General features: G+C 70.7%; 73 protein-coding genes, 2 tRNA genes, 2 rRNA genes, 4 pseudogenes, 2 riboswitches and 1 other annotated feature (2 of these 84 cut by a window edge). Of the genes and pseudogenes, 34 read left to right on the top strand and 47 right to left on the bottom strand.

Translation table 11 applies throughout. The annotated features are described in order from the left end of the window. The 5 genes from ACF3NH_RS04135 to gyrB all read left to right on the top strand — a co-directional run. Nucleotides 1-1,513, top strand: a 23S ribosomal RNA gene (locus ACF3NH_RS04135); it begins 1,235 nt to the left of the window's first position. Nucleotides 1,514-1,625: 112 nt separating this feature from the next. After that, nucleotides 1,626-1,740: ribosomal RNA gene (rrf, locus tag ACF3NH_RS04130) — 5S ribosomal RNA — on the top strand. A 39-nt stretch (nucleotides 1,741-1,779) separates the two neighbouring features. After that, nucleotides 1,780-1,856, top strand: a tRNA-Met gene (locus tag ACF3NH_RS04125). Between the two features lie 110 nt (nucleotides 1,857-1,966). Beyond that, nucleotides 1,967-3,091, top strand: coding sequence for a DNA replication/repair protein RecF (recF, locus tag ACF3NH_RS04120; RefSeq protein ID WP_422924718.1), 1,125 nt, complete (start codon nucleotides 1,967-1,969; stop codon nucleotides 3,089-3,091). Nucleotides 3,092-3,145: 54 nt separating this feature from the next. Continuing rightward, complete coding sequence (gene gyrB, locus ACF3NH_RS04115) at nucleotides 3,146-5,602, top strand: DNA topoisomerase (ATP-hydrolyzing) subunit B (protein ID WP_198365604.1); 2,457 nt, start codon at nucleotides 3,146-3,148, stop codon at nucleotides 5,600-5,602. A gap of 111 nt (nucleotides 5,603-5,713) precedes the next feature. On the opposite strand, the pseudogene ACF3NH_RS04110 reads toward gyrB, so the two are convergent. The 7 genes and pseudogenes from ACF3NH_RS04110 to nikA form a co-directional block, all read right to left on the bottom strand. Next, nucleotides 5,714-6,251: pseudogene (locus ACF3NH_RS04110) on the bottom strand (transposase). A 140-nt stretch (nucleotides 6,252-6,391) separates the two neighbouring features. Further along, on the bottom strand, nucleotides 6,392-7,189 hold the full coding sequence (locus tag ACF3NH_RS04105; protein WP_422921950.1) for a phosphodiesterase: 798 nt from the start codon (nucleotides 7,187-7,189) through the stop codon (nucleotides 6,392-6,394). Nucleotides 7,190-7,244: 55 nt separating this feature from the next. Continuing rightward, nucleotides 7,245-8,066 (bottom strand): ABC transporter ATP-binding protein, encoded by an 822-nt coding sequence (locus ACF3NH_RS04100; protein WP_422921949.1) that lies wholly within the window; start codon nucleotides 8,064-8,066, stop codon nucleotides 7,245-7,247. After that, entirely contained in the window at nucleotides 8,063-8,824 is a 762-nt protein-coding gene (locus tag ACF3NH_RS04095; protein WP_422921948.1) for an ATP-binding cassette domain-containing protein, read from the bottom strand. Before ACF3NH_RS04095 ends, ACF3NH_RS04100 begins: the two co-directional genes overlap by 4 nt. Then, on the bottom strand, nucleotides 8,821-9,636 hold the full coding sequence (gene nikC / locus ACF3NH_RS04090) for a nickel ABC transporter permease subunit NikC (protein ID WP_422921947.1): 816 nt from the start codon (nucleotides 9,634-9,636) through the stop codon (nucleotides 8,821-8,823). The genes ACF3NH_RS04095 and nikC overlap by 4 nt, the downstream gene beginning before the upstream one ends. Continuing rightward, entirely contained in the window at nucleotides 9,633-10,571 is a 939-nt protein-coding gene (locus tag ACF3NH_RS04085) for an ABC transporter permease subunit (RefSeq protein WP_422921946.1), read from the bottom strand. The genes nikC and ACF3NH_RS04085 overlap by 4 nt, the downstream gene beginning before the upstream one ends. A 2-nt stretch (nucleotides 10,572-10,573) precedes the next feature. Continuing rightward, a complete protein-coding gene (gene nikA, locus ACF3NH_RS04080; protein ID WP_422921945.1) occupies nucleotides 10,574-12,139 on the bottom strand; it encodes a nickel ABC transporter substrate-binding protein in 1,566 nt (521 codons plus the stop codon). A 78-nt stretch (nucleotides 12,140-12,217) separates the two neighbouring features. On the opposite strand from nikA, the gene nikR reads away from it, so the two are divergent. After that, complete coding sequence (gene nikR, locus ACF3NH_RS04075; protein WP_422921944.1) at nucleotides 12,218-12,643, top strand: nickel-responsive transcriptional regulator NikR; 426 nt, start codon at nucleotides 12,218-12,220, stop codon at nucleotides 12,641-12,643. Nucleotides 12,644-12,731: 88 nt separating this feature from the next. On the opposite strand, the pseudogene zigA reads toward nikR, so the two are convergent. Both zigA and ACF3NH_RS04065 read right to left on the bottom strand, forming a co-directional pair. Beyond that, nucleotides 12,732-13,947: pseudogene (gene zigA, locus ACF3NH_RS04070) on the bottom strand (zinc metallochaperone GTPase ZigA). 5 nt (nucleotides 13,948-13,952) lie between these two features. Beyond that, nucleotides 13,953-14,453, bottom strand: a complete 501-nt coding sequence (locus ACF3NH_RS04065; protein WP_422921943.1) for a DUF1826 domain-containing protein — start codon at nucleotides 14,451-14,453, stop codon at nucleotides 13,953-13,955. Between the two features lie 287 nt (nucleotides 14,454-14,740). Next, a riboswitch (cobalamin riboswitch) is annotated at nucleotides 14,741-14,957 on the top strand. A gap of 38 nt (nucleotides 14,958-14,995) precedes the next feature. Between ACF3NH_RS04065 and ACF3NH_RS04060 the strand changes: the two genes are divergently transcribed. Next, nucleotides 14,996-15,184, top strand: coding sequence for a CbtB domain-containing protein (locus tag ACF3NH_RS04060; protein WP_198365614.1), 189 nt, complete (start codon nucleotides 14,996-14,998; stop codon nucleotides 15,182-15,184). An 8-nt stretch (nucleotides 15,185-15,192) separates the two neighbouring features. Further along, entirely contained in the window at nucleotides 15,193-15,900 is a 708-nt protein-coding gene (locus ACF3NH_RS04055; protein ID WP_422921942.1) for a CbtA family protein, read from the top strand. 50 nt (nucleotides 15,901-15,950) lie between these two features. Here ACF3NH_RS04055 and ACF3NH_RS04050 read toward each other — a convergent pair whose 3' ends face one another. The 5 genes and pseudogenes from ACF3NH_RS04050 to ACF3NH_RS04030 all read right to left on the bottom strand — a co-directional run bounded on the left by ACF3NH_RS04050 (nucleotide 15,951) and on the right by ACF3NH_RS04030 (nucleotide 21,542). Then, nucleotides 15,951-16,727 carry a class I SAM-dependent methyltransferase gene (locus tag ACF3NH_RS04050; RefSeq protein WP_422921941.1) on the bottom strand — a complete coding sequence of 259 codons (777 nt, stop codon included), beginning with the start codon at nucleotides 16,725-16,727 and terminating at the stop codon, nucleotides 15,951-15,953. A gap of 288 nt (nucleotides 16,728-17,015) precedes the next feature. After that, nucleotides 17,016-18,023, bottom strand: a pseudogene (locus ACF3NH_RS04045) (methionine synthase); the annotation flags it as partial. Nucleotides 18,024-18,059: 36 nt separating this feature from the next. Then, nucleotides 18,060-19,288 (bottom strand): IS3 family transposase gene (locus ACF3NH_RS04040; RefSeq protein ID WP_422921654.1). Its coding sequence is split into 2 segments (ribosomal slippage): nucleotides 18,060-18,991 and nucleotides 18,991-19,288, totalling 1,230 coding nucleotides; the frame shifts between segments, so codons are not numbered across the junction. Continuing rightward, nucleotides 18,888-19,004 (bottom strand) — a sequence feature (AL1L pseudoknot). (Overlaps the previous gene by 117 nt.) A 107-nt stretch (nucleotides 19,289-19,395) precedes the next feature. Next, nucleotides 19,396-20,361, bottom strand: coding sequence for a DUF1852 domain-containing protein (locus ACF3NH_RS04035; RefSeq protein WP_422921940.1), 966 nt, complete (start codon nucleotides 20,359-20,361; stop codon nucleotides 19,396-19,398). A 308-nt stretch (nucleotides 20,362-20,669) separates the two neighbouring features. Continuing rightward, nucleotides 20,670-21,542, bottom strand: coding sequence for a LysR family transcriptional regulator (locus tag ACF3NH_RS04030; protein ID WP_422921939.1), 873 nt, complete (start codon nucleotides 21,540-21,542; stop codon nucleotides 20,670-20,672). A gap of 611 nt (nucleotides 21,543-22,153) precedes the next feature. On the opposite strand from ACF3NH_RS04030, the gene ACF3NH_RS04025 reads away from it, so the two are divergent. Both ACF3NH_RS04025 and yddG read left to right on the top strand, forming a co-directional pair. After that, nucleotides 22,154-24,199 carry an AAA family ATPase gene (locus tag ACF3NH_RS04025; protein WP_422921938.1) on the top strand — a complete coding sequence of 682 codons (2,046 nt, stop codon included), beginning with the start codon at nucleotides 22,154-22,156 and terminating at the stop codon, nucleotides 24,197-24,199. A 131-nt stretch (nucleotides 24,200-24,330) separates the two neighbouring features. Further along, nucleotides 24,331-25,233 (top strand): aromatic amino acid DMT transporter YddG, encoded by a 903-nt coding sequence (yddG, locus tag ACF3NH_RS04020; RefSeq protein WP_422921937.1) that lies wholly within the window; start codon nucleotides 24,331-24,333, stop codon nucleotides 25,231-25,233. A gap of 314 nt (nucleotides 25,234-25,547) precedes the next feature. Here yddG and ACF3NH_RS04015 read toward each other — a convergent pair whose 3' ends face one another. Next, nucleotides 25,548-26,048 carry an Lrp/AsnC family transcriptional regulator gene (locus ACF3NH_RS04015; RefSeq protein ID WP_198366160.1) on the bottom strand — a complete coding sequence of 167 codons (501 nt, stop codon included), beginning with the start codon at nucleotides 26,046-26,048 and terminating at the stop codon, nucleotides 25,548-25,550. 90 nt (nucleotides 26,049-26,138) lie between these two features. Between ACF3NH_RS04015 and ACF3NH_RS04010 the strand changes: the two genes are divergently transcribed. The 4 genes from ACF3NH_RS04010 to mtgA all read left to right on the top strand — a co-directional run bounded on the left by ACF3NH_RS04010 (nucleotide 26,139) and on the right by mtgA (nucleotide 29,735). Continuing rightward, on the top strand, nucleotides 26,139-27,311 hold the full coding sequence (locus ACF3NH_RS04010; protein WP_422921936.1) for an MFS transporter: 1,173 nt from the start codon (nucleotides 26,139-26,141) through the stop codon (nucleotides 27,309-27,311). 127 nt (nucleotides 27,312-27,438) lie between these two features. After that, nucleotides 27,439-28,368 (top strand): YihY/virulence factor BrkB family protein, encoded by a 930-nt coding sequence (locus ACF3NH_RS04005; RefSeq protein WP_198365623.1) that lies wholly within the window; start codon nucleotides 27,439-27,441, stop codon nucleotides 28,366-28,368. Between the two features lie 78 nt (nucleotides 28,369-28,446). After that, nucleotides 28,447-29,058, top strand: a complete 612-nt coding sequence (locus ACF3NH_RS04000) for a thermonuclease family protein (protein WP_198365624.1) — start codon at nucleotides 28,447-28,449, stop codon at nucleotides 29,056-29,058. Between the two features lie 5 nt (nucleotides 29,059-29,063). Beyond that, nucleotides 29,064-29,735 (top strand): monofunctional biosynthetic peptidoglycan transglycosylase, encoded by a 672-nt coding sequence (mtgA, locus tag ACF3NH_RS03995; protein ID WP_422921935.1) that lies wholly within the window; start codon nucleotides 29,064-29,066, stop codon nucleotides 29,733-29,735. A 75-nt stretch (nucleotides 29,736-29,810) separates the two neighbouring features. Here the strand turns inward: mtgA and ACF3NH_RS03990 are convergent, their stop codons facing one another. The 4 genes from ACF3NH_RS03990 to tsaE all read right to left on the bottom strand — a co-directional run bounded on the left by ACF3NH_RS03990 (nucleotide 29,811) and on the right by tsaE (nucleotide 33,418). Continuing rightward, nucleotides 29,811-31,061 carry a M20/M25/M40 family metallo-hydrolase gene (locus ACF3NH_RS03990; protein WP_422921934.1) on the bottom strand — a complete coding sequence of 417 codons (1,251 nt, stop codon included), beginning with the start codon at nucleotides 31,059-31,061 and terminating at the stop codon, nucleotides 29,811-29,813. A gap of 54 nt (nucleotides 31,062-31,115) precedes the next feature. Then, a complete protein-coding gene (locus ACF3NH_RS03985; protein ID WP_198365627.1) occupies nucleotides 31,116-31,841 on the bottom strand; it encodes a nucleotidyltransferase family protein in 726 nt (241 codons plus the stop codon). Then, on the bottom strand, nucleotides 31,838-32,863 hold the full coding sequence (locus ACF3NH_RS03980) for an aminoglycoside phosphotransferase family protein (protein WP_422921933.1): 1,026 nt from the start codon (nucleotides 32,861-32,863) through the stop codon (nucleotides 31,838-31,840). The genes ACF3NH_RS03985 and ACF3NH_RS03980 overlap by 4 nt, the downstream gene beginning before the upstream one ends. Before the next feature lie 93 nt (nucleotides 32,864-32,956). Then, on the bottom strand, nucleotides 32,957-33,418 hold the full coding sequence (gene tsaE / locus ACF3NH_RS03975) for a tRNA (adenosine(37)-N6)-threonylcarbamoyltransferase complex ATPase subunit type 1 TsaE (protein ID WP_198365629.1): 462 nt from the start codon (nucleotides 33,416-33,418) through the stop codon (nucleotides 32,957-32,959). A 119-nt stretch (nucleotides 33,419-33,537) separates the two neighbouring features. Between tsaE and ACF3NH_RS03970 the strand changes: the two genes are divergently transcribed. Genes ACF3NH_RS03970 through ACF3NH_RS03950 form a run of 5 tightly spaced genes read left to right on the top strand, consistent with a single transcriptional unit; the run spans nucleotide 33,538 to nucleotide 37,984 of the window. Continuing rightward, a complete protein-coding gene (locus ACF3NH_RS03970; RefSeq protein ID WP_198365630.1) occupies nucleotides 33,538-34,578 on the top strand; it encodes an NAD(P)/FAD-dependent oxidoreductase in 1,041 nt (346 codons plus the stop codon). A 30-nt stretch (nucleotides 34,579-34,608) separates the two neighbouring features. After that, complete coding sequence (locus tag ACF3NH_RS03965; RefSeq protein WP_198365631.1) at nucleotides 34,609-35,265, top strand: glutathione S-transferase; 657 nt, start codon at nucleotides 34,609-34,611, stop codon at nucleotides 35,263-35,265. Further along, entirely contained in the window at nucleotides 35,262-36,110 is an 849-nt protein-coding gene (locus ACF3NH_RS03960; protein ID WP_422921932.1) for a VOC family protein, read from the top strand. The genes ACF3NH_RS03965 and ACF3NH_RS03960 overlap by 4 nt, the downstream gene beginning before the upstream one ends. Then, nucleotides 36,107-36,871, top strand: coding sequence for an FkbM family methyltransferase (locus ACF3NH_RS03955; RefSeq protein WP_422921931.1), 765 nt, complete (start codon nucleotides 36,107-36,109; stop codon nucleotides 36,869-36,871). Before ACF3NH_RS03960 ends, ACF3NH_RS03955 begins: the two co-directional genes overlap by 4 nt. 54 nt (nucleotides 36,872-36,925) lie before the next feature. Then, nucleotides 36,926-37,984, top strand: a complete 1,059-nt coding sequence (locus tag ACF3NH_RS03950; protein ID WP_198365634.1) for a glycosyltransferase family 4 protein — start codon at nucleotides 36,926-36,928, stop codon at nucleotides 37,982-37,984. On the opposite strand, the gene ACF3NH_RS03945 is transcribed toward ACF3NH_RS03950, so the two are convergent. Beyond that, nucleotides 37,965-38,618 (bottom strand): YjbF family lipoprotein, encoded by a 654-nt coding sequence (locus ACF3NH_RS03945; RefSeq protein ID WP_422921930.1) that lies wholly within the window; start codon nucleotides 38,616-38,618, stop codon nucleotides 37,965-37,967. The two genes, ACF3NH_RS03950 and ACF3NH_RS03945, sit on opposite strands and share 20 nt — an antisense overlap. Before the next feature lie 131 nt (nucleotides 38,619-38,749). On the opposite strand from ACF3NH_RS03945, the gene ACF3NH_RS03940 reads away from it, so the two are divergent. Next, nucleotides 38,750-40,027, top strand: coding sequence for an NAD(P)/FAD-dependent oxidoreductase (locus tag ACF3NH_RS03940; protein ID WP_422921929.1), 1,278 nt, complete (start codon nucleotides 38,750-38,752; stop codon nucleotides 40,025-40,027). Between the two features lie 57 nt (nucleotides 40,028-40,084). On the opposite strand, the gene ACF3NH_RS03935 is transcribed toward ACF3NH_RS03940, so the two are convergent. The 3 genes from ACF3NH_RS03935 to ACF3NH_RS03925 all read right to left on the bottom strand — a co-directional run bounded on the left by ACF3NH_RS03935 (nucleotide 40,085) and on the right by ACF3NH_RS03925 (nucleotide 44,675). Next, nucleotides 40,085-41,395, bottom strand: coding sequence for a calcium-binding protein (locus ACF3NH_RS03935; RefSeq protein WP_422921928.1), 1,311 nt, complete (start codon nucleotides 41,393-41,395; stop codon nucleotides 40,085-40,087). A gap of 260 nt (nucleotides 41,396-41,655) precedes the next feature. Beyond that, nucleotides 41,656-43,680, bottom strand: coding sequence for a TRAP transporter permease (locus ACF3NH_RS03930; RefSeq protein ID WP_422921927.1), 2,025 nt, complete (start codon nucleotides 43,678-43,680; stop codon nucleotides 41,656-41,658). A gap of 11 nt (nucleotides 43,681-43,691) precedes the next feature. Then, on the bottom strand, nucleotides 43,692-44,675 hold the full coding sequence (locus ACF3NH_RS03925; RefSeq protein WP_422921926.1) for a TAXI family TRAP transporter solute-binding subunit: 984 nt from the start codon (nucleotides 44,673-44,675) through the stop codon (nucleotides 43,692-43,694). A gap of 213 nt (nucleotides 44,676-44,888) precedes the next feature. On the opposite strand from ACF3NH_RS03925, the gene ACF3NH_RS03920 reads away from it, so the two are divergent. Beyond that, complete coding sequence (locus ACF3NH_RS03920) at nucleotides 44,889-45,587, top strand: CBS domain-containing protein (protein WP_232476994.1); 699 nt, start codon at nucleotides 44,889-44,891, stop codon at nucleotides 45,585-45,587. 80 nt (nucleotides 45,588-45,667) lie between these two features. On the opposite strand, the gene ACF3NH_RS03915 is transcribed toward ACF3NH_RS03920, so the two are convergent. Beyond that, nucleotides 45,668-46,450: an enoyl-CoA hydratase/isomerase family protein gene (locus ACF3NH_RS03915; protein WP_422921925.1), complete on the bottom strand. Its 783-nt coding sequence runs from the start codon at nucleotides 46,448-46,450 to the stop codon at nucleotides 45,668-45,670. Nucleotides 46,451-46,562: 112 nt separating this feature from the next. On the opposite strand from ACF3NH_RS03915, the gene ACF3NH_RS03910 reads away from it, so the two are divergent. Together ACF3NH_RS03910 and radC are read left to right on the top strand one after the other, a co-directional pair. Beyond that, nucleotides 46,563-47,072: a pyridoxamine 5'-phosphate oxidase family protein gene (locus ACF3NH_RS03910; RefSeq protein ID WP_422921924.1), complete on the top strand. Its 510-nt coding sequence runs from the start codon at nucleotides 46,563-46,565 to the stop codon at nucleotides 47,070-47,072. A 49-nt stretch (nucleotides 47,073-47,121) separates the two neighbouring features. Beyond that, the gene (radC, locus tag ACF3NH_RS03905; RefSeq protein WP_422921922.1) at nucleotides 47,122-48,144 is read left to right on the top strand and encodes a RadC family protein; all 1,023 of its coding nucleotides are present in this window, start codon (nucleotides 47,122-47,124) and stop codon (nucleotides 48,142-48,144) included. 16 nt (nucleotides 48,145-48,160) lie between these two features. Here radC and ACF3NH_RS03900 read toward each other — a convergent pair whose 3' ends face one another. The 5 genes from ACF3NH_RS03900 to ACF3NH_RS03880 form a co-directional block, all read right to left on the bottom strand. Further along, nucleotides 48,161-49,630, bottom strand: coding sequence for a fused MFS/spermidine synthase (locus ACF3NH_RS03900; RefSeq protein ID WP_422921921.1), 1,470 nt, complete (start codon nucleotides 49,628-49,630; stop codon nucleotides 48,161-48,163). A gap of 7 nt (nucleotides 49,631-49,637) precedes the next feature. Continuing rightward, nucleotides 49,638-50,522, bottom strand: coding sequence for a 3-hydroxybutyryl-CoA dehydrogenase (locus tag ACF3NH_RS03895; RefSeq protein ID WP_232477001.1), 885 nt, complete (start codon nucleotides 50,520-50,522; stop codon nucleotides 49,638-49,640). A gap of 3 nt (nucleotides 50,523-50,525) precedes the next feature. Continuing rightward, a complete protein-coding gene (locus ACF3NH_RS03890) occupies nucleotides 50,526-51,449 on the bottom strand; it encodes an electron transfer flavoprotein subunit alpha/FixB family protein (protein WP_198365668.1) in 924 nt (307 codons plus the stop codon). A 2-nt stretch (nucleotides 51,450-51,451) separates the two neighbouring features. Continuing rightward, nucleotides 51,452-52,198, bottom strand: a complete 747-nt coding sequence (locus ACF3NH_RS03885) for an electron transfer flavoprotein subunit beta/FixA family protein (RefSeq protein ID WP_198365669.1) — start codon at nucleotides 52,196-52,198, stop codon at nucleotides 51,452-51,454. A 252-nt stretch (nucleotides 52,199-52,450) separates the two neighbouring features. Next, nucleotides 52,451-52,651, bottom strand: a complete 201-nt coding sequence (locus tag ACF3NH_RS03880) for a twin transmembrane helix small protein (RefSeq protein WP_198365670.1) — start codon at nucleotides 52,649-52,651, stop codon at nucleotides 52,451-52,453. Nucleotides 52,652-52,746: 95 nt separating this feature from the next. On the opposite strand from ACF3NH_RS03880, the gene ACF3NH_RS03875 reads away from it, so the two are divergent. From ACF3NH_RS03875 to ACF3NH_RS03860, 4 genes are all read left to right on the top strand, one after another. Further along, the gene (locus ACF3NH_RS03875; protein ID WP_422921920.1) at nucleotides 52,747-55,116 is read left to right on the top strand and encodes a mechanosensitive ion channel family protein; all 2,370 of its coding nucleotides are present in this window, start codon (nucleotides 52,747-52,749) and stop codon (nucleotides 55,114-55,116) included. A 217-nt stretch (nucleotides 55,117-55,333) separates the two neighbouring features. Beyond that, complete coding sequence (locus ACF3NH_RS03870) at nucleotides 55,334-55,612, top strand: hypothetical protein (RefSeq protein WP_198365672.1); 279 nt, start codon at nucleotides 55,334-55,336, stop codon at nucleotides 55,610-55,612. Nucleotides 55,613-55,689: 77 nt separating this feature from the next. Then, nucleotides 55,690-57,060, top strand: coding sequence for a diaminopimelate decarboxylase (gene lysA, locus ACF3NH_RS03865; protein ID WP_198365673.1), 1,371 nt, complete (start codon nucleotides 55,690-55,692; stop codon nucleotides 57,058-57,060). Further along, complete coding sequence (locus ACF3NH_RS03860; protein WP_422921919.1) at nucleotides 57,057-59,639, top strand: TIGR02302 family protein; 2,583 nt, start codon at nucleotides 57,057-57,059, stop codon at nucleotides 59,637-59,639. Before lysA ends, ACF3NH_RS03860 begins: the two co-directional genes overlap by 4 nt. 21 nt (nucleotides 59,640-59,660) lie before the next feature. Here the strand turns inward: ACF3NH_RS03860 and ACF3NH_RS03855 are convergent, their stop codons facing one another. The 5 genes from ACF3NH_RS03855 to ACF3NH_RS03835 all read right to left on the bottom strand — a co-directional run bounded on the left by ACF3NH_RS03855 (nucleotide 59,661) and on the right by ACF3NH_RS03835 (nucleotide 63,991). Further along, on the bottom strand, nucleotides 59,661-60,716 hold the full coding sequence (locus ACF3NH_RS03855; RefSeq protein ID WP_422921918.1) for a DUF2125 domain-containing protein: 1,056 nt from the start codon (nucleotides 60,714-60,716) through the stop codon (nucleotides 59,661-59,663). A 339-nt stretch (nucleotides 60,717-61,055) separates the two neighbouring features. Then, nucleotides 61,056-61,808 carry a lysophospholipid acyltransferase family protein gene (locus ACF3NH_RS03850; RefSeq protein ID WP_198365676.1) on the bottom strand — a complete coding sequence of 251 codons (753 nt, stop codon included), beginning with the start codon at nucleotides 61,806-61,808 and terminating at the stop codon, nucleotides 61,056-61,058. Nucleotides 61,809-61,861: 53 nt separating this feature from the next. Next, complete coding sequence (locus ACF3NH_RS03845) at nucleotides 61,862-62,464, bottom strand: YdcF family protein (RefSeq protein WP_198365677.1); 603 nt, start codon at nucleotides 62,462-62,464, stop codon at nucleotides 61,862-61,864. Continuing rightward, the gene (locus tag ACF3NH_RS03840) at nucleotides 62,461-63,324 is read right to left on the bottom strand and encodes a cell division protein FtsX (RefSeq protein ID WP_198365678.1); all 864 of its coding nucleotides are present in this window, start codon (nucleotides 63,322-63,324) and stop codon (nucleotides 62,461-62,463) included. The genes ACF3NH_RS03845 and ACF3NH_RS03840 overlap by 4 nt, the downstream gene beginning before the upstream one ends. After that, nucleotides 63,317-63,991 carry a cell division ATP-binding protein FtsE gene (locus ACF3NH_RS03835; RefSeq protein WP_422924716.1) on the bottom strand — a complete coding sequence of 225 codons (675 nt, stop codon included), beginning with the start codon at nucleotides 63,989-63,991 and terminating at the stop codon, nucleotides 63,317-63,319. Before ACF3NH_RS03835 ends, ACF3NH_RS03840 begins: the two co-directional genes overlap by 8 nt. A 93-nt stretch (nucleotides 63,992-64,084) precedes the next feature. Here ACF3NH_RS03835 and ACF3NH_RS03830 point away from each other — a divergent pair, with 93 nt between their 5' ends. Further along, nucleotides 64,085-64,465, top strand: coding sequence for a zinc-ribbon domain-containing protein (locus ACF3NH_RS03830; RefSeq protein ID WP_422921917.1), 381 nt, complete (start codon nucleotides 64,085-64,087; stop codon nucleotides 64,463-64,465). A gap of 24 nt (nucleotides 64,466-64,489) precedes the next feature. On the opposite strand, the gene ACF3NH_RS03825 is transcribed toward ACF3NH_RS03830, so the two are convergent. From ACF3NH_RS03825 to ACF3NH_RS03800, 6 genes are all read right to left on the bottom strand, one after another. After that, nucleotides 64,490-66,556 (bottom strand): glycoside hydrolase family 5 protein, encoded by a 2,067-nt coding sequence (locus tag ACF3NH_RS03825; RefSeq protein WP_422921916.1) that lies wholly within the window; start codon nucleotides 66,554-66,556, stop codon nucleotides 64,490-64,492. Between the two features lie 154 nt (nucleotides 66,557-66,710). After that, complete coding sequence (locus ACF3NH_RS03820) at nucleotides 66,711-67,811, bottom strand: glycosyl hydrolase (RefSeq protein WP_198365681.1); 1,101 nt, start codon at nucleotides 67,809-67,811, stop codon at nucleotides 66,711-66,713. Between the two features lie 342 nt (nucleotides 67,812-68,153). Then, a complete protein-coding gene (locus ACF3NH_RS03815) occupies nucleotides 68,154-68,462 on the bottom strand; it encodes an AzlD family protein (RefSeq protein ID WP_198365682.1) in 309 nt (102 codons plus the stop codon). Continuing rightward, complete coding sequence (locus ACF3NH_RS03810; protein WP_422921915.1) at nucleotides 68,459-69,208, bottom strand: AzlC family ABC transporter permease; 750 nt, start codon at nucleotides 69,206-69,208, stop codon at nucleotides 68,459-68,461. The genes ACF3NH_RS03815 and ACF3NH_RS03810 overlap by 4 nt, the downstream gene beginning before the upstream one ends. Then, a complete protein-coding gene (locus ACF3NH_RS03805) occupies nucleotides 69,201-69,797 on the bottom strand; it encodes a RecX family transcriptional regulator (RefSeq protein WP_422921914.1) in 597 nt (198 codons plus the stop codon). The genes ACF3NH_RS03810 and ACF3NH_RS03805 overlap by 8 nt, the downstream gene beginning before the upstream one ends. A gap of 61 nt (nucleotides 69,798-69,858) precedes the next feature. Continuing rightward, nucleotides 69,859-70,416, bottom strand: a complete 558-nt coding sequence (locus ACF3NH_RS03800) for a hypothetical protein (protein ID WP_198366205.1) — start codon at nucleotides 70,414-70,416, stop codon at nucleotides 69,859-69,861. A gap of 198 nt (nucleotides 70,417-70,614) precedes the next feature. Here ACF3NH_RS03800 and ACF3NH_RS03795 point away from each other — a divergent pair, with 198 nt between their 5' ends. The 5 genes from ACF3NH_RS03795 to ACF3NH_RS03775 all read left to right on the top strand — a co-directional run bounded on the left by ACF3NH_RS03795 (nucleotide 70,615) and on the right by ACF3NH_RS03775 (nucleotide 75,771). Then, on the top strand, nucleotides 70,615-71,808 hold the full coding sequence (locus tag ACF3NH_RS03795) for an aspartate aminotransferase family protein (RefSeq protein ID WP_198365684.1): 1,194 nt from the start codon (nucleotides 70,615-70,617) through the stop codon (nucleotides 71,806-71,808). Then, complete coding sequence (gene argF, locus ACF3NH_RS03790) at nucleotides 71,805-72,749, top strand: ornithine carbamoyltransferase (RefSeq protein WP_422921913.1); 945 nt, start codon at nucleotides 71,805-71,807, stop codon at nucleotides 72,747-72,749. The genes ACF3NH_RS03795 and argF overlap by 4 nt, the downstream gene beginning before the upstream one ends. A 114-nt stretch (nucleotides 72,750-72,863) precedes the next feature. Then, entirely contained in the window at nucleotides 72,864-74,042 is a 1,179-nt protein-coding gene (gene ubiM, locus ACF3NH_RS03785) for a 5-demethoxyubiquinol-8 5-hydroxylase UbiM (RefSeq protein ID WP_422921912.1), read from the top strand. A 96-nt stretch (nucleotides 74,043-74,138) separates the two neighbouring features. Next, nucleotides 74,139-75,098, top strand: a complete 960-nt coding sequence (hslO, locus tag ACF3NH_RS03780) for an Hsp33 family molecular chaperone HslO (RefSeq protein ID WP_422924714.1) — start codon at nucleotides 74,139-74,141, stop codon at nucleotides 75,096-75,098. A gap of 37 nt (nucleotides 75,099-75,135) precedes the next feature. After that, nucleotides 75,136-75,771 carry a hypothetical protein gene (locus ACF3NH_RS03775; protein WP_422921911.1) on the top strand — a complete coding sequence of 212 codons (636 nt, stop codon included), beginning with the start codon at nucleotides 75,136-75,138 and terminating at the stop codon, nucleotides 75,769-75,771. Nucleotides 75,772-75,788: 17 nt separating this feature from the next. Here ACF3NH_RS03775 and folE read toward each other — a convergent pair whose 3' ends face one another. The 3 genes and pseudogenes from folE to metZ all read right to left on the bottom strand — a co-directional run. After that, entirely contained in the window at nucleotides 75,789-76,391 is a 603-nt protein-coding gene (gene folE / locus ACF3NH_RS03770) for a GTP cyclohydrolase I FolE (protein WP_422924712.1), read from the bottom strand. Between the two features lie 210 nt (nucleotides 76,392-76,601). After that, nucleotides 76,602-77,012, bottom strand: coding sequence for a Co2+/Mg2+ efflux protein ApaG (gene apaG, locus ACF3NH_RS03765; RefSeq protein ID WP_198365690.1), 411 nt, complete (start codon nucleotides 77,010-77,012; stop codon nucleotides 76,602-76,604). Between the two features lie 398 nt (nucleotides 77,013-77,410). Then, nucleotides 77,411-78,598: pseudogene (gene metZ, locus ACF3NH_RS03760) on the bottom strand (O-succinylhomoserine sulfhydrylase); the annotation flags it as partial. A gap of 55 nt (nucleotides 78,599-78,653) precedes the next feature. Beyond that, nucleotides 78,654-78,732, bottom strand: a riboswitch (SAM riboswitch). A gap of 66 nt (nucleotides 78,733-78,798) precedes the next feature. Here metZ and ACF3NH_RS03755 point away from each other — a divergent pair. Next, nucleotides 78,799-78,873: transfer RNA gene (locus ACF3NH_RS03755), tRNA-Gly, on the top strand. Nucleotides 78,874-78,886: 13 nt separating this feature from the next. Here the strand turns inward: ACF3NH_RS03755 and ACF3NH_RS03750 are convergent. The 4 genes from ACF3NH_RS03750 to ACF3NH_RS03735 form a co-directional block, all read right to left on the bottom strand. Beyond that, complete coding sequence (locus ACF3NH_RS03750; protein ID WP_422921910.1) at nucleotides 78,887-79,354, bottom strand: LysR substrate-binding domain-containing protein; 468 nt, start codon at nucleotides 79,352-79,354, stop codon at nucleotides 78,887-78,889. Between the two features lie 687 nt (nucleotides 79,355-80,041). Beyond that, on the bottom strand, nucleotides 80,042-81,625 hold the full coding sequence (locus ACF3NH_RS03745; protein ID WP_422921908.1) for an ABC transporter substrate-binding protein: 1,584 nt from the start codon (nucleotides 81,623-81,625) through the stop codon (nucleotides 80,042-80,044). Between the two features lie 30 nt (nucleotides 81,626-81,655). Further along, entirely contained in the window at nucleotides 81,656-83,308 is a 1,653-nt protein-coding gene (locus tag ACF3NH_RS03740) for a hydantoinase B/oxoprolinase family protein (protein ID WP_198365693.1), read from the bottom strand. Between the two features lies 1 nt (nucleotide 83,309). After that, on the bottom strand, nucleotides 83,310-83,459 hold the 3' portion of the coding sequence (locus tag ACF3NH_RS03735) for a hydantoinase/oxoprolinase family protein (protein ID WP_422921907.1). 1,866 nt of this gene lie beyond the right edge of the window; only the last 150 of its 2,016 coding nucleotides appear in the window; its start codon lies beyond the right edge, outside the window — the gene reads right to left on this strand; the stop codon is at nucleotides 83,310-83,312.

Below are 83,459 nucleotides of genomic sequence, written 5' to 3'. Positions count from 1 at the left end.
GAAGTGCGAATGCGGACATGAGTAGCGACAAGGAGAGTGAGAACCTCTCCCGCCGAAAGTCCAAGGGTTCCTGCGCAAGGCCAATCCGCGCAGGGTGAGCCGGCCCCTAAGGCGAGGGCGACAGCCGTAGCCGATGGAAACCAGGTGAATATTCCTGGGCCTGTCAGAAGTGACGAGTGTGAAACGTTGTTCGTCCTTATCGGATTGGACGGGCTGCTGGATCACTCCAGGAAATAGCTCTGACATATAGACCGTACCCGAAACCGACACAGGTGGACTGGTTGAGTATACCGAGGCGCTTGAGAGAACCATGCTGAAGGAACTAGGCAAATTGCTCGCGTAACTTCGGGATAAGCGAGACCCCTCATTGGGCAACCAGTGTGGGGTGGCACAGACCAGGGGGTGGCGACTGTTTAGTAAAAACACAGGGCTCTGCGAAATCGAAAGATGACGTATAGGGTCTGACGCCTGCCCGGTGCCGGAAGGTTAAGAGGAGAGGTGCAAGCCTTGAATCGAAGCCCCGGTAAACGGCGGCCGTAACTATAACGGTCCTAAGGTAGCGAAATTCCTTGTCGGGTAAGTTCCGACCTGCACGAATGGCGTAACGACCTCCCCACTGTCTCCAGCATGGGCTCAGCGAAATTGAATTCCCCGTGAAGATGCGGGGTACCCGTGGTCAGACGGAAAGACCCTATGAACCTTTACTGCAACTTCGCAGTGGCACCAGGAAGGGGCTGTGTAGGATAGGTGGGAGGCTATGAAACCGGGGCGCCAGCTTCGGCGGAGCCATCCTTGAAATACCACCCTGCGCCTTTCTGGTGTCTAACCGAGCCCCATTAGCTGGGGCCGGGACCCTGCGTGGTGGGCAGTTTGACTGGGGCGGTCGCCTCCCAAATGGTAACGGAGGCGCGCGATGGTGGGCTCAAGCCGGTCGGACATCGGCTGTTGAGTGCAAAGGCATAAGCCCGCCTGACTGTGAGCGCGACAGCGCGAACAGAGACGAAAGTCGGCCTTAGTGATCCGGTGGTCCCGCGTGGAAGGGCCATCGCTCAACGGATAAAAGGTACTCTAGGGATAACAGGCTGATCTCCCCCAAGAGTCCACATCGACGGGGAGGTTTGGCACCTCGATGTCGGCTCATCGCATCCCGGGGCTGGAGCAGGTCCCAAGGGTTCGGCTGTTCGCCGATTAAAGCGGTACGTGAGCTGGGTTTAGAACGTCGTGAGACAGTTCGGTCCCTATCTGCCATGGGTGTTGGAGACTTGCGAGGATCTGTCCCTAGTACGAGAGGACCGGGATGGACGTACCTCTGGTGTACCAGTTGTTCCGCCAGGAGCATCGCTGGGTAGCTAAGTACGGAACGGATAACCGCTGAAGGCATCTAAGCGGGAAACCAGCCTCTAAACGAGGTCTCCCCAAGGGTCGTGGAAGACCACCACGTCGATAGGCCGCAAGTGGAAGCCTGGTAACAGGCGCAGCTGAGCGGTCCTAATCACCCGAACGATCTCATCCCATCACACGCAGTGTGCACAACACACCGCACGCAGCACCAATCCGCACTCACACACCCGATATCACCAATCAGTCTCACCACACCATCCGTGATGACAGTTCTGGCTCGGTGGCCCGGTGGCTATCGCGGGGTTGATACACCCGATCCCATCCCGAACTCGGCCGTGAAACACCCCAGCGCCCATGGTACTGCGCCTCAAGGCGCGGGAGAGTAGGTCGCCGCCGGGCCACCCAGCCAGAACTCATCACTCGACACACACACACCACCGCGGGGTGGAGCAGCCCGGTAGCTCGTCAGGCTCATAACCTGAAGGTCACAGGTTCAAATCCTGTCCCCGCATCCATCATCCCTTGAATCAGAAACAGAACATCGTGCGCAGCACTCCCTTCCTCTGGAAGCGGGTGCTAAAAGCCGTTTGTGCATTCCTCTCCGCCGCTGCGCCTGTCGCGCCTGATGCTGCATGATTTCCGCAGCTACGCCGAACTCGATCAGCGCTTCTCCGATCCCATCGTCGTTGTCACGGGCGCCAATGGCGTGGGCAAGACCAACCTGCTGGAAGCGATCAGCCTCCTTGCCCCCGGTCGCGGCCTGCGCCAGGCGAGGGCAGCGGAGCTTCCGCGACGGTCTGCCGATGCCGGGGGCGGCTGGTCTGTCGCGGGCCACTTCGAGGGATTCGCGGGGCCCCTGGTGGTCGGGACCGGCTGCGAGGCCGGCCAGGATCGCCGCAGCTTTCGGCTGGACGGAAACACGCTGCGCAATCAGGCCGAACTGTCCGCGCATATCGCCGCGCTCTGGCTGACGCCGCAGATGGACCGACTGTTCCAGGAAGGCGCCAGTGGCCGTCGCCGCTTTCTCGACCGTCTGGTCTGGGCGTTGGAGCCAAGCCATGCACGGGACGTCGCCGCCCATGATACCGCCATGAGCCAACGCAATCGTCTCCTGAGCGAGGGGGGGCGGGACAGGCGCTGGCTCGCCGCGCTGGAGGACGGCATGGCGCGCCACGCCGTCGCCGCCGTGGCCGCCCGGCGGGCCACCCTTTTTCGGCTGAATGAGGCCCTGAGGGGCGGCATCGCCGGCGGCTTTCCCGCAGCCCGTCTCGAACTGCTCTGCCCCATTGCCGAGGCCCTGGACCGCGAGCCCGCCCTGGCTGTGGAAGATGCCTTGCGGGAGGGTCTGGCGGCCGACAGGCCGCGCGATGCCGCGGCCGGCGGCGCGCGTCAGGGGGCGCACCGCACCGACCTTCACATGCTGCTGCAGCCCGGAGGCCTGCCTGCGGAGATCTGTTCCACCGGAGAGCAGAAAGCGCTGCTGGTCAGCGTCGTGCTGGCCCAGGCGGCCCTGGTGGCGGCGCATCGCGGCTTCGCGCCGCTTCTGCTGCTCGACGAGGTGGCGGCGCATCTGGATCCGTCGCGGCGACAGGCGCTGTTCGAAGCCCTGGTGGACCTGCCGGCGCAATGCTTCCTCACCGGCACCGAGCCCGCCCCCTTCGCCAGCCTGGCGGGGCGGGCGCAGATGCTGGAGGCCATGCCGGACGGGCTCCGGCCGGCCGCCGATTTACCCGTGCCGGCCCGGGCGTAAGGTGCTATAAAATCCTGTCTTTCAGCCTGCCAGATTCAGGAGTTTTCCGCCGGCATGAGTGAGTCTGCGCGCGCGCCGTCCCCCGCCTCCGAGCCGGCGGATTCCTATGACAGCGCCTCCATCACCGTGCTTCGCGGACTGGAGGCGGTCCGCAAGCGCCCCGGCATGTATATCGGCGACACCGATGACGGCTCCGGCCTGCATCACATGGCTTTCGAGATCATCGACAACGCCGTGGACGAGGCGCAGGCCGGCTACGCCACCACCTGCACGGTGGTGCTGAACGCCGACGGCTCCGTCACCGTCGTCGATGACGGCCGCGGCATTCCCACCGACATCCATGCCGAGGAGGGCGTCTCGGCAGCCGAGGTGGTGCTGACCCGCCTGCATGCCGGGGGCAAGTTCAACCAGAATTCCTACAAGGTTTCCGGCGGCCTGCACGGCGTCGGCGCCGCTGTCGTGAACGCCCTGTCCGAATGGATGGATGTCACGATCTGGCGCGACGGGCAGGAGCACTTCATCCGCTTCGAGCATGGCGACACGGTGCAGCCGCTGAAGGTTGTGGGCCCGGCCAGTCGCGGCAATGGCACGCGCGTCACCTTCAAGCCTTCGGCCGGGACCTTCACCCGCACGGAATACGATTATGCCGTGCTGGAAAAGCGCCTTCGTGAACTGGCCTTCCTGAATTCCGGCCTCGGCATCACGCTGCGGGACGAGCGCCTGGTCGATGCCGGCGAGGCGCCGCGCGAGACGGTGTTCCGCTTCGATGGCGGGCTCGTGGCTTTCGTCGAATGGCTCGACCGCAGCAAGGAGCCGCTGTTCCGCCCACCGGTCAGCCTCCGGGCCAAGGAGGGCGGCGGCATCCAGGTCGAGATGGCCTTGTGGTGGAACAGCAGCCCGCACGAGGTGGCGCTGTGCTTCACCAACAATATCCCGCAGCGTGACGGCGGAACGCATCAGGCCGGCTTCCGTCAGGCCCTGACCCGCGTGGTCATGAAGTACGCGGAGGAACTGGCCAGGAAGGAGAAGGTCGAGCTGTCCGGCGAGGACATGCGTGAGGGGCTGACCGCGGTCATCTCGGTCAAGGTGCCGGACCCGAAGTTCTCCTCGCAGACCAAGGACAAGCTGGTCTCCTCCGAGGTGCAGCCGGTGGTGCATGCCGCCGTCGCCGATGCCCTCTCGCACTGGTTCGAGACGCATCCCAAGGAAGCGCGGCAGGTGCTCGACCAGGTCGTGCTGGCCGCCGCCGCGCGCAAGGCGGCGCAGCTCGCGCGCGAGAAGGTCGGCCGCAAGAACGCGCTCGATATCTCGACCCTGCCCGGCAAGCTGGCCGATTGCCAGGAGAAGGACCCGACGAAGTGCGAGATCTTCCTCGTCGAGGGTGATTCCGCCGGCGGTTCCGCTAAGCAGGGCCGCGACCGGCGCTTCCAGGCGATCCTGCCCCTGAAAGGCAAGATCCTGAATGTCGAGCGCGCGCGCATCGACAAGATGCTGTCCTCCGCCGAGATCGGCACGCTGATCACCGCGCTCGGCACCGGCATCGGCACCGGGCCGGTGGAACGGGGCGGCTTCTCGGCCGACAAGCTGCGCTACCACCGCATCGTCATCATGACCGACGCCGATGTGGACGGCTCGCATATCCGCACCCTGCTGCTGACCTTCTTCTTCCGGCAGATGCCGGAACTGTTGGCCCGCGGCCATCTCTACATCGCCCAGCCGCCGCTCTACCGCGCCAAGCGCGGCCAGGAGGAGCGCTACCTCAAGGACGACCGGGCGCTGGAGGACTACCTGCTCGAGAAGGCGCTGCACGGCGCCAGCCTGCGCTTCGCCGATGGCCGCGAGGCGCGCGAGGACGAGCTGCGCGAGGTGGTCGAGAGCATGCGCCAGATCGCCAGCCGCATCCGGCGGCTGGCCGGCAGCCAGCCGGTGGAGCTGATCGAGCAGGCCGCCATCGCCGGCGCCCTGACCACGGATGCCGCCAGCGCGCTGGCCGCCGCCCCCGGCCTGGCGGCGCGCCTCGACACCCTGGCCTTGCCGAATGAACGCGGCTGGAAGGTCGCCACCGGCGCCGAGGGGCTGGTCATGGGCCGGACTGTGCGCGGTGTCGCGGAGCGGCACCGGCTGGATGCCGTCGCCCTCCGCTCGCCCGAGGCGCGCTGGCTGGCGGAACGGCACGGCGCGCTGGCCAGCGCCTGGAGCCAGCCGGTCAGCCTGGTGCTGGAATCCGGCGCGCCCATCGAGGTGCGCGGCCCCCTGGCCGGGTTGGACCGCATCCTGGCCCAGGGCCGCAAGGGCCTGGCCATCCAGCGCTTCAAGGGACTGGGCGAGATGAATCCGGACCAGCTCTGGAGCACCACCCTCGACCCCGCGGCGCGCACCCTGCTGCAGGTCAGGATCGAGGATGTGGAGGATGCCGAGCAGGTCTTCTCCACCCTGATGGGCGATGTCGTCGAGCCGCGCCGCGAGTTCATCGTTGGCAATGCGCTGAAGGTGGCGAATCTCGACGTGTAGCGAAGTTGTTGTCGCGGTCCAGCAATACCTGCACAAAGTGACTATTGCTCGCACTAAATGGGTGCCAAGTGGTTGATTTTGCTTCTTGGCCTCCGTCCTCTTTAGAGGCTGTTATGGACCTGCGGCGAGTTGAGCGGCCTGCTTGAGCATGATGCAGGCGAAGGCGACGAGGTGGAGATCGGCAAGAGTGCTGGCGTAGCGCTCGTAGTCCCTTACCAAGCGCCGCCCAACCTCGGCCCGGTCGTCGACACTGGCGGGCGTGACGTGCAACGCCAGCAGATGCCCCAGCGTGTCGACCGCCAGGTGCAGCTTGGAGCCCTTCTTGCGCTTGGCACCGTCGTACCCGGCGCGGGTTCCGCTTTCGGGTGAGGAGCGCAGCGTCCGGCTGTCCAGAATGGCAGCACTGGGCTGCGCCTTTCTCCCCGCGGCGAGCCATAGCACCGTGCGCAGATCCTCAGCCAGCGCCTCGAAACACCCCGCCGCCCACCAGCGCTGGGCCTGCTGGTACACCGCGGCCCAGACCGTTGAACACCTCGCGCAAGCCGTGCTCACGCTGTTGAGCATCCTCGGACAGCAATGTCAGGTAGGGCGCCACCAACGCCCATTCGTCGTCGGAAACGTCAGAGGGGTAGGGCTTGCGGGCACTCATGCCGCGCAGCCTGATCGTTACCCAGCCGCAGGTCCATAACAGACTCTAGGCATCTCATTGATGCCTCATGAGGTTGTCCCAGGGGACCATTGATGGCGGAGCTGGCCTGTGTCCCGACTCGGACATCGTTCAGGGTACCCTCAAAAGAAAGGCCACGGCCCTGAGAATGCGCCGATCGGCGAAACGTGGGTGATCAGCCCACGGCCTTCCTTCCACTGGTGTAGCAGCAGCGCTGGAGGCTCAAGGAAGGAGCCAGGTGCGGCGTCGGGCGAAAGGCGCAACGCGATCGCCGTCGTCGTGCTCGGGGCCGTCGCGAGCATCGTTCCCGCGAAACGGCACTGCATCGCTCGATGGATGTGCCCGCAGAGGATGCGTTCCACGTTCGGGTAGCGCGCGATGATGTCGGCGAGGCGTTCGCCGCCTCGGCAGTTGTATTTGTCGATGTAAGGGATGCCGCTCTCGACGGGCGGCTGGTGCATCATCACCAGGGTTGGCCGTGACGGTTCCTCGGCGAGCCTTGCGGCAAGCCAGGCGCATGCCTCGTCGGTCATATCGCCGTGGTGCTCGCCGGGCACGGTAATGTCGAGGCCCAGGATGCGCACCGGCCCGAAGGCGCCCTGCGCGAAGTGCAGCGGTCCCTCGGATGGCAGATACCCTCGGTCGCGAAAGCAGCATCGGAAGCGTTCGCGGTGGTCGTGGTTGCCAGGGATGGCAAGCAGTGGCTTCCGGATGGCGGAGAGGGCCTGACGGGCGGCGGCGTATTCCTCGGCCGTTCCCTCATCGACCAGGTCACCGCTGAGCAGCACGAGGTCCGGAGCCGGATCAAGGGCGTTCAGGTGGCGGACTGCCGCGTCAAACATCGCGTTGGAGTCCACCAGGCCCTGGTAGAGGATCCCGGGCGGCCGCAGGTGAGGATCGGATATCTGGGCGATCAGCATCCTTGCCCCCAGTGTAGGCTGCCGTCTCCGAACCCTCTCAGCCGATACCAAGCTGTCACGAGATGACAGCCGCGGTGGTTGCACGCTGCCGGGACGATCGGGGATTGGGCCAGGCCGGCAGGATCGCCGCCCGCAACGCTGCCATGGCAGGCGGTACCGGCCCGGGGCCGAAGGGATCCGCCACCTCCAGCGACTGGCCGTCCTGCATGACGTAGCAGCGGTCGGCGAAGCCTTTCACCAGCCGCAGGTCGTGCGTGACAAACAGGTAGGCCATCCCGGTTCGCCGCCGCAGGCTCCGCAGCAGCTCCAGCACGCGCGCCTGGGTTTCCAGGTCCAGGCTGTTCACCGCCTCGTCCAGCAGTACCAGGCGCGGCGCGGGCGCCAGGGCGCGGGCGATGCAGAGGCGCTGCAACTGCCCGCCGCTCAGGCGATGCGCCAGCCGGTCCATGGCCGCCGGGTCGAGGCCGACATCCTCCAGCAGCGCGGCCACCCGGTCGCGCAGGGTGGACCGATCCAGCCCCTCGGCAAACAGCGGCTCCGCCACCACCTCGAAGGCCGTCAGGCGCGGGCTGGTGGCGCCGTGCGGGTCCTGGAACACCGCCTGGATGGCGCGGCGGGTGCCGGGCGCCATGCGGCCGCGCCGGTTCAGCAGCGGCGCGCCGTCGAACAGCACCTCGCCCGCCCAGGGCCGCTCCAGCCCCAGCGCCAGACGGCCCAGCGTGCTCTTGCCCGAGCCGGTCGGGCCCAGCAGCGCGACGCACTCGCCGGGCGCGACGCGCAGGGAGGCCTCCCGCAACACCGGCTTCGCCCCGCGCCGCGAGAGCAGCCCGCCCTGGCGGTAGCCGTGGGAGACGGCGCGGAGGTCCAGCAGGCTCATGCGTAGAGCGCCAGATGCGCGGCCATCAGGGCCTGGGTGCGCGGATGGGCCGGGTCCTCGAAGAGGCGGTGCACGGGTTGCTGCTCCACGATGCGCCCGGCATCCATCACCACGACCTGGTCCGCCAGCCGGGCGATGACGGAGAAGTCGTGCGTCACCAGCAGCAGCCCCAGGCCGCGCCGCACCACCAGCCGTTCCATCAGGTCCAGCAGCTGCGCCTGCACCACGAGGTCGAGGTCGGTGGTCGGCTCGTCGGCCAGCAGGAAGTCGGGGTCGCGGCAGAGCGCCAGGGCCAGCATCACCCGCTGCAACATGCCGCCGCTGAGTTGCGAAGGGTACAGGCCGGTGACCGAGGCCGGATCATCGAACCCGACTTCTCGCAGCAGGCCCTGCATGGCGTCGCGCGCCGCGGCGCCGCGGACGCCGTCGCAGGCCAGGGTCTCCGCGAAGTGGCGGCCAATTGTCACCAGCGGGTTGAAGCCGCCGCGCGGCGCCTGCTGCACCAGCCCGACGGTCCGGCCGCGCAGCGCCGCGCGGTCGGCCGGCGCATTGTCCAGCGCCACCATGCCCGCCACCTGCCGTACACCGGGCGGCAGCAGGTCGAGCATGGCCATGGTCGTCAGGCTCTTGCCGCTGCCGCTGGTGCCGACCAGCCCCAGCACGCGGCCGCGCCGCAGCGTGAAGGACGCGCCCCGCACCAGCAGGCGCCCTTCGGCGGCCAAGTGCAGGCCGCCCACTGACAGGCTGCGCGCGCTCAATGCACGTGGTCCGGCATGGCGGGGTCCAGCCTGTCCCGCACGGCGTCGCCCAGCAGATTGAAGCCCACCACGGTCAACAGGATGGCGGCGCCGGGCAGCAGCACCAGCATGGGCGCGGTGCGGAAGAAGGGCCGGGCGTCGTTGATCATGATGCCCCATTCGGCGGCCGGCGGCGCCAGCCCCAGGCCGAGGAAGGACAGGCCCGCCACATGCAGCATCCAGTGCCCGAGGTCGAGGCTGGCCAGCACCGCCAGCGGCCCGGCGAGTGCCGGAAGCAGGTGCCGCCGCATGATCGCCAGGCGCGACAGGCCCGCCACTTGCGCCGCGGTGACGTAATCCCTGCCGCGCAGCGACAGCGTGATGCCGCGCACCAGCCGCGCGTACCAGGCCCAGTGCGACAGCGCGATGGTCACCACCACATTGGTCAGCCCGGTGCCCAGCGCGCCGATCATGAACAGCGCCAGCACCAGTGTGGGCACGGTCATGAAGGCGTCGCAGATGCGCATCAGCACGGCGTCCACCGCGCCGCCCAGCAGCCCCGCGACCATGCCGACCGTGCAGCCCAGTGTCAGCACCAGCAGCAGGATGGCCGCCACGGCGGCGAAGGAGGCGCGCGCGCCCCAGAGCAGCCGCGATAGAAGGTCGCGCCCCAGATGATCGGTGCCCAGCCAGTGCTCGGCGGAAGGCGGCCGCAGGCGCTGCGACAGGTCGGTCATCGCGGGGTCGTGGGGCGCGAGCCAGGGCGCCAGGAGGGCGGCGCCCAGCATCAACGCCACCAGCGCTATAGCCAGGGGGACAAAGACCCGCTTCATGCCGCACGCTCCAGCCGGATGCGCGGGTCCAGCCAGGCATAGGTCAGGTCCACCAGCAGGTTGCACAGCACGAACACCGTGGTCATCACCACCACGAAGCCTTGCAGCACCGGGTAGTCGCGGTTGGAGATGGCCAGCAAGGCCCAGCGGCCCAGGCCCGGCCAACCGAACACGGTTTCCACCACCATGGCGCCGCCCATCAACTCGCCCAGATGCAGGCCGATCGCGGTTAATGGCGGCACCATGGCGTTGAGCACGATGTGACGACCCAGCAGGGTGCGGGCTGGCAGGCCACGGGCGCGGGCGAAGCGCAGGTGAGGCTCCCCCAGCACGCCCAGCACCGAGGCGCGCACCAGCCGCAGCATGACGCTGGCCGACATGGCCGCCGTGGCCAGCGCGGGAAGGATGATGCTGGAAGGGCCGTCCCGGCCGACGGCAGGCAGCCAGCCCAGTGTCACGGCGAAGAGCAGCACCAGCAGGAAGCCCAGCCAGAAGTTCGGCACCGACACGCCGAGGAAGGTGATGGCCCGTGTCAGGTGGTCCGGCCAGCGGTCGCGGTTCATCGCCGCCCAGATGCCCAGCGGCACCCCGGCCAGGATGGTGACCAGCATGGCCGTGCCCGCCAATTGCAGGGTGGCGGGCAGGAAGAGCGCGATCTCCTCCGTCACCGGCCGCCCGGTGAACCAGGAGGCGCCAAGGTCGCCGCGCAGCGCGTCGCCCAGCCAGTGGAGGAACTGCAGCGGCACTGGACGGTCCAGGCCGAGTTCCTGCCGCGCCAGGGCGAGCGCCGCATCGGTGGGCGGGATCTGCGCCAGCCGCAGGTAGTCCAGCGCCGGGTCGCCGCGCCCCAGTCGTAGCATGGCAAAGAAGCCGAAGGAGACGATCAGCAGCAGCGGCAGCAGCGTGGCCAGCCGCCGCAGGGCGAAGCCGAGCACGCTCAGCCCCGGCCGATGCGGTCGAAGGGGATGTCCGTGCGCATGTCGCCGAACGGCACCCGGCCGAGCGCGGGGCGGTGGACGACCTTGTTGGTGAAGAAGGAGACCGGGAAGTAGACGGCCTGCTCGTGCAGCGTGGTCAGCAGCCAGCGGTACTCCTCCGCGCGCCGGGCCTCCTCGGTGATGGACAGGACGGCGCCGATGCGGCGGTCGATCTCGGACTTCATCGGCAGGCCGCGCTGCGCCTGGTAATCGGCGTGCGACGGCGCGCGCATGGAGCTCATGAAGGCATGCGGGTCGTAGGGCGCGCCCCAGCTGTCGCCGAAGATCATGCCGAACTCGCCGGAGCGCTGGCGGCCGTAATAGGTGCTGGCATCCTCCCCCACCAGCCGCACCGCGATGCCGATGCGGGCGAGATCGCCCTGTACGGCCTCACCGATGGCCTTCTGCAAGGCATCCGCGCCGATGAAGCAGAGATCCAGCGCCAGTTCCTTGCCACCCTTGCTTCTGACGCGCCCACCCGCGGGCAGGCGCCAGCCCGCAGCGTCCAACCGGGCCGTCGCCGCCGCGCGGTCGAAGGCGGGCGCGCGCAGGCCGAGGTCGGTATAGAGGAAGTTCCTGGCGAAGAGGGTCTCGGCCGCGGGCTCGGTGTCCAGCAGGATGTGGCGGACCAGTGCAGCACGGTCGATGCCCTGGGCAATGGCTTCCCGCACCGCCAGCTCATCCGTAGGAAAACGCGCCGAGTTCAGCGCCAGCATCCGCGTGCCGATCGGCGGCGAGATGGCGGTGGTGAAGCGGGGGTCGGCGGCGAAACGGCGGAAGGTGTCGGCGTCGAGCTGGTCGGTGCCATAGGTCAGGTCGATCTCGCCGCTCTCCAGTGCCAATGCCCGGGCGTTGCTGTCGCCCAGCACGCGCACCAGCACCTCCTCCAGCACTGGCTTCTCGCCCCAGTACTGCTCGTTGCGGCGGAACCGGTCGTGTTGCCCGCGCGCGGTCTCGGCCAGCACCCAGGGACCGGTGCCCACCGGCGCGGCGATGCTGCCATCCGGTCGCAGCGCCGCCGGAGAGACAAAGCGCAGGGGGCGCGGGAGGGCGAGCTCCAGCAAGGCGGGATAGTAAGGCCCCTTCAGCCGCAGGCGGACCGTGCCCGGATCGATGGCTTCGGCCCCCTCGATCTGGTTCACCAGCTCCAGCCAGGCATGGCGCGCCCGGTTGCCCAGCACCGCGTTGACGTTGGCGACCACGGCGGCAGCGTCGAAGGGGGTGCCGTCCGTGAAGCGGACATCAGGCCTTAGGGTGAAGCGCCAGGCGCGGCCGTCTTCCTCCATCTCCCAGGCGGTGGCCAATGCCGGGAGGATCTTGCCGCCCTCGACGTAGCGCACCAGGGGCTCGTAGAGCATGGACTGGGCGTACATCTGGTTGGGCGAGTAGAGATGCGGGTGCAGCGGCCCGGCATTGGTGGGCCAGGAGAAGGTCAGCCTGCGCCGCACGTTCTGGGCAAATGCGGGGGGCAGGGCCGCCAGCGCCGCGAACCCGGACATGGCGTGCAGCATCGAGCGGCGCAGCATGGTAATTCTCGTCCTCGCAGAGAGCGCGGTATGCTAATTTCCATGAATTCGCATATCAACCCCAGCCCGAGAGGCGGCATGCAGCGCATCACCATCACCCTCGACGACGACCTGCTGCAGGAGGTTGATGGCCTGGGTTACGACAACCGCTCGGAAGCGATACGCGACCTCGTTCGCGCGGGTCTCCAGCAGGCGGCGGAGACACGGCAGGCGGCGGGTCCCTCTGTCGGCGCGCTGGCCTATGTCTACGACCACCATCGCCGCGACCTGCCGGAGCGCCTGACGAACTCCTTCCACGACCACCATGACCTTTCGGTGGCCACCCTGCATGTCCACCTGGACCACCACGCCTGCCTGGAGGTGGCGGTGCTGAAGGGCGACGCGGCCCTGGTCCGGCGCTTCGCCGATGCCGTCAGCGCGGAGCGCGGGGTGCAGCATGGCAAGCTGCTGCTGCTCTCCCCCGCTGAGGTCAAGGCATCCACCAAGCGGCAGGCGGCCGAATGAACGTGCTCACGGGCAAGCGCCCGGCCGACCTCAAGGCAATGGGATGTGACCCGACGACCCTGATGACGCCGGACGCGGAACCGTAGCCTTAGGCTTGGCGCCACTCAGGGAACGGGTCCGGTAGCCTTGCCCAAGCCTTCGGCCCGCCCCGCATCTCGACATCTGTCAGTAGGCAGGCATCCAATGCATGGCGCAGCGCAGCCTCGTTCATCTCGACGCCGATGAAGACGATCTCCTGCCGCCGGTCGCCATGAGGCTCTACCCAATTGCGCAGCACGCCCTCACGCCATTCCGGGTCGGTCGGCCAGCGGCTCTCAGGCACGGCAGCGAACCAGAAGCCTGCGGCCTCATGCCGCCCTACCGCCCCGGCCAGTTGCCATGATCCCGCCCAGGCCATACGGCTGGCCAGCCAGAAGAAGCCCTTGGCGCGCACCACCCCGGGCATCTCGGATTGCAGGAAGCGATGGAAGCGCGCCGGATGCAGCGCCGCCGCGCGCGCCGGACGAAGCTGCGGATGCCGAACTCCTCCGACTCCGGCGGGTGGTGGCCCGCCAGCGCCTGGCTCCACCCCGCCGCCTGCTGGGCGCGGGCGAAGTCGAAACGGCCGGTCTCCAACACCGCCGCCAGCGGCACTTGGCCCAGCGTGGCCGGGATGATGGCCGCTTGCGGGTTGAAGGTGGCCAGGATGCTGGAGAGGCGCTGCAACTCCTCCGCGTTCACCAGGTCCGCCTTGTTCACCACGATGACGTCGGCGAACTCCACCTGCTCCACCAGCAGGTCCACCAGCAGCCGGGTGTCGCCTTCGCCCGCCGTCTCGCCGCACGTGGCCAGGGTGTCGGCGGAGCCGTAGTCACGCAGGAAGGCCTGGGCATCCACCACCGTCACCATGGTGTCGAGGCGGGCGATATCGTCAAGCGACTGCCCGTTCTCGTCGCGGAAGTCGAAGGTGGCGGCCACCGGCATGGGCTCGCTGATGCCCGTGCTCTCGATCAGAAGCGCGTCGAAGCGGCCTTCCTCGGCCAGGCGCCGCACCTCCTGCATCAGGTCGTCCCGCAGGGTGCAGCAGATGCAGCCATTCGACATCTCCACCAGCTTCTCCTCGGTACGCGATAGGCCGCCGCCCTGCTCGACCAGGGCAGCGTCGATGTTCACCTCCGACATGTCGTTGACGATGACAGCGACACGCCGTCCTTCGCGGTTCGCCGGGACTTGGTTCAGCAAGGTGGCCTTCCCGGCGCCGAGGAAGCGGACAGCTCGGTGACAGGCAGCCGAGGGTCGGTCGGGGATTGCGCTTGGCTCGCCATGGCGGTCAGTCCTCTTCGGCCGGGTCGATGCAGAGCAGCAGGCGCGGGTGCAAGGCGCGGCCGGTCGCGTCGCGTGGCATGGGTGGGGATTGGTGGATGCAGCCGTGGTCAGGCATCCCGGCTTCACCACACAGGATGGCGGCGGCGCCGATGGGCAGATGCTGAATGCTGGCGCGGTCGGGCAGGGCGTCCCCGTCGCGCAAGCGCCGGGCTTCCGCCGCCCCGCCCGCCCGCGCCAGCCATTCGGTCCCATCGCCGCAATAGGTGCAGAGAAGGCGCAGGCGCACCGCATCGGCATGGAACAGCGCGCAGCTATCGTCCGAAACGGCTTCCAAACGCAGGCGGACTTGCTGACTGTCCGACACCTCGGCGAACAAGTTGGCGAGGAACAGCATGTCGGCCAGCAGCGCCGGGTGCAGCGGAGGCTCAAAACCCGCGAGCGCCTGCATCACCGCGATATCTGGCTCACCTATCCCGGAACACACGAACGGCGCCTGCTGGGCCAAGCGCTGCGCATCCCGCAGAAGCGGCCTGGGCAGGTTGCGCCCTCAGACCGCGAGCGACACGGTGGGAGCGAGAATGCTGGCGAGGATGATCGGTTCGGCAGCGGCCAGCATGCGCGGCGCCTGCGAATCAGCCGACGTCAAGGCTTCTGATACCAAGGTCATTTAGTAGTTATGTGATAACATATCATTTTTTTGCAAGACGGCATGGTGCTGCGGACTGGCGTAACTTCTTGAGTGGGCTGCCGGACAAGGGCTGTCAGAACTTGTACCTGCCAAGCGCCACACGATAGCCTAGGCGCCGCACCGGTCTCGCGCGAGCGAGTGAAAAGGGAACGTCGTGCGGCTCCGATCGGAGTTCAGTCGGCGGCTGCCCCCGCAACTGTTGGCGGATCACCGATGCGCCGTCTGCCCGTTGGGCAGGCCACTGGCACCCCGGTGCCGGGAAGGCAGGCGCATCGGTCAGGATTCGCGAGCCAGGAGACCTGCCGGGGCGTGGTCAACCTTCTGGACCGGCGCGGGGCGCGTCGGCGGAGCGCCTCCTCATGCAGATCCCAGCCACATCGGCTTCCATCCATCAGGCCGCGGCCAGCAGCACTGGCCGCGTGCTGGCCAGCGTCCTCGCCCTGGCCTTCGGCACCCTGCTGCTCTGGGGCGTCGGCTTCGCGCACAACGACCTGCTGCACAACGCCGCGCATGACACCCGCCACTCCAACGGCTTCCCCTGCCACTGAGCCGGACCATGATGGACCATCTCAGGCGGCTTCTGGCCGTGGCGCTGTTCGCGGGCATCCTGGCGGGCGCCGTGGCCAGCCTCGGGCACCAGTGGAACACGGTGCCCACCATCCTCGTGGCCGAGACCTACGAGCACCAGGACAGCGCCGCGCCGGGGCACGCCGACCACGCTGCCGAGGCGCACGAGCATGGCGCCGAAGCCTGGGCGCCGGAGGACGGGCTGGAGCGGACGCTCTATACCGTGCTGGCCGACATGCTGACCGGCATCGCCTACGCGCTGCTGCTGGGGGCGGCCATGTCCCTGCGCGGCGCCGTGGCGGACTGGCGGCAGGGCCTGCTCTGGGGGCTGGCGGGCTTCGCGGTCTTCACCCTGGCCCCGTCAATCGGCCTGCCACCCAAGCTCCCCGGCACGCCGGTGGCAGAACTCGCCGACCGTCAGGTCTGGTGGGTGGCGACGGCGCTGCTGACGGCGGGCGGCCTGGCGCTGATCGCCTTCACCCGGCGGCTGCCCTGGGCCGTGCTGGCCGTCATCGTCATCGCTCTCCCGCACCTCTGGGGCGCCCCGGCGGCGCCTGCCGAGGCATCGGCCGTGCCGGACGCCTTAACCCAGCGCTTCATCGCGGGGGTGACCGCAGTGAGCCTGCTGTTCTGGGCCACGCTGGGACTGGCGACCGGCTGGCTCCAGGCGCGCCTGAGCCGCGCCTCGCACGGCTGACGTCCCTACCGGCCTGATGCAGCAAGAACCTGCGTCAGGCCAACCAACCTTCAGTTCCCACCCGGCTTGCCACAGGACAGCACGAAGCTGTTCCAGATGCCAATGCGCAGCTTCTGCCGCAGCGGCGCACCCCGGCGCTGCGCCGCGTGCGGGCCGCGCGGGCGCTCCAGCCGGAAGTCGGTGAAGCCCGCCTCCTCCAGCATGGCCCGCAGCGGCTCCGGCCGCAGGCCCTGGCGAAAGAACACCTGCCGCTGGATGGCCTCGTGTGCGGCGTAGTCCACCGCCGGGCCGACGACGCCCTGGCGCTGGTTCAGCCAGTCGGACAGCCGCAGACGGAGCTGCCCGATGCGGGACAGGCGCACGTAGTCGCCGTCGGCGATGACCACCCGCCCGCCCGGTCGCAGCACCCGGAACCAGTCGCGAAAGGCCGCCGCCGGGTCCACCAGCGTCCAGACCAGGTGACGGCTGACCACGGCGTCGTAGCGGCCGTCCGGCTCGCGCGTGTCCTCGGCATCGCCCAGGAACAGGCGCAGGTCCTGGGTGCCCGCATGCTTGGCCCGGGCGCGCAGCAGCATGGCCTCGGTCAGGTCCAGCCCCGTCACCTCGCACCCCATGCCCAGCAGCACGCGGGTGACCTCGCCGGTGCCGAAGGCCAGTTCCAGCACGCGACGTGCTTCGGCACCCATGTGGCGGCGGAGCAGCGCCGCCCAGGCGTCGCGCTCCTCCAGGCTCTTCATGCCGTGGCCGGGCGACAGGTCGAAGGTCTCGGCGCGCCGGGTCCAGTATTCCCGGATCTCGTCCTTCAAGGCGTAGTTGGCACCGTGCATGCCATGGGGTTCCCTGGTGCGAGGCACCTGTCTATGCGACCTGCGGCCGGACGCCCAGGATGGAGGCGATGACATCGATCAGTTCCGGGCGGTCCGGCGTCTCCTCCAACGACATCGTCTCCGTGCACGGTCTCGGATCGCGCAATGCCGATCTCCGCGGCCGCTGGCGGGAGCGGTTCGAGGTGTCCCGCCGATCCGTATCGGTGAGAATCGCCTTGGAACACCGAGGGGCGATCTTCAGCCGGATCTGCGGTTCAGCGACTCACCCCGCCCACCATGGACCAGTGTTCAGGCCGCGAGTTCCCGCCTGATGATGTCCGCACCTGCGCTGAGTGCCTGGAGCTTGCCTCGGGCAACGCGGCGCGAGAGCGGCGCCATGCCGCAGTTGGTGCAGGGACAGAGCTTGTCCGCGTCCACGAACTGGAGCGCCTTGCGCAGGGTCGCGGCGACTTCCTCCGGGGTCTCGATGGTGTCGGTCGCCACGTCGATGGCCCCGACCATCACCTTCTTGCCGCGTACGAGCTCCAGAAGCTCCATCGGAACATGCGAGTTGTGGCACTCCAGGGAAATCAGATCGATATTGGACGCCTGGAGCTTGGGGAAGGTGGCTTCATACTGGCGCCACTCCGAGCCCAGGGTCTTCTTCCAGTCCGTGTTGGCCTTGATGCCATAGCCATAGCAGATATGGACCGCCGTCTCGCACTTCAGGCCCTCGATCGCCCTTTCCAGGGTCGCGATGCCCCAATCATTCACCTCATCGAAGAACACATTGAAGGCTGGCTCGTCGAACTGGATGATATCGACCCCGGCGGCTTCGAGCTCGCGGGCCTCCCGATTGAGGATCGTCGCGAACTCCCAGGCAAGCTTCTCGCGGCTTCTGTAATGGGCATCGCAGAGCGTATCGATCATCGTCATCGGTCCGGGCAGAGCCCATTTGATGCGCTCCTTGGTCTGCTGCCGCAAAAATTTGGCGTCCTCGACGAAAACAGGCTTCTCGCGGGACACGGCACCAACGACGGTCGGCACGCTGGCGTCATAGCGATCGCGGATCCTCACGGTCTCGCGCTTCTGGAAATCGACGCCGTTGAGGTGCTCGATGAAGGTCGTGACGAAATGCTGGCGGGTTTGTTCGCCATCGCTGACGATGTCGATGCCCGCGCGCTCCTGCTCGGCCAGAGCCAACTGGAGAGCGTCCCGTTTTCCAGCCATCAGCTCCTCGCCTTCAAGCTTCCAGGGCGACCAGAGCTTCTCGGGCTCTGCGAGCCAGGAGGGCTTGGGGAGACTGCCAGCAGTTGAACCGCCCCGGGTTTGCCGGAGGCTGGTTGGTTTGGGTTAAGCGGCCAGGGCTGGTGCATCCCCCGCAGCATAGTAACGCGCCTCGGCTTCGGCGGGAGGGACGTTTCCGATCGGCTCGAGGAGGCGGTGGATGTTGAACCAGGCCACCCACTCGAGGGTGGCGTATTCGACGGCTTCCAGCGACCGCCACGGGCCGCGGCGGCGGATGACCTCGGTCTTGAACAGTCCGATCACCGTCTCGGCCAGTGCGTTGTCGTAGGAATCACCAACGCTCCCGACGGACGGCTCGATCCCGGCGTCGAGCAGCCGTTCCGTGTACCGAATGCTGACATATTGCGACCCGCGGTCGCTGTGGTGGGTCAGGCCGCCCTTCACGGGACGCCGGTCGTGGATGGCCTGCTCCAGTGCGTCGAGGACGAAGCCTGCACTGGCCGCCCGTGACACCCGCCAGCCGACGATGCGGCGGGCAAAGGCGTCGATGACGAAGGCGACGTAGACGAACCCTTGCCACGTCGCGACGTAGGTGAAATCCGACAGCCACAGCACGTTCGGCGCCGACGCCCGGAACTGCCGGTTCACCTTATCCAGCGGACACGGCGTGGCCGGGTTAGAGACGGTGGTCCTCATCTCCCTCCCGCGCACCGCACCCCGTAGGCCCATGGCACGCATCAGCCGCTCCACCGTGCAGCGGGCCACCACGATGCCCTCGCGGCCGAGCTGCCGCCAGACCTTGCGGGCGCCATAGACCCCGAAATTGGCCGCATGCACCTGTCGGATGCTCTCCATGAGCACCCGATCCTGCCGGGTGCGGGGCGAGGCCTTGGCCGGATCAGTGCGCCGGGCGACATGGGCGTGGTAAGTCGACGGGGCGACCGGCAGCACCCTGCAGATCGGCTCGACACCGTAGACCTCGCGATGATCGTCGATGAAGGCGATCATGGCTTCGAGCGGCGGTCGAGCTCCGCCAACGCGAAATATGCCGACGCCTTGCGCAGGATCTCATTGGCCTGCCGCAACTCGCGGACCTCGCGTTCCAGAGCCTTGATCCGCTCCCCCTCCGCGCTGGTTGGGCCAGGCCGCAGCCCCTGGTCGCGCTCGGCCTGCCTCACCCAGCCGCGCAGCGTCTCCGCCGTGCAGCCGATCTTGGGCGCGATCGAGCCAATCGCCGCCCATTGCGAGGCATGGTCGCCTCCATGCTCCAGCACCATCCGTACCGCCCGCTGCCGGACCTCAGGCGAATATCGGTTCGAAGTCTTCTTCGTCATGGCTCCACCTTCTCAAGAGTTGGAGCCTCCGGGGAACCCGGGGCGGTTCAAGTGGATGTGGGCAAAAGCTTTGTCATGAGAAGCGGCCTCGTCAGGTGTGGCATCACTCAAGCTGCGTATCGGGCGGACCATTCATCCAGAACGGCGCGATACGGCTTGATGAAGTGATCTTCCGTGAACTTGCCTTGTTCGACAGCCAGTTGGCTGCGCTCGTCCCGGTCATAGACGATCCGTGTCAGGGAATGATCCTGGTGTTGCAGGCTGGGCCGATAGCACGCGCCCGCGGCGGAATTGGCGTTGTAGATCTCCGGCCGGTAGATCTTCTGGAATGTCTCCATCGTGCTGATGGTGCCGATCAGCTCGAGATTGGTGTAGTCATCCAGCAGATCACCGAAGAAATAGAATGCCAGCGGTGCCACGCCGTTCGGCGGCATGAAGTACCGGACCTGCAAGCCCATCTTCCCGAAATACAGATCGGTCAGGGAGGTCTCGTCCGTTTGATATTCAGTTCCCAGAGCGGGGTGTTGATTTGTCGTCCGCCGATAGGTCTTGTTGTGCGAGACGCTGAGGCAGATTACCGGCATCTTCCGGAAATGCTCTTTGTAGGTGTCGGAGTACACGAAACTCTTGAAGAGCTTCCCGTGCAGATCACCGAAATCGTCCGGGATGCTGATCCCCGCACGGCCTTTGTTGTGCTCGGGAAGGCGGACGCTGAAATCGTAGTCCCGTACATAGGAGGAAAAGTTGTTCCCAACGATTCCGTCAATCCGCGCACCGGTCTTGCGATCGAGGATGGTCGTTCCCAGAACCTCGATGGCCGGAAAGGCGTTGCCATCCTGGCCGATCTCCAGCTCGACGGAGATGATGTCCAGTTCGATTCCGTATCGATTGCCATCAGGATTGTCCCACTGCGCCAGGCTGTTGCAGCGGTTGTCGATCATCTGCAACGCGTTGCGCAGATTCTGCTGACGACGATCGCCTCTCGCGAGGTTCGCGAAGTTCGTGGTGATCCGCGTACTCTCGGATGGCTTGTAGTCTTCGCCGAAACGAATGCTCTTGATGGTGAAGGTCAAGTCTCTGGTCATCGTGATGGTCTCCGGACTTCCGAGACAATGCCCGAGGCCGTTTCGCGCTCGTTCAGGTGGTGCCTGAGCTGGCTGTCAAACAAGCTCAGTCATGGGTCTTCCGCGCCGTCAGCTTGGAGCGACACCTGTCGTATGCCCGAGCGCAAACATGAAGAAAAATGGTATTCCTTCATACAAACATGAATCGGTGTCATGTCGGGGCGGTGCTGGCATCAGTGCTGAGCCGCACGATGCCCTCAGCGCGGGCGTCGGCCCGGGACGAGGTGGGCGGCTTCTCTCAGCCCTGCGGCAACACGTTAGATCTGGACGCTCCTGGCCAGATCGATGAAGCCGTCCAGATAGCTGGCAGTCTTGCCGGTGCGGTGGCCGAGATGAATGGACTTGGCGATCCCCTCGCCGATCCGCACGCCCCTTACCCCTTTGACCCCGCGCAGCAGCCAATCGGGGGTTGCACTGACGGCGCGGCCCGAGGCTACCAGCCGCAACATCAGATCGGTCGTCTCCACCGTGCGGTGACGACGTGGCAGGGCATGGGACGGGACGAGGAACTGCGTATAGATATCCAGTCTCTCACGGGGGACGGGATATGTAATCAGGGTCTCGCTCGCCAGATCCTCGGGTACGATCCGCTGTTTCTGTGCCAACGGATGGCTGTCGGCCACCGCCAGAACCAGCTCGTAATCGAAGACAGGTTTGTATTCGACCCCTGGACGCTCGGTCGGATCCGGGGTGACCAGAATGTCGATCTCGTGGCCCAGCAGAGCGGACATGCCGCCGAACTGGAAGGCCGTGGTCACGTCGAGGTCGACATCAGGCCAGTCCGCCAGAAACGGGTCCACCACCCGCATCAGCCAATCCTGGCAGGGGTGGCACTCCATTCCCACCCGGATCGCGCCACGCCGCCCGCGGGCATAATCCTCCAGGACGACCGCACCGTTTTCGAGCTGTGGAAGAACCCGCATCGCCAGCGCCAGGAGATAGTCCCCCGCCAGCGTCAGCCGCAGCTTGTGTCCCTCGCGCTCCCAAAGTTTGACGCGGTAACGTTCCTCGAAGCGGCGAATCGCATGGCTGACCGCCGACTGTGTCAAATTCAGCCGATCAGCGGCCTGAGTCAGGCTACCGGTCCGGTCGATCTCGCGCAGGATGGCCAGGGGTTGGATATCGATCATAGGACATGAACCGTTGTCATAGACATCCTTCGTAGACTCACTTGGATGTCATACCAACTGTATCCTGTACCTCTCCGGAAAGAGGCTTTGCAGCGATGGAGCCTGGTCGCTTGGTCGAAGAATAATTACCCTCATTGACGACCACCGAACTGCTCATGAGGTCGATGCGATCTGCCGCAAGGACGGAAGCAAAACGGCTACGCCTGGAGTGTGAGTGTTTCCCCAGATGCAGATTGATGCACCTGATGTCCGCTTCCAGGATCTCAGCTCGCTGTCTTCGACGTCCGAGAAGGGCGCTGAGGGGAATGTGCGAGGCTGGCCATCCGGTGAAAAGCGGGCGCTGTGTTGATCCGGTGTGGACTGATCCAGGATCGCATGCTGCTTGACACGATCGCCACGGGCCATCCATAAGCGCCCCGCCTCAACGATCCTGACCACCCACCCTCATCGCTGGTGTACCATGCCCCGCCGACCGGCCCTGGTCGCGCGGAGCTTTCTGCTGGCGACTGCTCTGAAGTCCGCGCGGGCGCGGATCGGGGCCAACGGGCTGGCACCTGTGGGCAGGGACCCGGAGGCCCTCCTTCCCACCGGCCCCCGGAGAGTCTTCCCCCATGACTCGTCACCGTAGCCCGCGCGCCGGTCGGCGCGTGGCCGAGCACCGTGCCGCCCTGCTCGACTATGCCGCCAACGCCATCGCCGCCGCGACGCCGCTGTCGCCCGAGACCCTGAAGCTGCTGACCCATCTGGAGGCCTCCGCTCCCGAACTGGGTTTGGTCGGGCTGCTGCCCGCCGCCAGCACCCTCTCGACAGGCATGCTGACGACGGGACTGCTCGACGATCTGTCCCGCCGCATGCGCACGCGGTCACGAGGCCGGCGGCCGCGTCACGGCTTTGAACGGCGCCTGAAGGGATTGGCCGAGCTGGCGGGTCTAGATGCGTCCTCGCGTGCCATCCTTGGCCTGTTCCTGCGGGACGCCATGCTGCCGTCCCTCTCGAGGCTGGCGCAGTGCGTGGCCGAGACGTGGGGCAACCGGCATGCCTATAACCTCTGCCCTGACCTCGTGGCGGTCCTGACCGGCTTCGACCGTGAAACCGTCCATCACGCGCTGCGGCGCCAGGCGCCCCTGGTCTTCACCGGTCTGCTGCGAATGGACGATGAGCACGACACCCTGTTCGTTCCGCCTCTGATCCTCCGCTATGCCAGCGACGAGTTTTCCGACGCGGATGCCCGCGCCGCCCTGCTGGGGAAGCCCGCCGCGGCCTCCCTCGACTGGTCCGACTACGCCCATCTGGGCGAGGAGGCCGGGATGGTTGCGGCCGTGCTGGCCGGCGCGCTCCGGAGCCGCGAGGCGGGGGTGCATGTCCTGCTGTATGGCCCTCCCGGCACGGGAAAGACTGAATTCGCCAAGACCCTCGCCCGGCAGCTGGACGTGCCCTTGCACCCCGTGGCCGAGGCCGACGAGGAGGGTGACGAGCCGAACCGCAACGAGCGCCTGGCCGGCTGGCGCCTGGCGCAACGCCTGACGGCCACGACGCCCGCTCTGCTGCTGCTCGACGAGGCCGAGGATCTGTTCGCCGATCCGAAGCATGCGTCGCGCGTCTTCCTGCATCGCCTGCTGGAGAGCACGCCGACGCCGACGATCTGGACGGTGAACGACCTGGACGCGCTGAGCCCGGCGGTGCGCCGGCGCATGACCTGCTGCCTGGAAGTGAAGGTGCCGCCCGTGCCAGTGCGCGCCGCCCTCTGGCAGCGCCTCGCCGCCGCGGAGCGGGTGCTGCTGCCGGAGGCCGATGCCGAGGCGCTGGCCCGTGAGATCGCGGCCCCTCCGGCCCTGGCCCGCTCCGCCCTGCGCGCGGCCCGGCTCGCGGGCGGTGATCCCGCCCAGGTCCGCCGCGCGCTGCTCGGCACGGCGCGGGCGCTGTTCGGTGAGTCGGGCCGCGCAGGCGCGCCCCCTCCCGCAGCGCCGTGCGATCCGGCCTTGCTCAATGCCGATCTCGACCTGGCCTCCCTGGCCGGTCGGCTGGCCCGGCCCGGGGCGCCGTGCGCGGTGTCGCTGCTGCTGTCCGGCCCACCCGGCTCCGGCAAGAGCCTCTATGCCCGTCACCTCGCGGCCGGGATGGGGCTGGAGGTGATGGAGCGCCGCGCCTCCGACCTGCTGTCCATGTGGGTCGGCGGTTCGGAGAAGGCGATCGCCGGGGCCTTCGCCGAGGCCAGGGAACGCGAGGCCTTCCTGATCCTCGACGAAGCGGACGGGCTGCTGTGCGACCGGGCGGGGGCGGTGCGGTCCTGGGAGGTGACGCAGGTGAACGAGATGCTGACCTGGATGGAGTCGCATCCGCTGCCCTTCGCCTGCACCACCAACCGTTCCGACCATCTCGATCCCGCCAGCCTGCGGCGCTTCCTGGTCAAGGCGCGCTTCGACTACCTGTCCCCCGCCCAGGTGACATTGGCCTTCGAGCGGTTCTTCGGCCTGGCGATGCCGGCAGGACAGGGCGTGTCCGGCTGCCTGACACCGGCGGACTTCGCCCTGGTGCGCCGCAAGGCCGAACTGATGGGGCAGCAGGGCGACGCCGCGGCGCTGTGCGACCTCCTGGCGGCCGAGGCGGCCGGGCGCCGTGGACCCGCAAGGCGGATCGGCTATGTCGCCGCGGCCTGACAGCAGGGCGGGCGCGCCGCCTTCGCCTGCGGCATGCCCGGGTTGCCGGCAGATCCTGCCCTTGGCAGGCGGAGGCCGGCATGGCCCTTATGGAACAAGCTCCTTCCGACCAGACCAGACTCAAGATTGACATGGCATCGCTTCAGATTTCCGCGAACAGGACCAGGGCCACCGCGATCGGGCTGCTGGCGATCCTGCTGTGGGGTTCCATCGTCGGGCTGATCCGCGGCGTCAGCGAGAGCTTCGGCCCGACCGGCGGCGCCGCCATGATCTACACGGTGGCCTCGGCGATCCTGGCCTTCACGGTCGGCTTCCCCCGGCTGGCGGAATTCCCCCGCCGCTATCTCATCTGGGGCAGCACCCTCTTCGTCGCGTACGAACTCTGCCTAGCCCTGTCGATCGGCTACGCCAACACCGGGCGGCAGGCCATCGAGGTCGGCATGGTGAACTACCTGTGGCCGACCTTCACGATGATGGCCGCGATCCTCTTCAACAACCAGCGGGCGAACCTCCTGATCCTCCCCGGCGTGGCGATGTCGCTGACGGGCATCGGCTGGGTTCTGGGCGGCGACCAGGGGCTGGACGTCCCCGCCATGGCGGAGAACATCCGCGACAATCCCCTGAGCTACGGGCTGGCCTTCACCGGCGCCCTGCTCTGGGCGGCGTATTCCATCCTCACGGTGCGGATCGCCCGGGGCCGGAACGGCATCACGCTCTTCTTCATGCTGACCGCGGCCGTTCTCTGGGCCAAGTACCTGCTGATGGGCGGCGGCGCGATGGAGTTCAGCCCCCGCTCGGTCGTCATCCTGCTCATGGCCGCCTCGGCGATGGGCTTCGGCTACGCCGCCTGGAACGTCGGCATCCTGCATGGGAACGTGACTGTCCTGGCAGGGGCCTCCTATTTCACCCCGGTCCTCTCGGCGGCCCTCGCGGCGCTGGTCCTGCGAACCAGCCTCCCGCTGTCCTTCTGGCAGGGCGCGGCCATGGTCTGCGCGGGGTCGATCCTGTGCTGGGTGGCCACGCGCGGGCGCTGAGGGACGCCCGTTTCCCGGAAGGGCGCCCATGGCCGTGGAATTGCCGGAACGGGCGCGAGGCTCGCCGGTTCCGAGGATTGATGCTGTGATCCCGCAGACGGGCGCCCATATTCGGGTCCGCTGCTCCGCCCTGTGCGACAGTGTCCGCGCCGCCGGCATCTCGGCGCTGATTCATCAAGGGGGCCGCATTGTCGGCTTGCGGTTCCGGGGTCCGCTCCCGGACGGATGGCTGCGTTCCTTGCTTGACCGGGTTTCGGCTCCGCAGATCAACCACAACCATTTGCGCTGGTGCGGCCGGCCGGTCGTCCCGCCCATCAACCCGGCGATGGCCCCCGCTCCAGGAAGGTGGAGAGGGCGATATAGCTTCGCACCGAGCGGACACCCTCCAGGCTCTGGATTTCCATCAGGAAGGTCTCGAGGGATTCGGTGTCGGCCGCCCGCACCTTCACGAGGACGCAGCCATCCCCGGCGACGGTGTGAAGCTCCTCGACCTCGGGCCGGTTGGCGAACTTCAGCAATTCGCGCGTGGCGCTGTAGCTGCTGGCGTCGATGACGAGGAAAGTCAGCAGCGTCCGGCCGAGCCTGCAGCCGTCGAGGAGAGCGACGGTCCCCTTGATGACGCCGTCGCGTTTCAGGCGCTTCACCCGGTCATGCACGGCGGGTGCGGAGAGGTTCACGAGCCTGCTGAGCTCGGCGTAGCTCCGGGAGGCATCCTCGGCGAGCGCGCCTAACAGCTTTCGGTCAATCGGGTCGAGGTCGGCGGGATGGTGCCGCGTCTGCCGAACGGCATCTGTTTCTTTCTGTGATCCGGCCATTTGCGCTTCATCTCCGAACTTCGTCCAGGATATCACGATTATCGCTGAATACCATTCGGTATTCCGTCGCTATTTCCGGAGCTTTCCCAAATGCCTCCCGCACTCTTCGCCCTGGCGGTCGGCGCCTTCGGCATCGGCCTGACCGAATTCGTCGTCGCTGGAATCCTGCCGCAGATCGCCCAGGATTTCGGCATCGAGATCCCGGCGGCCGGGCTGATGGCCACGACCTATGCGCTCGGTGTCTTCGTCGGTGCGCCGATCCTGACGGTTCTCGGCGCCCGGGTTCCGCGCAAGACCATGCTGATCGGCCTTGCCGCCCTCTTCACGCTAGGCAATCTCCTCACCGCACTGGCGCCGAGCCTGCCGCTTGCCCTGGCCGGCCGGATCCTGACCGCCTTCAACCACGGCACCTTCTTCGGCATCGGCTCCATCCTCGCCGCCTCGCTGGTCGCGAAGGACCGGCAGGCGAGTGCCATCGCCTTCATGTTCTCGGGCCTGACCCTGGCGAACCTGCTCGGCGTGCCCTTCGGCACCTGGCTGGCGCAGGCCTATGGCTGGCGGCTGGTGTTCTGGCTGATCGCCGGCATCGGCCTCGCCACCATGCTGAGCGTCGCGCTGCTCGTGCCCCGCACCGAGGCGGGCCGGGCCATCGCGCTGAAGGCGGAACTGCGCGCCTTCGTCGATCCGCAGGTCCTGCTCGCCATGGGCATCACCGTCTTCGGCCCGGCGGCCTTCTTCACCTCCATCACCTACATCGCCCCGATGATGGTGGAGGAGGCCGGCTTTTCCGGCGCCGGTGTCGCCGGGCTGATGGTGCTCTTCGGCCTCGGCCTGGCGGTCGGCAACGCGCTGGGCGGCCGCTTCGCGGACCGCTCCCTCTTCGGCACGCTGTTCGTGACGCTGGCGGCGCAGGCCGTGGTGCTGCTGGTCTTCTGGATGGGCGTCGGCAGCGGCGCCGTGGCCGCGCCCGCGGTCTTCCTGATGGCCGCCTTCGGCTTCGCCACGGTCTCGCCGATCCAGAAGCTGGTGATGGACCGCGCCAGCCGTGCCGGCGCGCCGACCATGGCCGCCTCGGTGAATATCGGCATGTTCAACCTGGGCAACGCCATCGGCGCCTGGCTGGGCGGCGCGACGATCGCGGCCGGCTTCGGCCTCGCCTCCCCGAACTGGGCGGGCGCGCTCCTCTCGCTCCTGGCGCTGGGCCTGGCCACGGCCGCCTGGGCGAGCGCCGGGCGGGCGGCGCCGGCGATGCCGGCGGAATGAGACGGCGGTCCGGGGAGTTCCCTCCGCGGACCTTACCCCGCTATGGCTCATCGGGCGGGGCAGGGGCCGGATCCCGATTCGGCCCCGGGCCCCGCAACGGGCCGGAGCGGCTGGGGAGCGGCGGGTCATGCCGGAGGCGACAGCGAGGCGCGGCGCGTGGTGGCTGATCCGGCAGAGCGTGCTCGGCTTCATCGAGGACGAGGCGCTGAGCCGGGGCGCCGCCATCGCGTTCTACACCGTCATCTCCCTGGCGCCGGTGCTGCTGATCGCCATCGGCATCGCCGGCATGGCCTTCGGCGAGGAGGCGGCGCGCGGTGCCATCCTCGACCAGCTCGGCGGGCTGATGGGCCAGTCCGGGGCGGAGCTGGTGCAGAGCATCCTTCGCAGCGCCGCCAACCCGACCTCCGGCCTGCTGGCCAGCGCCTTCGGCTTCGCCACGCTGCTGGTCACGGCGAGCGGCGTCTTCGGGGAGATCCAGGCGGCGCTGAACGTCATCTGGCACGCCCAGCCCAGCCCGCGGGAGAAGGTCAGCGAGACGGTGTCGCGCCTGCTGCGGGCCCGCGCCCTCAGCCTCAGCCTGGTGGCCGCGCTGGGCTTCCTGCTGCTGGTCTCGCTGGTCGTCAGCGCCGGGCTGCAGGCGCTGGGCGGCCGGCTGGACATGACGATGCCGGGCCTCGCGCCGCTGATCCGCCTGGCCCATGCGGTGCTGTCCTTCCTGCTCATCGCCGTGCTCTTCGCGGCCATCTACAAGATCCTGCCGGATCGCCGGCTGGAATGGCGCGACGTGGCGGTCGGCGCCCTCGTCACCGCCCTGCTGTTCAATCTCGGCAAGGCGGTGATCGGCGCCTGGCTCGGCAACAGCACGATCGGCAGCGTCTACGGCGCCGCCGGCTCGGTCATCATCCTGCTGCTCTGGATCTACTATTCGGCGCAGATCTTCCTGCTGGGGGCCGAGTTCACCAAGGCCTATGCGATCCGGCGCGATGCCGAGAGCTGGCAGCGGCGCGGGCCGGAGTCGCCGGAACGCGCCGCCATCGGCCTGCCGCCGCAGGCGTGACGGCACGCGACAGCCCTTCCCATGGCGCGGCCGGGCCGATAGGCCATTGGCCATGTCCAACCCGCCGATTCCCGCCGCATGAGCCGGGGCCGCCCCTCCACCACCGCCTGGGCGGCCGTCGCCGCCGCCCTCCTCGGCCTGCTCGGCACCGCGCAGCTCACCGAGACCGATCTGCTGCGCCTCGGCCGTGCCGCCTTGCGGGCGGTGCTGCAGGACACCTCCCCCGACCGCGCCGCACCGCCCGGCAGGGACGCCCTGACCGGCCACCCCCGCATCGCCGATGGCGACACGCTCACCCTGAACGGCACCCGCATCCGCATGCAGGGCATCGACGCCCTGGAATACGATCAGAACTGCACCGGACCCCAGGGCCGCTTCGCCTGCGGCGCCGAGGGGCGCGCCGCGCTGGAGCGGCTGATCGGCGGGCGCCCCGTGACCTGCACGCCGGACGGCTCCACCTCGCATGACCGCATCGTCGCCACCTGCACCGTCCGGCGCGAGGACGGCTCGGTGCTGGACCTGAACGGCGCCATGGTGCGCTCGGGCTATGCCTTCGACTGCCCGAAATTCTCCCGCGGCCGGTACGCGCCGGAGGAGCGCGCCGCGCGGGCCGCGAAGGATGGCGCCTGGGCCGGGCGCTTCGACTATCCCTGGTCGCACCGCGACCGCGCCGGCGCCTGCGGGCGCTGAGGCCGATGCGACGCTTCCCCTGGCTGCGGCGCCTGCTCCTGCTGCTGCTGGCGGGGCCGCCGCTGCTGATCCTGCTGTTCCGCTTCCTGCCGGTGCCGGTGACGCCGCTGATGCTGCTGCGCGCGGCGCAGGGCCATGGTTTCGAGAAGGCGTGGGTCGCCTATCCGCGCATCGATCCGCAGCTGGCCCGCTCGGTCATCGCCGCCGAGGACAACCGCTTCTGCGAGCAGTGGCTGGGCTTCGACGTCCAGGAGCTGCGCGGCCAGGTGGCGGCGCTGATGGCGGGCGAGCGGCCGCGCGGCGCCAGCACCATCACCATGCAGGTGGCCAAGAACCTCTTTCTCTGGCCCGGGCGCGACCCGGTGCGCAAGCTGCTGGAAGCCTGGCTGACGCCGCAGATCGCCCTGCTCTGGCCACGGCGGCGGGTGCTGGAGGTCTATCTCAACATCGTCGAGTTCGGCCCGGGGGTCTATGGCGCCGAGGCGGCGTCGCGCCGCTTCTTCGGCCGCTCCGCCGCCACGCTGACCGATGCCCAGGCGGCGCTGCTGGCCTCGGTGCTGCCGGCCCCGCTGCAATGGTCGGTGGCGCAGCCGGGGCCCTATGTGCGGGAGCGCGCCGGGATCATCCGGCGCCGCGTCGGGCAGCTGGGCGGGCTGACGGACTGCGCCGCGCCGTAAGGCCGGCGGCCGGGAGTCCTTGCTGTCGCGGGCGTCCTCGCCCGATCAGGCGATGCCGCCCGATCGGGAGCCGCTCTATCGCTTCGCCAGCATCTCCGCCAGCGTCAGCGCCACCACCTCGGTCGCCTTGTACAGATCGTCGAGCGGCAGGCGCTCGTCGGCGCGGTGGGCGTTGGCCTCCTGGATGCTGCGCGGCCCGGCCCCGTAGAGCACGATTGGCACGCCGGCGGCGGCATAGTGCCGCGCGTCGGTGTAGAGCGGCACGCCCTTCGCCACCACCGGCTCCCCCATCACCGCGCTGGCATGGCGGCAGAGCGCCTCGGTCAGCGCCGCGCCGCCGGGCAGCGGCACCAGCGGCTCGGCCAGCAGGATGCGGCGGATGGTCAGGCGCGCCTCCGGGAAGCCGGCGGCGGCGCGCTCGATCACGCCGCGCAGTTCGGCCTCCACCTCTGCCGGCTTCTCCTCCGGGATCATGCGGCGGTCGAGCCGCAGCGTGACGCGGTCCGGCACGACATTGGTGTTGATGCCGCCCTTGATCAGCCCGACGGTGAGCTGCGGGCTGCCGATGCCCTCCACCGCCGAGACCCGCTCCGCCAGGCCCTTGCGCCAGTCATAGAGGGCGGTGAGCACGCCATTCGCCGCCTCCAGCGCGTCGATGCCGGTGAAGGGCATGGCGGCATGGGCGGAGCGGCCGTCGAGCTGCACCTCGAGGTGCAGGCAGCCATTGTGCGCGGTGGTGACGCCGTAGGAGAAGCCGGCGCCGAGGGCGAGGTCGGGCCTGCTGATGCCCTCCGACAGCAGCCAGGCCGGGCCGATCTCGCCGCCGGTCTCCTCGTCGTAGGTGAGATGCAGCTCGACCGTGCCGGAGAGCCGCCCCGCCAGCGGCTCGAGCGCCAGCAGGGCGTAGGTGTAGGTGGCGAAGTCGGACTTCGAGACGGCGGCGCCGCGCCCGTACATCCAGCCATCGACCACCGCGGCGCCATAGGGGTCCTGCGTCCAGCCCTCGCCGGGGGGCACCACGTCGCCATGCGCGTTCAGCGCGATGACCGGCCCGCCTTCGCCGAAGCGGCGGCGCACCACGAGGTTGGTGGCGCTGACCATGCCGTGCGCCCGCGCCAGGTCCTCGGGCACCCTGTGCCGCTCGACCTCCAGGCCGAGCCCCTCCATCAGCCCGGCGGCGAGTTCCGCATGGCGGTCGCAGTCGCCCGGCGGATTGTCGGACGGGCAGCGCACCAGCGCCGCGAGGAAGCGTGTCTCGGCCTCCCGCTGGCCGGCGAGCCAGGCGCGGATGGCGGCGGCGTCGGACTCGGGCAGGGTCTGGGTCATGGGTCGCTCCGTCGCGGCGCTCGGAAGGGGGCAGGGGATCAGGGGCGGGGGGGATCAGAAGAGGGGGCGGGTGAGGCCAGTGGCCAGCGCCGCCTCGGCCCGGCGGAGGTCCATCGGGGTGGAGAGATGGAACCAGGCGCCGTCATGCACCTGTCCGAAGGCGCGGCCGTTCTCGATGGCGCGGTTCCACAGCAGGTTGGTGCTGAAGGCGCCGTCCGGCGCGCCCGCGAAGAGGCGCGGATGCAGGATCTGCAGGCCGCCATAGAGGTAGGGCGCGATCTCCCGCTCCTTCGGGCGCCGCGCGCGGCCGAGCGGGTCGAGCAGGAAGTCGCCGCGGCCGGTCTCGCCCTGGACGGCGGCGGTGCGCACCATCAGCAGCAGGGCATCCATCGTCTCCGGATCGAAGCGCGCGGCGAGGCGCTCGATGGTCGGCACCGGCCCGTCGAGCCAGAAGGCATCGCCGTTCACCACCAGGAAGGGGGCCTGGCCCAGCAGCGGCAGGGCGTTGCGCACGCCGCCCCCGGTCTCCAGGACCGTCTCCTCATGCACCACGGTGGGCGGCCGGGGGCGGCTGGCGCAGGTCGCCTCCACCTGCTCGGCGAACCAGTGGGCGTTCACCACCACCGTATCGATGCCGGCCTCGTCGATGCGGTCCAGCGCGTGGTCGAGCAGGCTGCGTCCGGCGAGCTTCAGCAGCGGCTTGGGGGTCGCCTCGGTCAGCGGCCGCATGCGGGTGCCGAGGCCGGCCGCCAGCACCATGGCGGAGGAGAGGGTGATCACGCGGCGGGATCCTTGCTCGGGCGGAGGCTCTCCGGATTGCGGCGGAGGGCGGGAGGGACGTGGCGATCGAGGAAGGCGGCGAGCGGCGCCGCGGCGGGGTGGCGCAGCGCCTGGGCTAGGAGCGCCCAGCAGCGCGGGCCATGCGCCAGGTAGCGCGGCTTGCCGTCGCGCCGGGCGAGGCGCACCCAGAGGGCGGCGACGCGCAGGTGACGCTGCGCCGCCTGGGCGGCGAAGGCGGCGCGGAAGCCCTCGGCCTCCAGCTCCGGCCGGGCGGCGAGGTAGCGGGCGATGGTTGCCTCCCGGACATCCGGCCGCACGTCGCGCCGGGCATCCTCCACCAGGCTCACCAGATCGTAGGCGGGATGGCCGAGGCCGGCATCCTGGAAGTCGAGGATGCCGGTGCGGCGCGGCCCGGCGCGGTCCGGCAGGTCGATGAGATTGGCCGGGAAGTAGTCCCGGTGCACCAGGCAGCCGGCGCCGCGGAACGGATCGAGCATGGTGCGCAGCGCGTCGTGGAAGGCCGCGCGGATGGCGGGGGAGGGCGGTTCGCCGAAGCTCTCCGGCCACCACCAGTCGAGGAAGGTCAGACCCGCCGTCTCGGCCATGCGGGGCGCCTCCCAGGCCGGCAGGCCGGGCGGCGGTGGCGCGGCGTGCAGCGCCGCCAGGGCCTCGGCGGCGGCGGTGTAGAGCGGCAGCGGATCGGCCCCCGCGTCGAGCAGGGCGGCATGGGTCGCCTCGCCCAGATCCTCGACCAGCAGCAGGCCCCGGGCCGGGTCCTCGCCCAGCACCTCGGGGGCGGAGAGGCCGAGGCCGCGGATGTGCCGGGCGAGCCTCAGGAAGGGGATCAGGTCCTCCTCCGGCGTCAGCCCGACCCTGGCGGCGTCGCCGCAATCCATCAACAGGGCCGGGCGCGGGCCGCCGATGAGGCGGGTGTAGCGCCGGTGGCCGGCATCCTGGGGCAGCGGCCGGCGGGCGGCGCCGGCATAGCCCTGGGCGGCGAGGAAGGAATCCACGGGGTTCATCGCGCCGGGTGGTGACGCAGGCTGCGCCGCTTGCCAAGCGCGGATTTCGGGCGGCGGGGCGGCGCGCCCCTGGACGCCCCCCTCAAGCCGGCCTCACAGGCCGGCCAGCGCGGGCAGCCGCGCCTCCCAGCCGCTGAGCCGGACATGCCGGGCCTCGCTCTCGGGGTCCGGGCGCAGCGTGAGGCGCAGCGCGTCCCGCGGCGTCAGCCAGCCCAGGCGGTCCGGCCATTCCACCAGCACGATGCCCTCCCGCGCCTCCTCCCAGCCCAGCTCCTCGAGCTCCTCCGGCCCGGCCAGGCGGTAGAGGTCGAAATGATGCGCCGCGCCGCCCGGCAGGTCGTAGCCCTGCACCAGGGTGAAGCTGGGCGAGGGCACCTCCAGCGCCGGGTCGCCGGCGGCGGCGCGCAGGAAGGCGCGGCAGAAGGCGGACTTGCCGGCGCCGAGCGGCCCTTCCAGCAGCAGCGCGTCGCCGGGCCGCGCGAGGCGGGCGGCGCGGGCGGCGAGCGCCTCGGTGGCGGCGAGGTCGGGCAGCAGGAGGGAGAGGGTTTCGGGCATGGCGCGCGTCAATCTGCCCGCAGCCCGGCCCGGCTTACAAGCCGGGGTTCGGGGCAGGCCCTTTGCCGCTGCCCCGCAAAGCCTCTATGCACGGCGGCCAGACGCGGAGGTGCAGCACCATGTCCGATCCAGAGACCGCGCCGCATGTGGCGGTGGAGACCGATGTCGCCGTCATCGGCGCGGGGCCGACCGGCCTGTTCGCCGTCTTCGAATGCGGCATGCTGCGGATGAAATGCGTGGTGATCGACACGCTGGAGGCGATCGGCGGGCAATGCGCCGCCCTCTATCCGGAGAAGCCGATCTACGACATCCCGGCGCACCCGGCGATCGCCGGCGGCACGCTGATCGAACGGCTGGAGGAGCAGGCGGCGCCCTTCTCGCCGATCTACCTGCTCGGCCGCCGGGTCGAGGGCCTGGCCAGCGAGGCCGATGGCCGCTTCGCGCTGACCACCAGCAAGGGCGAGCGGGTGCGCGCCCGGGCGGTGATCATCGCCGCCGGGGCCGGCGCCTTCGGGCCCAACCGTCCGCCGCTGAACGGCCTGCATGAGTACGAGGCGAGCGGCGCCGTGCGCTACATGGTGGCGCGGCGCGAGGAGCTGCGCGGCAAGCGGGTGGTCATCGCCGGCGGCGGCGATTCGGCGGTGGACTGGGCGCTCAGCCTCAAGGACATCGCCAAGCGCGTGACGGTGGTGCACCGCCGGCCGAAGTTCCGCGCGGCGCCCGAGAGCGTGGCGCAGATGGAGGCGGCGGCGGAGAAGGGCGAGATCGAGCTGGCCATCCCCTACCAGCTGCACGGGCTCCGGGGACAGGACGGCGTGCTGGACCATGTCGTGCTGGCGACGCTGAAGGGCGAGGAGCGGGCGGTGGCGGCGGACCACCTGCTGGCCTTCTTCGGCCTGTCGATGGAGCTGGGCCCGATCGCCGAATGGGGGCTCGGGCTCGAGAAGAGCCACATCGCCGTCAACCCGGCGACGCTCGAGACCAATGTCCCCGGCATCCATGCCATCGGCGACATCGCCACCTATCCGGGCAAGCTGAAGCTGATCCTGCAGGGCTTCTCGGAGGCGGCGATGGCCGCGCACGCCATCCATCCGCGCGTCTTCCCCGGCGAGGCGCTGCACTTCGAATACAGCACCTCGAAGGGCGTGCCGGCGGAGTAAGGTTCCATCCCAGACCAGAGGAGCGAAGTCATGGCGGAAGGACGTCTCGTCATCGGCACCAGGATGTACTCCTCCTGGTCGCTGCGCGGCTGGCTGGCGGTGCAGCTGGCCGGGCTGAAGGTGGAGGAGGTGGTGATCCCGCTGGCGGGGGGCAGCACGCCCGCGGTGAAGGAGGCGACGCCCTCCGGCACCGTGCCCTACCTGGAGCACCGCGGTGCCCGGGTCTGGGAGAGTCTCGCCATCCTGGAATACTGCGCCGGCCTGGCGCCGCGGCTCTGGCCGGCCGATCCGGTGGCCCGCGCCTGGGCGCGCAGCATCAGCGCCGAGATGCATGCCGGCTTCCGCGGGCTGCGGATGGCCATGCCCATGACCATCCTGAACACCTTCCCCGGCCAGGGCCGCACGCCCGAGGCGCTGGCCGATATCGCCCGCATCGAGGCGATCTGGCGCGAGGCGCTGCTCGATTCCGCCGGCCCCTTCCTGTTCGGCGGCGAGTTCGGCGCGGCGGATGCCATGTTCGCCCCCGTCTGCTGCCGCTTCCTGACCTGGCAGCCCGACCTCACGCCGCTCAGCCAGGGCTATGTCGAGGCGGTGCGCAACCACCCGCTGCTGCGCCGCTGGTACAGCGAGGCCGCCGCCGAGCCCGCCGCCTGGCGCATTCCCCGCTACGAGGCGCCGCAGCCGTGAGCGGGGCGGAGAGCCTCGACCATGTGGGCCTCTGCACGCGGGACGGGCCGGCGCTCTGGGCTGCCTACGAGGCGCTCGGCTTCCAGCTGACTCCCCTGGCGCGCCAGTCCGGCCGCCGCGCGCCCGGCGCGCCGGTCGAGCCCTTCGGCACCGGCAACCGCTGCGCCATGCTGCGCCAGGGCTATCTCGAGCTGCTGGCGATCCTCGACCCGGCGCTGTTCGACAACCGCCTCGGCGCCTTCCTCGACCGCTATGCCGGGATGCACATCCTGGCCTTCGGCATCGGCGGGGCGGAGGCGGAGCTGGCGCGGCTGCGCCGGGCCGGGATCGACCTCCCCGGCGTCGCCCATCTGGAACGCCCGGTGGACGATCCCGAGGGGCCGCGCGCGCGCTTCTCCCGCCTGCCGCTGCCGGATGCGCCGGAGGGGCGGCTGCAGCTGATCGAGCACCACACGCCGGAACTGCTCTGGCAGCCACGCTGGCTGGAGCACCCGAACCATGCCGTGGCGCTGGAGAGCGCCATCCTGGTGGCCCCCGCCCCGGCGGAGAGCGCCGCCGCCCTGGCGCGCCTGACCGGCCAGGTGCTGACGCCCGATCCGGCGGGCGGCTATGCCCTGGCGCTGCCCCGCGGCCTGATCCGCATCCTGCCGCCCGAGGCGCTGGGCGCCGTGCTGCCCGGCCTCACCGCGCCGGACCTGCCCTTCCTGGCCGGCTGCACGGTGCGGACCGATGACGGCAACGCGGCCGTCCGGGCGCTGCTGGGCGGGCGGCTGCGGCCGGTGCCGGGGGGGCTGATGGCCCCGCCGGCGCTGGCCGGGGGCGCCGCCCTGGTCTTCACGGAATGAGGCTGGCTCCCGGCGCCGCCGCCATCGGCCAGTCGTTGCGCACCTACTACGCCCCCGGGCGGGCGGCCCGGCTGGACCGGCTGCTGGGGCGCTTCCTGGGCCCGGGCGGGCTGGGCCTCGACATCGGCGCCCATGTCGGCGACCGCGCGGCGAGCTTCCGCCGCCTGGGCGCGCGGGCGGTGGCGGTGGAGCCGCAGCCGCGCCTCTGCCGCCTGTTGCGCCTGCTGTTCCGCCGCGACCCGGGCGTCCGGCTGGAGGCCGCCCTGGTCGGCGCCGCCGGGGGGGAGGCAGCGCTGCACCTCAACAGCGCCAACCCGACCGTCGCCACCGCCTCCGCCGACTTCGTCCTGGCCGCGGCCGGCGCCGAGGGCTGGCGGGAGCAGCGCTGGGACGCCACCCTGACCCTGCCGGTGACGACGCTGGACGCGCTGGTCGCGCGCCATGGCCGGCCGGACTTCATCAAGATCGATGTCGAGGGTTTCGAGGCCGAGGCCCTGGCCGGGCTGACCTGGCCGGTGCCGGCGCTCAGCTTCGAGTTCACCACGCTGCAGCGCGCGGTGGCGCGGCAGGCGCTGGCGCGCCTCGCCGGGCTCGGCGCCTATCGCTTCAACGCCAGCCTGGGCGAGAGCCTCTCCCTCGCCCTGCCGGGCCCGGTTTCCGCCGTGGCGATGGCCGGCTGGCTGGATAGCCTGCCCGACGCCGCCAATTCCGGCGATGTCTATGCCAGCCTGGAGCCGGACCGCCTGGCATGCGACCGCTGACGCCGCGCCGCCGGCCCGCCGCTCTCCCCTGACTCCCTCTCCGCCGGGTCGATCATGACGCTTCACGCCTTCCTGGAACACCTGAGCTTCGCGGCGGTGCTGGCGCTGGTCTCGGCCCTGCTGGTGCGGCTGATGATCGCCTTCCCGATCCTCGACCACCCCGACCACCGCAAGGCGCACACCCGCCCGACGCCCAAGGGCGGCGGCGTCGGCATCGTCTGCGCCTTCATCCTCGGCATGCTGGTGCTCTACCAGGTGGCGGAGTTCGCCCGCATGGCGGACCGGCGGTTCATCGGCGTCATCCTCGCCGCCGTGGCCATCGGCGTGGTGGCGCTGCTCGATGACATGCGGGACTTCCGCTTCGTCGTGAAGCTCGCCGCGCAGGGTCTGGCGGCGCTGGTGGCGCTGGGCAGCGGGCTGGTGGTGGACCGGCTGGCGATTCCCTGGATCGGGACGATCGAGCTCGGCCTGCTCGGCGCGCTCGGCACGCTGTTCTGGATCGTCGCCTGCACCAACGCGGTGAACTTCATGGACGGGCTGGACGGGCTGGTGGGCGGCACGCTGCTGATCGTCTGCGCCGGGCTGGCCTGGATCGGGCTGCAACAGGGCGCCTGGTTCATCTACGCCGCCTGCCTGATCCTCGGCGCGGGCATCGCCGGCTTCCTGCCCTTCAACCTGCCTCCGGCGCGGATCTTCATGGGCGATGTCGGCAGCCAGTTCCTCGGCTTCATGCTGGCGGTGCTCGGCGTCGCCGCCGCCCGCTTCGACGCGGCGCAGGTCTCCTTCCTGCTGGTGCCGCTGCTGCTGTTCGCGCTGCTCTTCGACACCGGCTTCACCCTGCTGCGCCGGGCCTGGATGGGCGAGCGGGTCAGCGCGCCGCACCGCACGCATCTCTACCAGATGGCGCAGCGCAGCGGCCTGCCGGTGCGGGCGGTGGCGGCGGTGCACTGGGGCTTCGCGCTGTTCCATCTGGCGCTGGCGCAGATCTTCCTGCGGCTGCCGGCGGACGAGAAGCCGCTGATCATCCTGCCGCCGCTGCTCGCGCAGCTGCTCTGGCTGGCCTATGTGGCGCGGCGGGTGCGGCGCGCCGGCCTCAGCTGGAAGGCGGCGTGACCACCTCGAGCAGCATCATCCCCGCCTCGCCCACCCATTGCTCGGAGCGATAGATGCCGCCCGTCGCGGGATCGGCCCAGTAGCGGTTGGTGAAGCTGTGTCCGCCGCCGCGGCAGCTCTCGCGGATCAGCAGCGCCGCCCCCGCCGGCCCGGCCGAGACCCGGCAGGTGAGCGACAGGCCGAAGCGCATCTCGTCCGGCTTGCGGCTGTTGCGCATCAGGTCGATCTGGCGCCGCAGCCCCACCGGCCGGGCCGGGATGGCGAGGGGCTCGTCCAGCGGATCGGGGCCGTCGAGCCGGCTGCCGGCGATCCATTCCCGAAGGCCCGCCGTCGCCACCACCCGCGCGCCATCGGTCGCCACCACCAGGCCGCCGGCGCTGCGCCAGAGGCGGTTCTCGCCGTTCTGCTGAACCAGCCGGGCAAGGGCCCGGCGGCCCTGCCAGGTCAGGCCCAGCGCCGGCGCGCCGTCCGGTGGCGGGGCGAAGCCGGGCTGCGGGGCATCCGCCTCGGCCTCGGGCGGGGGCGCTTCCCACAGCGTCTGCCACAGGGCAGAAGGGTCGGCCCAATCCGGCACCGGGAGGCCGGCGCAGCCGGGCAGGAGCAGCAGCAGGCCGAGGCGGGGCAGGAGACGCATACCGGCCAGCCTAGCACATCACGCATTCGTGAAGAATACGCGAATCCGCGCTTGGCGGTGCGGCCGCGCGTCTGGCGAGGCGCCCGCCGCTGCGCTGAAATGCGCCGCGAATCGGGGAAAGGAAGCAGGCGATGATGGAGCCGGATGTTCTGGTCGTGGGCGGCGGGCCGGCCGGCTCCACCGCCGCCGCCCTGCTGGCCAGGGCGGGGCGGTCGGTCGCGGTGCTGGAGAAGGAAGCGCATCCCCGCTTCCACATCGGCGAGAGCCTGCTGCCGCGCAATCTCGACATCCTGGAGCGGCTCGGCCTGCTGGAGGCGGTGCGCGGCATCGGCGTGCACAAGCCGGGCGCCGAATTCGTCTCCGACCGCACCGGGCGGAGCTGCGCCTTTCCCTTCGCCCAGGCGCTCAACCGGTCCCGCACCCATGCCTGGCAGGTGCGACGCTCGGAGTTCGACGCGCTGCTCTTCGGCCATGCCCGGCGGCTGGGCGCCGATGCGCGGGAGAACACCCGCGTCACCGACATCGCCTTCGGCGCGGCGGGCGAGCGCGCCACCGTGACGGCGCGCGGCGCCGGCGGCGAGACGCTGTCCTTCCGCCCGCGCTACCTGCTGGACGCCTCCGGGCGGGACACCTTCCTGGCCGGGCGGATGCGGGTGAAGGACAGCAACAAGTACAACAACACCGCCGCCATCTACGCGCATTTCCGGGGCGTCTCCCGGCGGGAGGGCGAGCTCGACGGCTATATCAGCATCCATCTCGCCGAGGATGGCTGGTTCTGGCTGATCCCGCTGCCGGGCGATGTCATGAGCATCGGCTTCGTCGGCAATCCCTCGGCCTGGAAGGGCCGCAAGGGCACGCCGGAGGATCTCTTCGCGGCGCGCATCGCCGGCAGCCCCACGGTCTCGGCCCGGACGGCGGGCGCCGAGCGCATCTCCGAAGTCCACAGCACCGGCAACTACAGCTACCGGGCCCGGCAGGGACATGGCGAGAACTTCCTGATGATCGGCGACGCCTACGGCTTCGTCGATCCGATGTTCTCGACCGGCGTGCTGATGGCGATGACGGCCGGCGAACTGGGCGCCGGCGCGGCGGATGCCTGGCTCGACGACCCGGCGAAGGGCAACCGCCTGGCGGCGCGCGCTAATCGCGAGCTGGCCGATGCCATGGACCGCATCAGCTGGCTGATCTACCGCATCAACGACCCGGTGATGCGCTCGCTCTTCATGGCCCCGAAGAACACGCTCTGGATGCGCGACGGCATCATCAACATGCTGGCCGGGAACCTGCGCGGCGATCCGCGCGCGGTGCTGCCGATCCTGTCCTTCAAGGCCGTCTATCACACGCTCTCGGCCCTGCACCGGGTCGGGCTCGGGCCGCGCATGGAGGAGGCGCTCCCGGCACCGGCCTGATCCCGCGCCAGGGGGACGCTATCGGCGCGGAACGGGTCCGCGCCGGAGGCAGGCCGCTCAGCCGATCCAGATGTCGCTCAGGACGACGCCGGCACCGGGCTGCAGCAGGGCGATGGTGACCGCCGCCGCCGCGCCGGACCCATCGGCATCGAAGGCCAGGATGCCGGTCGCGGCGTCGAAGAGCACGCGCTGTTCCGCGGTCGTGGCGCTGGCGCCGAGGCCGAAGCCGGCGGCGCCGAGGTGACCATTCTCGCCGGACAGACCGAAGCTCGCGCCCATGAACTGCAGACGGTCGATGCCGGAGGCGAAGTCGGTGATGATGTCCCGGTCCTTGCCGGGCGCCTGGTCGAAGCGGAAGAGATCGCGGCCGGCGCCGCCCGTGAGCTTGTCGAAGCCGGCGCCGCCGATCAGGTAGTCGTCGCCGTCGCCGCCTAGGAGATGGTCATTCCCGGCGCCGCCGTCGAGGCGGTCCTTGCCCGCATCGCCGAGCAGCCAGTCATGGCCCTCGTCGCCATAGAGCGCGTCGTTGCCGTCCTGGCCGCGCAGGCTGTCATTGGCCTGGTTGCCATGCAGGCTGTCATCGCCCTCGCCGCCGAAGAGTCGGTCGCGGCCAGTGCCGCCATGGAGATAATCCCGGCCGGTGCCGCCGACCATCCAGTCGTCGCCGCCCTCGCCGGCCAGCCAGTCATCGCCCTCGCCACCGAGCAGGACATCATCGCCGTTGCCGCCCTGAAGCCGGTCCTGCCCGGCGCCGCCATCGAGGCGGTCCTTGCCGGCATCGCCGCACAGCCAGTCGTCACCGGACTCGCCATGCAGCCGGTCGTCGCCCTCGCAACCCTGGAGCCGGTCCTGTCCGGCGCCGCCGCGCAGGGTGTCGTTCCCGGCCTGGCCGAGCAGCCGGTCGTCGCCCTCGCCGCCGGACAGCCAGTCCTGGCCATCGCCGCCCTCGATCCGGTCGGCCCCGGCGCCGCCGCCGAGGATGTCGTCGCCCTCGCCGCCGAAAAGGATGTCCGCGCCGTCGCCGCCCCAGGCGCGATCGTTTCCGGCCTCGCCGGCGAGCAGGTCGTCGCCGCTGCCGCCATGCAGGATGTCGGCGCCGTCGGTGCCGAAAAGCCGGTCGTTCCCGGCCTCGCCATAGAGCATGTCGTCGCCGCTGCCGCCGCGCAGGGTGTCGTCGCCGCTGCCGCCCCGCAACGTGTCGGTGTCGCCGTCGCCGGCGAGGGAATCGTCGCCCCGGCCGCCCAGCAGCCGATCGCTGCCGGCCCAGCCCCGCAGGATGTCGTCGCCCGCGCCTCCGCCGAGCACGTCGCCGGTCGCGGTGCCGGAGAGCAGGGCGGGGGTGGTTCCGTAGCGGAAGATGGTGGCCATGGGAGCAACTCCTCACTGAGCGAGGCGGCCAGGAAGGGCCTCGGTGGAGTGCTATATGGAGATATTTAACTTATTGGATCATTTCGGCGGCGTGAGGGATTGCTCACGTGAATGTGATAATTGTAAACTTCATCGTCGGAAAGCGAGCCCCGACCAGGGATCCGAGCGGCACGACAGCATATAGGAATAAAATCTTATATCTGCATCCGGTCGCCGCCGGCACGCGGTTCCGGCCGGATGCCACCGGCCGGAACCCTGCCTCAGGTCAGCGAGGCGTGCCGGCCTGACCGTCTTCCGTCCAGGACCAGGAGGAGAACGGCCAGCGCGGCGCCCCAGGCGACCGGAACCGGCAGCAGCGGCGCGGCCAGGGCAGGAAAGATCAGCAGGATGCCGGCCAGGGCGAAGCCCAGCCGTCCGGCCGGGCCCAGCGGCCGGCGCGCATGCCCCTGGCAGGCTGCCGCCAGGGCCGCGAGCCCGGCCGCGGCGAGCAGGATCTGCCAGGCCACGTCGAGCCAACCCATCTCCGGCGTCAGGCTGAGCAGCAGGCCCACCCCCTCGGGATCGGTGACGAAGACAAAGGGCAGGACGAAGGCGGGCAGGGTGTACTTCCAGGCCTGCAGCGTGGTGCGGTAGGGCCCGGCCCCGGTGATCGCCGCCGCCGCGAAGGGCGAGAGGGCGGTGGGCGGCGAGACCTCGGACAGCACGGCGTAGTAGAAGACGAACATATGCGCCGCGTAGTCGGGCACGCCGAGCTTCATCAGCGCCGGGGCGGCGACCACGGCGGAGATGATGTAGCTCGCCGTCACCGGCACGGCGAGTCCGACGATCCAGACGATCAGCGCCGTGTAGAGCGCCGTGACCACGAGGCTGCCGCCCGCGGCCTGGATGGCGATCTCGGAGAATTTCAGCCCCAGCCCGGTGAGCGTGATGCAGCCGACGATGATGCCGGCCGAGGCGCAGGTGGCGGCGATGCCCACCGCCTGCACCGCGCCGCCGGCCAGCGCCTGGACCAGCCGGCGGGGCGTCATCGCCGTCTCACGCCGCAGCCAGGACAGCACCACCGCCACCGCCATGGCGTAGAGCACCGCCAGCGTCGCGCTGTAGCCCAAGGCCATGAAGACGATGATCGCGATGAGCGAGGAGAAGTGGAAGCCGTAGCGCCGCGCCAGCTCGCCCGCCGGCGTCACCGCCAGGCTCTCGGCCGTGACGGCGCCGGCGCCGAGCCGCCGCTGGTCCAGTTCCACCATGAACAGCAGCGAGGCGTAGTAGAGCACGGTCGGCACCGCCGCCATGCGCAGCACATCGAGGTAGCCGAGCTTGAGGTACTCGGCGATCAGGAAGGCCGCCGCGCCCAGCACCGGCGGCGAGATGATGGCGCCGAGCCCGCCCGCCGCCAGCAGCCCGCCCGCATCGTCGGCGCGGTAGCCCACGCGCTTCATCATCGGCCAGGCGACGGTGCCGAGCGTGACGGTGGTGGCGACGCCCGAACCCGAGGGGCCGCCCAGCAGGAAGGAGGAGAGCACCACGGTGCGCCCGGCGCTGGAGGGCTTGCCGCCGGTCAGGGCGAAGCTGAAATCGACGAAGAACTTGCCCGCGCCGCTGCTCTGCAGGATGGCGCCATAGATGGTGAAGAGGATGATCAGCGTCGCCGAGACATCCACCGCCGTGCCGTAGATGCCGTCCAGCGTGATGGTCAGGTGCGGGATCAGCCGCTCGGCGTCGTAGCCGCGGTGCGACCAGGGCGGCGGCAGCAGGTTGCCGTAGAAGCTGTAGAGGATGAAGGCGATGGCGACGGCCGGCATGATCCAGCCCGTGGCGCGCCGCGTCGCCTCCAGCACCAGCGCCACCAGCATCCAGCCGACGACGATGTCCATCGGCTCGGGGAAGACGTAGCGGTCGAGCAGCGCGTCGCCGCCGTCGATCAGGTACCAGGTGCAGTAGAGCCCGGCGGCGATCAGCACCATGTCCCAGGGCATCAACCGGTCGCGGAAGCGGCGCGCGGCGGGGAACAGGTAGAAGCCCAGCGCCATGGCGAAGCCGACATGGACGAAGCGCAGCGTGGTGGTGGGCACGATGTCCCAGGCGGCCCAGAGGTGAAACAGGCTCATCGCCAGGGCGAGGCCGGTGGCGCCGAGGCCGAGCGCCCCGGTGAAGCGGTTCTGGATCCCCTCTTCTTCCTCGATCAGCCGCTCCACCCGGGCGGCGGTGCCTTCGTCGAGGGCGTCGGGGGCGATCTCCGGCGGCAGGTTGCTGCTGGCCGGAGGCTTCGGCGGGGCGCCGGCCATTCAGCGCCCCGTCACGCGAGCTGCGCGCCCTGCGCGGTCCAGTAGGCCTTGGCCGCCGGATGCCATTCGATGCCGGCGGCGGCGCTCTTCTGTGCCTCGAGGCGGAAGTTCCGCCCCTCGGCATGCACCTGGCCCAGCTCCTGCCGCCCTTCCCAGGCGGTCTTCAGCAGGGTGGTGACCATGGCCTCCGGCATGTCCTCGCGCACGGCGAGGATATTGGCCACCGACATCTGCCGGTTGTCAGTCTTCTGACCCGGATAGGTGCCGGCCGGAATCACCTCGGGGAAGTAGACCGGGCCGTACTTCTCGACGATGCGCGGGATGTATTCGTCATGGTCGATCATCTGGATCTGCACGCCGGGCGAGGCGCCGAGATCGGTGATGGCGCTGGTCGGTACGCCGGAGACGAAGAAATAGGTGTCGAGCTTGCCGTCCTTCACGGCGTTGGTGCTCTCCGCCGGGGAGAGCCGCTCGCGCGCGCGGAAGCTCTTGTCGCGGTCGAGCCCGGCGGCCTCGATCAGGCGGAAGGCCATGACCTCGGTGGCGGAACCGGGCGCGCCGGTCGAGACGCGCTTGTCCTTCATCCCCGCGATGCTGGTGATGCCGCTCGCCGTCGTCGTCACCGCCTGCATGCGGTTGGTGTAGAGCACGGCGATGGCGCGCGCCGGCACCGGGCGGCCCTTGAAACGGTCGTTGCCGCGCACCGCGTCCACCGCCGCATCCACCTGGGCGAAAACGAGGTCGACGCGGCCGGCGCCCAGCAACTGCAGATTGGCCACCGATCCACCGGTGACCTCCACGGTGGCGGACATCCCGCCCGAACGCGAGAGCATGTTCGCCAGCCCGCCGCCGAGCGGATAGTAGACGCCACCCGTGGTGCCGGTGGCGATCGAGATCTGGCCGGACTGGGCGAGGGCGGCGTGGGTCAGGGCGGGCAGGGCGAGGCCGCTCGTGGCCGCGCCGGCCAGCAGGCCGCGGCGTGTCAGGCTTGGCATGGGGTGCTCCCTGGACGTTCTCTTTCTGTGGGAAAGCTTAGTCCGCCGGCCGCTGATCATGAAAGTGGAATGGTTCGGCGAAAGTGCCGGCCGCGCCGCAACCATTCGGCACGGCCGCGACTGAGCATTGATGGAGATCAAGGCGCGGCCGATGCTGCGGGTCCATCATCGACCCGGTGCGGAAAGCCCCGCCAGCAGCCAGGAGGAATCATCATGCAACTTCCCACCGCCCGAGACCTGATGACCCCCGACGTGGTCACCGTGCCGCCGGAGACGCCGTTCTTCACGGTCGCCCAGATGCTGGCGCAGCGGCATATCTCGGCCGTCCCGGTCGTCGGGCCGGCGGGCGAGGTGCTGGGCATCGTCACCGAGGCCGACCTGATCCGCCGGCTGGCCGGGGATGCCAAGGCGCCGATGGGCCTGCTGCGCAGCCTCTTCTCCAACATGGACCGGCTGGCGGACCGCTATGCCAGCACCCATGGCACGACCGCCGCCGAGATCATGACGCCCGACGCCGTCACCGTGGCACCCGGCGCGACGGCGGGCGAGATCGCGGAGCTGATGGAGAAGAAGCAGGTCCGCCGCGTGCTGGTGACGGAGGGCGGCAAGCTGCTCGGCCTGGTCAGCCGCGCCGACCTGCTGCGCGCCCTGGTGGCGCCCAAGGCCGAGGGCGGCGACTATCCCGATGAGCGCCTGCGGCGTGCCGTGCTGGCGGCGATGAAGCGCGAGCCCTGGGCGGACAGCTATTTCCTGACCGTCGAGGTGAAGGACGGCGTGGTCGAGTTCCACGGCTTCCGCCAGAGCGATTCGGTGCTGCGGGGCCTGAAGGTGCTGGCCGAGCAGGTGCCGGGCGTGAAGCGGGTCGAGGACAAGACCTCGCCGCTGCCGGGCCCCTATTACGCCGGCATCTGAAGGCCGGGCGCGGGGCCGGCCTCCGGTCCCGCCGCCCTGGATCCCGATCCGGCGGGATCACCCGATCGGGTGACGACGCGCTAGCGGCCGCGGAAGACCGGCCGGCGCTTGTCCAGGAAGGCGCGGACCGCCTCCTGGAAATCCTCCGTCTCGGCATAGCGGCCGGCGGCCTCGATCTCCTCCGGCGCCACCGGCAGCGGGCCGCGCAGCGCCTGCAGGGCACGCTTGTGGAACCGGTTGGAGAGCGGCGCGCCTTCCGCGATGCGGGCGGCGATCGCCTCCACCTCGTCGAAGATCGCCTCGTCCGGCACCAGCCGCGTCAGCACGCCGCGCGCCAGGCACTCTTCCCCCTCCAGCACGCGGCCCTCGATCAGCAACTCGCAGGCGGTGGGATAGCTCGTCACCTGCAGCAGGGCATCGAGCGCCGCATAGGGATACCAGATGCCGAGCTTGCGGGCCGGGATGCCGAAGCGCGTGCCCGGCCCGCCGATGCGGAAGTCGCAGACGCTGGCGAGGCCCGCGCCGCCGCCCATGCACCAGCCGGACAGCGCGGCGACCACCGGGTGCGCGCAACGGCGGATCGCCTCCAGCGCGCCGTCGAGCGCGGCGGCGAAGCGCGCGTTCTGCGCCCGGTCGCCATAGTCCCGCTCGAAGCTGCCGATGTCGGCGCCGGCACAGAAGGCCGCCGCCCCGGCGCCGCGCAGGATGACGCAGCCCAGCGTCCGGTCGGCCGACAGCGTGGTGAAGGTCTCCGCCATCGCCTCCCACATGGGCAGGTCGAGGCAGTTGCGCTTCTCGGCGCGGTCGATCAGCACGGTGGCGATGGCGCCGGCGTGACGGACACGGATCTGGGGGTGCGGCATGACGGCCGCACGGTGCGGGCCGGGAGCCTGGCTGTCAACGTCGCCCCGCCTGCCGCAACCCGTCGGCGGCCCGGCGGGTTCTCTCCGGCAAGCCAAACCCGGGAGAGCCGCCATGCACAGCGACCGCAACGAGGACGAGATGCGCATGAAGGTGCGCGAGATGATCGGCGAGATCGGCACTGCCATCTTCACCACCGTCGACGCCGAGGGCCGACTGCGCGGCCGGCCGATGCGGACTCAGAAGCCGGACGCGGATGGCCGCACCCTGTGGTTCTTCACCCGCGCCGACAGTCCCAAGGTGGCCGAGCTGGAGCAGGATTCCCGCGTGCAGCTGGGCTATTCCGAGCCGAAGAGCCAGGACTACGTCTCCCTCTTCGGGCGCGGGAGGGTGGTGCGCGAGGCGGCGCAGAAGCGGGACCTCTGGACCGACGGGCTGCGCACCTGGCTGCCAGAGGGGCCAGAGAGCGACGAGGTGGCGCTGATCGCGGTGGAGATCGAGGGCGCCGAGTACTGGGACGGCGTCTCCTCCAGCCTGCGCTATGCCTATGGCTATGCCCAGTCCCTGCTGACCGGCGAGCCCGACCGCGGCGGCGAGAATGCCAAGGTCGATTTCCGCGGCTGACAGCGGCGGCGGCTCAACGCCAGGAGAGCTTGAAGAACCATTTGGTTGATTGAATAATGCCGACTTCCCCGCCATGGGGCGGAATCCGGGGGAGGCGCGGGTGGCCGAATGGTTTTCCAGGCTGGTGGGCAGGTCGGCCCCCGCCGAGTTGTCCGCCAGGCCCTCCTCTGACGCCGCAGGCACCCGCCGGGGCTTCGCGGAGGCGCCCGTCAGGAAGCTCGGCGGCGCGAAGGCGGGCGGGACCAAGCCCGGCCATTCCCCCATGCTGGACCTGCCCGAGCTGATCCCCGAGCGGCCGCCCGCGCCGGACTTCCCGGAGGAGGAGCGCGCCTGGGCCCGGCCGGTCCCGCATGAGCGGGCGCGGCCGGCGGCGGAGGGAGAGCCGGAGGCGCCCTTCGTCAGCACCGGCCCGCACGGCCACCGCGCCCGGATGCGCGAGAAGCTGCTGGAGCGCGGCCCGGATTCCCTGGCCGATTACGAACTTCTCGAGATGCTGCTCTTCTTTGCCTTCAAGCAGGGCGACACCAAGCCCCTGGCCAAATCGCTGATCAACCGCTTCGGCAGCTTCGCCGGGGTGATGACCGCGCCGCAGGCCGTGCTGATGGAGACGCGGGGGCTCGGCGTGCACAGCGTGGCGGCCCTGAAGCTGGTGCAGGCGGCGGCGCTGCGACTGGCCAAGGCGGAGGTGATGGACACCCCGGTGCTGAACAACTGGGACCGGCTGATCACCTACCTCAATGCCGCCATCTCGCGCGAGAAGATCGAACAGTTCCGCATCCTCTTCCTCGACAGCAAGAACCGGCTGATCGCCGACGAGGCGCAGGCCCGGGGAACGGTGAACCACACCCCGGTCTACCCGCGCGAGGTGATGAAGCGCGCGCTGGAGCTGCACGCCACGGCCCTCATCCTGGTCCACAACCACCCGAGCGGCGACCCGACGCCGAGCCGCGCCGATATCGAGATGACCGCCGAGATCCGACGGGCGGGCGAGGTCTTCGATGTCGTGGTGCATGACCACCTGATCGTCGGCAACGGGCGGCATCTGAGCTTCCGGCGGGAAGGGTTGCTCTGAGGCCGGAGGCGGCGCCTCACCACCGGGCGCGCATCAGGGCCAGGGCACGCGCTGCCCGGATGTCCATGTCCGAGCGGTCGTCGGTCAGCACCGGCTGGCCTTCCGCCAGCTCCCCGGTCTCCGAGAGCGTCGCCGCGAGGCGGCGCGCGGCCGATTGCGCGGCCGCCGGCGCCGCGTCCAGCCGGGCCCGGGCCTCGGCCGGCGCCACCGGCTCGGTCCAGGCCAGCAGGATGGCGTTGCCGCTGCCCGAGCGCGCCGCCAGTACGGCAGGGAAGGCGGCGCGCAGGCTGGCCGCCAGCGGGCCGGCGATGCTGTCGGGATCGCCGGCGCCGAAGACGTTCATCGCCACCACCCCGCCCGGCGCCAGCCGCGCGGCCACCAGTCGGAAGAACTCCACCGTCGCGACATGCGCCGGCACCTGCCCTGTGGCGTAGAGATCGATGACGATGACCTGATGCCGGGCGGGGTCGGCCGCCAGGACGCGCCGCGCGTCGCCATGCGTGACGGGAATGGCGAGGTCGAAATACGCCCGCCCCGCCGCCGTCACGCCGGGATCGATCTCGACGCCCCGCAGGCGCCAGCCGGGCCAGGCCCGCCGCGTCGCGGTGATGGCGGAGCCGCCGGCGACACCGAGGAACAGCGCGCTGCCGCTCGGGGCGGCGCCCGGCCGCGCCAGGGCGGGGACGGCGGCCAGCAACTCCCAGTAGGAGCCGGTCTCGCCGCCATCATGCCGCCGGGCCGATTGCACGATGCGCGTCGTGTTCAGCATCAGGCTGCTGGTCTCGCGGTCGCGGCGGACCATGACGGTGTTGTAGGGCGTCTCGCGATAGAGGGCGAAGGCGGCCTGCCGCTGCTGCTCGGCCAGGAAGCCGGGCAGCAGCGGCGCCAGGGCGAGGGCGGCGCGCAGCGGGGGCAGGCCGGTGGCCAGGGCGGCCAGCGCCGCCACCAGCGCGGCCAGGGCGTAGCCTCCGGTCAGGCCGAGATAGGGGATGGCGAGGAAGGCGGCGAAGAAGGTGCCGCCGATGCTGCCCAGCGCCTGGCAGGCCGAGACCAGCCCCGAGGCGCGCGCCGCGCCCTCCAGCGGCGCCAGCCGGGCGACGCAGAGCGGCGAGGCGGCGGCGAGGGCGAAGGCGGGCGGGCCGATCAGCAGCATGGAGGCGCCGACCGCGCCCGCCAGCGGCCCCAGCGCGGCCTCGGCGCCGGCGGTGATGGCGCGGCCCAGCCAGGGGGTGAGGGCGGCGAGGCCGGCGGCGGCGCCGAGCAGCAGCGGCAGCGCCCTGGCGCCATCGGGGCGGGCGCCGAGCCGCCCGCCCACCACGTAGCCGGCGGACATGAAGGCCAGGGCGGTGCCGATGATGGCGCCCCATTGATGGATGGTCTGGCCGAAGACCGGCGCCATCAACCGGCCATCGAGCATTTCCAGCGCCATGACGCTCCAGCCCGCCGCGAAGGCGGCGAAGCCGGTGACGAGGCGCTGGCGCCTCACGCCGCCCTCACCGGGTCGGCTTCGGCGGATCCTGGCTGTAGTCGTAGAAGCCGCGGCCGGCCTTGCGGCCCAGCCAGCCGGCCTCGACATACTTCACCAGCAGCGGGGAGGGGCGGTACTTGCTGTCGCCCATGCCCTCATGCAGCACCCGCATGATGGCCAGGCAGGTGTCGAGCCCGATGAAGTCGCCGAGCTGCAGCGGCCCCATCGGATGGTTGGCGCCGAGCCTCATCGCCGCGTCGATCGAGCGCACGTCGCCGACGCCCTCCTGCAGCGCCTGCACCGCCTCGTTGATCATCGGGACCAGGATGCGGTTGACGATGAAGGCCGGGTAGTCCTGCGCCACCGCCGTGGTCTTGCCGAGCGTGGCGGCCAGCGCCGCGACGGCCTCGAAGGTCTCGTCCGAGGTGGCGATGCCGCGGATGATCTCGACCAGCTTCATGACCGGCACCGGGTTCATGAAATGCATGCCGATGACCCGCTCCGGCCGGTCGGTCGCGGCGGCCAGGCGGGTGATCGGGATCGAGGAGGTGTTGGAGGCGAGGATGGCCGCGGGCTTCAGCACCGGGCAGACCGACCGGAACAGGGAGAGCTTCAGCTCCTCCTTCTCGGTCGCCGCCTCGATGACGATGTCGCAGTCGGAGAAGAGGGACATCTCGGTGCCGGTGCGGATGCGGCCGAGCGCCGCATCCTTGTCCGCCCCGCTGAGGCCGCCCTTGGCGACCTGCCGGTCCATGTTCCTGGCGACGGTCGCCAGCGCCTTCTCCAGCGCCTCCGCCTTCACGTCCAGCAGCGCGACGGAGAGGCCCGCCAGGGCTGCCACATGGGCGATGCCGTTGCCCATCTGGCCGGCGCCGATGACGCCGACCGAGCGGATCTCCGTCACGCCCATGCCTCAGCCGAGCTCCTGTTCGAGTTCGGGGAGGAGCTTGAAGAGGTCACCGACGAGGCCGTAGTCGGCGACCTGGAAGATCGGTGCCTCCTCGTCCTTGTTGATGGCGACGATCACCTTGCTGTCCTTCATGCCGGCCAGGTGCTGGATGGCGCCGGAGATGCCGACCGCGATGTAGAGCTCGGGCGCGACGATCTTGCCGGTCTGGCCCACCTGGTGGTCGTTCGGCGCGTAGCCGGCATCGACCGCGGCGCGGCTGGCGCCGATCGCCGCGCCCAGCTTGTCGGCGATGCCCTCCAGCAGGTGGAAGTTCTCCGCCGAGCCCATGGCGCGGCCGCCGGAGATCACCACGCGGGCCGCGGTCAGCTCCGGCCGCTCGCTCTGCGCGATCTCGGCGCTGACGAAGCGCGACACGCCCGGATCCTCCGCCGCCGGCGCCGTCTCGACCGCGGCCGAGCCGCCCTCGGCGGCCACCGGGTCGAAGGAGGCGGCGCGGACCGTCAGCACCTTCCTCGCATCCGAGGTCCTCACCGTCGCCAGCGCGTTGCCGGCATAGATGAAGCGGCGGAAGGTGTCCGGCCCCTCGACCCCGGCGACATCGGTGATCACCTGCACGTCGAGCAACGCCGCGACGCGCGGCATGATGTTCTTGCCGAGCGCGCTGCCCGGCGCCACCAGATGGTCATAGCCCGGCGCCAGCGCCACCAGCAGGGCGGCGGCGGGCTCGGCCAGCGCGTGCTCATAGGCGGCGCCATCGGCCTGCAGCACCTTGGCGACGCCGGGCAGCCGGGCCGCGGCCTGGGCCGCCTCGGCGCCGAGGGCCAGGACATGCACGTCGCCGCCGATCTGCGCCGCGGCGGCCACGGCGCAACGGGTCGGCTGGCTGACGGTTGCGCCGGTGCTGTCGGAAAGGACAAGGACGGCCATGCTCAGATCACCTTCGCTTCGGTCTTCAGCTTGGACACCAGCTCGGCCACCGAGCCGACCCTGACGCCAGCCTGGCGCTTCGGCGGCTCCTCGACCTTCAGCACGGTGAGGCGCGGCGTGACGTCCACACCGAGATCCGCCGCCTTCAGCGTCTCCAGCGGCTTCTTGCGCGCCTTCATGATGTTGGGCAGCGAGGCGTAGCGCGGCTCGTTCAGGCGCAGGTCGGTGGTGACGATCGCCGGCAGCGTGAGCTGCACCGTCTCCAGCCCGCCATCGACCTCGCGCGTCACCGTCGCGCCCTCCGCCGACAGCTCGACCTTGCTGGCGTAGGTGCCCTGGCCCCAGCCAAGCAGCGCCGCCAGCATCTGGCCCGTCGCGTTCATGTCGTCGTCGATCGCCTGCTTGCCCATCACGACCAGCTGCGGCTGCTCGCGCTCGACCAGCGCCTTCAGGATCTTGGCCACCGCCAGCGGCTCCGTGCCCTCGGCCTCCACCAGGATGCCGCGATCCGCCCCCATCGCCATCGCCGTGCGCAGCTGCTCCTGCGCCTGCGCCGGTCCCACGGAGACCGCGACGATCTCCGTCACCGCGCCCTTCTCCCTGAGACGCACCGCCTCCTCGACCGCGATCTCGTCGAAGGGGTTCATCGACATCTTCACGTTCGCCGTCTCGACGCCCGTGCCGTCCGCCTTCACGCGGACCTTCACATTGTAATCCACCACCCGCTTGACGGGGACGAGGAGCTTCATCGCCTGACCGTGTCCTGCTTCCTGAAGTTTGAGCCTGTTGAGCCGGGGCTGCACCGGGCGGCCGCCCCGAAGATGCGGACCACCCCTTGCCGCCGCCGCCGCCTCTCTCGGGGCGGGCATTCTGCGTTGCGGCGCGGAGCCTAGGCGTGCGCTCCGTATCAGGCAAGGTGAGGCAGGGCAGGGCGGGTCCCGGCGGGCCCGTCCGCCGGGGCGGATCGAAGGACCCAGGGCCTCCCTGACCGCCGATCCGGCCTATCCGCGCATGCTCCAGACCAGGGCCAGGAAGAGCGCGATGGACAGGCCCTGCAACACCACGCGCCAGCGCATCAGGCGGTTCGAGCGGGCGCCGGCGGCCGCGCCCCCGTCACGCCCCAGCCCCGCCATGCCGGCGAACAGGACGCCGAGGGTGGCCAGCATGGAGAGGCCGAGCAGGATGGACAGGAAAACGGTCATCCGCAGCACATAGCGCCGCCGGCGCGGGGCGCAAGGCATGCCATGCCGGCCCCGGAGGTTGACGCGAGGGAACGCTTCGGCTTGGCCTCGCAGCCATGCGCCTCCCGATTCCGCTGACGCTGCTGCTCGCCCTGCTCCTCCTGCCGCTGCCCGGCCTCGCTCCGGCGGCCTGGGCCCAGCCGGCGCCTGCCGCATCGGTGCCCGCCCAGCCGGCGCCCGCCCCGCCGCCTGCCTCCCCGGCAGTGGCGCCGGCCGAGATTCAGCGGCTGCTCGCCCTGCTGCGGGACGAGGCGCGGCGGCAGGAGCTGATCCGCACCCTGGAGGCCCTGTCCGCGGCGGCCCCGGCCCCGGCGCAGCCGGGGGAGGGGGCTCCCCCCGCGGCCGCCCCTGGTGCGGCCCCTGGTGCCACCCCTTCGGCCGAGGCGCCCCCGGCCAATGCGGCGGCGGCGGCGGTGGAGCAGCTCCTGGCGCCCGACACGCTGGGCGGCCAGCTTCTGCAGGGCCTCTCCCGCCGCCTCCACTGGCTCTCGGAGCAGGTGGTCGGCGGCGTGCAGACGGTGGCCGACCTGCCCGCCCTGATCTCCTGGTTCTCGTCCCTGGCCTATGATCCGGTGACCCGCGCCCGGGTGGCCGACGCCTCCTGGAAGTTGGCCCTGCTCTTCGGCCTCGGCCTGCTGGCCGAGATGCTGGCGCGCCGCGCCACCGCCCGGCCGTTGCGCGCGCTGGAGGCCCGGGCGACGGGACCCCGGCCGAAGCTGCCCGTCCTGCTGCGCCGGCTGCCGCTGGTGCTGGGGCGGCTGCTGCTCGACCTGGCGCCGGTGGCCGCCTTCGCCCTGCTCTCCTACGGGCTGATCGGCGCGGTACAGCCGCTGCCCACCACCCAGCTCGTGCTGCTGATCGCCAACAACGCCTATATCGCCTGCCTCCTGCTCGGCCTGCTGTCGCGCCTGGCCCTCGCCCCCGCCGTGCCGGGCCTGCGCCTGCTGCCGGTCTCGGACGAGACCGCCGCCTATGTCGACCTCTGGCTGCGCCGGCTCTGGGTCATCCTGGTCGGCGGCTATGCCCTGGCCGAGGCCGGGCTGCTCCTCGGCCTGCCCTGGGGCGCCTATGATGCCATCCAGCGCCTGTCGCACCTGGTCATCTCCATCGCCCTCGGCGTCATGGTGCTGCAGAACCGCGTGGCGGTGGCTCGGGTGCTGCGCGCGCCGCCGCTGCGCCCGGGGGACCAGCCGCACCGCGCCCGCGCCGCCGCCCGCCGCTTCCGCGACGGCCTGGCCGAGATCTGGCACATCCTCGCCATCCTCTATCTGCTGGCCTTCTGGGCAGTCTGGGCCCTGCAGATCGAGCACGGCCTCTACCGCCTGCTGCGCGCCAGCCTGCTGTCCCTGCTGGTGCTGGCGGGCGCCAGGGGCCTCGACCTGCTGCTGCGCCGGGCGCTCTCGGGCAGCCTGCGGGTGGCGCCCGGCCTGACCGGCCGCTACCCGGCGCTGGAGAGCCGCGCCAACCGGTACATGCCGCTGGCCAAGGGCGCCATCTCGGCCGGGCTGACGCTGCTTGTGCTGATGATGCTGATGGAGGTCTGGGGCATCGGGTCCTTCGCCTGGTTCGCCCCCGGCGCGCTGGGCAACCGGGTGCTGCGCTCGCTCGCCTCGGTGGGCTTCACCGCGCTGATGGCGGCGCTGGTCTGGGAGGCGATGAACCTGGCCATCGAACGCCATCTGGAGCGGCTCTCGCGCGATGCCGATGCCGCGCGCAGCGCCCGGGTGCGCACGCTGATGCCGATGCTGCGCACCACGCTGCTGGCCGTCATCCTGCTCTTCGTCGCCTTCAACCTGCTGACCGAGCTCGGTGTGAACGTGGCGCCGCTGCTGGCCGGCGCCGGCGTCATCGGCCTGGCGCTGGGCTTCGGTTCGCAGAAGCTGGTGCAGGACGTCATCACCGGCATCTTCCTGCTCTTCGAGGACGCCATGGCGGTGGGCGACGTGGTCGATCTCGGCGGCAAGTCGGGGGTGGTGGAGCAGCTCTCGATCCGCTCGATCAAGCTCCGCGCGCTGGATGGCAGCCTGCACATCATCCCCTTCAGCGCCGTCAACGGCGTGACCAACATGACGCGGGACTTCTCCTTCGCCCTGCTCGACGTGCAGGTGGCCTACAAGGAGGACACCGACCGGGTGGTGGAGGCGCTGCAGGGCCTCTGCCAGGAGATGCGCTCGGAGGCGAAGTGGGGGCTGGTGATCCGCGACGCCATGGAGGTGCTCGGCGTCAATCAGCTCTCGCCCGACGGGCCGGTGATCCGCGTCCGGATCAAGACCGAGCCGCTGGAGCGCTGGAACGTGATGCGCGAGATGAACCGCCGCATCAAGCGGTGCTTCGACGAGCTCGGCATCGAGATCCCGGCGCACCGGCAGAAGCTGATGATGGAGCCCGGCGGGGCCTTTCCACCGCCGCCGGGCCGGCCGGCCTGAGGCGCCCATGCCAATGGCGGGGATCAGCCATGCACGATCCCCGCTGGCGGTTCGGCTTGCCAGCACCGGCGCGCCAAACCTATCCTCCTGGCATGTGCTGCACCGGACCCTTCGGGATCGTCATTAGCGGCCCGGCCGCCTGAGCGCCCTGCGGGGGGCAGCGGCCGGGACAGCCCCGCGCACCCTCCGATCCGAACGCTCCGGAAGCCCCTCTCCCATGTCCGATTGTCTGTCTCCGCTCACCGCCGCCCGTTTCACCGTGGTCGCCGAGGCCTATCCCGGCCTGCTCTCCCGCGTGCTGGAGCCCTTCGCCAGGCGCGACCTGACGCCCGACCGCTTCCGCTCGCAGCGCGAGGGCGCCCTGTTGCGCACCGAGATCGCGCTCGATGCCATGCCGGTCGAGATGCTGCACCTCGTCGCCGGCAATCTGGGCCAGATCGTCGGCGTGATCCGTGTCGAGGCGATGGAAGGCCGCCACATCCGGCTGGTGGCCTGATCCCCCGCTTTTCAGGCACCCCGCTTTTTAGTGGACCTCTGGCAGGCGGCGCGGCGGCGCATCACAATGGGAGCATCATGGCCGCTCCGCTCCCCGCCCCCGATCCCGCCTCCGACCCCTCCTTCGCCGAGCTGATCGCGGCGAGGCCCGCCCTCTCCGCCCATGCGATGGACGGCCTGATGCTGGAGGAGGTGCCGCTCGCCCGCATCGCCGCCGAGGCCGGCACGCCTGTCTGGGTCTATTCCGCCGGCACGCTGCGCCGCCGCTACCGCGCGCTGCGCGCCGCGCTGGAGGGCGCCGGATTGCGCGCCGGCATCCATTACGCCACCAAGGCGAACGACAACCAGGCGGTGCTGCGGGTGCTGGCCGCCGAGGGGGCCGGGGCGGACATCGTCAGCGCCGGCGAGCTGCGCGCCACCCTGGCCGCCGGCATCCCGGCCTCGGCCACCGTCTTCTCCGGCGTCGGCAAGACGGCGGAAGAGATCCGCTTCGCGCTCGGGCAGGGCATCTACCAGCTGAACGCCGAGAGCGCCGAGGAGATCGCCATGATCTCCGCCATCGCCGAGGGCATGGGGCTGCGCGCCCCGGTGGCGCTGCGGGTCAATCCCGATGTCGATGCCCGCACCCATGCCAAGATCACCACCGGCAAGGCGGACAACAAGTTCGGCATCGCCTATGAGGACGCGGCCGGGCTCTATGCCCGCATGGCGGCGCTGCCCGGCATCCGGCCGATCGGCATCGCCACCCATATCGGCAGCCAGATCACCGAGGGCATGGCGGCCTATCGCGCCGCCTATGCCCGGCTTGCCGAGATGATCCGTGGCTTCCGCGCCGCCGGCCTGCCGGTCGAGCGCGTCGATTGCGGCGGCGGGCTCGGCATCCCCTATCGCGACGAGCCGGCGCCCTCGCCCGAGGCCCTGGCCGGCGTCATCCGGGCGACGCTGGGCGATCTCGGCCTGCCGGTGATGCTGGAGCCGGGCCGCTGGATCGCCGGCCCGGCCGGGCTGCTGCTGGCCTCGGTGGTGCTGCAGAAGCAGGGGCGGGGACGGCGCTTCCTGGTGCTGGACGCCGCCATGAACGACCTGATCCGCCCCGCCATGTACGAGGCCTGGCACGGGCTCCTGCCGGTCTCGCCCCGCCGGTTGCAGGCGGCGCTGGCGCCCGCCGATATCGTCGGCCCGGTCTGCGAGAGCGGCGACACCTTCGCCCGTGACCGCGCCATGCCCGACATGGCCCCTGCGGATTTGGTCGCATTCCTGGACGCGGGTGCCTATGGTGCGGTCATGAGCAGCACCTACAACGCCCGCCCCCTGGCGGCCGAAGTGCTGGTGGATGGCACCCGCTTCGCCACCGTGCGCGCGCGCCAGACGCATGAGGATCTGCTGGCGCGGCAGCGCGTTCCCGAATGGCTGGCGGCCGCGCCGGCCGGGGGATCCCCCCCCGCATGACGCCGCCGCGCGATCCGCTGGCCCGGCGCCTCGCGCGCGGGCGGTGGCTCGCGCGGGTCGCCCTGGCCTGGGAGGCACTCTGGCCACGGCTCTGGCCGGCGCTCGGCGTCGCGGGCCTGTTTCTCATCCTGGCTTTGGCGGGGCTGTTCCTCCACCTGCCGCCCTGGCTGCATGTCGCGCTTCTCGCCGGCTTCGCCCTGGCGCTGGGGCTGGCCGCCTGGCGCGGCGCGCGCGGCTTCCGCCTGCCTGGCGCGGCGGCGGCCGAGCGGCGCATCGAGACCGCCTCGGGCTTGCGGCACCGGCCGATCTCCACCCTGCGCGACCACGCCGTGAGCCAGGATCCGGCGGCACAGGCCCTCTGGCGCGCGCACCAGCGCCGCGCGCTCGCGGGGCTGGACCGGCTGCGGGTCGGGGCACCGCGCCCCAACCTCGCCGCGCGCGACCCTCGCGCGCTCCGGCTCGGGCTGCTGGTCGGCCTCTTCGCCGCCGTCGCCGTCGCCGGGGGCGAGGCCGGGGAGCGGCTCCGCCGCGCCGTCTGGCCCAGCCTCCAGGCCGCCACGCCCATGGCGCCGGCGCTGCGGCTCGAAGCCTGGGTGACGCCGCCGGCCTATACCGGCGCCGCGCCGCTGTTCCTGGACCCGGCCGGCGGCGCGCTTTCCGTCCCGCAGGGCAGCCGGCTCCAGATCGCGCTGTCCGGCGGGCGCGGCGGCGTGCCCGAATGGCAGGGCAACGGCCCGGCCGAGCCCCTGCGCACGCTGGAGCCGGGCAGCTTCGCCGCCGAGACGGTGCTGCAGCAGGGCACGCGCATCCTGCTGCGGCGCGACGGGCGGGAGCTGGCCGCCTGGAGCTTCGGCGTGCAGGCCGACGCGCCGCCCACCGCCGCCTTCGCCGAGCCGCCGGGGCCGGCCCCGCGCGGCTTGGCCCTGCGCCTGCCCTGGCGCGCCGAGGATGACTGGGGCGTGGCCGCGCTGCAGGCGGAGATCCGCCTCGCCGCCCGCGCCGATGCCGCGCCGCTGCGCCTCGACCTGGCACTGACCGGCGGCAATCCGCGGCAGCCACGCGGCCTCGCGCAGCCGGACCTGTCCGCCCATCCCTGGGCCGGGCTGCCGGTGCGGCTGCGCCTCCTGGCGCGCGACGGGGCCGGGCAGGAGGGGGTTTCCGAGACGGTGCTGGTCACCCTGCCGGAGCGCGTCTTCAATCATCCTGTCGCCCGGCAGCTCGTGGCCCTGCGCAAATCCCTCTCGCTCGACCCCCTGGCGCGCGACGCCGTGCGGCGCGGCCTCGACGACCTGGCCGCCGCGCCCGAGGCCTTCGAGCATGACCTGACCACCTTCCTGGCGCTGCGCGTCGCCCGCTTCCGCCTGCTGCGCGACCGCCGCCCCGAGGGGGTGGAGGAAGCCCAGGCGCTGATGTGGCAGACCGCCCTGGCGCTGGAGGAAGGCCGGACCGACCGCACGGCCCGCGCCCTGGCCGAGGCGCGCGAGGCGCTGCGCGAGGCCCTGGCCGAGGCCGAGCGCACGCCGCCGGACGCGGCGGGCCGGGCCGAGCTGGAACGCCGGGTGCAGGAGCTGCGCGAGGCCGTCCAGCGCCATCTCGAGGCCCTGGCCGAACGCCTGCGGCAGGAGAATGCCGAGGTCCAGCCGATCGAGCCCGGGCAGCGGATGATGGACCAGCAGGAGCTCGATCGCCGCACCGAGCGGATGGAGCAGTCGGCCCGCGAGGGGCGCACCGACCAGTTGCAGCAGGAGCTGGCCGAGCTCGAGCGGATGCTGGACGCGCTCCAGCAGGGCCGCGTCGCCCGCGCCGAGGGTGGCGACCCGCAGCGCCAGCAGCAGCGCCAGCGTGGCCAGCAGCAGACGGGGGCGGTGCAGGACATGGTGCGGCGCCAGGGCGAGATGCTCGACCGGAGCCATCAGCGCGGCGAGGCCGCCCAGGGCGAGGCGCAGCGGCCCGGCCGCCGGAACCAGCCGCAGGCGCGCCCGCAGCCTTCGCCGGGCCAGCGGGATGGAGAGGCCCGGCCCCGGCAGGACGCTCAACCGGACGCCCAACAGGACGCCCGGCAGCAGCGCGCCCTGCGCCGCGCCCTGGGCGAGCTGATGCAGCAGTTCGGCGACCTGACCGGCGAGATTCCCGAGGCGCTGGGCCGCGCCGATCAGGCGATGCGGCAGGCGCAGGAGGCGCTGGGCCAGGGTGGCGACCCGAGCGCGCATCAGCAGCAGGCCATCCGCGAGCTGCAGGAGGGCGGGCGGCAGATGGCCGAGACCATGCAGCGCCAGTTCGGCCAGGGGCAGCAGGGCGAGGGGGAAGGGCCGGGCGAGGGCCAGGGCAACCCCGGCCAGGCCGAGGGCGGCCAGGGCCAGGACCGCATGACCGGGCAGAACCAGGGCCGCGACCCCCTGGGCCGCCCCTCCCGCGAGGCGCCCGGCGCCAATGACCAGGGCAGCGACACCCGGGTGCCGCAGGAGGCGGAGATGCTGCGCAGCCGCCGCATCCAGGAGGAGCTGCGCCGGCGCGGCGCGGACCGCGAGCGGCCGGCCACCGAGCTGGACTACATCGAGCGGCTGCTGAAGTCCTTCTGAGGCCCGCCCGCGGGGCGGAACTCAGTCCCAGGCCAGAGGAGGCAGGCGCAGCAGCGGAATGCGGGCGGCGGTGAGCCGGCCCTGTTCCAGCGTGACCGGGACCTCGAGCTGCGGCGGGCCGCCTGCCGCCCCCGGGCGTTGCAGCATCGGCAGCAGGCTCCGCGCCAGGCCGCCATTGCGCGGATCGATCACGCCGGCCCGCAGCAACGCCTCCAGCACCAGGTCGGGATTGAACAGCCGCAGCGTGCCGGCACCCACCGGCTGCAGTCCGCCATCCAGCGCCAGCGTGGCGGCCGCGCTGGCAGCGACCGCGCCGGCGCGCAGCGTCAGGGCCCGCAGTTCCAGGGTCCCGCCGGCGTCGCGCCATGCCGCCGCCCGCCGTGCCGGCGGCGCGGCGGAGAACAGCCCGCCGGGCAGAGGGCCGTTCAACGCGGCGTCCAGCGTGGCCGTATCGACGCGGCCTCCGGGAAGCAGGCCGCCGATGGCGCCCGGCAGGCTCAGCCCCCGCAGCGCGGCGGTCAGCACCAGGCCCGGCCCGCCAGGGGAAGTGTCCTGGCCGTCGATCCGGGCCTCCAGCGCGTCCAGCCCCATGCCCTGCTCCGCGCCGGGCGCGCCGCCGAGCCGGAGTCCCGCGCCGCGCAGCGTGACCCCGGCGGGCGGTCCGGACCCGGCCAGCGGCAGATCGGCTGTCAGGCTTTCCGCGGTGAAGGGCCAGTCCCACCCGGCCCGGTACAGGACGTGCCGGCCTTGCGCCGCGATATGCAGCAGACCGGGATCGGTCGGGCGGAGGCTGAGTTCCGCCCGCTCCGTCCGCCAGCCGAAGCCGGAGGGCGGTGTCAAAGCGAGATCCGGCAGGATGAGCGTGGCCAGGAACGGCCAGCCTCCGGCCCTGGGGGTGCCATGCGTCACCTGCCAGCCCTGGGCGCGGCGCCCCTCGGCCCAATCCTGGAAGCCTGCCTCCAGCCGGCCCGTCACATGGTGCCAGACCAGAGCATGGCCGGTCGCCAGCACGCCGGCCAGCAGGAGAAACCAGAGCAGGAGTCGGCGGTGGCGGGCGGGGCGCGGGACGGTACTCACCGGCACGGTATAGGGGCGGTCAGAGGCGGCGGGAATGGTGCCGGGGCGCGACCTCTCCGGGAAGGGGGCCCGGCGGCTCGCCGAGTCGCGATTGAGGAATCAAGGTGCCGTACAGCTTTTCCGCAGAGTTATCCACAGAACGGGGGCGGTGGCCTTGGCATAACTCGCGGGAATCCGCCAGATTTTGGAGGGTTCGCTGAAAGTATGAGATTTTTCAGTATCTTATTGCAGAGAGCCGGGCCGGACATCGGGCCGCCGAGGATGTGCGCAGCAAAAAACGCTGGAGGCTGAGAGGCTTATTTGCCGTCATTCGGCGGCCCGCACAGCCCTCCGGGCGGTTCATCCCACAGAATTATCCACAAGCTCTCCCCTTTGGGGCGAGAAGCCCTGCAGGGCGGCCAGCCTGTCGCTCTCCGTCTCGATCGCATCGGTCAGCCGGGCGATGAGCTGGGCCCGCGACAGGCCGGGGGGCAGGGGCGGCAGGATGGCGACATGGATGGTACCGGGCCATTTGGCGAAGGCGCGCCGGCCCCAGAACAGCCCGCTGTCGGTGGCGGCCGGCACCACGGGCGCGCCGCTGGCCGAGGCGAGGGCGACAACCCCGGGCAGGTAGGGGACGCGCTGTCCCGGCGCGGTGCGGGTGCCCTCGGGAAAGATGACGATCTGGTCGCCGGCCGCCAGGGCCTGGCTCGCCTGGCGGACCATGCGCTTCAGCGCCGCCGCGCCCCCCGTCCGGTCGACCGCCACCGCGCCGTAATGCCGCGCCATCCAGCCCCAGGCGGGAATCCGCAGCAGTTCCTGCTTCAGCACGTAGACGGGCTCGGGCAGCAGGGCGAGCCAGACGATGGTGTCGTAGGCCGACTGGTGCTTGGCGGCGATCACCACCGGCCCCTCGGGGAGGTTCTCGCGGCCGGTGACGGCCAGCCGGATGCCGCAGACCACCCGGAGGAGGAACAGCATCAGCCTCGCCCAGCCCTGCACGTAACGGCGCAACAGGCGGCGCGGCAGCGGCAGGAGCAGGATGCCGCTCAGGCAGCAGAGGGCGGTCAGGCTGAAGAACAGCGCGTTGAACAGCAGCGAACGCAGGACCACAGCCAGGGGAGGACGCCCGGCGGGACGATGTCCGGGCGGGGGAACGGCTGGCTTCACGGACGTGGATTCTCCGGCTTCAGGACGGACAGGCCCAGCATCGCGCCAAGCAGCTTCACATACTCCCGCACCAGGAGGCCGGTGCGGGGCCCCGCGGCCTGCACCGGATGCGGCACCAGGGTGACGCCCGGCAGCGTCCGGCGCAGCTCCAGCAGGGCTCGCGGCATATGGAAGGCGGCGGTGACGACGCGCAGGGAGTGGATCTGCCGCGCCCGGGCCCATTGCGCAACCTCCAGCGCATTGCCGCGCGTCGAGGTCGCCGCATGGCCCAGCGTGGTGCGCTCGGCCAGCGCCTCGGCGGAGAGGCCGGCGCGCCCCGCCAGCTCCGCCAGGGCCGCGTCGCGGCCGACGCCGGAGACGATCAGCCAGTCTCCCTGCCCCTCCGCCAGCAGGGTGAGGCCGACGGCCACCCGCTCCGGGCCGCCGGTCAGCACGGCGATGCCGTCGGTCGCGCGGAGCGGCAGCTCGGGCCGCGCCCGGCTCTGCCCGGTGAACAGGGCGAAGCCGCCCAGCAGCAGCAGCGCCAGCAGCAGCGGCGGCCACCACAGCCGGCTCCAGGGCCCGCGGCGGCTGCCATCCGGCAGGACAGGCGGCGTCATGGCAGCCGCTTCAGCCATCGCCGGACACTGAGCTGGGCCGTGGCCCAGCCGATCAGCCCCGCCACCGGGGGCAGCAGGGCGAGGTCGAGCCAGGGCAGGGCCGCCCAGGGCTGGATGACGCCGCCCGAGAGCGGCGCGGCGAGTCCCGCCAGCCCCGCCAGGGTGGGCACGGCGATGGCCGCCCCCGCCAGCGCCCCGCCCGCCGCCAGCAGGCCGATGCGGCGCGCGAAGCGACCGGCGATGTCGCCCTGCGTGGCGCCGAGGTCGTGCAGGATCTCGATCGCCTGGCGGCGCGAGGCCAGTCCGGCCCGCGTCGCCACCGCCACCACGGCGACGGCGACGCCCACCACCAGCGCCAGCACGCTGAGCGCCACCCCCTGCACGCTGCGCGCCAGCGCGGCGAGGCGCGCCACCCAGATCCCGTGGGCCTCGACCTCCGCGCCCGGCACCGCCGCCGCCAGCTCGCGGGCGATCGGGGCGGGGTCGATCGAGAGGTCGGCCAGACGCAGCTCCAGCACCAGCGGCAGCGGCAGGGCCGGCACCTCGCCGAGCCAGGGGCGGAGCAGCTCGCGCATGCGCTCGGCATCCACCGGCTCGGCGCTGGCGACCTGCGGCATGCGGCGCAGCAGCGCCAGGGCATCCTCCATCCGGCTGGCCTGCTCGGGCGGCAGCTGCACGGTCACGGCGGCGGCCGCGCCGTGTTGCCAGCGGTCCTTCAGGGCCGCGGCGCCGCGGCTTCCGGCCAGCGCCAGCGCCGCCAGCAGCGCCATGGCGGCGACCAGCCCGGGCAGCAGCTTGTCGGACAGGGCGCGCTTGAGGCCCAGCGGATCGCGCGAGAAGCGGGTGCGGCGCTCAGCCATGATGCACCATCCGGCCGGCCTGCAGGACCAGCGAGGGGGCCGCGAACTGCGACACCAGATCCTCGCTGTGGGTCGCCACCACCACCGTCGTGCCCAGCCGGTTCATCTGCGTCAGCAGGGCCAGCAGCCGCCGCGCCTGATGCGAATCGAGATTGCCGGTCGGCTCGTCGGCCACCAGGAGCTGCGGCCGGGTGACGACGGCGCGGGCGATGGCGACACGCTGCTGCTCGCCGCCCGAGAGCTGCTGCGGCAAGGACATCTCCTTCCCCTGCAGCCCGACCCAGCGCAGCATCTCCGTCACGTCCGGGCGCAGGCTGCCCTCGGAGCGGCCGGTGAGGCGCAGCGGCAGGGCGACATTGTCGAAGACCGACAGGTAGGGCAGCAGGCGGAAGTCCTGGAACACCACGCCGATCCGGCGGCGCAGGCGCGGCAGGGCTCCGCGCCGCGCGCCGCGCACCTCGGTGCCGAGCACCTCCAGGCGCCCGCGCGTCGGCAGCTGCGCCAGATGCATCAGCCGCAGCAGCGAGGACTTGCCGGCGCCCGAGGCGCCCAGCAGCCAGGTGAAGCTGCCCTCCGGCAGGGTGAAGGTCAGATCGGCCAGGGCCTCCGGCGCCTCCTCCCCGTCAGGGGACGGATAGCGCAGCCCTACCTCGGTGAAGCGCACCATGGCGCAGGGGAATGCCATGCCCGGCGCGGGGCGGCTACCCGGCAGAATTGACAAAGGGTTGCAGCGGCACGGCCCGCCGGTCATAGCGGCGCCATGCGCATCGAATGTCCCCACTGCGCCGCCGCCTATGACGTGCCGGATTCCGCCCTCAGCCCGGGCCGCGAGGTCCGCTGCGCGCGCTGCGCCCACGACTGGGCGCCGGTTCCCGCCCCACCGCCGCCGCCCGCGCCGCGCCGATCGGCCACCGCGCCGGTGCAGCCCGTGGCCGCCCTCAGCGTCGGCCAGGCGCCGTCGCGGCCGGAGCCGCTGAAGCTCGCCCGCGAGGCCGCCCCCGACCGGGGCAACCTCGTCCTGGCCTGGATCGCCTCGCTGCTGCTGGTGGCGGCGGCGCTGGCGGGGCTGTGGGTCTGGCGCGAGGCCCTGGCGGAGGCCTGGCCGCCGCTGGCCTGGCTGTACCGCGCCCTGGGCGCCTGAGGCGGACGGGCCTGGCGGGGCGGCTCAGCCGAGCGGGTCGTCGGTGCGGTGCTCGATCAGCAGGCCGCGCTCGATATAGTGGCGGGTGGCCGCCTGCAGGTCATCGCCGAAGGCGGCGCGCAGATCGGCGTAGTTCTCCAGATACTGTGCGGCATCGAAGCCGGCGCGGGCGCGGTGCTCCTGGACGCCGAAGTGCAGCCAGTGCAGCGTGCCCTGCCGCGCGTCCGTGCCGATCGCCTCGGTCAGGTCACGATGCGAGGCGATGTAGGTCAGCGGATCGAAGCTGGCGGAGCGCCCCTCGATGCGCGCCCGGTCGAGGAAATGCGCCGTGGCGCCGGCCTGATCGGTGCCGAAGGCCAGGGACAGGTCGTCATAGGAGGCGGCGTAGCGCAGGCCGTCGAAAGTGATGCTCCGCCCCTCGGCGCGGCCGGTGGTGATGTAGTGGCCCGCCGCCGCCTCGGCATCGCGGCCGAAGACCGCCCGGAGGTCGTCGTAGGAGGCGAGGTAGGCGGCGCTGTCGAAGCCGGCCGCGCGGCCTTCCAGGCGGCCGAACTGGATGAAGTGCCGCGCACCGGCCTCCTCGTCGGCGCCGAAGGCGGCGGAGAGGTCGGCATGGCTGGCGATGTAGGAAAGCCCGTCGAAGCCGATGGCGCGGTGCTCGGCCAGGCCGTGGCGGAGCAGGTGCGTCCAGCCGGCGGCGGCATCGGTGCCGAAGGCCGCCATCAGGTCGGCGTGGCTCGCGACGTATTCCAGCGGGCTGGACGAATGCAGGGCCGTCACCTTGACCAGGACATTGTCGCCGAAGCGGATCTGCTCGATGTCGCGGCCATGGTCGGTCTCGCCGGTGGCGCGGTTGACCAGGAAGACATCGTCACCGCGCCGCAGCACCGCCCAGCCGGCGGAGACGCCGCCGACCAGCAGCGTGTCCACCCCCGGCCCGCCGGCGAAGCTTTCGCTGATCCCGTCGGTGGCGTGCAGCACCTGGTTGGGGACGAAGCCCTGGCCGGCGATCCTCTGAAGCTGCTGGATCTTGGCGGCGATCGGGGTGCTCCAGTTGCCGGACAGGATGCCGCCGGTGTCGCCGGAGCTGGGGTTCCAGGACCACCAGGCCCAGGAGAGGCCGGCGGCCGGGGCGCCGGGATCGGTCACTCCATCCCCGTTCGCATCGCCGTTCAGGGCACGGATCAGCACGTCGAGCCAGGCCCAGTCCTTGCTGTCGCCCTCCAGCTTGCTGCCGAACTCGCCGAGCAGGATCGGGGCGATGCCCTGGCTGGAGAGATAGCCCCACTGCTTCTGGAAGACCTCGTGCAGGTTGCCGGGAAAGTTCGGGTCGTTGAACCAGGGCTGGCCATAGACGGAATTCGGGTAGTCGTGCGGCGAATAGACCAGCTTGTTGGCGACCGGCAGCACCACCGGGTCGGTCGCGGCGCCCTGGAGATTGCCGCCCCACCAGTACCAGTCGCCATTGTGGATCTCGACACCCTCGACCAGGATCAGCCAGTCGGGGTTGACCGCCTGGATGGCGGCGCCGGCGCGCTCGGCGGCGGCGCTCCACGCCGCCCAGCTGGCGCCGGCATGCGGCTCATTGTGCAGGTCCGCCCCGATGACCGTGGCATTGCCCTTGTAGCGGGCGGCGAGCATCTGCCAGTCGTCGATCCAGTCCTGCTCGCTGTAGCGGCCGTCATACCACAGGCCACCGCCGTTCGGCCCGTCCCCGGCGGGACCGCGATGCCGGTCGAGGATGATGCGCAGGCCGATCTGGCCGGCATAATCGACGATCTTGTCGATGAACTGCACGCCGGACAGGCCCTGAAGGTCGGGGTTGCGGCCATAGTCGATGCCGACGGGCGCCAGTCCGCCCTCCAGCAACTCGGAGGAATAGGGCAGGCGGATCGTGTTGAAGCCGAGCGACTTCATCTGATCCATCATGTCCATCCAGTTGCGCTGGAACAGGCCGTCGGGCGAGGCGTTGCGCGTCTCGAGCCCGTACCAGTTCACCGCGGCGATGCGGACGGCATGGCCATCCGCGTCGAGGATCTCATTGCCGCGGGTCGAGAAAAAGCCTGTTCCATTTTCGGCACGAGACAGCATGGGGCCCCACAAGCAAGAGTAGCGTCCGACCGTCGGACGCACTCTTACTGTTCTGGCTGCCCCGGAAAATCTACAGAAATGAGACTGCGTATAAAAAAACTAAACGTGAGCGCCGGTATCCGGCGCCCGTGACGGGGCTGCCCGCCGCCTCAGATCAGAACAGCGGGTCGTCCGTGCGGCCCTCATGGCGGCCGAAGATGATCCAATGCGTCGCCGCCGCATCCTGGTCCCAGCCGAAGGCATCGCGCAGGTCGCCATAATTGGCCAGGTAGGTGTTGGCATCGAAGGTCACCGGCTCGCGCCGCTCGACGACGCCGTACTGGAAGTAGTGACGGACGCCCGCCTCGGCATTGGCGCCGAAGGCGTCGATGAGATCGCCATAGGAGGCGATGTACTGGAGGCCGTTCAGCTTCCATTCGGCATTCGGGTTCTGGAAGGCCGAAATATAGGCATTGCCGGAATTGGGCTGCGTGCCGTCCGACATCTTGCCCAGATAGTCGTCATCCGAATCCCAGCGGGACTGGAAGACGACATCATGCGTGTCGAACCACATCTTCATGGCATTGATGTAGGGCGCGGCATTGTCCGTCATGACGCCCCATTCGGAGTAGGCGGTGGGCTTGCCCATGGCATCGGCGAAATCCTGGTGCCACTGCATGCCGAACTGCTGGGTCAGCAGGTTCTGCCAGGCATAGTACGGATCCTCGCCCCAATAGGCGGTGTTCCAGTAGACATCCATGCCGATGATGTCGACATAGTCGTTGCCGGGATAGGCGGTGGCGGGGTCGATGCCGGCCCAGGCCTCGTTGACGTTCCATTCGAAGACGAAGCGGTCGGAGACGGACCGGAAGGTGTCCACGAACTGGCGGAAGGCGCCGATATACTCCTGCTCATGCCCTATGGCCGACCAGGGGAACCAGTCTCCGTTCAGTTCCCAGCCGACACGGATGTTGATCGGCACATCGGTGGGGCCGGCCTGCAGGATGGTTTCGGCCGCCTGGCGATAATAGTCGTTGTAGGCACCCGTCGCGGCCACGGCGAGGCTGGAGTCGACGGTGATCAGCGGCACCGACCAGTGCAGCTCGCGCTGGGTTTCATGGAACATGTCGGCCACCAGCGCCGTGCTGCCCAGGAAGTCGCCCCAGCTCTGGAAGCCGATGGCCGTATGCACGCCCGTGACATCCCGGCCGAGCCAGTTTTCGAAGTCGGTGAGGGCCGCGGTCGAGTTACCGACATAGATCCCGAGCTGGGTCATGAAAGCCTTTTCCTCCGCTTCAGAAATGACATCAGGAGAGCAATGCAACCGGCAATTGGCCCCTTCCTGGGAAGGCAGACAATTTTTGAGATGCAGCAATAATATGCGGCTCTAATGACGCATTCGTTAGAATAAGTCCATGGAAAACTGCATTCGCGCGGATAATTCAGGGGTGCGGCGAGGAATTCTATTCCAGATTGAAAATCATTTACTTTGAATTGTATTGGATGGAAAGAAACATTTTTAGGGTAGTATTTTAAGTATTGAGCATCGTTTTGATCGATGTTCAGCGTTTCCAGTGCAACCTGGAATGGCGATCCCGGCCGGCCCCGGGGACGGGGCCTATCCCTCCGTGGGAAGCAGCAGCCCGATCAGCCACACGATAAGGATGCCGCTGGGGATGGAGAGGGCCAGGCTGCCCGTCCGCCGCTGCACCAGGACCACCCCCAGCGCCCCGACCAGGCCGAGCGGCCCGTACTTGGCCAGGGCCAGGGTGACATAGGCGGCGAAGATGGGCCCCGGCAGATTGCGCAGCATGGCCTGGACAAAGGGCGGCAGGCCGAAGGTCCGCAGCACGGCATAGCCGCCGGCGCGACAGAAATAGGTGGCGGCGGCCATGCCCAGGATGGTCAGCACGACATCCGCCCTCACCTCCCGTCCTCCTGCCCGGCGGGTGGTGGCGGGCGGGCCTCGTGCCAGGCGGCCAGCGCGGCGCCCGCCAGGGCCCCGCTGAGCAGCGGAAAGGGCTGCGGCAGGCCAAGGACATGCGCGGCGAGGGCGAGGGCCCCGGCCAGCAGCCAGGGGGCCAGATCCTGCCGCAGGCCACGCCAGAGTGGCACCAGCAGGGAGACGAAGGCGGCGATGCCGCCGAAATAGAGCGGGTGCCCCGGCGGCAGCCGGACACTGCCTCCCAGCACATGGCCGAGGCCCACGCAGACCATCCAGGCCACCCAGAGGAGCAGGCCGACGCCCAGCAGATATCCGGCGTCCCGCCCGCCGCGCCGCTGCTCCGCGATGCTGAGGGCGAAGGAATGGTCCACCAGCGTCGCCAGCGTGCCCCACAGGCGCCAGCCCCGCAGCCGGTCGAGCCAGGGAGCGAGGGCGGCCCCCATCGGGGCCATGCGGATGTTCACCACCAGCGCCGCCAGCGTCGCCGCCAGGATGGAGGGGGGATCGGTCCAGAGCTCCAGGCTGAGAAGCTGCGCCGCGCCAGCATAGACGATGCCGGACATCAGCAGGGTCTCACCCAGGCTCAGCCCCTTGCCGGCGGCCACCACGCCCACCAGGGCGCCGAAGGGCAGCAGGCCCAGGAGCAGGGGCAGGCCGGCGGCGGCGCCCCGGAGCATCCCGGCGCGGGTGAAGCTCACCTTGTAGGGACCGGCGGCCGGCTCAGTCACGGCGGGCGGCCAGCAGACGATCCTCCGCCTCCTCCGGCGCCATGTCGAGGGCGCGCTCCGCGACATCCCGCGCGAAGCCGCCCCGGGCCAGCGCGGCCAGGGCCTTCAGGCGCTGCTCGGGGGAGGGCGGCTCGACGGCGAAGGGCCCGGCACGGCGGCGGCGCAGATGGCCGAGCGCCGCGGCGAGATCGTCCGGCGGCGCCGCCTCCAGCAGCGTGGCGGCGGTGTCCGGCCGCACGCCCTTGGCGGCGAGATGGGCGACGATGGCGCGGCGGGAGCGGCCCGCCTGGTTCAGCCGCCGCGCCCGGCTGGCGGCGAAGGCGGCATCGTCCACTGCCCCCGTGTCACTGAGGCGGTGGGCCACGGCCACGGCCTCGGCCCGGGCGGCGGCGACCCTCGCGGCCACCGCCTCGGCCTCCTGCCCCTCCGCCTCGGCGCGGCGGGCCCAGCGGTCGATCCGGCGGTGCAGGACACGGATCAGCCCGGCCTCGGTGGCGGCGAAGCGCGCCAGATGCGCCAGCGCGGCCTCGCGCAGGCGCGTGGCATCCGGCGGCGGGCCTGCCCGCACCTCCTCCCGTCTTCCGGTCATGCGGCGATAGTGCCACGCCGCCGCGGCCCTCGGAAGGCGGCGCCCGGCGCCGCCTGCGGCTTTACCTGCTGGGCGGCGTCTGGTCCGGGCGGGTGGAGGGCGGAACCTGCCGCATCTCCAGCGAGGGCGCCTCGGTGGTGCTGGTGGAGGGCGAGGCCGGCTGGTTGCGCTGGCTCTCCGGACGCGAGGCGGTGTTGCCCGAGCCGGTGGGGGGTGTGGCGCCGCTGTTGTTGGCGGCGCCGCCCTGCGCGTTGCTGCCGCTGCGCGCGCTGCCCTGCGGCGCGCCCTGGCCCAGGTTGTTCTGCGCCTGCCGTTCCTGGCCGGGATAGGCGCCGGAGGTGTTGGTCCCCGCCGCGCGGTCGAGCGCCCGCGTCGCCGCCGTCCCCGGCGGGTTGGCCGGGGTGCCGTCCGCCTGGCCGGGATAGGCACCGGAGACATTGGTGCCGGCGGCGCGGTCCAGCGCCCGGGTGGCGGCGTTGTTCTGGAGCGTCTGCTCGCCCGGCGGGGCGTCCGACGTGGCGTTCGGCGCGGGGCGGGCCTGGGCCAGGGCCGCGCCGGACCAGCCGATCAGGGCGGCCGCCGCGAGCGGGAGGAGGCGGGGGGAGAGAGGACGGGACATCGGGGCGTCTCCATGTTCTGGCGTCATCTCCAGAACAGGGCGGCCCCCCGGCGGGTTGCTCCCTGCCATGTCCGGAGGGTGGGGCGGCACGGCGGGAGCGGGCTTTGACCGCGGCTGTCCTTTGCGGCAATGTCGGCGTTTCCGCGGAACACCGCGCGGTGGTCGCGCGGGGCCGCGGTGCAGCGGAGAAATATTCGCGTGATCCCCGCCCTGATGCCGACCTACAACCGTGCCGACCTCGCCTTCGAGCGGGGTGAGGGCGCCTGGCTGTGGACGGCGGATCAGCGACGATTCCTCGATTTCGGCAGCGGCATCGCCACCACCAGCATCGGCCATGGCCATCCGCACCTAGTGAGGACCGTCGCCGAGCAGGCGGCGAAGGTGATGCATGTCTCGAACCTCTACCGCGTGCCCCAGGCCGAGCGGCTGGCGGCGCGGCATGTCGAGGCCTCCTTCGCCGACAGCGTCTTCTTCTGCAATTCGGGCGCCGAGGCGAACGAGGGCATGATCAAGGCCGTCCGCAAGTATCATGCGGAGAACGGCCACCCCGAGCGCTTCCACATGATCTGCTTCGAGGGCGCCTTCCACGGCCGGACGCTGGCCACCCTCTCGGCCACCGGCAACGAGAAGTACCTCGCCGGCTTCGGCCCGCCGGTGCAGGGCTTCGACCATGTGCCCTTCGGCAACATGAACGCGGTGCGCGACGCCATCGGGCCGCAGACCGCCGGCATCATGATCGAGCCGATCCAGGGCGAGGGCGGCGTGCGCCCGGCGGATCTCCGCTTCCTGCGGGAGCTGCGCGCCGTCTGCGACGAGTTCGGCCTGCTGCTGGCGCTGGATGAGGTGCAGACCGGCATGGGCCGCTCCGGCAAGCTCTGGGCGCACCAGTGGGCGAACATCGAGCCGGACGTGATGTCCTCGGCCAAGGGCATCGGTGGCGGCTTCCCGCTCGGCGCCGTGCTGGCCAAGGAGAAGGTGGCCAGGCACCTGAAGCCCGGCACCCATGGCACCACCTACGGCGGCAACCCGCTGGCCTGCGCCGCCGGCAACGCCGTGCTGGACGTGGTGCTGGAGGCGGGCTTCCTCGACCGCGTGGACCGCACCGCCCGCTACCTGTGGGACGGGCTGCAGGCCCTGTCGCGCCAGCATCCGCGCGTCGCCTCGGGGGTGCGCGGCGCCGGGCTGCTGGTCGGGCTGCAGCTGGTGCCGGAGGTGACCAACGGCGACCTGCAGGCGGCCGCGGTGGAGGAGGGGCTGCTGAGCGTCGCCGCCGGGCAGAACGTGCTGCGCCTGGCCCCGCCGCTGATCGTCACCGAGGCCGAGGTGGACCAGGCCCTCGCCATGCTAGGCCGCGCCCTGGCCCGGCTGACGCCGCAGGGCGCCGCGCAGTGACGGCGGCGACAAGGAAGGGGGGCGCCGGCGGCGCCCCTCGCCACTTTCTGGAACTGTCGGACTTCGAGGCGCCGACGCTGCGCCGCATGCTCGATCTCGCCGCCGCCAGCAAGGCCGGGCGCCGTGACGACCGGCCCCTGGCCGGCAAGACGGTGGCGCTGATCTTCGAGAAGCCCTCCACCCGCACCCGCGTCTCCTTCGAGGTCGGCATCCACCAGCTCGGCGGTCACGCGGTGGTGCTCTCGGCGCGGGACATGCAGCTCGGCCGCGGCGAGTCGGCGGCCGATACGGCCCGCGTCCTGTCGCGCTACGTCGATGCCATCATGCTGCGCACCGACAGCGTGGCGAAGCTGCGCGAGCTGGCGCAGCACGCCACCGTGCCGGTGATCAACGGCCTCACCGACGTCTCCCACCCCTGCCAGCTGATGGCCGACGTCCTCACCTTCGAGGAGCATCGCGGCCCGATCGCCGGCCAGACCCTGGCCTGGGTGGGCGATGGCAACAATGTCGCGCAGAGCTTCATCCAGGCGGCGGCGCGCTTCGGCTTCACGCTCCGCCTCGCCACCCCGCCCGAGCTGGCGCCGCCGGCCCAGCTGGTGGACTGGGCCCGGCGCGAGGGTGCGACGATCGAGCTGACCTCCGACCCGGTGGCGGCGGTGCGCGGCGCGCGCTGCGTCGTCACCGACACCTGGGTCAGCATGTCGGACGAGAAGGAGGGCGGGCCGACGGCGCGCCACAACCTTCTCGCCCCCTATCAGCTGAACGAGGCGCTGCTGGCCCACGCGGCGCCGGACGCGCTGGTCATGCACTGCCTGCCGGCGCATCGCGGCGAGGAGATCACCGAGGCGGTCATCGAGGGCCCGCAATCGGTGGTCTTCGACGAGGCGGAGAACCGGCTGCACGCGCAGAAGGGCGTGCTGCTCTGGGCGCTGGGAGGCTGAGGCGGCGCCGGCCGGGTCATTGGCACCCGCCCGCGCCGGCCCTACCTATCCGGCAGGGCCCCGGAACCGCCGGCGGCCCTGCCGGCCAGCGGGTCGGCCAATGGAGGGCGCCTGATGCAGTTTGACATCGTGATCGTGGGCGGCGGCCCGGCCGGGCTCGCCCTCGCCGCCTCGCTGCGAGGCAGCGGCCTCTCGGCCGCGGTGGTCGAGCGGCAGGCCGCCTCCGCCCTGGCCGAGCCGGCCTTCGACGGACGCGAGATCGCGCTGACGCACCATTCCCAGGACATCCTGCGCCGGCTCGGCGCCTGGGACCACCTGCCGCCGGACAGCATCGCCCCGCTGCGCGAGGCCCGCGTGCTGAATGGCGGCTCGGCCTATGCGCTGCGCTTCGACACGGCCGGGCGCCCCGAGGCGGAGCTGGGCCGGCTGGTGCCGAACCACGCCATCCGCCGGGCGCTGCACCGCGTTGTCGCCGCCGCCCCGGAGGTGACCCTGCTCGCCGGCCGGGGGGTGGCGCGGATGGCCACCGACGTGGACGGCGCCTGGCTGGACCTCGAGGACGGGCAGCGCCTGCGGGCCGGGCTGCTGATCGCCGCGGACAGCCGCTTCTCCGGGGCGCGGCAGGCGCTGGGCATCGGCGCCGAGACCCGCGATTTCGGCAAGCGCATGATGGTCTGCCGCCTGCGCCATGCCGGCGAGCATGGCGGCATCGCCACCGAATGGTTCGACTATGGCCAGACCATCGCCATGCTGCCGCTGAACGGCCGGCACTCCTCGGCCGTGATCACCCTTCCGCCGGAGGAGATGGCGAGGCTGGAGGCGCTGCCGCCGGAGGCCTTCGGGCCGGAGATCGCCCGGCGCTACCGCCAGCGGCTCGGCGCCATGGAGCTGGTCAGCACCCGGCATGTCTATCCGCTGGTGTCGGTCTATGCCGAGCGCTTCGCCACCACCCGCGCCACGCTGATCGGCGACGCGGCGGTGGGCATGCATCCGGTTACCGCGCATGGCTTCAACTTCGGCCTGCGCGGCCAGGACCTGCTGGCCCGGGAGATCCGCGCCGCCCATGCGGCCGGGCGCGACTTCGCGGCGCCGGCGGTGCTGCGGCGCTATGCCCTGGCGCATCGTCGGGCGACGCGTGGCCTCTACCTCGCCACCAATGCCACGGCGCTGATCTATGGCGAGGCGGCGCTGCCGGCGCGGCTGCTCCGCAACGCCGCTCTGCGCCTCGGCAACCATCTGCGGCCGGTGCGGCAGCGCATCGTCGCCCAGCTGATGGAGGCGGGGCCGGCCTGAGGGGGCCGACCACGCCGCGGGGCTGCCCGGCTCGCAGCGCGTGGGCCGGCACCCTATCTCTTGCCCTTTCAGACAGTTTCAGGCCCCTGCCGCGTGATGGATCCGACCCAACCTTCCGCCACCCCCGATTTCCTCAACCACGACCGCCCGCCCGTGCCGCACCTGACCGTGCCGCGCGGCGTGCAGCCTTTCCACCTCGCGGAGAAGCCCGTGCGGGGCCGGCTGGTGCGGCTCGGCCCCCTGGCCGATGCGCTGCTCACCCGCCATGACATGCCCGCGCCGGTCACGGCCCTGCTCGGCCAGGCCCTGGCGCTGACCGCCGGGCTGGCGGCCGCCCTGAAGTTCCAGGGCAGCTTCAGCCTGCAGGCCAAGGGGGACGGGCCGGTCGGCATGCTGCTGGCCGATTGCACCGAGGCCGGCGCCCTGCGCGGCTATGCCCGGGCCGAGGCCGGGACGCTGGCCGGGGACGGGCCGGCGGGGGCCGCGGCGCTGCTCGGCAAGGGCTATCTCGCCTTCACCGTGGACCAGGGCGCGGAGATGGAGCGCTACCAGGGCATCGTCGGCATCGAGGGCGACAGCCTGGCCGAGATGACCGGGCACTACTTCGCCACATCGGAACAGCTCGCCAGCCGGGTCTGGCTGGCGGCGGCGCCGACACCGGCAGGCTGGCGCGCCTCGGCGCTGATCCTGGAGCGGGTGGCCGGGCAGGGCGGCGTCGGGCCGGAGCTGGACGAGGCCGCCCAGCAGGATGCCTGGGAGACCGCCCTGGCGCTGGCCGGCACCATCACCGAGGCCGAGCTGCTGGATGATGCGCTGAGCGGCGAGCGGCTGCTGCACCGCCTGTTCCATGCCGAGGGGCTGGCGGTGGACCGGCCGCGCCCGCTGTCCTACGGCTGCCGCTGCTCCCGCTCCCGCCTGGCCTCGGTGCTGGCCGGCTTCGGCACGGAGGATCTGGACCACATGGCCGAGAACGGCGACATCACCATGACCTGCGAGTTCTGCAACCTCGGCTTCCGCTTCGCGCGGGACGAGGTGCGGGCGGCGGGCGCAGGATGAGCGGGCGGAACTGCAGGGGAGCGGTGAGGGAATGAGGATGCCGATCACGCGCCGCCGGGCGCTGCGGGGGGCGGCCCTGGGAATGCCGGCGCTGCTGGCCGCCTGTGCCACGGGCGATGCCCAGCCGCCGCTGCAGCCGGAGCCGGGCTATGCCCATCTGACGCCGCTGCGGCTGAACGTGCTGGAGATCGAGGTGGTGGAGCCGCCGCCGGGCCCGGCCTTTCGCGTCGATCCGCCGGCACCGCTCTCGCCCGTCACCCAGGCGCTGCGGATGGGGCGGGAGCGGCTCTCCGCCGTCGGCACCCAGGGCCGCGGCCGGTACGTGCTGGATGCGGCGAGTCTGACGCGGGAGACCGCGGATGGCGGCGGGCTCTTCTCGGAGCGGACGGAGCGGCTGACCGTCCTGCTGCGCGCGCGGGTGGAGATCCTGGGCGCCGATGGCGGGCGGATCGGCTTCTCCGAGGCGGAGGTGCGGCGCACCGCGACCTCGGTGGCCGACAGCCCGGCCGCCCGGGCCCGCGCGGCGGACCTGATCGTGCGCCAGGCGATGGATGACCTGAACGTGGAGTTCGAGTTCCAGCTGCGCCGCAACCTGCGCGACTGGATCATGACCGGGGAGCCAAGCGCCCCACTGCCGGGGCCGGTGCTGCAGGAAACCCTGCCGACCGGCTGAGCCGCCGGGCTGTCGGCTCAGGCCTCCGGCAGCGGCCGTCCCTGGCCGACCAGCCCCATGAACTCCTGGCGCAGCGCCCGGTCGGTGCGGAACTCGCCCAGCATGCGGCTAGTGATCATCGCGACCCCCGGCTTGTGCACGCCGCGGGTCGTCATGCACTGGTGCGACGCCTCGATGACCACGGCGACGCCGCGCGGGCGCAGCACCTCGTCGATGCTGTTGGCGATCTGCGCCGTCAGCTTCTCCTGGATCTGCAGGCGGCGGCTATAGGCCTCGACCACCCGCGCCAGCTTGCTGATGCCGACCACGCGGCCGGCCGGGAGATAGGCGACATGCGCGCGGCCGATGATCGGCACCATGTGATGCTCGCAATGACTCTCCAGCCGGATGTCGCGTAGCAGCACCATCTCGTCATAGCCCTCCGTCTCCTCGAAGGAGCGGGCGAGCAGCGCGACCGGATCCTCGCCATAGCCGGAGAAGAACTCCTCATAGGCGCGGGCGACGCGGGAGGGGGTGTCGCGAAGGCCCTCGCGCTCCGGGTCATCCCCGGCCCAGAGCAGCAGGGTACGGATGGCGGCCTCGGCCTCGGCGCGGCTGGGGCGCGGCACGGCCCCGGGGATGTCATCCCGGGCGGAGGTGGCGAGCTTCGCGTCAGCGGACGGGCGGGCGGTGGGGAGGGCGAGATTCACGTCGGGATTTCCCGTCAGTTTCCGGAGGCGGCGCGACCCGGCATGAAATGGCCAGCCGCGGCCCGGAGGCAAGACCCGGTTGAGCAGGGCTCGCCCCCGCTTTCGGCGGGGCAGGCACCCGGAGAGAGGGCCAAGGGAGGATCAGTGGACCGCCCCGGCCTGGTGGGGGCTGTCCAGGCTGAAAGCGGGGATGACGACGTCGAAGGCCTCGCCGCTGGCCGTCTCGATCATGTGGTAGAGGCCGCGCATGAAGCCGGAGGGCGTCGAGAGCGGCGTGCCGGAGGTGTATTCGAAGTCCTCCCCGGGCTCCAGCACCGGCTGCTCGCCCACCACGCCCGGCCCGTGCACGCGCTGCTCGCGGCCCAGCCCATCGGTGATCCGCCAGCTCCGCTTCAGGAGTTGCACCGTCACCTGTCCCAGGTTCTCGATGGTGACCCGGTAGGCCCAGACGAAATGCGCCTGCTCGGGCCGCGACTGGTCGGTGAGATAGAAGGCGCGGACGGTGACGCGGATATCGCGGGTCGTGGCGGTGAAGGCGGGCGGCTGGGTCATGGGGATGTTCTGGCCCGTTCGGGAGGGCTGCCAGGTGGCGGGGCGTCGGGAGGTCCGGGGCGGCGCCCTCCGGCCATCTTGCGCCGGGAGGGCCGCCGCGTCGAGGCCGGAAGGGCGCCGGCGCGGGGCTCCGGAGGGGTTCGCCAGGGAGGTCGGCCAGGGAGGTCGGCCGGGTAGGTCGGCCGGGGAGGTCAGCGCCGCCGCCGTGCCGGGGCGGGCTGCTGGAACAGGTCCGGCTCCTCGGCGGCCGGCTCGGCCGGGGCCGGGCGGGGGGCGGGCGCGGTCTCGGCGGAGGGCGCCTTGGGGGCGCGGGCGCGAGGCTTCCGGGCCGGCGCCGCCGCCTCGTCGGCGACGATCCGGGCCAGCGGCTTCCGCCGCGGTGCCGGCTGTCCCGCCGCGGCATCGAGGGCGGCGGCCAGGTCCTCCACCAGGTCCGCCACATCCTCCAGCCCGATCGAGAGCCGCACCGTGCCGTCCGAGATGCCGAGCCTCGCCCGCTCCTCCGCCGCCACGCGCATATGCGTGGTGGTCGCCGGATGGGTGATCAGGCTCCTGGAATCGCCCAGGTTGTTGGAGATGTCGATCACCCGGAGCGCGTCGAGGAAGCGGAAGGCGGCCTCCTTGCCCCCGGCGATGTCGAAGCTGACCAGCGTGCCGCCGGCCGACATCTGCTGCTTGGCCAGGTCGAACTGCGGATGGCTGGCGAGATAGGGGTAGTAGACCCGCTCCACCTCGGCCCGTTCCTCCAGCATCTGCGCCACGGCGGCGGCGTTGCGGCACATGGCGGGCACGCGCAGGTGCAGCGTCTCCAGCCCCTTCAGGATGGTCCAGGCGTTGAAGGGCGACAGGGCTGGGCCGGTGTTGCGGGTGAAGGGCTGCAGCACCTCCTCGATCCACTTCTTCGCGCCCAGCACGGCGCCGCCCAGCACCCGGCCCTGGCCGTCGAAGTGCTTGGTGGCGGAATAGACCACGACATCGGCGCCGAACTGCATCGGCTTCTGCAGGAGCGGCGTGGCGAAGACATTGTCCACCACCACGATGGCCCCGGCGGCATGGGCGAGATCGCAGACCGCCCGCAGATCCACCAGCTCCAGCATCGGGTTGGAGGGGGTCTCCAGCAGCACAAGCTGGCAGGGGCGCTTCAGCGCCGTGGCCCACTGGTCGAGATCGGCGCCATCGACGAATTCGGTCTGGATGCCGTAGCGGGGCAGCAGGGTGGAGACGATCCAGTGGCAGGAGCCGAACAGGGCGCGGCTGGCCACCATCCGGTCGCCGGTCTTCAGATGCGACAGCAGGGCGGCGGAGACGGCCGCCATGCCGGTGGCCGTGGAGCGGCAGGCCTCGGCACCCTCGAGCGCCGCCAGGCGCGCCTCCAGCGCGGCAATCGTCGGATTGCCGAAGCGGGAATACTGGTAGTGCTGGACCGCGCCGGTGAAGGTCTGCTCGGCCTGCAGCGCGCTGTCGTAGACGAAGCCGGAAGTGAGGTAGAGGGCCTCGGACGTCTCGTCCTGGTTGCTGCGCATCAGGCCGCCGCGCACCAGCAGGGTGGCGGGACGCAACGGGCGGTCAGGAGCTGGCTTGGCCATGGAGACGACTCTCGGGCTTGTCGTTCACCGGCCCGGTCGGGCGGTTCCGCGCGCGCGCCTCCCCGCCACGGCCGTTTAGCGCGATTGTTTAAGCTCGCCGCAAGCTGGCCGGACAAATCGCGAGCACCCCGTCGCCGGGGCGGGCGGACCTTACGCCCCGCTTGCCGGCCGCACAAGGGCGGGGTAGAAGGCAGGGCAAGGCGGGCGTAGTTCAGAGGTAGAACGTCAGCTTCCCAAGCTGAATGTCGTGGGTTCAATTCCCATCGCCCGCTCCATCTCCCCAATGCTTTAAGCGGTTTTGCCGACTCGGCAGGGTCCAGTCAGCCTGAGCCTGGCGTGACGGTGGAGTGGACCACTGGCGGCCCGATCGTGGCGCGTGGTTCCTCTGCCTCGGCCGTCCTCCTGCGTTGCTGCCTTACCAGAGAACGCCGCCCTCAATCCCTCCGCCGCATATCGCGTCCGCTTGCCTGACATCCAAGTCGGTCCTTCTCCAGGGCGAACCGGGCTTATCCCCTGTCCAGGGGACGGGGCCGCCTTCACCTTGCCCCGCGCCGGCTCCAGATGCAGCCAGTCGTGGAAGTGCTGAACTTTCGCGTCGTTCTGAGCGCCTCCCGGAAACACGACGTGATAGCCGCTGCCACTGGCGAAGCTCCGCCCGAAGAGTGACACCAGCGTCCCCGCATCGAGTTCCTCCTTGACGATGGCGCGAGGGACCAGGGCAAGGCCAAGCCCGGCCACTGGGGCCTGGATGATCATGCAGTAAGTCCTGTCAGATCTTGATCCAATCGTCGGCGACTACGAGGCATAGGATGCCGAGAAAGGATCCGGCAGTCTTCTCGTAGCGGGTGACCGGCGGCATCGGCGAGGAGGCGAAGGCTTACTGCAAAGCCCTCGACTTCCTGGACGCGCACCGCGCGCGCTCCCGTTCCATCGCATCCTCTCGGGCAGATATCGGCTCGACGATGTGAACACCGTCTTCCAGCGGATAAGGACCAGGTGGAGGTCAAGCCGGTCATCGAGAGGGCATGAGACGGAAAGGAACCGCGGGCCTGCGGGGTGCATCCCGACGCTCGCGGCCGAGGTCCGATGCAGGTCGTGGCCCCGCGTCAGCATGGCGTTAGAACGGGGCATGGTGCCGTCCGCGGTCCTTGCTCCGCAGTGACGCCGGTACGTCGCCCTGGGCGAGAATTGGGAGAGGACTTACAAGGTCAGCACGGCCTGGATCGGCCTGCCCCTGTGGAAGCGGCCCGCCGGCCATGCAGGGCCGGCGGAACCCGGTCCCGCCCCCGTCTCCAGTCCGAGGTCTATGCGAGCCTCCTTGGTCGAGGCTTCACTGCTCCACGGGCAGCTGGGAAAGCCGTACCCAGGATCGGCGGCAGATCATCGCCAGAATTGCCGGCGCTCCCTGCAACAGCCGCCCGGGTGAAGCCTGTCCGAACCGCGCTAGCCCTTCTTCAGGTTGTAGAAGAGGGGCATTCCGGTGAGGACACCGCTCACATTCCTGCGGTAAGCTGTGAGATCGCGCCAGCGCCCGGTCGGGATGTAAGGCACGTCCCTGAAGGCCTGCTCCTGGATCTCCCGAGCGATAGCCTGGCGCGCGGCGGCGTCCGGCGCCACAACCCACCTGTCGCGCAACTCCTCCAAGCTCGGTGCTGTCGGCCAGCCGAACCAGGCACGCTCGCCATTGCCACGAAGCGGCAGGTGCGAGGTCGGATCCCAGAAATCGAGCCCTGGCAGCAGTGTCGTGGTACAGCTCCAGCCGCCCTGGTCGACCGGCCCCTTGTTGGTGCGGCGCTGCAGCCAAAGACCGAAATCCACAGGGATGATCTCGACGTTCATCCCGGCACGGCGCAGTTGGTCGGCGGCGACATCCGCCTGCTGGCTCATGGTGAAGAAGTTGGTGGCTGACAGGAAGCCGACCTTCTCGCCCTTGTAGCCGGCCGCCACCAAGTCACGCTTGACCTTGTCATAGTCCCGGGGGGACCGAAGCGCGGTGATTCCGGCATCGGAAGCCATCGGGGAATCCGGACAGAAGTAGCCCACCCCGTCATTCCACAGGGCCCGGTCGCTTCCCGCAATGGCGGACATGATCTCCGCCTGGTCGATGGCACCGAGTACCGCTCGCCGAACCGCTGGATTGTCAAACGGTGGCTGCAGGTGGTTCAGGCCGAGCACGCCCATGTTGCCCGCAGGGTTGTAGCTGCTGAGAACGATGTCGCGCGAGCGTCGGAGCATCGGCGCGAGGTCGGGCATGACGTCCTCGTACCAGTCCACCTCACCGCTGGTGATCGCAGCCGCGGCGGTGGGATGGTCAGGGATGATATGCCATTCGACGCGGTCGACATAGGCGACCTTTGGCCCGGAGGTGAACTCGGCCTCCCCGCCGGACCGTGGCACGTAGCCCTCGAACTTCGCCCAGACGGATCGCGATCCGTCGACATGCTCATTGGCAAGGTAACGAAACGGCCCGCTGCCCACGACTTCCGTGACCGCGCGTCGCTCCTTCGGAATCAACCGCTCCGGCATGATGACCGGGATGTAGCTGGTGCTCTTCGCCAGGGCATTCGGCAGAAGCGGGAACGGGCGCTTCAGCCGGAAAACGATCTCCTTGTCGGACGGTGCCGAGAGATCATCCGTCATGGAGAACAGAAGCTGCCCCATGGCGTCCACGGTGCCCCAGCGCCGCAGGCTGGCGACGCAATCGCGCGCCAGAACCGGCTCGCCATCATGGAAGCGAAGACCCTCGCGAAGGGTCAGGCGCCAGAGCTTACCGTCCTCTTCAATCTCGTGTCCCGCGACCATCTGCGGGTGCGGATTGAGAGCGTTGTCCATCCCGTACAGCGTGTCGTAGCTGAGCATCGCCAGGTAACGGGTGGAGAAGGCCGTCGTGAATACCGGATCGACGATGGTGGCATCCGCGTTAGGCTTGAACCGCAAGACTTTACTGTTCTGCGCCAGTCCAAGACGCGGTGCCGACAATGCGGCAAGGGCAGCCGCGGATCCTTGCAGCAGGGTACGTCTTCTCATGGGAAACCCTCGCTCACGGTTCTGTTGAAATCAGCCGGCGGCCCAGGCGGCAGCCCTTTCGGCGGAAACGATGCCATCCTCGGCGTCGCGCCGCATCGCCTCGGGCGGCCGGAGTGCCGGGTCGCCATAGCCACCTCCGCCGCCCAGGCGAATGGTCACGACGTCGCCGCGGCGCAGTTGGAAGGCATCCTTGCTGCGCAGCCGGATCACCTCGCCGTCTCGCAGGATCTCGCAACTGCCCGAGGCGCCCGGTCCACCGCCGAACAGGCCCGCGGCATGCCCCTCGAAGCGGTCGCTGTAATGAGCGACCTGCGCATTGTCCGTGAGGATCTCGTAGCTGCGCTGGAAGCCGGCACCGCCGCGCCATTGCCCGGCGCCGCAGCTGTCCATCCGCAGCGAGTAGTCGGTGACCCGGAAGAAGGAGAAGTCCTGATCCATGGCCTCAACGGGTGTGTTGGAGCAGTTCGACAAAGGGTTATCGACCGCATCGCAGCCATCGTTGCCGAAGCCGGCACCGTACCCGCCGCCGTAGACTTCGAGGTACACGGACCAGCCCTTCTCGCCGAGGTACGAAAGGCAGAAGGCCGTGGTCGTGTCGTATCCCTGCGCGATCGCCTTCTCCGGGGCGGCCTGTGCGACGGCTGCCATCACCGCGTTCCAGGCGCGCGAGACCGAGATCATCCGAGCCCGCACCGGCGCCGGATGGTTCGGGTTGAGCAGGCTTCCTTTGGGGGCCTTCACCGTGATCGGCCGCAACGAGCCGTCGTTGAACGGGATGTCGGGGCTTGTCAGCGCTCCCTTCAGGCAGGACACCGCCGACGAGATCACCGAGGCGAATGGCGCGTTGACGTTGGTACGAACCTGCGGAGCTGTGCCAGCGAAGTCCACCTCGATGCTGTCACCACGGACAGTGACCGTAGCCCGCACGGGCAGGGGGCCGCTGCCGAGGCCGTCATCGTCGAGGAACGCTTCGCCCTTGTAGGTTCCGTCCGGCACTTCGCGGATCGCCGCACGCATCCGGGTCTCGGAGTAATCCTGCAGGGCCGCCATGGTCTCGGTGACCTTCGCCACGCCGTAGCGCTTCGCCAGTTCCTGGACCCGCAGCGCGCCGACGTTGTTGGCCGCGATCTGCGCGTCGAAATCGCCCATCGTCTGCTGCGGCACGCGGACGTTGGCGCGCAGCAGGCGCTGAAAGCCGCCGCCGTGCCAGTCCCGCTGCATGTTTACCTTCATGGGCGGAATGATGATGCCCTCGGCGTAGAGATCCTGCGCCGACGCATTCAGGCCGGGGCTGCCACCACCGATGTCGAGGTGGTGGGCGACGGAGGCTGCAAAGCCGATAACCTGCCCCTCGAAGAAGATCGGGTGAAAGAAGAAGACATCCTGCAGATGCTGGCCGCCGGAATACGGATCGTTGATGACCAGGAAGTCGCCTTCCTCCAACGTTTCGGGCGGAAACATCGCGGCGCAGGGCTGAAAGATCCTGCCGATGCTGCCGAGTTGCATCGGGATCAGCTCCGCCTGCGCCACGGTGTTCCCTTGTGCGTCGAGAAGGGCCGCGGAGCCGTCCCGTGCCTCGCGCAGGATGGTGGAGTAGGCGGAGCGGATCAGCTTCACGCCCATCTCGCGCGCCGCCGCGATGAGCGACTGGCTGAGGATCGCGTATTCGACCGGATCGAGCATCTCAGCCCTCCTTCCGCATTAGCATATTGCCTGCACCATCTCGTGCGATGCGCCATCCCGGCGGCACCCATGTCGTGGAGGAGTATCCCTCCACGAGGGCGGGGCCGATGACGGCCTCGCCCTCGAGCAGCGAGGCTGCATCGGCCAGGCG

The sequence above is a fragment of the Pseudoroseomonas sp. WGS1072 genome, from assembly GCF_049340465.1.
Lineage (GTDB): Bacteria > Pseudomonadota > Alphaproteobacteria > Acetobacterales > Acetobacteraceae > Pseudoroseomonas.
Note: the sequence above shows the minus strand (reverse complement) of the source record. Positions and strands in the feature narration are given on the sequence as shown.

Bases quoted from the DNA above. Each gene is read 5' to 3' on its own strand.
- ACF3NH_RS03845 (WP_198365677.1), bottom strand. From the start codon at position 62,464: ATGACGCCGCCTGTCCTGCCGGATGGCAGCCGCCGCGGGCCCTGGAGC.
- ACF3NH_RS03955 (WP_422921931.1), top strand. From the start codon at position 36,107: ATGAGGCTGGCTCCCGGCGCCGCCGCCATCGGCCAGTCGTTGCGCACC.
- ACF3NH_RS03970 (WP_198365630.1), top strand. From the start codon at position 33,538: ATGTCCGATCCAGAGACCGCGCCGCATGTGGCGGTGGAGACCGATGTC.
- ACF3NH_RS03885 (WP_198365669.1), bottom strand. From the start codon at position 52,198: ATGAAGCTCCTCGTCCCCGTCAAGCGGGTGGTGGATTACAATGTGAAG.
- recF (WP_422924718.1), top strand. From the start codon at position 1,967: ATGCTGCATGATTTCCGCAGCTACGCCGAACTCGATCAGCGCTTCTCC.
- ACF3NH_RS03830 (WP_422921917.1), top strand. From the start codon at position 64,085: ATGCGCATCGAATGTCCCCACTGCGCCGCCGCCTATGACGTGCCGGAT.
- nikA (WP_422921945.1), bottom strand. From the start codon at position 12,139: ATGCTGCGCCGCTCGATGCTGCACGCCATGTCCGGGTTCGCGGCGCTG.
- ACF3NH_RS03840 (WP_198365678.1), bottom strand. From the start codon at position 63,324: ATGGCTGAGCGCCGCACCCGCTTCTCGCGCGATCCGCTGGGCCTCAAG.
- ACF3NH_RS03880 (WP_198365670.1), bottom strand. From the start codon at position 52,651: ATGACCGTTTTCCTGTCCATCCTGCTCGGCCTCTCCATGCTGGCCACC.
- gyrB (WP_198365604.1), top strand. From the start codon at position 3,146: ATGAGTGAGTCTGCGCGCGCGCCGTCCCCCGCCTCCGAGCCGGCGGAT.
- ACF3NH_RS03800 (WP_198366205.1), bottom strand. From the start codon at position 70,416: ATGTCCCGTCCTCTCTCCCCCCGCCTCCTCCCGCTCGCGGCGGCCGCC.
- ACF3NH_RS03945 (WP_422921930.1), bottom strand. From the start codon at position 38,618: ATGCGTCTCCTGCCCCGCCTCGGCCTGCTGCTGCTCCTGCCCGGCTGC.
- hslO (WP_422924714.1), top strand. From the start codon at position 74,139: ATGGATCCGACCCAACCTTCCGCCACCCCCGATTTCCTCAACCACGAC.
- mtgA (WP_422921935.1), top strand. From the start codon at position 29,064: ATGCGACGCTTCCCCTGGCTGCGGCGCCTGCTCCTGCTGCTGCTGGCG.
- ACF3NH_RS03925 (WP_422921926.1), bottom strand. From the start codon at position 44,675: ATGCCAAGCCTGACACGCCGCGGCCTGCTGGCCGGCGCGGCCACGAGC.
- lysA (WP_198365673.1), top strand. From the start codon at position 55,690: ATGGCCGCTCCGCTCCCCGCCCCCGATCCCGCCTCCGACCCCTCCTTC.
- nikR (WP_422921944.1), top strand. From the start codon at position 12,218: ATGCAGCGCATCACCATCACCCTCGACGACGACCTGCTGCAGGAGGTT.
- ACF3NH_RS04025 (WP_422921938.1), top strand. From the start codon at position 22,154: ATGACTCGTCACCGTAGCCCGCGCGCCGGTCGGCGCGTGGCCGAGCAC.
- ACF3NH_RS03820 (WP_198365681.1), bottom strand. From the start codon at position 67,811: ATGACCCAGCTCGGGATCTATGTCGGTAACTCGACCGCGGCCCTCACC.
- ACF3NH_RS04005 (WP_198365623.1), top strand. From the start codon at position 27,439: ATGCCGGAGGCGACAGCGAGGCGCGGCGCGTGGTGGCTGATCCGGCAG.
- ACF3NH_RS04105 (WP_422921950.1), bottom strand. From the start codon at position 7,189: ATGCTGATCGCCCAGATATCCGATCCTCACCTGCGGCCGCCCGGGATC.
- ACF3NH_RS03940 (WP_422921929.1), top strand. From the start codon at position 38,750: ATGATGGAGCCGGATGTTCTGGTCGTGGGCGGCGGGCCGGCCGGCTCC.
- ACF3NH_RS03980 (WP_422921933.1), bottom strand. From the start codon at position 32,863: ATGAACCCCGTGGATTCCTTCCTCGCCGCCCAGGGCTATGCCGGCGCC.
- ACF3NH_RS04010 (WP_422921936.1), top strand. From the start codon at position 26,139: ATGCCTCCCGCACTCTTCGCCCTGGCGGTCGGCGCCTTCGGCATCGGC.
- ACF3NH_RS03860 (WP_422921919.1), top strand. From the start codon at position 57,057: ATGACGCCGCCGCGCGATCCGCTGGCCCGGCGCCTCGCGCGCGGGCGG.
- nikC (WP_422921947.1), bottom strand. From the start codon at position 9,636: ATGAAGCGGGTCTTTGTCCCCCTGGCTATAGCGCTGGTGGCGTTGATG.
- ACF3NH_RS03965 (WP_198365631.1), top strand. From the start codon at position 34,609: ATGGCGGAAGGACGTCTCGTCATCGGCACCAGGATGTACTCCTCCTGG.
- ACF3NH_RS03750 (WP_422921910.1), bottom strand. From the start codon at position 79,354: ATGATCATCCAGGCCCCAGTGGCCGGGCTTGGCCTTGCCCTGGTCCCT.
- ACF3NH_RS03935 (WP_422921928.1), bottom strand. From the start codon at position 41,395: ATGGCCACCATCTTCCGCTACGGAACCACCCCCGCCCTGCTCTCCGGC.
- ACF3NH_RS03870 (WP_198365672.1), top strand. From the start codon at position 55,334: ATGTCCGATTGTCTGTCTCCGCTCACCGCCGCCCGTTTCACCGTGGTC.
- yddG (WP_422921937.1), top strand. From the start codon at position 24,331: ATGGCATCGCTTCAGATTTCCGCGAACAGGACCAGGGCCACCGCGATC.
- ACF3NH_RS03895 (WP_232477001.1), bottom strand. From the start codon at position 50,522: ATGGGCGTGACGGAGATCCGCTCGGTCGGCGTCATCGGCGCCGGCCAG.
- ACF3NH_RS03920 (WP_232476994.1), top strand. From the start codon at position 44,889: ATGCAACTTCCCACCGCCCGAGACCTGATGACCCCCGACGTGGTCACC.
- ACF3NH_RS04015 (WP_198366160.1), bottom strand. From the start codon at position 26,048: ATGGCCGGATCACAGAAAGAAACAGATGCCGTTCGGCAGACGCGGCAC.
- ACF3NH_RS04030 (WP_422921939.1), bottom strand. From the start codon at position 21,542: ATGATCGATATCCAACCCCTGGCCATCCTGCGCGAGATCGACCGGACC.
- ACF3NH_RS03910 (WP_422921924.1), top strand. From the start codon at position 46,563: ATGCACAGCGACCGCAACGAGGACGAGATGCGCATGAAGGTGCGCGAG.
- tsaE (WP_198365629.1), bottom strand. From the start codon at position 33,418: ATGCCCGAAACCCTCTCCCTCCTGCTGCCCGACCTCGCCGCCACCGAG.
- ACF3NH_RS03915 (WP_422921925.1), bottom strand. From the start codon at position 46,450: ATGCCGCACCCCCAGATCCGTGTCCGTCACGCCGGCGCCATCGCCACC.
- ACF3NH_RS03805 (WP_422921914.1), bottom strand. From the start codon at position 69,797: ATGACCGGAAGACGGGAGGAGGTGCGGGCAGGCCCGCCGCCGGATGCC.
- ACF3NH_RS03875 (WP_422921920.1), top strand. From the start codon at position 52,747: ATGCGCCTCCCGATTCCGCTGACGCTGCTGCTCGCCCTGCTCCTCCTG.
- ACF3NH_RS04050 (WP_422921941.1), bottom strand. From the start codon at position 16,727: ATGCACGGTGCCAACTACGCCTTGAAGGACGAGATCCGGGAATACTGG.
- ACF3NH_RS04000 (WP_198365624.1), top strand. From the start codon at position 28,447: ATGAGCCGGGGCCGCCCCTCCACCACCGCCTGGGCGGCCGTCGCCGCC.
- apaG (WP_198365690.1), bottom strand. From the start codon at position 77,012: ATGACCCAGCCGCCCGCCTTCACCGCCACGACCCGCGATATCCGCGTC.
- ACF3NH_RS03745 (WP_422921908.1), bottom strand. From the start codon at position 81,625: ATGAGAAGACGTACCCTGCTGCAAGGATCCGCGGCTGCCCTTGCCGCA.
- ACF3NH_RS03950 (WP_198365634.1), top strand. From the start codon at position 36,926: ATGACGCTTCACGCCTTCCTGGAACACCTGAGCTTCGCGGCGGTGCTG.
- ACF3NH_RS04055 (WP_422921942.1), top strand. From the start codon at position 15,193: ATGATGGACCATCTCAGGCGGCTTCTGGCCGTGGCGCTGTTCGCGGGC.
- ACF3NH_RS03835 (WP_422924716.1), bottom strand. From the start codon at position 63,991: ATGGTGCGCTTCACCGAGGTAGGGCTGCGCTATCCGTCCCCTGACGGG.
- ACF3NH_RS03990 (WP_422921934.1), bottom strand. From the start codon at position 31,061: ATGACCCAGACCCTGCCCGAGTCCGACGCCGCCGCCATCCGCGCCTGG.
- ACF3NH_RS04060 (WP_198365614.1), top strand. From the start codon at position 14,996: ATGCAGATCCCAGCCACATCGGCTTCCATCCATCAGGCCGCGGCCAGC.
- ACF3NH_RS03825 (WP_422921916.1), bottom strand. From the start codon at position 66,556: ATGCTGTCTCGTGCCGAAAATGGAACAGGCTTTTTCTCGACCCGCGGC.
- ACF3NH_RS04100 (WP_422921949.1), bottom strand. From the start codon at position 8,066: ATGAGCCTGCTGGACCTCCGCGCCGTCTCCCACGGCTACCGCCAGGGC.
- ubiM (WP_422921912.1), top strand. From the start codon at position 72,864: ATGCAGTTTGACATCGTGATCGTGGGCGGCGGCCCGGCCGGGCTCGCC.
- ACF3NH_RS03890 (WP_198365668.1), bottom strand. From the start codon at position 51,449: ATGGCCGTCCTTGTCCTTTCCGACAGCACCGGCGCAACCGTCAGCCAG.
- ACF3NH_RS03740 (WP_198365693.1), bottom strand. From the start codon at position 83,308: ATGCTCGATCCGGTCGAATACGCGATCCTCAGCCAGTCGCTCATCGCG.
- ACF3NH_RS03930 (WP_422921927.1), bottom strand. From the start codon at position 43,680: ATGGCCGGCGCCCCGCCGAAGCCTCCGGCCAGCAGCAACCTGCCGCCG.
- ACF3NH_RS03775 (WP_422921911.1), top strand. From the start codon at position 75,136: ATGCCGATCACGCGCCGCCGGGCGCTGCGGGGGGCGGCCCTGGGAATG.